Annotated in this window: 76 protein-coding genes and 4 pseudogenes; 41 read left to right on the forward strand and 39 right to left on the reverse strand. The window is 71.6% G+C overall.

What is annotated here, in order from left to right; genetic code table 11:
• The first annotated feature begins 266 nt into the window (after positions 1-266).
• The 10 genes from ACZ37P_RS03035 (at position 267) to ACZ37P_RS03080 (ending at position 11,956) form a co-directional block, all read left to right on the forward strand.
• Positions 267-4,856 carry a DUF6531 domain-containing protein gene (locus tag ACZ37P_RS03035; protein ID WP_467344521.1) on the forward strand — a complete coding sequence of 1,530 codons (4,590 nt, stop codon included), beginning with the start codon at positions 267-269 and terminating at the stop codon, positions 4,854-4,856.
• A 13-nt stretch (positions 4,857-4,869) separates the two neighbouring features.
• Complete coding sequence (locus ACZ37P_RS03040) at positions 4,870-5,217, forward strand: hypothetical protein (RefSeq protein ID WP_355336448.1); 348 nt, start codon at positions 4,870-4,872, stop codon at positions 5,215-5,217.
• Between the two features lie 65 nt (positions 5,218-5,282).
• Entirely contained in the window at positions 5,283-6,242 is a 960-nt protein-coding gene (locus tag ACZ37P_RS03045) for an SUKH-3 domain-containing protein (RefSeq protein ID WP_467344639.1), read from the forward strand.
• A gap of 190 nt (positions 6,243-6,432) precedes the next feature.
• On the forward strand, positions 6,433-6,606 hold the full coding sequence (locus ACZ37P_RS03050; protein WP_467344524.1) for a hypothetical protein: 174 nt from the start codon (positions 6,433-6,435) through the stop codon (positions 6,604-6,606).
• Between the two features lie 248 nt (positions 6,607-6,854).
• Entirely contained in the window at positions 6,855-8,654 is a 1,800-nt protein-coding gene (locus tag ACZ37P_RS03055; protein WP_467344526.1) for a choice-of-anchor P family protein, read from the forward strand.
• Between the two features lie 192 nt (positions 8,655-8,846).
• Positions 8,847-9,491: a dihydrofolate reductase family protein gene (locus ACZ37P_RS03060; protein ID WP_355336450.1), complete on the forward strand. Its 645-nt coding sequence runs from the start codon at positions 8,847-8,849 to the stop codon at positions 9,489-9,491.
• A 123-nt stretch (positions 9,492-9,614) separates the two neighbouring features.
• Positions 9,615-9,986, forward strand: coding sequence for a sortase-dependent protein (locus tag ACZ37P_RS03065; protein ID WP_355336451.1), 372 nt, complete (start codon positions 9,615-9,617; stop codon positions 9,984-9,986).
• An 80-nt stretch (positions 9,987-10,066) separates the two neighbouring features.
• Positions 10,067-10,744, forward strand: coding sequence for a class F sortase (locus tag ACZ37P_RS03070; RefSeq protein WP_467344640.1), 678 nt, complete (start codon positions 10,067-10,069; stop codon positions 10,742-10,744).
• A gap of 245 nt (positions 10,745-10,989) precedes the next feature.
• Positions 10,990-11,481 (forward strand): RNA polymerase sigma factor, encoded by a 492-nt coding sequence (locus ACZ37P_RS03075; protein ID WP_467344529.1) that lies wholly within the window; start codon positions 10,990-10,992, stop codon positions 11,479-11,481.
• Positions 11,465-11,956, forward strand: coding sequence for a hypothetical protein (locus ACZ37P_RS03080; protein WP_355336453.1), 492 nt, complete (start codon positions 11,465-11,467; stop codon positions 11,954-11,956). The genes ACZ37P_RS03075 and ACZ37P_RS03080 overlap by 17 nt, the downstream gene beginning before the upstream one ends.
• A 98-nt stretch (positions 11,957-12,054) precedes the next feature.
• Here the strand turns inward: ACZ37P_RS03080 and ACZ37P_RS03085 are convergent, their stop codons facing one another.
• The 3 genes from ACZ37P_RS03085 to ACZ37P_RS03095 all read right to left on the reverse strand — a co-directional run bounded on the left by ACZ37P_RS03085 (position 12,055) and on the right by ACZ37P_RS03095 (position 21,084).
• Complete coding sequence (locus ACZ37P_RS03085) at positions 12,055-18,993, reverse strand: glycoside hydrolase domain-containing protein (protein ID WP_467344531.1); 6,939 nt, start codon at positions 18,991-18,993, stop codon at positions 12,055-12,057.
• Positions 18,994-19,306: 313 nt separating this feature from the next.
• Positions 19,307-19,849, reverse strand: coding sequence for a GNAT family N-acetyltransferase (locus ACZ37P_RS03090; RefSeq protein ID WP_467344533.1), 543 nt, complete (start codon positions 19,847-19,849; stop codon positions 19,307-19,309).
• On the reverse strand, positions 19,840-21,084 hold the full coding sequence (locus ACZ37P_RS03095; protein WP_467344535.1) for an XRE family transcriptional regulator: 1,245 nt from the start codon (positions 21,082-21,084) through the stop codon (positions 19,840-19,842). The genes ACZ37P_RS03090 and ACZ37P_RS03095 overlap by 10 nt, the downstream gene beginning before the upstream one ends.
• A 206-nt stretch (positions 21,085-21,290) precedes the next feature.
• On the opposite strand from ACZ37P_RS03095, the gene ACZ37P_RS03100 reads away from it, so the two are divergent.
• From ACZ37P_RS03100 to ACZ37P_RS03140, 9 genes and pseudogenes are all read left to right on the forward strand, one after another.
• Positions 21,291-21,818, forward strand: a complete 528-nt coding sequence (locus ACZ37P_RS03100; RefSeq protein WP_467344537.1) for an ATP-binding protein — start codon at positions 21,291-21,293, stop codon at positions 21,816-21,818.
• Positions 21,815-22,414, forward strand: a complete 600-nt coding sequence (locus ACZ37P_RS03105; RefSeq protein ID WP_467344538.1) for a DUF6907 domain-containing protein — start codon at positions 21,815-21,817, stop codon at positions 22,412-22,414. The genes ACZ37P_RS03100 and ACZ37P_RS03105 overlap by 4 nt, the downstream gene beginning before the upstream one ends.
• Before the next feature lie 185 nt (positions 22,415-22,599).
• Positions 22,600-22,776 carry an FxLD family lanthipeptide gene (locus tag ACZ37P_RS03110; RefSeq protein WP_402710381.1) on the forward strand — a complete coding sequence of 59 codons (177 nt, stop codon included), beginning with the start codon at positions 22,600-22,602 and terminating at the stop codon, positions 22,774-22,776.
• A gap of 245 nt (positions 22,777-23,021) precedes the next feature.
• Positions 23,022-25,944 (forward strand): annotated as a pseudogene (locus tag ACZ37P_RS03115) (lantibiotic dehydratase).
• Positions 25,945-26,027: 83 nt separating this feature from the next.
• Complete coding sequence (locus ACZ37P_RS03120) at positions 26,028-27,227, forward strand: lanthionine synthetase C family protein (RefSeq protein WP_402710843.1); 1,200 nt, start codon at positions 26,028-26,030, stop codon at positions 27,225-27,227.
• Between the two features lie 26 nt (positions 27,228-27,253).
• Positions 27,254-29,332 (forward strand): methyltransferase, FxLD system, encoded by a 2,079-nt coding sequence (gene fxlM, locus ACZ37P_RS03125; RefSeq protein WP_467344540.1) that lies wholly within the window; start codon positions 27,254-27,256, stop codon positions 29,330-29,332.
• Positions 29,333-29,414: 82 nt separating this feature from the next.
• Positions 29,415-30,506, forward strand: coding sequence for a hypothetical protein (locus ACZ37P_RS03130; RefSeq protein ID WP_467344541.1), 1,092 nt, complete (start codon positions 29,415-29,417; stop codon positions 30,504-30,506).
• A 241-nt stretch (positions 30,507-30,747) separates the two neighbouring features.
• The gene (locus ACZ37P_RS03135) at positions 30,748-31,941 is read left to right on the forward strand and encodes a PD-(D/E)XK nuclease family protein (protein ID WP_467344542.1); all 1,194 of its coding nucleotides are present in this window, start codon (positions 30,748-30,750) and stop codon (positions 31,939-31,941) included.
• Between the two features lie 188 nt (positions 31,942-32,129).
• Positions 32,130-33,020: a D-alanyl-D-alanine carboxypeptidase family protein gene (locus ACZ37P_RS03140; protein WP_355336455.1), complete on the forward strand. Its 891-nt coding sequence runs from the start codon at positions 32,130-32,132 to the stop codon at positions 33,018-33,020.
• 140 nt (positions 33,021-33,160) lie between these two features.
• Here ACZ37P_RS03140 and ACZ37P_RS03145 read toward each other — a convergent pair whose 3' ends face one another.
• Together ACZ37P_RS03145 and ACZ37P_RS03150 are read right to left on the reverse strand one after the other, a co-directional pair.
• Entirely contained in the window at positions 33,161-35,458 is a 2,298-nt protein-coding gene (locus ACZ37P_RS03145; RefSeq protein WP_467344543.1) for a YncE family protein, read from the reverse strand.
• Positions 35,459-35,793: 335 nt separating this feature from the next.
• On the reverse strand, positions 35,794-36,387 hold the full coding sequence (locus ACZ37P_RS03150; protein ID WP_355336457.1) for a snapalysin family zinc-dependent metalloprotease: 594 nt from the start codon (positions 36,385-36,387) through the stop codon (positions 35,794-35,796).
• A 420-nt stretch (positions 36,388-36,807) separates the two neighbouring features.
• Between ACZ37P_RS03150 and ACZ37P_RS03155 the strand changes: the two genes are divergently transcribed.
• Positions 36,808-37,410, forward strand: a complete 603-nt coding sequence (locus ACZ37P_RS03155; protein WP_355336458.1) for a nitroreductase family protein — start codon at positions 36,808-36,810, stop codon at positions 37,408-37,410.
• Between the two features lie 94 nt (positions 37,411-37,504).
• On the opposite strand, the gene ACZ37P_RS03160 is transcribed toward ACZ37P_RS03155, so the two are convergent.
• From ACZ37P_RS03160 to ACZ37P_RS03180, 5 genes are all read right to left on the reverse strand, one after another.
• Positions 37,505-40,207 (reverse strand): PA14 domain-containing protein, encoded by a 2,703-nt coding sequence (locus ACZ37P_RS03160; RefSeq protein WP_467344544.1) that lies wholly within the window; start codon positions 40,205-40,207, stop codon positions 37,505-37,507.
• Between the two features lie 434 nt (positions 40,208-40,641).
• Complete coding sequence (pepN, locus tag ACZ37P_RS03165) at positions 40,642-43,197, reverse strand: aminopeptidase N (RefSeq protein ID WP_467344546.1); 2,556 nt, start codon at positions 43,195-43,197, stop codon at positions 40,642-40,644.
• Between the two features lie 196 nt (positions 43,198-43,393).
• A complete protein-coding gene (locus ACZ37P_RS03170; protein ID WP_391043528.1) occupies positions 43,394-43,963 on the reverse strand; it encodes a DinB family protein in 570 nt (189 codons plus the stop codon).
• A gap of 143 nt (positions 43,964-44,106) precedes the next feature.
• Positions 44,107-48,102, reverse strand: coding sequence for a hypothetical protein (locus ACZ37P_RS03175; RefSeq protein ID WP_467344548.1), 3,996 nt, complete (start codon positions 48,100-48,102; stop codon positions 44,107-44,109).
• Positions 48,099-48,680: a hypothetical protein gene (locus tag ACZ37P_RS03180; RefSeq protein WP_467344550.1), complete on the reverse strand. Its 582-nt coding sequence runs from the start codon at positions 48,678-48,680 to the stop codon at positions 48,099-48,101. The genes ACZ37P_RS03175 and ACZ37P_RS03180 overlap by 4 nt, the downstream gene beginning before the upstream one ends.
• Before the next feature lie 102 nt (positions 48,681-48,782).
• On the opposite strand from ACZ37P_RS03180, the gene ACZ37P_RS03185 reads away from it, so the two are divergent.
• Entirely contained in the window at positions 48,783-49,364 is a 582-nt protein-coding gene (locus ACZ37P_RS03185; RefSeq protein WP_467344552.1) for a tetratricopeptide repeat protein, read from the forward strand.
• A gap of 83 nt (positions 49,365-49,447) precedes the next feature.
• Here ACZ37P_RS03185 and ACZ37P_RS03190 read toward each other — a convergent pair whose 3' ends face one another.
• Complete coding sequence (locus ACZ37P_RS03190; RefSeq protein ID WP_467344553.1) at positions 49,448-50,575, reverse strand: M20/M25/M40 family metallo-hydrolase; 1,128 nt, start codon at positions 50,573-50,575, stop codon at positions 49,448-49,450.
• Positions 50,576-50,692: 117 nt separating this feature from the next.
• Here ACZ37P_RS03190 and ACZ37P_RS03195 point away from each other — a divergent pair, with 117 nt between their 5' ends.
• Entirely contained in the window at positions 50,693-51,835 is a 1,143-nt protein-coding gene (locus ACZ37P_RS03195; protein WP_467344554.1) for a LysR family transcriptional regulator, read from the forward strand.
• Here ACZ37P_RS03195 and ACZ37P_RS03200 read toward each other — a convergent pair.
• Positions 51,791-52,018 (reverse strand): annotated as a pseudogene (locus tag ACZ37P_RS03200) (isocitrate lyase/phosphoenolpyruvate mutase family protein); the annotation flags it as partial. The gene ACZ37P_RS03195 and the pseudogene ACZ37P_RS03200 sit on opposite strands and share 45 nt — an antisense overlap.
• Positions 52,019-52,292: 274 nt before the next feature.
• On the opposite strand from ACZ37P_RS03200, the gene ACZ37P_RS03205 reads away from it, so the two are divergent.
• The 3 genes from ACZ37P_RS03205 to ACZ37P_RS03215 are packed head-to-tail and all read left to right on the forward strand — an operon-like array spanning position 52,293 to position 55,063.
• Positions 52,293-52,730 carry a hypothetical protein gene (locus ACZ37P_RS03205; protein ID WP_467344556.1) on the forward strand — a complete coding sequence of 146 codons (438 nt, stop codon included), beginning with the start codon at positions 52,293-52,295 and terminating at the stop codon, positions 52,728-52,730.
• Positions 52,731-52,736: 6 nt separating this feature from the next.
• A complete protein-coding gene (locus ACZ37P_RS03210; protein WP_467344557.1) occupies positions 52,737-54,356 on the forward strand; it encodes a hypothetical protein in 1,620 nt (539 codons plus the stop codon).
• 5 nt (positions 54,357-54,361) lie between these two features.
• Entirely contained in the window at positions 54,362-55,063 is a 702-nt protein-coding gene (locus ACZ37P_RS03215) for a nucleotide-binding protein (protein WP_467344558.1), read from the forward strand.
• Between the two features lie 112 nt (positions 55,064-55,175).
• On the opposite strand, the gene ACZ37P_RS03220 is transcribed toward ACZ37P_RS03215, so the two are convergent.
• Entirely contained in the window at positions 55,176-56,033 is an 858-nt protein-coding gene (locus ACZ37P_RS03220; RefSeq protein ID WP_467344559.1) for a macro domain-containing protein, read from the reverse strand.
• Between the two features lie 295 nt (positions 56,034-56,328).
• On the opposite strand from ACZ37P_RS03220, the gene ACZ37P_RS03225 reads away from it, so the two are divergent.
• Positions 56,329-57,795, forward strand: a complete 1,467-nt coding sequence (locus ACZ37P_RS03225) for a macro domain-containing protein (RefSeq protein WP_467344560.1) — start codon at positions 56,329-56,331, stop codon at positions 57,793-57,795.
• A gap of 321 nt (positions 57,796-58,116) precedes the next feature.
• Here ACZ37P_RS03225 and ACZ37P_RS03230 read toward each other — a convergent pair whose 3' ends face one another.
• Genes ACZ37P_RS03230 through ACZ37P_RS03240 form a run of 3 tightly spaced genes read right to left on the reverse strand, consistent with a single transcriptional unit; the run spans position 58,117 to position 59,976 of the window.
• Positions 58,117-58,497: a roadblock/LC7 domain-containing protein gene (locus ACZ37P_RS03230; RefSeq protein WP_355336469.1), complete on the reverse strand. Its 381-nt coding sequence runs from the start codon at positions 58,495-58,497 to the stop codon at positions 58,117-58,119.
• A gap of 37 nt (positions 58,498-58,534) precedes the next feature.
• Positions 58,535-59,578, reverse strand: a complete 1,044-nt coding sequence (locus tag ACZ37P_RS03235) for a hypothetical protein (protein WP_467344563.1) — start codon at positions 59,576-59,578, stop codon at positions 58,535-58,537.
• Entirely contained in the window at positions 59,575-59,976 is a 402-nt protein-coding gene (locus ACZ37P_RS03240; RefSeq protein ID WP_355336471.1) for a hypothetical protein, read from the reverse strand. The genes ACZ37P_RS03235 and ACZ37P_RS03240 overlap by 4 nt, the downstream gene beginning before the upstream one ends.
• A gap of 142 nt (positions 59,977-60,118) precedes the next feature.
• Here ACZ37P_RS03240 and ACZ37P_RS03245 point away from each other — a divergent pair, with 142 nt between their 5' ends.
• Positions 60,119-60,484: a hypothetical protein gene (locus tag ACZ37P_RS03245; RefSeq protein WP_355336472.1), complete on the forward strand. Its 366-nt coding sequence runs from the start codon at positions 60,119-60,121 to the stop codon at positions 60,482-60,484.
• A 510-nt stretch (positions 60,485-60,994) separates the two neighbouring features.
• Here ACZ37P_RS03245 and ACZ37P_RS03250 read toward each other — a convergent pair.
• Together ACZ37P_RS03250 and ACZ37P_RS03255 are read right to left on the reverse strand one after the other, a co-directional pair.
• Complete coding sequence (locus ACZ37P_RS03250) at positions 60,995-61,390, reverse strand: alpha-L-rhamnosidase C-terminal domain-containing protein (RefSeq protein ID WP_467344642.1); 396 nt, start codon at positions 61,388-61,390, stop codon at positions 60,995-60,997.
• A pseudogene (locus ACZ37P_RS03255) lies at positions 61,367-64,264 on the reverse strand (family 78 glycoside hydrolase catalytic domain); the annotation flags it as partial. The pseudogene ACZ37P_RS03255 and the gene ACZ37P_RS03250, both read right to left, overlap by 24 nt.
• A 181-nt stretch (positions 64,265-64,445) precedes the next feature.
• Between ACZ37P_RS03255 and ACZ37P_RS03260 the strand changes: the two are divergent.
• Positions 64,446-64,884 (forward strand): annotated as a pseudogene (locus ACZ37P_RS03260) (HAD domain-containing protein).
• A gap of 39 nt (positions 64,885-64,923) precedes the next feature.
• On the opposite strand, the gene ACZ37P_RS03265 reads toward ACZ37P_RS03260, so the two are convergent.
• The 8 genes from ACZ37P_RS03265 to ACZ37P_RS03300 all read right to left on the reverse strand — a co-directional run bounded on the left by ACZ37P_RS03265 (position 64,924) and on the right by ACZ37P_RS03300 (position 74,532).
• Positions 64,924-65,856 carry a hypothetical protein gene (locus ACZ37P_RS03265; protein ID WP_391042370.1) on the reverse strand — a complete coding sequence of 311 codons (933 nt, stop codon included), beginning with the start codon at positions 65,854-65,856 and terminating at the stop codon, positions 64,924-64,926.
• Positions 65,853-67,994 carry a hypothetical protein gene (locus tag ACZ37P_RS03270; protein ID WP_467344565.1) on the reverse strand — a complete coding sequence of 714 codons (2,142 nt, stop codon included), beginning with the start codon at positions 67,992-67,994 and terminating at the stop codon, positions 65,853-65,855. Before ACZ37P_RS03270 ends, ACZ37P_RS03265 begins: the two co-directional genes overlap by 4 nt.
• Positions 67,991-68,929 (reverse strand): hypothetical protein, encoded by a 939-nt coding sequence (locus tag ACZ37P_RS03275; RefSeq protein WP_401305188.1) that lies wholly within the window; start codon positions 68,927-68,929, stop codon positions 67,991-67,993. The genes ACZ37P_RS03270 and ACZ37P_RS03275 overlap by 4 nt, the downstream gene beginning before the upstream one ends.
• Before the next feature lie 180 nt (positions 68,930-69,109).
• Complete coding sequence (locus ACZ37P_RS03280; protein WP_391042365.1) at positions 69,110-69,784, reverse strand: Crp/Fnr family transcriptional regulator; 675 nt, start codon at positions 69,782-69,784, stop codon at positions 69,110-69,112.
• A 130-nt stretch (positions 69,785-69,914) separates the two neighbouring features.
• Positions 69,915-71,363, reverse strand: coding sequence for an oxygenase MpaB family protein (locus tag ACZ37P_RS03285; protein WP_467344644.1), 1,449 nt, complete (start codon positions 71,361-71,363; stop codon positions 69,915-69,917).
• Positions 71,364-71,758: 395 nt separating this feature from the next.
• A complete protein-coding gene (gene uppS / locus ACZ37P_RS03290) occupies positions 71,759-72,481 on the reverse strand; it encodes a polyprenyl diphosphate synthase (RefSeq protein WP_467344646.1) in 723 nt (240 codons plus the stop codon).
• A 425-nt stretch (positions 72,482-72,906) separates the two neighbouring features.
• Positions 72,907-73,416 carry a signal peptidase II gene (locus ACZ37P_RS03295; RefSeq protein WP_355336475.1) on the reverse strand — a complete coding sequence of 170 codons (510 nt, stop codon included), beginning with the start codon at positions 73,414-73,416 and terminating at the stop codon, positions 72,907-72,909.
• Positions 73,417-73,731: 315 nt separating this feature from the next.
• Positions 73,732-74,532, reverse strand: a complete 801-nt coding sequence (locus tag ACZ37P_RS03300; protein WP_401305196.1) for a VOC family protein — start codon at positions 74,530-74,532, stop codon at positions 73,732-73,734.
• Between the two features lie 235 nt (positions 74,533-74,767).
• On the opposite strand from ACZ37P_RS03300, the gene ACZ37P_RS03305 reads away from it, so the two are divergent.
• Positions 74,768-75,214, forward strand: a complete 447-nt coding sequence (locus ACZ37P_RS03305) for a universal stress protein (RefSeq protein ID WP_355336477.1) — start codon at positions 74,768-74,770, stop codon at positions 75,212-75,214.
• Positions 75,215-75,909: 695 nt separating this feature from the next.
• Here the strand turns inward: ACZ37P_RS03305 and ACZ37P_RS03310 are convergent.
• Positions 75,910-76,182, reverse strand: coding sequence for a helix-turn-helix domain-containing protein (locus ACZ37P_RS03310; RefSeq protein ID WP_355336478.1), 273 nt, complete (start codon positions 76,180-76,182; stop codon positions 75,910-75,912).
• A gap of 165 nt (positions 76,183-76,347) precedes the next feature.
• Here ACZ37P_RS03310 and ACZ37P_RS03315 point away from each other — a divergent pair, with 165 nt between their 5' ends.
• Entirely contained in the window at positions 76,348-76,830 is a 483-nt protein-coding gene (locus ACZ37P_RS03315; RefSeq protein ID WP_402710360.1) for a helix-turn-helix domain-containing protein, read from the forward strand.
• 23 nt (positions 76,831-76,853) lie between these two features.
• Here the strand turns inward: ACZ37P_RS03315 and ACZ37P_RS03320 are convergent, their stop codons facing one another.
• Entirely contained in the window at positions 76,854-77,417 is a 564-nt protein-coding gene (locus ACZ37P_RS03320) for a TetR/AcrR family transcriptional regulator (protein WP_355336749.1), read from the reverse strand.
• A 117-nt stretch (positions 77,418-77,534) separates the two neighbouring features.
• Between ACZ37P_RS03320 and ACZ37P_RS03325 the strand changes: the two genes are divergently transcribed.
• From ACZ37P_RS03325 to ACZ37P_RS03335, 3 genes are all read left to right on the forward strand, one after another.
• Complete coding sequence (locus ACZ37P_RS03325; protein ID WP_467344572.1) at positions 77,535-78,752, forward strand: zinc-binding dehydrogenase; 1,218 nt, start codon at positions 77,535-77,537, stop codon at positions 78,750-78,752.
• Between the two features lie 108 nt (positions 78,753-78,860).
• The gene (locus ACZ37P_RS03330) at positions 78,861-79,250 is read left to right on the forward strand and encodes an MmcQ/YjbR family DNA-binding protein (RefSeq protein WP_355336481.1); all 390 of its coding nucleotides are present in this window, start codon (positions 78,861-78,863) and stop codon (positions 79,248-79,250) included.
• Positions 79,251-79,569: 319 nt separating this feature from the next.
• The gene (locus tag ACZ37P_RS03335; RefSeq protein WP_467344574.1) at positions 79,570-80,391 is read left to right on the forward strand and encodes a helix-turn-helix domain-containing protein; all 822 of its coding nucleotides are present in this window, start codon (positions 79,570-79,572) and stop codon (positions 80,389-80,391) included.
• A 374-nt stretch (positions 80,392-80,765) separates the two neighbouring features.
• Here ACZ37P_RS03335 and ACZ37P_RS03340 read toward each other — a convergent pair whose 3' ends face one another.
• Positions 80,766-85,235, reverse strand: a complete 4,470-nt coding sequence (locus ACZ37P_RS03340) for an nSTAND1 domain-containing NTPase (RefSeq protein WP_467344576.1) — start codon at positions 85,233-85,235, stop codon at positions 80,766-80,768.
• A gap of 249 nt (positions 85,236-85,484) precedes the next feature.
• On the opposite strand from ACZ37P_RS03340, the gene ACZ37P_RS03345 reads away from it, so the two are divergent.
• Positions 85,485-87,386: a discoidin domain-containing protein gene (locus ACZ37P_RS03345; protein WP_467344578.1), complete on the forward strand. Its 1,902-nt coding sequence runs from the start codon at positions 85,485-85,487 to the stop codon at positions 87,384-87,386.
• A 103-nt stretch (positions 87,387-87,489) separates the two neighbouring features.
• Here ACZ37P_RS03345 and ACZ37P_RS03350 read toward each other — a convergent pair whose 3' ends face one another.
• The 4 genes from ACZ37P_RS03350 to ACZ37P_RS03365 all read right to left on the reverse strand — a co-directional run bounded on the left by ACZ37P_RS03350 (position 87,490) and on the right by ACZ37P_RS03365 (position 93,031).
• Positions 87,490-88,680: a glycoside hydrolase family 26 protein gene (locus ACZ37P_RS03350; RefSeq protein WP_467344580.1), complete on the reverse strand. Its 1,191-nt coding sequence runs from the start codon at positions 88,678-88,680 to the stop codon at positions 87,490-87,492.
• Positions 88,681-88,828: 148 nt separating this feature from the next.
• Positions 88,829-90,472: a glycosyltransferase family 39 protein gene (locus ACZ37P_RS03355; protein WP_467344582.1), complete on the reverse strand. Its 1,644-nt coding sequence runs from the start codon at positions 90,470-90,472 to the stop codon at positions 88,829-88,831.
• A complete protein-coding gene (locus ACZ37P_RS03360; RefSeq protein ID WP_467344584.1) occupies positions 90,469-91,719 on the reverse strand; it encodes a glycoside hydrolase family 26 protein in 1,251 nt (416 codons plus the stop codon). Before ACZ37P_RS03360 ends, ACZ37P_RS03355 begins: the two co-directional genes overlap by 4 nt.
• Positions 91,712-93,031, reverse strand: a complete 1,320-nt coding sequence (locus ACZ37P_RS03365) for a glycosyltransferase family 2 protein (RefSeq protein ID WP_402710353.1) — start codon at positions 93,029-93,031, stop codon at positions 91,712-91,714. The genes ACZ37P_RS03360 and ACZ37P_RS03365 overlap by 8 nt, the downstream gene beginning before the upstream one ends.
• A 350-nt stretch (positions 93,032-93,381) precedes the next feature.
• Here ACZ37P_RS03365 and ACZ37P_RS03370 point away from each other — a divergent pair, with 350 nt between their 5' ends.
• Complete coding sequence (locus tag ACZ37P_RS03370) at positions 93,382-94,524, forward strand: glycoside hydrolase family 26 protein (RefSeq protein WP_467344586.1); 1,143 nt, start codon at positions 93,382-93,384, stop codon at positions 94,522-94,524.
• Between the two features lie 154 nt (positions 94,525-94,678).
• On the forward strand, positions 94,679-95,641 hold the full coding sequence (locus tag ACZ37P_RS03375; protein ID WP_401305219.1) for a hypothetical protein: 963 nt from the start codon (positions 94,679-94,681) through the stop codon (positions 95,639-95,641).
• A 68-nt stretch (positions 95,642-95,709) separates the two neighbouring features.
• On the opposite strand, the gene ACZ37P_RS03380 is transcribed toward ACZ37P_RS03375, so the two are convergent.
• Positions 95,710-96,126, reverse strand: a complete 417-nt coding sequence (locus ACZ37P_RS03380; RefSeq protein ID WP_401851075.1) for a MarR family winged helix-turn-helix transcriptional regulator — start codon at positions 96,124-96,126, stop codon at positions 95,710-95,712.
• A gap of 63 nt (positions 96,127-96,189) precedes the next feature.
• On the opposite strand from ACZ37P_RS03380, the gene ACZ37P_RS03385 reads away from it, so the two are divergent.
• On the forward strand, positions 96,190-96,963 hold the full coding sequence (locus tag ACZ37P_RS03385; protein WP_467344589.1) for an alpha/beta fold hydrolase: 774 nt from the start codon (positions 96,190-96,192) through the stop codon (positions 96,961-96,963).
• A 97-nt stretch (positions 96,964-97,060) separates the two neighbouring features.
• Here the strand turns inward: ACZ37P_RS03385 and ACZ37P_RS03390 are convergent, their stop codons facing one another.
• Complete coding sequence (locus tag ACZ37P_RS03390) at positions 97,061-97,945, reverse strand: sigma-70 family RNA polymerase sigma factor (protein WP_467344590.1); 885 nt, start codon at positions 97,943-97,945, stop codon at positions 97,061-97,063.
• A gap of 246 nt (positions 97,946-98,191) precedes the next feature.
• On the opposite strand from ACZ37P_RS03390, the gene ACZ37P_RS03395 reads away from it, so the two are divergent.
• The 4 genes from ACZ37P_RS03395 (at position 98,192) to ACZ37P_RS03410 (ending at position 100,943) form a co-directional block, all read left to right on the forward strand.
• Positions 98,192-98,989, forward strand: coding sequence for a ferritin-like domain-containing protein (locus ACZ37P_RS03395; RefSeq protein WP_355336493.1), 798 nt, complete (start codon positions 98,192-98,194; stop codon positions 98,987-98,989).
• A complete protein-coding gene (locus ACZ37P_RS03400) occupies positions 98,986-99,828 on the forward strand; it encodes a ferritin-like domain-containing protein (RefSeq protein ID WP_355336494.1) in 843 nt (280 codons plus the stop codon). The genes ACZ37P_RS03395 and ACZ37P_RS03400 overlap by 4 nt, the downstream gene beginning before the upstream one ends.
• Positions 99,829-99,955: 127 nt before the next feature.
• Positions 99,956-100,405: a cupredoxin domain-containing protein gene (locus ACZ37P_RS03405; RefSeq protein ID WP_467344591.1), complete on the forward strand. Its 450-nt coding sequence runs from the start codon at positions 99,956-99,958 to the stop codon at positions 100,403-100,405.
• An 82-nt stretch (positions 100,406-100,487) separates the two neighbouring features.
• Positions 100,488-100,943, forward strand: a complete 456-nt coding sequence (locus ACZ37P_RS03410) for a hypothetical protein (RefSeq protein ID WP_391126687.1) — start codon at positions 100,488-100,490, stop codon at positions 100,941-100,943.
• A gap of 99 nt (positions 100,944-101,042) precedes the next feature.
• Here ACZ37P_RS03410 and ACZ37P_RS03415 read toward each other — a convergent pair whose 3' ends face one another.
• The 4 genes from ACZ37P_RS03415 to ACZ37P_RS03430 form a co-directional block, all read right to left on the reverse strand.
• The gene (locus tag ACZ37P_RS03415) at positions 101,043-101,453 is read right to left on the reverse strand and encodes a rodlin (protein ID WP_467344593.1); all 411 of its coding nucleotides are present in this window, start codon (positions 101,451-101,453) and stop codon (positions 101,043-101,045) included.
• Between the two features lie 155 nt (positions 101,454-101,608).
• Complete coding sequence (locus ACZ37P_RS03420) at positions 101,609-101,974, reverse strand: hypothetical protein (protein ID WP_355336498.1); 366 nt, start codon at positions 101,972-101,974, stop codon at positions 101,609-101,611.
• 144 nt (positions 101,975-102,118) lie between these two features.
• Positions 102,119-102,886: a chaplin gene (locus ACZ37P_RS03425; protein WP_391042339.1), complete on the reverse strand. Its 768-nt coding sequence runs from the start codon at positions 102,884-102,886 to the stop codon at positions 102,119-102,121.
• Positions 102,887-103,049: 163 nt separating this feature from the next.
• Positions 103,050-103,283 carry a chaplin gene (locus tag ACZ37P_RS03430; RefSeq protein WP_188280635.1) on the reverse strand — a complete coding sequence of 78 codons (234 nt, stop codon included), beginning with the start codon at positions 103,281-103,283 and terminating at the stop codon, positions 103,050-103,052.
• Between the last annotated feature and the right edge of the window lie 329 nt (positions 103,284-103,612).

Raw genomic sequence — 103,612 nt, forward strand, 5'->3', positions numbered from 1 at the left:
CGACCGACGGCTCACCCGTTGATGGGGAGGGCACCGGCGGGCCCTCCTGGTTGCCCCCCCCCCCCCCCCCCCCCCCCCCCCCCCCCCTGCCCCATGCTACGGAGCGACCGGCTCGGGCCGGGGCGCCGGGAACTATGAGTTGCCCGTGGGACGTCGGAGTGGGCAGGGGCGTCTTTCGAGGGCTGTGGGCCGTTGGAAGGATGGGGGCGTTCGCCGAGGCTGATGGGGGTGCTGGCGGGGTGACGGGGCGTCCGACGGATTGGGATGTGCTGGATCTGGACCGGGATCCGGTTCCGGGTGATCCGTTCGAGGTGAAGGAACTCGCGCGGAAGCTGGGGGATTTCGCCGATGATGTCGCCTCGGCGCTGCGGTCGGTGCGGGGCCTGAGCGGTGACACCGTCGTCCAGGAGTGGGCGGGTCTGTCGGGGGACGCCTACCGGCAGCAGTTCGGGGATCTTCCCGGTGAGCTGGACAAGCTGGAGCGCTCCTACCGCCTCGCGTCCGGGGCCCTGGACGATTACTGGCCGAAGCTGGAGACCGCGCAGGGTGACGCGGACCGGGCGCTGGCGCAGGGGCGCACCGCGCGGCAGGAACTGGACACCGCGCAAAGCCAGTTGACGAACGCCGATGCGTGGGTGAAGCGGGCGCAGGACAAGTCGAAGTCCTACCAGGAGGACCCGAAGCCGGACGTGCCGCCGCCGTCGGCGGAGGAGGTGCGGGCTGCGGCCCGTAATGCCACGGACGCTCAGAGCGCCCACACCACCGCCTCCACCGCCGTCCACAGCGCGCAGGCCAAGCTGGACGCGGCCAAGCAGCTGGCGGCCGACGCGGCCCAGCTCAGGGACGATGCCGCGTCGACGGCGCAGCACGCGCTGCATGAGGCGTCGGATGCGGGGATCAGGAACAAGCACTGGTGGGAGAAGGCGGTCGACTGGGTCGCGGACCACTGGGACGACATCATCGCGGTCTGCAAGGTCATCGTCGCGGTCCTGGGCATCGTCGTCCTGATCATCGGCGGCCCCCTGGCGTGGCTGGTCCTGGCCGCCGCCGTCCTGGTCCTGGCCGACACCGTCATGAAATACCTACAAGGCAAAGCCAGCCTCTGGGACGTCCTGTTCGCGGCCCTGGACTGCATCCCGATGTTCAAGGGCCTCACCACCGCCGGCGGCCTCCTCAAAATGGCCCGCGAACTCCCCGCCCTCCTCAAATCCGGCAAGGCCCTGGAGAACATCGCCAACAGCATCCGCAAGGGCGCGGGAGCGATACGGGACGCCAGCCGCACCATCAAGGGCCTGTTCACCTCGGGCGACCCCATCGACATGGCCACCGGTGAGATGGTCATGTCCGCCACCGACGTGCATCTGCCCGGCATCCTCCCGCTTTTGCTGGAGCGCGCCCATCGCACCGGATTCCGCGGCGGCCGGTGGTTCGGGCCGACCTGGGCCTCCACGCTGGACCAGCGGCTGGTCCTGGACGACCAGGGCGTGCGGTTCACCACCGCCGACGGCATGGTCCTGCACTACCCGGTACCTGAGCCCGGCCACCCACTGCTCCCCGTCGAGGGCCCGCGCTGGCCCCTGACCTGGGACGGCACCCCCGGCAGCACCATGACCGTCGCCCAGCCCGACACCGGTCGAACCCTGCGCTTCCGGGCGCAGCCGCGCGGGGGGCTGGCCCTGGCGGAGATCACCGACCGCAACGCCAACAGGATCGTGATCACGTACGACGACCTCGGCGCCCCCGTCGACGTCACCCACAGCGGCGGCTACCGCGTCGCCGTCAGCACCGCGGACGGCCGGATCACCGCCCTCCACCTGGCTTCCGCCGATGACCGGCCCGCCCTGTGCGCGTTCGGCTACACCGACGGCCACCTCACCGCCGTCACCGACTCCTCCGGCGTACCCCTGACCTTCGGCTACGACGACCGGGGCCGCATCACCCGCTGGCAGGACCGCAACGACACCTGGTACACGTACGCCTACGACGACCAGGGCCGCTGCGTCCGCACCGGGGGAACCGACGGCGTCCTCGCCTACAGCTATGTCTACGACAGCGCGCCGGGGACGACGGTGGCCACCGATTCGGTCGGCGCCACGACGACCTACGAGTTCAACGTCGCTCGCCAACTGATCCGGCAGACCGATCACTTCGGGCACAGCACGACATCGGCGTGGGACCGCTACGACCGGCTGCTGAGCCGTACGGATCCGCTGGGACGCACGACGCGCTACACGTACGACGGCCTGGGCCACTGCACCGGCATCACCTATCCGGACGGCGCCGTCGCACGGATCGAGTACGACGACCTCGGATTTCCCGTACGGGCCGTCGATCCGGACGGGGCGCGGGTCGGCCAGCGGTTCGACGCGCACGGGAATCTGCTGGACACCACGGACGCGGCCGGTGCGACGACCGCGTACACGTACGACGACCGCGGCGCGCTGACGTCGGTCACCGACGCCCTCGGTGCGACCCGGCGCATACGGACCGACGCGGCCGGGCTGCCCGTCGCGGTCGTGGACCCCGACGGCGGGGAATCCGCGTACGTCCGTGACGCCTTCGGCCGTGTCGCGGAGGTCACCGACCACACGGGACAGTCCGTCAGGACCGGCTGGTCGTCCGAGGGCCGGCCGCTGTCGCGGAGGCGGCCGGACGGTTCGGCGGAGGAGTGGGAGTACGACGCCGAGGGCGACCTTGTCGCCTACCGCGATCCGGCGGGCGGTGTGCACCGCTTCACGATGACGCACTTCGGTCTCCCGGCCGAGCGGACCGCACCCGACGGATCACGTCTGCGCTACACCTACGACACCGAGCTGCGACTGACCGAGGTGCGCAACGACGACGGTCTGACCTGGTCGTACACCTACGACGCCGTGGGCAACCTGGTCAGTGAGACCGACTTCAACGGGCGTACGCGCACGCACCGTTACGACGCCGCGCGGCAGCTCATCGGCAGTGTCGACGCCCACGGGGGGACGACCGGCTACGAGCGGGACTCGGGCGGACGAGTGACCAGGATGGTCACGCCCGACGGCGACGCGGTCTTCGCCTACTCGGCCACCGGTCGCATGCTGCGCGCCGAAAACGCCTCCGCCGTCGTGGAGTTCACCTACGACGAGGGCGGTCGGCTCGTCGCCGAGAGCTGCGACGGGCTGGTCATGACCAGCCGCTACGACGCGATGGGACGCCGGATCGGCCGCCGGACTCCCTCGGGCGTCGAGAGTGCGTGGACCTACGACGAGGGCAACCGACCGGTGGGCCTGCGGATGGGCGACCAGTCGCTCCAGTTCACCTACGACCGTGACGGCCGGGAGACCGAGCGGCGGTTGGGGCAGACGGCCCGGCTGCGGCAGAGCTGGGACCCGGTCGGCCGCCTGACGGTCCAGTCCCTTGTGGACGAGGCGAGCGGGCACCCGGTCCAGGAGCGCAGGTACCGCTACCGGCCCGACGGATATCCGACGGAGATAGCCGAACTCGTCGGCGGCACACACCGGTTCACGCTCGATGCCGCCGGGCGGATCACTGACGTCGACACCGGTGATCCCCGCGGTGCCGGGCCGGACGACCGGCGTCCGCCGCTTCCTGAGGTGTCGGGATCGCGGGTGCTGCGTTCCGGCCGCGTCCGCTACACGTACGACGAGCGGGGCCGCGTCGCCGTCAAGACCCGGATGCTGCTGTCCGGCGGTCGGCTGCGCTGGACCTTCGGGTGGGACGCGGAGGACCGGCTCCGGTCGGTCACCAACCCGGACGGCAGTGTCGCCGCGTACGCCTACGACGCGCTGGGACGCCGTACGTCCAAGAAGCTGGTGACGGCGGACGGCAGTGCGGCCGGGGAAGTCCGGTTCGCCTGGGACGGAGAGGTCCTCGCGGAGCAGGTGCGCGTCCCGGCCGCGGCGGCGGACACCGTGGTCACCGCGGCCCAGGAAGCGGTCACCACCTGGGAGTGCCTGCTGGGAGAGGGCCCGCGCGCGGTCGCGCAGGTGCACAGCAGGCGTACGGCCGAGGCGGTGGCGGACCTGCCGCAGGAAGAGATCGACCGCCGGTTCCTCGCCGTCATCACGGACCTGGCCGGTGCTCCCACCGAACTCGTCGGTCCTGAAGGCGCCGTCGCCTGGCGGCGACGCGGTCATCCGTGGCTGCCGGAGACCACGCGGACGGCGGAAGAGGAAACCGCGGCTGCCGCGTCGGAGACGGCCGCCGGGGACCCGGTCGACTGCCCGCTGCGCAGTCCGGGCCGCTACCACGACCCCGAGACCGGCCTCGACTACAACTACCACCGCTACTTCGACCCCGAGACCGGACGCTACCTGAGCCCCGATCCGCTCGGTCTGGCGCCGGGGCCCGACGACTACGCCGATGTCATCAACCCCACGGTGCTGGCCGATCCGCTCGGCCTCTCACCCTGTTCCTCGTTGATCAACGTGTTCCGGGGCCCGTCGCAGGGCCTTCCCGGCGGCCAGCTCGGTGCGCCCATCAGCATCCGGCAGTTGCGCATGGCGCTGGGCAAGGCGGACATGTCCGTGAGCCACTACGACATCGTGCACGTTCCCGAGATCCACACGCCGACCGGACTCGGTTTCGGCAACAGCCCGCACCTGGTGTCCGGCACGCCCCAACTCGGGCCCCGGGGGCTACCGTTGATCCAGATCTCCGACCTGGGTCTGCGCAGCATGGACGAGGGCGTCGCCACCGTCTTCCACGAGATCTACCACCATCAGCAGTTCCGGCTGTCGCTCAATTCGAAGCCGCTGTGGGGCGAGACCGTCGCGCCCAGTCATATCTGGGGCGGCACGGAGGACGCGGCGGAGGAATACGGCCAACGTATGCTGTCGCTGTTCAAGTCCAGGACAGGCTGACGAGGGGCGAGCGGTGCGGGAATTCGATGCGGAGCAGGTCCAGCAGCTACTGGCCGGCCCGAGATTCGTCGATGAACCCGGTGAGCGCGCCTGCCCGGCATGCGGAGCCGTCGCGGTGCGGACGTACGTCTACAGGCGGGTGGGTCCCCACCGCACCGTACGCATCACCTACATGTGGTGCGCGTCCTGTCGGCGCCACAAGGGATGGACGGGCCCCGACGCCGGGCCGAGCTTCGATGACCCGCTCCTCCAACTCCCCGAAGCGGCGCGCGACATCCTCCTGAAGGACTTGGAATCGCTCTTCGCCAAGCTCGACGCGCTCTGGGATGCCGGAGACCTGCCCCAGCACTTCGGCGACTGACCGCTCGCGGAACACGGGGCCGGGCGTTGGAGAGGCCGATCCACGGGGGCGACCGGCGTCGGCCGGTGCCGGGCTGCGGGCCCGTCCCGCCGCGTTGGTCCGCCCTGACCGAGCGTGTCGCGCGGGCGGCCGGGTGGTATCCGGGACGCGCGGTGCCGGTCGGCCGTTGGGAAGGCGCGCTGCTCGGCGCGGGGGTGCGCCTGCATGACGCGGCGACGCGGTTCCTGGGCGAATTCGGCGGGCTGCGGACCGATACGTGGACGCCGGGACCCGTCATGCCGCAGTCGCCGTTCCGGTTCGACCCCGGCGCGGGGCGGGCGGAGCTCGAGCGGTTCGCCCGGATCAGCGGGGAGTCGGGCGCGGGTCTGTGTCCCGTCGGACTCGCCGACGGCGGCGAGAGCGTTCTCGCCGTGGCCGTCGACGGGACCGTGCGCATCGGCACGGACCGGACGGAGCCGCTGGCGGACGACGCGTACGCGGCGATCGAGGAACTCGTCATGGAGCGGCACACCGCCGCGCCTCTGCCGTTCGTCCTCGACGGTGATCACCTGGTGTTCCCGCGCGATCCGGAGCAGGACCGGCGGCCGGAGATCGGCACGCGCTGGTCGGCCGAGACCGACTGGGCGCTGCGGCGCGGCGGTTGGCGTCCGGGGCGCGAGGTGTCCACGGCCGACTGGGAACGGCGGCTCCGCGAGGACGACGAGGGCTTCGTCATGCACGAGGCCGCCCGGCGGTTCCTCGGCGAATTCGGCGGCCTGGAGATCGTCCAGCGGGGGCCCGGGCGGACGATGGCCCGTTCGCCTTTCCGCCTCGATCCACTGGCGGCGCTCTACGAGTCCGAGATCTTCGACGATCTCAGCGAACAGGCGGGAGAGCGCCTTTACCCTCTCGGCTCGGTCGACGGCGGAGTCGCCTACCTGTGCATGGCGCCCACCGGCGCGGTCTTCACGGGCATGGACGACCCCTACCGGCTGGCCGAGTCCGGCGACGAGGCGCTGAACAAGCTGATCGAGGGCAGTGCCTGAACGGCACCGGGACCTCGGCGGTAGCGTGTCGCGACGTGCCGTTTCCCGATGAGCGCGGTCAGGTCGATGCGGTGGAGTCCCGGTCGCGGTGGCCGGGGGAGTTCGAGCTGCGTGCGGGGCGGTTGCGGGAGGCGCTGGGTGACCACGCGTCGGGGGTCGATCACGTCGGGTCCACGTCGGGTCCACTTCGGTGCCGGGGCCGGCGGCGAAGGACCGCATCAATGCGCGGGCGCGGGTGAGGGCGGTCGGCGAGGCGCGGGGGGTGCCGCTGCTCGCGGCGATCGGCTTCCGGTGCCCTACCGAGCCGTGGAACCGCGTCGAGGTCGCGGGCAGCCGGACGGGCCGCAAGCTCGTCACCGCGTGACCGCCGGGAAACGGCTCGGCAAACCTCCTGAATCGGTCGGCCGGGCACAGACCGGGGGCTTGCGGCAGTACGCACCGGCTTGTGCGGCGTACGGGACCTCGTGTGCATCAAGCGGGGCGGCGCGCGCCGATGTGCGCAGGGGCGGGGGGCGGGGAGGGTGACCGCAGACGCGCAACGCGTCGGCACGGCGGGCCTGTTGACGAGCGATCGGACGGCGCACCGGCGTGCCCGTACGAAGGAGATTGCCGATGAGAGGCTTCGGCCTGGCAGATACCGGTATCGACGGAAGACGGCGCGGCGAAGGGAGCGGCGGGGCCAGTGGCCGGGCGGACCGGCGGTGGCGCAGGCGGGTGGCCACGGCGCTGTTAGGGGTGACCGTGCTGGCCACGGGATCGCTGGTCGGGGGCGGCCCGGCGCAGGCGAACACGCCCGGTCAGCCCGGTACGCCGAGCGCGCCGACGAGCGTGTTCACGGAGGACTTCGAGAACGGTCAGGGCCCGGCGGTGACGACGCTGCCGGACTACACGGGCGCGGCGCCGCTGGCGGAGACGTACACCGCCGATCCGGCGTGGCTGACCTCCTGCAACGGTCTGCTCGTCTCGCAGCAGGGCCCCGCGAGTCCCCCGCCGGGCGTCAACTGCGGCGGCTTCTGGAACGCGAACAAGCAGATGGCCGTCGCGCTCGGCACGTGGGCGGGCGGCAACGCGTCCACCAACCACTCGCTCACCGCCTACACCTCGGGCGATCCGGGCGCCGGGCGCACCGAGTTGGAGACCGTACGGCCGATCCCGCTGAGCGCGAACCACCGGTTCCTGACCTTCTCGGTGGACGCGGCGGCCCAGAACTGCTTCGCCAGCCACCCCCTGCTCGCCTTCTACCTGCTCGACGGCGGCACCGCGCGCGCCGCGTTCACCTCCCCCATCGACCCGTGCCAGAACCCCGGTTCGGTGATCGGCGGCACCTCGGTGGGTACGTACGCCAGCAACGGCTCGGTGCTGTTCAGCGGCGACTCGGCCGGTATCCGGCTGGTCAACGAGCAGGCCAGCGGCAACGGCAACGACGGCGCGATCGACAACGTCCGTCTGCTGGACGCCACTCCGCAGCTCGACCAGGGCTTCGCACCGGCGCACCTGCCCGTGGGCGCGCCCACCACCCTGACCTTCACCGTCACCAACACCAGTGAGCTGGCCGCCAAGAACGGCTGGTCCTTCGGCGCCCAACTCCCGGACGGGCTGCGGCTGGACGGCAGCAGCGCGACCACCGACTGCGGTACGGGAACGGCCACCGCGAACGCGGCGGACGGCACGGTGACCGTGAGCGGTGACCTCGCCGCCGGTCAGCAGTCCTGCACCGCGACCGTCAAGCTCACCTCCAACGACGGTGGCACGTACCAGATCTGCGGCTCGTCGATCACCGCCCCGGTCGGCGTCGACCTGCCGGGCTGCGCCTCGGTGACCTTCACCGCGCCCGTCTTCGACGCCCGCGCGCACGGCGTACGGCTCACCTCGCCGCTGCTCGACATCGGGCCGCTGGCGCCGTCCGCCCACTCCTGCACGCCGCTGCCCGGCAGCGACAGCCACTCCGTGGTGAGCGCCGGGCTCGGCACCGTCGGCAACCTCGGTGTCCTGACCACCGACGCCTCGGGGACCGTCGACAGCGACGGGACCCGTACGGCCGCGGCCCACGCCCAGACCACCGGCGTCAATCTCCTCGGCGGCCTGATCACCGCCGACCTCGTCGGCACCTCGGCCCGGGCGCGGCAGTCCCTCACCGACACCGGGCCGGGACCGGTCTCCTCTACCGGCTCGACCGTCCTGACCAACCTCCGCGTCGCCGGTGTCACCGTCGCCGCCAACGCCGCGCCCAACACCACCATCGCCCTGCCGCTCGTCGGCTCCCTCGTCATCAATCAGCAGACGACCGTCGCCGGAGGCAAGGGCATCACCGTCACCGCCCTCTCCCTGACCCTCCTCACCGGCGTCCACGTCACGATCGCCCAGAGCACCGCCGCCCTCCTCACCTCCACCGACCCCTGCCCGGCCACCTGACCCGACCCGACCCGACCCACCCGCCCTGCCCGGGGCCGCGCGGACACCCCCGGGCAGGGCGGCTCCACGCCGAGAGAAGGCCCCCGGACCGGACCCGGTCAGCCGACAGCGGCCCGAAGCCGGGCGATGAGTTCGGGGGGTGGTGGGGGTCTACCTCTTGGACGGGGAAAAGACACCGATCGGGAGTACGTCATGGGTCTCATTCACATCGAGCTGTTCACGACGCTGGACCTGGTGGGGCAGGCGCCCGGGGGGCCGGAGGAGGATCCGGAGGGGTTCTCGTACGGGGGGTGGCAGGTGCCGATGCTGGACGAGGTGGCCGGGGCGCAGGTGGACGCGGCGTACGAGGGGACGGACGCGCTGCTGCTCGGACGGCGGACGTACGACATCTTCGCCGGGTACTGGCCGCATCAGAAGGACGGGGACAACGGGGGGTTCGCCACGCTCTTCAACAGCGTGCCGAAGTACGTGGCCTCGCGGGGTACGCCCGATCTGTCGTGGGCGGGGTCGACGCACCTGGGGCCGGACCTGGTGGCGGCGGTGCGCGAGGTGCGGGAGCGGCACGAGCACATCAAGGTGGTCGGGAGCCTGAACCTGGTGCAGACGCTGCTGCGCGAGAAGCTGTTCGACCGGCTGGACCTCTGGGTGCACCCGATCATGCTGGGCGTCGGGAAGAAGGTGTTCGACGGCGGCGCGGTCCCCACGAACGTCACCCTGCTCGCACCGCCCGTGGCCAGCCCGAAGGGCACCGTGCACCTGCGGTACGCGCGCGCCGACGGCGTCCCCGGCACCGGTGACATGAGCGCGGTCGACCGCGACGCCGGGCAGGGCGCCTGAAGCACCGTTCGGCGGCTTTGCCAGCTCTTTACAATCCGTTCCGCCCGCGTCTCGTCTTTTCAGTCGATCCGCACCTCAGCCCGCGCGTGACCGCGCGGGCGGGCCGACGAAAGAGAGCGATTCATGCGCCGAACTGTTCTGAGCGCCGTGGCACTCGCGTGCACTGCCGTGCTGGCGAGCGGTGTGCCCGCGTTCGCCGACGGGGCGTCCCCGACCCCCACCCCGACCAGCGTGAAGACGCAGTCGGCCGCGCCGTCGACCGGGCCTTCGGACGCCACCTCGTCCGCGCGGCCCTCCGCGTCCCCCGCGCCGACCAAGGCGACGTCGGGCCAGGTCCCCGCGGTGCCGAAGGGAGCGCCGAACACCGGTGAGGCGCCGGTGGCCTCGCACGGCGGAAACGACGGCGGCCTGATCGGCGGAGGCGCGGCCGCGGTGCTCGCGCTCGGCGGCGGGGCGGTCCTCCTCGTACGCCGCCGGCGGGCGACCGGGGCGTGACCTCCGGCCGCACGGGCGACCGGAGCGCGGACGACCGCGGCGCGGGATTCCGAGACGTGAGCGACCGCGGCGCGGGCGACATCGGCGCGGGCGACCGAACCGCGGGCTTCCGACTCACCGGCCCCCGGCGCGCCTTCGTCACCGCGGTGACGGCCGCCCTCCTGCTCACCGGCTGCGGCGGCCATCACGCCGCGGGCCACGCAGCGGGCGACGCCTCGGGTGACAGCTCAAGCCGCACCGCCGTGACCGAACGTCCCACCGGCGCACCGCCCTCTTCGCGGCCCGCCGCGAAGTCGGTACGCGCGCTGGCGCGTTCGGTCCCGGTGCGGCTGGAGGTCCCGGCCATCGGGGTCAACACCCCGGTCATGGAACTGGGGTTGGCCCCGGACGGCACCGTGGAGGTCCCGCCGATCACGGCGCACGACCGCGCGGGCTGGTACCGGGGCTCACCGACACCGGGTCAGACCGGCCCCTCGGTGATCCTCGCCCACGTCACGGTCGGCGCGTACGGGGACGGGGTCTTCCGTCACCTCGCGCGGCTGCGCCCGGGCGACCGGATCGTGGCACGCCTGAAGAACGGCGAGGCGGCGCGATTCGCCGTCACCGACGTCCGTACGGTCGCCAAGTCGGACTTCCCGACGGACGCGGTCTACGGCGACGTGAACCGTCCCGAGCTGCGGCTCATCACGTGCGGCGGCCCGCGCGAAGGCACCGGCTACCGCGACAACGTCATCGTCTTCGCCTCGCTGATCCCGTAGCGGGCGCGTCACGACGAACCACAGCCAAGGCGGTCTCCTGACGCCTTCCCCGAGTCCCGGGCCGCCGCCGATCCCCGTACGTCGGCGGCCCGGGACCCTCCCCGAGCGACCGCACAGGACCGCGAGGAACCGTAAGAAAACATAAGGAACCGTAAGAAACAAAAAAGACCGCGAGAGTCCGCGGCGACCCGCACGACCCGCAAGAAGTCCGCGACAGCACCACCCTGCCCCCGACATGGAGAGCGTTGAAACGGTCCCGCGAGAAGGCAGCGTCCGAGCTGTTCGCCGCCTTCTACCCGCGCCTCGCCGGCTGGTGCCGCCGCCTGGTCGACGACGATGAGACGGCCCACGAGATCGCCTCTGAGGCGTTCACCCGGCTCTGGGCGCGCTGGACGGCGGTGGCCGAGCCGCGCGGCTTCCTGTACGTCACCGCGACCAATCTCGTACGGGATCATTGGCGCAAGCTGGAGCGCGAGCGCAGGGCCGTACGCCGGGCCACCGTGGAAGCCGCGGTACGGCCGCCGGCCGAGCAGACCGACCCGTCGCTGCGCATGCTGGTGCAGTCGCTGCCGGAACGCCTGCGCGTGCCGATCCTGCTGCACTACTACGCCGACCTCCCGATCCGGGAGATAGCCCTGCTCACCGGCCGCAAGGAGGGGACGGTCATGTCCGACCTCCACACCGCCAGGGACCTGCTGCGCGCCCACTTGAGGAGAAGCCTTGATCACACAGTCTGACGACGGTCAGGACTTTGACCCCGAGGACCCGCTGACGGTCATCCTGCGGCCCGCCCCCGACCATCTCGGGCTGCCGCCCGGCCGGTACGAGAAGATCCGCCGGGGCGCGGCCCGCCGCCGCCTGCTCCGTATCGCCGTCGGGGTCGGCCTGTCCGGCGCCGTCGCCGTCCTCGTCGCGCTGCCGCTGCGCATGGCGGGACCGCAGTCGCCCGCCGCGCCCGCGATCCCGCTCGGCACGCCGCCCGCGAGCGGCCCCGCGGCCAGGCCCGCCGCCACCACCCCGACGCCGCGCCCCGCGCCGACCGACGCCCCCGCCACGGCGAAGACCCGGCCCACGGCCCAGGCCCCGTCACCGAGCGCCGCCACGCGGACCGGACCGCCCTCCAAATCCGCCTCCGCCTCGCCCACTCCGACCCCCACCACGGCCCGCCCGACGGACCGTTCCTCGGACGGTCCCGCCACCTCGAACCGGTAGACCGCGCAGGGGTGTTGCGTCCGCAAGCCCCGCAACACACCGCGGGGCCCGGCCAGGATGCGGTCGGGCCCCGCGGGGCTAGGCGGATCGGGGCGCGGTCAGTGCCCGTTGCCCCGCGCGGACCGGTGGAAGGCGACGGTGTAGGTACGGGTCACCGAGCCGTTGGGTGAGGTCAGGGTGACGGTGCGGGTGGTGGAGCGCGGCGCGGTCGAGGAGACGACCGCGCTTCCGTCAGTGACCTTGACCCGGGTGCCGGGCTGGGCCGGGACGGCGGTGACGGCCGGGACCTTGCCGTTGGCGGGGAGGTCGACGACATACGTGGAGACCTCGGGGTCGAAGCCGTCGACGGCGACTCCCCCGACCGTGAGGGCGCTCGCGTCGGCGACGCTCGCCTTCGTGGCGTCGGCGTGGTTGGTGACGGTGACCGAGCCGTCGTGGTTGACCACGACGCGCGCGGCCATCGCGGCGGCCAGATTGATCCGCTCCCAGCTCGGTGCGCCGTCCGCCGTGAGGTCGAGCGGGTAGCCCGAGTCGGTGGCGGTCTGCTGGAGGATCTGGGTGCGCTGCCCGGCGGTGAGGTCGGGGAACGCGGTGATCAGCAGGGCCGCCGCGTCGGCCGGCGCCGTGAGGGGCTGACCGGCCTTGCCCGTACGGGAGAAGCCGTAGGTCAGGCGCTGCGTGTAGACGTCGATGTCCTGCGCCGTGGTGAGGCCGCCGTAGGAGTCGCCCGCGCAGGCGGCGAGCGTGTCGCCGTATCCCCGCTTCTCGCACTGCGCGAGCAGCACGTTCTCGATCTCGGTGTGGGCCTGCGTGAGCAGTTGCGCGAAGTCGGGGTCGGCCCACCGGTGGGCCACGGTGGCCTGTCCGGTGATGCGCCCGCCCATGACGTCGAGCGGGTAGTGGAAGCCGAGGATGACCCGGTTGTCGCCGTACTCCGAGGTGCGGGCGAGGATCGACGGCGCCAACTCCGGCAGGAGCGTGGCCAGTACGGTCCCGGCCTCGTATCCGCCGTACGTGTGACCGCTCGGGTACGAGCCGCTGGTGGCGAGGCCGCTGTACGAGCCGTCCTGCGACTCGTAGACGTCCCCGCCGTCGCCGACGAAGCCGAGCCGGACGTACGGGCGCAGGTAGCCGTAGTGGTCCTTGGCCGCGTCGTGGGTGTCGAGACCCTGGGTGACCCGGCCGAACAGGGCGTTGGTCTTGGGCAGTTGGCCGCCGCTCAGCGCGTCGCTGTAGATCGCGCCGAGCCGGGACCCGAGGCCGTCCGCCAGGGTGACGGTGGCACTGTGCGTCGCGTCGACCTCGGCCCTGTCGACCTCCTTCTGGGTGGCCGCGTTGTTGACGCGCACCGCGATCTCGTCGTTCTCCGCGGTGATCGGCGCGCCCTTAGCGACCTTGGAGTTGGCGCCGAGGACGCTGGAGGGGAGGTGGTCGAAACCGTTGAGGAGATTGGTGAAGTAGTCGGAACCGTCGCCGGTCGCGGGCCACTTGTCCGACGCGTAGCTCGCCTTCAGCGTCTCGTCGGGGAACGGCGACGGGGTGTACGCCGGGGCCGCCGCGTCCTGGGCGGCGGCCGGGTCGTCCGAGGTCCCGGCCAGCGTCACCGCGGTGACGGTCGCCGAGTGGGCCTTGGCCTTGGCCGCCGAATTGCCCTCTGCCTTGCCCGCCGTCGTGCCCTCGGACTTGCCCGCCGAATTGCCCTCCGCCTTGCCCTCCGTGTTGCCCTCCGCCTTGCCCGAGACCGTGAGCAGCGCCGTGCCGGTCGTGGCGGGAAGGTGCGCGGTGGAACCGTCGTCGAGGGTCACGGTGTAGCCGATGACCGGGAATCCGCCGTCTCCGGCCGCCCGCCAGGTCACCCGGACGTGGCTGCCGTCCGTGGTCACCCCCGTCACGTGCGGCTTCTGCGGCTTGCCGCCGCCGGTCACCACGGGCGCGGTCGCGGCGCTCTGCCGCGAGGCGCCGACGGCGTTCAGCGCCTGGACGCGCGCGGTGTACGAGCGGCCCGCGGGCAGTGAGGTGAACACCGTGCCGCGGCTGTTCGGGTCGCGGATCTCGACCTGGTGGCCGTCGCCGAGGCTGATCCGGTAGCCGGTGACGGGCGAGCCGCCGGTGTCCTGCGGCGCGGCCCAGGCGACGGTCACACTCACGCCGGACGAGGTCGCCGACACCGCGCCGGGCGCGGCCGGAACGGTCTTGGGCTTCGTCCTGAGCGCGGACATCGCGCGGTCGAGGGCCTGGTAGCGCGCGGTGAGCGTCGTGTCCGTCGCCTTGTCGTCCGCGACGGCCGCCTTGGCCGCCGCGAGGGCGGTGGTGAACGCCTTCCACGACGCGTCCGTGTAGCGCGCGTTGTCGAGGGCCGACGCCGTGCCGACCAGGTTCTCAAGTCGCAGCCGGGGCAGCGGAATCAGCTGGTCTGCGGCGAGGGTGAGACTGCGGGTCTGCGTGTCGACTTCGAGCTGGGCCGCGTCGACGGCGGCCAACAGAGCTTGCGCGGAGCCGAGTTCACGCCGGAACACGCCGAAGTCGATCGTGTCGTAGCGCGCCGCGTCACCGGACAGTCCCGCGTACCGGTCGATCGCCTCGCGCAGCGCGGTCTTGTCCGTCGCGGTGGGCGTGTCGACGTGGCCAAAGGTGATCCGGCCCAGATTCGCGACGTACGGGTGCGAGGAGTCCGGAGTCGTCAGCAGCCGCAGGTGGACGGTGTGGGTGCCGGTGACCGGCGTGGGCAGCGTCAGGCTCGTCGTGCCTCCCGACGACCACGCGCTTCCGGTGACCGGCAGCGGGACGGTCGCGTACGGCGTCCCCGGATCGGCCGCGTCGAAGGAGTCCAGGTAGAGCTGGACGGCGGAACCGGTGCCGCAGCGCGCGGAGTTGTTGACGTAGGTGAAGGTGACGGTGTTCTTCGGGGCGGACCCGAAGTCGACGGCGCCGTAGCCGGCCCAGGCACCGTTGTACGTACCGCCGAGGTCGGTGGTGGAGCCGGAACCGGTCCAGCCGACCGGCTCGCTCTTGAGGCCGCCGCCGCTGTTGGAGTCGAACGCGGTCGCGTCGAAGCCCACCGGGGCGTCGGCGGTGCGCGTCAGGGTCAGCGAGTAGACGTTGGCCACGTACGGCTGCGAGGACGACTGGGTGCTGGAGACGAAGTCGGCGTACACGTCCTGGACGCCGGTGAAGACCGCCGGGTCGAGCTGAACGGTCGCGGTGGCGAGCGTTCCCCAGCCGGAGCCGGTGTAGTCGAGCGGGATGTTGACGGCCTTCTCGCCGTCCTTCGAGCCGAGGTGCAGTTCGAGGTGCGAGTCGGACGCGGCGCGCGACTGCGGCTTGTCGTAGCTGACGGTGACGGTGTCGGCGCCGTCCTTGAGGTCGGTGGCCTTCCACTGGGCCCACGCGCCGTTCGTGGTGTTCTCGAAGATGCCGTTGCCGAGGCTGAGCGGCAGCGAACCGCCGCCGGTCGTGGTGCTGTTGGCCGCCGTGAGCGAGGCGAGCGTGGTCGAGGGCGACGAGGAGACCGCCTCGGGCGAGAACTGGTACCAGTCGAAGTTCGACACCCACTGCTGGCCGGACGGCGCGTGGAAGACGAATGTCGCACCTGACGCGGCCAGCAGCGCGTCCGGGTCGGTGACGGCCGCCCGCACGGTGGTGTAGGTCTGCCAACTGCCCGTGCCGGGCAGGGAGACGGTGGCGACGACGGGACCGTCCGCGGCGCCCGCGTGCACGTCCACGCTGCTCGGCTTCGCGCTCGCGGCCTGCGAGTTGGCGTAGCGGACCGCGACGCTGCGCGGGGCGACCCCGCCGAAGTCCAGCTTGTTGTACCGCTCCCAGGCGCCCTCGGTGACCCCGCCGAGGTCGCCGTCGGAGTAGTACGCCTCCTTCACGAGGCCGGGGCCCTCCATCTGGTCGGGAGCCTCGGCCTGGAGTACGGCGTAGCCGCCCTCGTCGATGGTGAGCGCGTCGGCGGCCGAACGCAGGGCGTCCTGCGCCGCCATGAGCGTGCCCGTCCTGGCGGCGGTGTCCGCGAGGACGGTCCGCGCGCGCTCCAGCGCCGAACGGAACAGCGTCCAGGAGCCGTCGGAGTAGTTGCCGCCGCGCACCAGGGACGCCTGGTCGACGAGCGCGCCGAGCGAGGCGCGGTACACCGCGGCGGCGGAGACGGTCAGCGGGTCGGTCGCCGAGATGCCCGTGCCGCTCACCGTGGAGGCGCGCACGCCGTGGGCGAAGGCCGCGTCGCGGAAGGTGATGCCGTAGCGCGCGTCGACCTTCGCGGTGCCGGTGAGCGACAGCGTCGCCGTACGCGAGCCGGTCACCCGGAGGTCGGCCGTGACGCCGCCGGGCAGGCCGGTCACGCTCGCCGCGCCGGTCCTGGTGAGGCTGGTGCCGCTGCGGGCGGCGAAGGACGCCGGTCCCGACAGGGTGAGCTTCACGCTGCCGTGGACGGAGCCGTCGGCGGCGGTGGCGACGGTGTCCGGGCGGGCGGACATGACGGTGCCTGTGCTGCCCGCTCCGGTGCCGCCGTGGCCGGTGTCGGTGTCCAGCGAATACGCGGGCTTGGTGTCGACGCCCCACCGGGAGGGCTTGGCGCCCATGGTGAAGTCGAGGGTCCCGCCGGCGATGATCTGCGAGTAGTCCAGCCAAGTGTCGCCGAAACGCTTGCCGTTGAGGGTCGCGCTCTGCACGTAGTAGGTCGTCGGCGAAACCCCGCCGGCCTTCACCGTGAAGCGCGAGCCGTTGGCGTACGTGATCGTCGTGGAGTCGAAGAACGGGCTGCCGATCTGGAACTGGCTGGAGCCCGCGGTCACCGGGAACAGGCCGAGGGCCGCCGCGACGAACATGGTCGACATGGTGCCCGCGTCGTTGTCCATGGTCGGCAGGAAGCCGTTCGGGGCGAGCTTGTAGACCTGCGTCTTGACCGGCGGGGTGAACTCGCCGCCGCCGCTGGGGGCTTCGTTGGTGGAGCCCGTCGCGATGTACCGGTTCCAGGTCGAGCCGGTGTAGATGGCGCGCACCCACTTCTGCGTCAGGCTGGGCTCGCCGACGTAGTTGAAGAGGTACGGGGCCTGGAGGTCGATCTCGTTCGCGTTGGAATGCAGCATGGTCGAGCCGTTGTCGAGGGCGGAGTCCTCGCCGAACATGTGGTCGACGGCGGCCTTTCCGGCCTTGGCGCCGCCCATGGCCTTGATGAGGCCGCCCATGTCGTAGGCGTCGTACCAGTGGTACTGCCAGAGCGTGCCCTGGTAGAGACCGGCCGCCTCGAACTTCTCGTAGTCGGCGCTCTGCCAGTCGCCGCCGGACGCGCGCGGCGTCAGCAGACCGACCTTGGTGCCGTCACCGGCGGTCCAGGCACCGGACTTCACCAGGTTGTCGATCGCCATCGTCGACTGCGTGCGCAGCTTGGCGGCGTCCGCGTCCTTGCCGAGCGCGCCCGCGATGACGGACAACGCCCACTGGTCGTAACCGCGTTGGACCGTCGTACCGGGATCACCGGTGACGTATCCCTGGCGCAACTGCGCGCCCGTGTAGAACCCGGAGTACGACAGCAGCGCCGGATACGCCTCGTCCAGCCGGTCGAAGTTCTTGTACCCCTTCGACAGCGCGTCGGCGATCACCACCGCCGAGCGCTCCCACCGCACGGTCGGCACCGAGTGGGTGAGGCTGCCGAGGCTCTTGCCCGAGGCGTGCGCGTCGGCGAAGAGCACGATGAGCGACTGCACCAGGTCCCGGTACGTGGCCGGGTCGATGTACGCCTCGACCGAGTACTTCCTGAAGTCGTCCCAGGTGGACCAGCCGTCGTAGTACGTGAAGCCGTTCGCGGTGTGCACCGCGCCGTCCGCGCCGCGGTAGGTCCCGCTGGTGCTCGTGGCGTTCACCGGCAGCCCGTACATCCGGTACAGGTGCGTGTAGAACTCCTTGGTGAGCGTCGACCCGGGGTCGGACGTCGCGGAGGCGCTGACGGCGACGGCGCCGAGCGTGCTGTTCCACTCCGCCTTCGTCCGTGCGCGCGCCTGGTCGAAGGTGAGGCCGCCGACCTCGTTGCGCTGGTCGGTCACGGCCTGGTCCGCGCTGATCGGCGAGAGCGTGACGCGCAGTTCGACGTCGCGCCCGTTCGCCGTGTCGAATCCGAGGACCGCTCCGGCGTCGGAGCCGTCCCGCGTGGTCGCGTCACCCAGCGTGCCGTCGTTGCCCCAGCTCTTCAGCGACGTCACCGGGACATTGGTCGTGGCGGCGTAATAGAGCTGGTACGAGGCGCCGTTGAACGAACCCGCGATGAGGCCGGTGATCGAGGTCGTCCCGTTCGAGAGCGTCGTCGCCTTCATTGTGGTGCGGGTGCGGCTGGTGAAGTTGTTCGCGAGGTCGAGGACGAGTTGGGGCTCGGCGCCGTCCGGGAAGCTGTAGCGCTCCAGGGCCGTACGCGTCGTCGCCGTCACCTCGGCCTTGACGGTCCCGGCGTCCCGCGTCACCGCCGAGGCGGTCCCGGAGACCGACCCGAGCCCCACCTGGTAGTAACCGGGCGTCGCCGTCTCGTCGTTGTGGCTGTACGGGTGCGCGTACGTGCTGGGCGCCGGGCGCTTGTCGTAGCGCACGGACGTCGGGACGACCAGCAGGTCACCGCCGCCGCCCGAGCCGCCGACGCCGTCGAGATTCGTCGCGGTGAACCCGGCGATGCGGCTCTCGTTGTAGTCGTACCCGGTGTGGTTGCGGCCCGGTGTGGTCAGCGGGTTGACCTTGGCGAGGCTGTGCGGCGCCTCGGCGCCCGGCAGGTCGTTGCCGTCGTCACCCGCGGTGGAGACGAAGGGGTCGACGAGCTTGGTGTAGTCGGTGCCGCTCGACGCGCCGGACGTGCCGGTCGTGTTGGTCGTGTTGGACGTGTTGGACGCTTTGGCCGAGGGTGCCGCCGCGGCCGTACCGGCGCCCGCCAGCGCGGCGAAGGCGAGCGACCCGGTGAGCAGCGCCGCGACCGTGGCGCGCAGGCGGCCGTGGTGCCCGCGGGCGGCTCCCGGTGGCGTCACGCGCGGCGTCGGGGCGTGGGATCTGATGGGCATGTGGCCTCTCCGGAGTCGCGGAACGCACGCACGACCCCGGGACGACAACGTTGTCAACCCAACACTGGAGCGTGCAGAGTGAGATGGCGGTGGACACGCCGGAGTATTCCCGCAAGCGCCCACGGACGTCCACCATCAGACACGGGAAAGGCGTACGGGGGACAAACGGAATCCGCACAGAAGGTGCGCTCCGGGCGCACGGGCCGGGGCGTGAGCGCGGTGACCGGACATCCGCAGTCCGGCGCCGCGTGTAGCGGCTCGACGATGCCTGTACGTCGAGTCCATCGCACACGTGGCACAACGGCCACCGGTCTCAGTCCTGGATCAACGGCAGCTCAGCCACCATCACGGCGTAGAGCGGCGAGTCCGCGAAGGGGCGCTGCGTGCCGACACGGCGGTATCCCCAGGCTTCGTACAGCGCCTCGACACGGCGGTGGGTGGTGTCGACCAGCAATACGGCGAGGGCTTCGGGGCGGTCTCGCAGCAGGGAGTGGTGCAGGCGCTCGGATATCCCCCGCTTCCGCCACTGGGGCCGAACCATCAACTCGGAGACCGAGAAGGTGGAGGGGTCCTCCGGTGCGGGGACGAGGTACTCGCGCCACCACTCCCTGCCGGTACCGGCAGGTGCGCCGTACGCGAAGCCGACGGGTTCGTCACCGTCGTAGGCCACGACGCAGGTGAAGCCGTCCATCGCACCCCAGTGGTCGACGAACCAGGGGAAGCGCTGGTGGAATTCGTCGTCCATCTGGTCGGCGTAGGCGTCGGCGTGCACGTCGATCAGGAGCTGCCGGACCGTCGGGAGGTCGTCGCTCGTGAACGGGCGCAACTCGATGACGTCGGGCACAGTCAGCTCCATTCGGTGCGGTATCGGTCGCCCCACTCGTACGCGCTCCTCGCGTCCGGCGCGGCGGTGAGCAGATCACGGTAGAAGTCGCCGATCACGGATCGTAGACGGCCGGGCAAAGGGCCACCATCCATGAGGGTGAAGACCTGCTCGGCACTGGCGCAGCCTTGTTCGATGTCTCCCTGGTGCACCTGCGCCAGCGCGAGGCGTGCGGTGACGAGCGCCCGGTTCCTGCGGAATCGCTGGGGAAGAGTCGCCAACGACTTGAAGGAGGCCGCCTCGGATTCCTCGTGTCGGCCGAGCAGATCCTCCGCGATGGCGGTGAGCGAGTGGAGCTCCGCCGCCCCGTAGAAGGCGACCCAGCTCGGACGTGCTTCGCTCCCGGCCTTGCCGAGGGATTCCTGCGCGTAGCCCAGGTTGCGCAGCGTCGGTTGTTTCTGCCCGACGACGGCGTGAGCGATGGCCGTACGCGCATGGGCGAGGGAGGCGAAGAGGGGGTCCCGTCGGGTAATGCCGACCCGTTGGGCTGCCTGCGCGGCGGCCAGTGCCTCGGAGTAGTGGCGGTTGTTGTAGCCGAGCATCGAGAGTGTGTTCCAGACACGGAACTGCGTGACGGAGTCCTGCGCCATACCGGCGAGGCTCAGCGCCTGGTCCAAGTGCGCCCGAGCGCGTGCGAGTTGCCGCGCGTCCAGGGCGACCCACGCGGCGGTGGCCGTCAGATCCGCGGCCAGACCGAACAGGCGGTTGCGCACCCGCTGCGTCGCCGCGCCGTTCTGCAGGGCGAGCGCCTGCTTGGCCGCGGCCAAAGCGCTGTCCTCCAAGTTGGTGGTGCCGCCCGTCTGGTCGTCCAGCGCGTTCAACACGTCCAGCTTGTTGCGGACGCGCTCGGCGTCGGTCGTGCCGACAGTGGAGCGCGAGGTCAGTAACGGGGCGGCTGCGCCGGCCGTGGTGGAAGCGAGAAACGATCTACGGTTCACGGGCTGCTCCGCGGTGCGTGACGGGCTGGCGGGTGGCGGCTGGAGAAAGCCGAGTTCCTCCATGGAACACCCGAATACTGCCTGCAACGCGAGCCGCATACGGCGATAGGGCCAGCGGGTCTTTCCGGTCAGCCAGTACCGGACCACCCGGTCGGTGGCCGTGCCCTCGTGTCCTGCGGCGCGCAGCCATTCGTTCAGGGCCTCGGCCAAACCCGCCTGGGTGAAGCCGACTTCGGCCATCCGCAGTCGGAGTCGCATATTGCCCGTCACACACTCACCGTAGCCGCGCCTCAGCGTTCGGTGAAGGCGAGTGCGGTGCGCGCGCCTCGAACTTTCCGGTTGGCGCCGAGCCGGGCGCCCCCGGACTTTCCTTTCCGGCCGCTCGGCCTCTGCGTTGACTGTCCATGGGCGGTTGAGCCGCCGTCAGGGGCGGACGGTCCCATGGCATCGGCACGGACAGGCGAGAGGCGTGACCAATGACATTCGGCAGGGGCTACCAGAGCAGGCTGGAGCTCGACTCCCAGCCGACGTCGGTTCGCTGGGTCCGTGCACATACGGAGGGTGTCCTGCGCAGTTGGTCAGCGCCTGAGGCTCTCGTGGAGAACGCCGTGCTGATCGTCTCCGAGTTGGCGACCAACGCGGTGCAGCACGCCGCCGATGACTCCGCAGAGGCTTGCGACGGAGGGCACGGCACCGGGTCCCGGTTCGCGGTCGGCCTGTGGATGGCGGACAGCGGACTCGTCGTCGCCGTCTACGACCAGATGCGTCGGCCGCCCGTACAGCAGAAGTCGTCACTGGAGTCGGACGGCGGACGTGGCCTGGCACTCGTCGACGCGCTCAGTGCGAGGTGGGGATACGCCTACCTGTCGCAGGGCTACGGGAAGTTGGTTTACGCGGTGCTGAGCCCGCCGGGGCATGGGGATACGACGGTGGCCTTGATGGAACCGACGCTCCAGCGACTGCTCACCGCGGACGCGGGCTTATTGGCGGCGGTGAGCGCATGAGTGGTGAACACACGAGCATCAAGGCCGGAGCAAATCCCCCCGGCCCGGCCGACGATGCCCACCCGAATGGGGAACAGCCCAGGCCGTTCAGCGTGCCGGGACGGTGGACGATCACAACGCCGAACGGCCCGGAGGTCTCCGGCTACCTGCCCGACTGGGCGGAGGACGATCCGAGCGAGTCCGGAGTGCCGTTCGACTTGCTGCCCCTCCGGCTGACGCACATCGAGCATCGCACCTTCTTCGAGGGCCAGACGGTGAGCCTCGTGGAAACGTGGCCGGGAAACGCCGCGGAGGAGGAGGTGGTTCTCGGGGGCAGTATCGACTGCGCTCCGTACGCCTCCGATCCACGGTTTCGTCTCCCGGTCGTCAACATCCAGGTGTGCCCCGAGCACTGGATCGCCGGTCTCGATCCGGACGGAGTCGCCGAGATCGCCGCGCGCCTCCTCGACCAGGCCGAACTCCTCATACGCGAGGTGCGTCCGGCCTTGATCGCCGCCCGCAAAGACTGGGAAGCCCACCATCCCGTGCGGGACCAGGACGCCCGGACGGACAGCAACTCGGAGTTCCCGGAACCTCCCTCATCCATGTCCTCGTAGGAACACAAACGTTGCGCTCCGCGCAGCCAGGCGGCTGCGTCAACCGTTCGGGCCCATCAGCCCCGGGACACCAACCCAGCGCAAACCCATAGCGACCGCCCACGCCTTGACGGGGCTCTCCCGCGCTGCGCATGGCGGTTGGCAGAAGCAGTGTCCGTATTCACAACCCACCAGGAGGAGTTGGCATGGCCAACATCACGCACACCATCGGCGCGGGGCCCGCGACCGTGGGCACGACCGCGCAGGACGACTTCGAGCTGGACGTCACCCTGGTCGAGATCGGCGACACCGCCGGTCTGGTCAACCTGACGGACGACGGCTGTGGCTCGACCTGTGGCGCCTGCGTGTCCAGCGTCGCCTGATCCAAGCCGCACGACAGTTCTGTCCGGTGCCTTCACCGCTCACCGCGTGAGGGCACCGGCCGCCAGATCGGGACCAGGAGGTCGCTATGCCCGCAACCGCGTTCCGTGCCGGTCGCACCGCGCTCGTACGTGCGGTGGCCCGGCCCGAACTTTCCATTCCGCCCTGCCCGGGCATCGACGACACGTCGGCCTGCGGTGAGGCCGCCCGCCTTGCCTGGTTACGGCACGTGTGGTCCGAGGAGGACATGGCCGAGGCGTTGGCCCACGCCAGCCCCGATCTCGCCTCCCAGGTACGTGCCTTGTGTTCTTCCGACGGCCCCGCCGCGTCCGACGTGCGTCGCGCGGTCGTGTCCGTGGCCCGCTACGTACTGCGCGCCGAGCACCGGCCCACGCCGTTCGGCCTGTTCGCGGGGGTGACCACTGCCGCGCTGGGACCAGGGTCGGGGGCGAGCGCGAGGTGGGGTACGAACCACGCGGTGATCGGCCGGGCGAGCGCCGAATGGCTGACGGCCGTGGTCGAGCGGCTGGAGTCCTGCCCCGAACTGGTGGACCGCCTGCTGGTGGTCGTCAACAACGCCGCTGCCCACCGTGGTGATCGCCTCATCGTGCCGTACCGGTCCGACACCACGAGCGCTCGGACGCGCAGGGTCGAGGCATCCGTGGCTCTGACCGAACCGGTGCGGGCGGCTCGAAATGGCCTCGGAGCCGATCCGCGCCGACGTACTCGTGGACAAGCTCGTATCCGACTTCCCCACCGCGAACGCGGAGCGAGCCCGTCACCTTGTGCGAGAGCTGATTCGCAACGAGGTCCTGATCACGAACCTGCGCACCCCGAGCACCGAGACGGACGCCCTGTCCTACACGGTGGAGCAGCTCGACGCGGTGGAGGCGGCCACGGTGGCGCCAGTCGCAGAGGCGGTCGAGACGCTGCACGCTGTGCGGACCGGCCTGCGCGGCTGCGGCTCCCGCGAGGGTCGCGCCGGTGTTGCCGCGTGGATGCGTGCCTTGGTGCCGGAACTTCGCGGCCACCCCCTGGCGCTGGACCTTCGCCTTGACGCGGAGACCGAACTTCCCGAGCAAGTGGCCCGGGAGGTCGAGCGGGCCGCCTTCGTCCTGGCCCGGGTCAGCACCGCCCCGTACGGGACCGAGGCGTGGAAGGCGTACCAGCGACGGTTCTACGAGCGGTACGGCATCGGCACGATGGTCCCGCTCAAGGAAGTGGTCGCCGACAGCGGCACCGGCTTCCCCGACGGCTATCCGGGCGCGGCCGCAGACACCCGCCGTTCCCGGCTGTCCGTACGCGACGACACGCTTGTACGGCTTGCGCAGGCAGCCGCCCTAGACGGCCGCGACGAGGTCGTCCTCACGGACGAGCTGATCGACGCGATGAGCCTCGGCCCCGAAAACCCGCGCATCCCACCGCACTTGGAGATCGGCGTCCGGGTGCATGCGGACACCGCGGAGGAGCTGGCCCGTGGTCGATTCCGCCTCGAAGTAGTCAGCGTGTCACGGGGTTTCGGCGTCACTACCGGGCGGTTCCTCGGCGTGCTGACGACTGAAGACCGCGAGCACCTGTCAGCGGAACTGGCGGATCTGCCGACCGCCGACGCCGGTACCGTCCCCGCGCAGTTGTCGTTCCCGCCGCTGCTCGCGTCGAGCGCCCATGTCACCCGTGCCCCGCAGGTCCTGCCCACCGTGATCAGTGTCCAGGAACACCGCGCCACCAGCGCCGGCGTACTCACCCCGGACGACCTGGCCGTGGCATGCGACGGCCGCCGCATGTACCTCGCCGCGCCTGAACACGGGGTCCGGGTTGAAGCGGTGGGCATGCACGCGCTGAACCTCGTCACGCACACCCCACCGCTGGTCCGCTTCGTCGCCGAGTTGTCGCGTGCCCAGTGCGCGCAGGTCACGACCTTCGACTGGGGCGCCGCGAACGCGATGCCGTACCTGCCGAGGATCCGTTACGGGCGTACGGTGCTCGCCCCCGCACGGTGGCGGCTGGACGCCTGCGAACTGCCCGGCCGCGCCAGCGCCCAGGCCCAGTGGGACGCCGCACTTGAAGAGTGGCGGACCAGACGACGGATGCCGTGCCGGGTCGAACTCGCCGAGTCCGATCGGCGCCTGTACCTGGACCTCGCCCAGGCCGCGCACCGGAGCCTGCTGCGCCACCATCACCTCCGCGCGTCCTCGGCCGTCCTCGTCGAAGCCCCAGCCGCCGACGCGTACGGCTGGTGCGGCGGGCGGGCGCACGAGGTCGTCGTACCGCTCAAAGCGACACGACCGCCGGCCTGGCCGCTCCTGCCGACCCCCACCCCCGCTCGCGCCTTCTCAGGGCAGCAGATCCAACCCCCTGGCGTCTCCTGCCTGTTGCTGGCCACCCTGTACGGCGACCCGCGCCGCCAAGACGCGCTGCTGGGCCAGCACATCCCAGAACTGCTGAACCGGCTCGGCGCCCCGCCGTGGTGGTTCATCCGCTTCCGCGATCCCGACCACCACCTGCGTGTACGGATCGTGCTGCCCCGTCCAGAAGCCTTCGCCGAGACCGCTCGTATCGTCGCCGCTTGGGCGAACGAACTGCGCGCCGCCCGGCTGCTGTCGGACCTGCGCTTCCCCACCTCCTACCGTGAAATGGGCCGTTGGGGCTCCGGCACCGCGTGGAAGGCTGCCGAAAAAGTCTTCCGCGCGGACTCCCGCGCCGTCGTCGCCCAACTCGGCCAGCCACAGCGTCCTCACCACCGTGTCCTGGTCGCCGCGCACACGATCGCCATCGCCAACTCGTTCCTCGGAAGCGCCGAAGCCGGGATGCGCTGGCTGATCGACCACATTCCGTCCAGACCTTCCGCCCCGTCCAGGCCGGTGTCGCGGCCGGAGTACGCGGAGGTCGTTCGCCTGGCAGATCCGTCGGACGGCTGGGCGGCCCTGCGAGGCGTACCCGGTGGGCAGGCCGTCGTGGACGCGTGGGCCGACCGGGACCAGGCGCTCGCCGCCTACCGGGCGCTCCTGCCAGGCCCGGACACCCACGGCATCCGCTTGGACGATGTCCTCTCCTCGCTCCTGCACGTGCACTTCGTCCGCCACCTGGCGGTCGACTTCCCGGAGGAAGAGATCTGTCTCCGCCTCACGCGCGCCGCCGCCCTGGCCTGGATGTCCCGGCGGGCATCGTGACTCAGCACTTCGCAACCGCAACCTGCGCAGCTTCAGTGGCAAACGCCATCGCCGACCTTCTGGCCGACCCCGGCACCGCGCCCATGGCCCCTCGGACACTGACCAGCGAACGACAGCAACTCGCTTACGGTCCGCTGGGTATCGCCCTGCTCCATATCGAACGGGCCGCTCGCGACCTCGGCCCGTGGCAACGTGCCCACGACTGGCTGGCCGTCACGACCAGCAAGCCGTTCACCAGCGGCCCTGACAGCCACCCCTTCTACGGAGCCCCCGCCCTCGCCCATGTTGTGGCCCGCGCCGCCGAACACCAGGCCGGCACCACTTACCACCGCGCCCTTGCCTCCCTCGACGCCCGGATCGCCACGGACGTTCAGCGCCGCCTCGACGCGGCACACCGGCGAATCGACGTCGGCCGCCTTCCGCAGCTGGCGGAGTTCGACGCGATGCGCGGCCTGACCGGCTACGGCGCCTATCTCCTGCGACGTGACCCGTCCAGCTCCACAGCACGAGCCGTCCTCGACTACTGCGTACGGCTCACCGAGCCGGTCGTCCACCATGGTGAGTTCCTACCGGGCTGGTGGACTGCGACCGGACCCTCCGGTCGGCCCGACGACCGTTACCGGGGCGGCCACGCCAACAACGGAATGGCGCACGGCATCGGCGGCGTGCTCGCGCTGCTGGCCGTCGCCGCCCGCCGCGGCACGGTCGTGAGCGGCCATCGCGAAGCCCTCCGTACGATCCTGGACTGGCTCGACCTCTGGCCCAAGAGCACCGGCCCCGACCTGGCTTGGCCGTACTGGGTCACGCGCGACGAGCTGCGGACCGGACGTCTCACCCCTGCCCGGCCACGGCGACCGTCATGGTGTTACGGCACCGCGGGTCTCGCCCGCGCCCAGCAACTCGCCGCTCTCGCGCTCGGCGACATCGACCGCCAAATCGAGGCGGAGACGGCTCTCGTAGCCGCCCATACCGATCCCGCACAGCTCAAGGCCACTACCGACAGCGGTCTTTGCCACGGCTTCGCCGGTCTCGCTCACGTTGCCGCCAGGACCGCTGACGACGCCCACCACACAACCGAGGTGCGGCTCCGCGCGACGATTCCGGCTCTCCTGACAGCTGTCTGCCCCCAGGAGACCGACCCTGTCGAGACCGCCGGTGCCCTGGTGAAAGGGGTCGGCCCCGGGTTCCTCGACGGCGCGGCCGGTATCGCCCTGGCACTCCAGTCCCCGGCTGCCGGTGCGCCGCCCGTCTCCGACTGGGACGCCTGCCTGCTCATCGCCTGACGCCCCTCGATCGAAGGACCGCCTTTATGCCCTCGGACCGTTGGCAGCAGCACAACATCACCTTCACCGATCGCACGACCGGCAACCGCGTCCTCGTCGAACGGCTCGGTCCGGCCTTGCTCGGGGCCGAGGAAGAGGGGGAGCTCACCGGCTGGTGGTTCATGAACAAACAGCCCTGGCCGCTGCGTTACCGTGCCGACGAGCCGTCGCCTCTGGTCGAATCGGTGCTGAGCGATCTTGTCGGCAGCGGCTCGGTCCGATCGTGGCTGCCCTGCGTCTACGAGCCGGAGATAACCGCCTTCGGCGGTGCGGAGGCCATGGACGCCGCCCACGACCTGTTCCACCTGGACAGCCGCCACCTGCTCACCTACCGGCCCGGCCAAGTGCATTTGGGCCGCCGGGAGACCGCTGTCCTTCTGGCCAGTGCCATGATGCGCGCCGCCAACCTGGACTGGTACGAGCAGGGTGACGTATGGGCGAAGGCCGCCGCACTGCGACCGGTCACCGACTTCCCTCTGAAGCGGGCCGCCGCCCTGATACCGGCGATGCGCGCCCTGATGACAGTCGACGTCCACAGCCTGTGCGTCCCGAACGGTGCGCTCGACGGGCACGCCGAGTGGGTGACCGCCTTCGAGCGGGCCGGTTCGACCGTGGCGCACCTCGCAGCCGCCGGCGGACTCACCCGCGGCCTAAGGGCCGTCATCGCCCACCACGTCATCTTCCACGCCAACCGCGCCGGTCTCCCCTTGGGCGACCAGAGCGCCCTGTTCACCACCGCACGAGAGGCAGTCATGGGATCGAGTGACTACACCGCGTCGTCCGCCAAGGGCACGCCCCGGACCACTAGCGTCGAGGCGGTGACCACCGACACGACCACCACACACGACGCCGAAGCCGCCCGGCTCCGCAACGCCCTGGTCGACCAGATCCGCGCGTCCGGATACGCCCGCACAACCGTTGTCGAGACGGCGCTGCGTACCGTTCCCCGCCACCTGTTCGTACCCGATGCGTCCCTCGAAGACGCCTACGCCAACGCGCCGGTCAACATCAAGTACGACACCGACGGCACATCGATCTCCTGCGCCTCCCAGCCTGGAGTCGTCGCCCTCATGCTGGACCAGTTGGACGCCCGCCCCGGCGAACGCATCCTCGAACTGGGCGCCGGTACCGGCTACAACGCCGCCCTTCTCGCCCACCTGGTCGGCGACACCGGCTACGTCACGACCATCGACGTCGACGACGACCTTGTCGAAGGCGCCCGTGCACACCTGGCTACCGCCGGTGTCTCCAACGTCGACGTTCTGACCCGTGACGGCGCCGTCGGCCACGCCGCGGGGGCACCGTACGACCGGATCATCGCCACCGTCGGCGCACACGGCGTCCCGCACGCCTGGATGCAGCAACTCGCACCCGGCGGACGCCTCGTCGTCCCGCAACGGCTCAAGGGCAGCGTGTCGCGCTCCATCGCCTACGAGCAGCGCGACGGCCACTGGACCAGCGTCAGCAGCAAGATGAACACCTTCATGCCCCTGCGGCGCGGCATCGCCGACGACGACCGCCGCGTCATCCTCCTCAGCACGGACGGGACCGTACGGCTCCAGGCCCCCGCCGGACAGCCCATCGACGCCGAGGCCCTGGCCGGAGTCCTGGAACAGCCGCGCTCCGAAGTGTGGACCGGGACGCTGTTCGCCGCTTCGGAGTCCGCCGAGTGGATGGAACTGTTCGTCTCCTGCTCCTTGCCCTCCGGTCTGATCCGAATGCTGTTCCCGGCCCAGGCCAAGGGCACGCTGCTCACCGACGACCCGTACCCGTCCTCAACGGCGGCCGTCGACAAGGCGGCCGTCACCTACCTGGCCCGCCGTCTCTCGGAGAAGACCACGCCGGACGGCGGCAAGCTCTGGGAGTTCGGTGTCATCAGCCACGGGTCCGGAGGCGGCGAGCTGGCCGCGAAGGTCGCCGATGTGATCCGTACCTGGGATCACGACTACCGGAGCCGCGAGGCTACCTTCGGGATCCAGCCCCTCGACGCCCCCGCGATCGAGCAGCGCTCCGGCCTCTTCGCCGTCGACACTCCGCTGAACCGCATCGTCATCGACTGGCGGTAACGCCAGCTCACGCAGGGGCCCGCAGGGCGCACCCGCCGGGCCTCCTGGCCCCCAACCCCCATCGCCACCGACAGGCGGATCTATGGACCCGCACGGCCCCATGGCAAAACGCTTCCCACTCGTCGCCCGCTTCCGCCCGGCCTGCCTCCCTCTGCCCAACCGCATCCAAGCCCTGGTCGACCTCGCCGACCGGTCAGCAGCGCAGAAGGACCAGGGGCTGGCCTCCGCCGTCTTCAACCAGGCGGCACTCCTCGCCTCCGACGTCGGCCTCCCCGACCTCGCCCGTTCCCTGTGCCACCGCCACGCCCAGGCGTACCTCAACGCCTGTCCACTCCCCGCCACGAGCGCCATCCGCGCCCTGGAACCCCTGATCAACCTCGCTCGCCTACAGATCCGCGCCGGCCACCCCTACGACGCCCGCCAACGCCTCCTCGCCCTCTACGAAGCCGTCGGCACCGCCACCCCCGCCACGTTCGACGGCATCACCGTCCCGGCCAACCTCACCCCCACCGACGAAGACCGCCGCGACGTCCACGCCTGGCTCTGGCGCGTCCTCCTCGCCGACGGCACCCGCACCCTCACCACCACAGGCCGCTGGCCCGAAGCCCTGGCCCACATCGAGCAACACCGCGGCATCGGCACCCGCATGCTCGACGGCCGCCAAGTCGCCGTCGTCGCGGCCCTGGTCGAAGGCAACACCAACCGCGCCACCGAACTGCTCACCAACACATCACCCGGCGAACCATGGGAGCAGATCGTCACGGCGTGCCTCATGGTTCTGTGCCGCAACGACAATGGCCAGCCGGTTGAGGAGCACATCACCGACCTGGTCAATGCCTACCTGACCCACGAGGCGGAACCGGGCTTGACCGTCTTCGACATCCGCCTCGGCCTCACCGTCCTCGACACGATGAGCACCGCAGATCATCCCGAGGCGCGCCGCCTCACCGCGAGCCTGGTCCGCCGAACCACAGACGCCGGTGACGGCTACGCAGCCCGCGAACTCCTGGCGCACCCCCTGGCCACCTCTCTCAGCACTGCCAGGGAAGCCCAGCACTTCCACGGTCTGGCCCAAGCCTGCGCCCTCGGAGCGAGCACCCTCCATCAGGAGCTGTATACCGACCTTTCAGCTGTACTCGACGCCGCTGACACGGTGCTCACGCGGCCTGCGTAGCACCGCTCCTGACGATGCCGATTCCTGCCGAGCAAAGTCCCGTTTCAGCCCCTGCCTGCCTCATCCTCATCAATACGCCCAGGGGGAAAGCCCGTTCATGGGACGTGCCATCCGTGGCTGTGAAATGTTCCTCTTGCAACCTGAGAGCCCTGCGGCCAGCCGTCCCAACGCCACTCATCGACCGGCCCGGGCGTCATCTGAACGGGCGCGCCGCTACCCATCACTCTCCGGAGGGGACTCCGTGCCGACGGCTCCCGACAGCACCGCGATACCCGATCCTTCCTATTGGGCAGCCCTCCAGGCAGAACTGGACGCCCTGGCGGTGAAGGGACTCTGGTTACCGGGCCCCGCGACCACACTTGAAGTGCTTGGGCAGTCCGAGGTCGAGATACACCATGAGCGTCTCATCGCCTGGCTTCTCGACCCACTCGCACCGCACTATCTGGGGCCAACAGTCCTGCGGGCGCTGCTCCAGCGCTTCCTCGCGGCCGATTCGCCGTCGACGGATGAGCTGATCGGGGCACGGGTCAGGACTCAAGCCGTCGCCGCGTCCAGCCGGCCGGACATCGTGGTGACAATGCCAAAGCACACTCTTGTGATCGAGCTCAAGATCAACTCCCCCGAGGGTGAAGGGCAGACCACCCGGCAGGCGGACGATCACGCGAACATGCCCCATCCTGTCCTGGTCTTTCTCACGCGCCGTTGCCAACAGCCCACCGATCGGCGCTTCGAGCCGCTGGGGCTCACCGATTTCGCGACAGACCTACGACAGTGCCTCGAGAGCGCGCCAAAGCCGCGGACACCAACCGCAGCCAAAGGCAGAGCCGTCGCCCACGACTACCTGGCCACCTTGGAGAAGATGCTCGCCATGGATCCCGCAGATCAAGAAGCAGCGCGCTTCTGGCTCGCGCACGGTCGGAATCTTCTCCAGGCCCAGGCGGCGGCCAAAGCACTCCTCGCCCACTTGCCCCAGTACGTAGTCACCGCGCTGGAATCCGTCTCCCCCGAACTTGGAGACGGTCTCGTGGCAAGCTCCTTCCCATCCAAAGTAGTCGGTTCGGTCGGCAAGGAATACACCGAGGACGCCGTACTCCTGGCACGACAGCGATGGCTCGGAGCGGACGGCAGAGCCCTGTTCGGAATGGGCTTCGGTCAACGGACCAGGCCGAATCCCGATATCCAGGAAGAGTGCCCGTTCTGGGGCGTATACGCGCACGATCCGGATGTGCGCGCGTCCTTGCGTGCCACATGGGGAGTGGCGGACGAACGCCCGTGGGGCAAGTGGGTCTGGTGGAAATATCTGGAGTTGGAACCCCCAACTGACGCAGAAAGGCTGCTTGCTCACTACGCGGGAACGCTCGCGGAGCACGTCCGTACAACCTGGCCCTGGCAGATACAAGCTCTCGACAGCGCAGTCGGCGGTCTCGTCCCGTGACGAAACACCACAAACGAGTGCCGCCGACGGCGAGCCGAAGGTGTTGATCGTCATCGCCACATCTCCGGTGGATAACGACTCGGTGAGAACCGGCCGGGCACCACATCCATCCGGCCGGGTGGCGCGTCTCACCTTCGAGCCGCACACTCTCGTGTGACCGCGCCGCAGGGGCATTTGGAGCAATCAACGTGATAACCGGCAGCAAGGCCATTCGTCGTACGTCCGTGGTGGCCGTCACCGCGGGCGCCGTACTGACCGTCGGAGCGCTCGGCTCCACGGCCCAGGCGGCGACGCCCGCGCCGCCCCCGATCGTGGCCAAGGGCGGCTACGTGATGAACAACTCGACGGGCACGACCTACTACACCAAGACCGCCGACACCAAGCGGTCCACCGGCTCCACCACGAAGATCATGACCTTCGAGGTGGTGCTGCGGCAGAAGAAGCTCAACCTGAACGCCAAGGTCACCGTCCAGAAGGCGTACAGCGACTACATCGTCAGCAAGAACGCCTCCTCGGCGCGCCTGATCGTCGGCGACAAGGTCACCGTGCGGCAGCTCCTGTACGGGATGATGCTGCCGTCCGGCTGCGACGCGGCGTACGCGCTGGCCGACAAGTACGGCGTGGGCTCCACGCGCGCCGCGCGGGTCAAGCAGTTCGTCGGCCAGATGAACTCCACCGCCAAGGCGCTGGGCCTGAAGAACACCCACTTCGACTCCTTCGACGGAATCGGCAACGGGAACAACTACTCGACGCCGCGCGACCTGACGAAGCTCGCGAGCACCGCCATGAAGAGCGCCGACTTCCGCTCGGTGGTGAAGACCCGCTCCATCAAGACCAAGGCCACCACCAAGAGCAACGGCTACCGCTACTACACCTGGACCAACACCAATACGCTGCTGGGCAGTTACAGCGGCGCGATCGGCCTCAAGACGGGCTCGGGCCCGCAGGCCGGCTACTGCCTCGTCTTCGCCGCCACCCGCGGCAACCGCACCGTGATCGGGACCGTCCTGTCGTCCAGCTCGGTGAACCAGCGGGCGACGGACGCCAAGAAGCTGATGGACTACGCCTTCAAGCGCTGACGCGCCAGTTCGGCGAGAGCCCTTGACGAGAGGGCCCGCTGATCAAGAGGCCCCCTGACGAAGGGGCGCTCTGCCGAAAAGGCCCCGCTCGCCGTCTCCGGTGAGCGGGGCCTTCGTCCGTACGGCGCGGGCGGGCGCCGTCAGTTGGTGTAGTACAGGTACTTCCACCCCGTGGACGTCGTGGTGTTCAGGCGGTCGCCCGAGGAGCCCTTGACGTACACCGCGCGGACGCGGGCCCGGATGCCGGACTCGCCGGGTCCCGCGAGCCCCACCCGCGAGGTGCCGGTGATCGCCAGCCGGAAGTACTCGCTGCCCGAGGAGTACCAGCGGCCCTTGTAGTAGACCTGGAGGTCCAGGCGCTGCGAGCGGCCGTTGGCGTACGTCATGTGCGTGGTGAACAGCGCGGACTTCTTCTTGTGGAACCAGTAGTACGAGGTCGAACCGACCTTGCCCTTGCGGTAGTTGCCGGACACGGCCAGCGAGACACTGACCTGCGTGCCGACCGAGCGGGCCACCGACTTCGGCGCGGAGACGGCGTCACCGGCGAACGAGGCCCAGAAGGTGGTGTTGCGGCTGAGCCGGTAGGTCACCTTCAGGTCGCCCGCCGCGTTGACCTTCGCGGACTTGACCAACTTCTTCTGCCCGCCCGCGGGTTGGGCCCAGATCGAGAGCACGCGGCTCTTGCCGGTCTTGCCCAGGTGCCCGGTGACGGTGGCGGTGGACCCGTAGGCGTACGTGGCGCGGTTGGTCTTCACGCTCGCCGCGGTGGTCAGGCGCGAGACCTGGACGACGCGCTTGCCGGAGCCGGCGGTGTGCGTGGCGTCGCCCGCGTACGTGGCGGTGTACGTGACGCCGCCGCCGGTGGTCGGGGTGTCGGTGAAGCTGAACGTGCCGTTGGCCGCGACCGACTTGGCGCCGAGGGACGTGCCCTTGGGGGAGGTGAGGTCGGTACGCGTCACCGTGACCTTGGCGCCCGCGGGGAACGCCGTGGTGGCGGTCAGCTTGCCGCTGACCGTGATCTTCGTGGCGCGCTTGGCGGTCGACGGGGCGCTGACCGTGACGGCGGTGACCGACTTGGTGGGGTCGGTCAGCACGCGCAGGGTCGGGTGCTGGCCGTAGACGTCGGCCGTGACCGCGAACAGGCGGCTGCTGTCGGGCGCCCACGCGAGGCCGCCCGCCACCAGGGCGGAGGCGGTGCCGGGGTTTCCGACGACGCCGAAGTCGTAGGTGCGGACCCGGTGGTCGGAGCGCGGGCGGAAGATGTAGACGTCCGGCTCGTAGGCGCCGTCGATGCCCGCCGCGATCGTCCCGTCGGGGGCGACCGCCACCGCGTTCGGGTACGCCTCGGTGGTGTAGCGGCCGTCGTCGGCCAAGTCGGATGTCCGGTACGCCTGTTGGAAGTACGGGGCGCCGCTGGCGACCAGCACCTGCTTGCCGTCCGCGGACAGCGCGATGTCCTGCATGTTCCCCGCGTTGTTGGCGTTCCACCGGTACGCCTGGGGCTCGGCGTGCCCCGACGACACGTTGTAGACCTGGAGCTCCATCGGGCTCTGGACGGGTGTCCCGGCCGCCACCACGTCCGGGTTACCGGGCGAGGAGGCGAGCATCGGGGCGGTGCTCCAGGTGTGGGGGCCGCCCTGGCCGAGGGTGACGACGGCGCCGTTGGTGGTCCGGGTGGGGGTGTCGGCGGCGAAGGGGGCGGGGGGTGCCGGGGTGGTGGCGTCCGGGGTCGGGGAGGTGGTGACCGGCGGGTCCGAGGGCGAGTCCGTTGGCGTGTCGGTCGGGGTATCGGTCGGGGTATCGGTCGGTGTGTCCGACGGTGTGTCCGACGGGCTGGGGCTCGGGGCCGTGGTGTCCGTCGGGGTGGGGGTCGGCGTCGACTCGGGGTCCGTCGGGGTCGGAGTCGGGGTGTCCGTCGGAGGAGTCGTGGGCGGGGTCGTCGGCGGTGGAGTCGTCGGCGGGGTCGTCGGGTCGGTCTCCGGGTCGAGGTCCAGGGAGCCGAGGTCGGCGGACCCGTCCGCCGCGTATCCGAACCAGATCGTGTGCCTGGTCATCGCCAGGTGGCGCGGGGCGACACCGAGCGGGTAACGGGCCGTCTCACGCAGGGTGGCCGTGTCGATCGCCGAGATCGCGTCGGCCTTCGGGAGCGCCACGTACACCGTCGAGGAGTCCGCGGACAGCACGAGCCCGGCGGCGCCCGGCTCTGAGGTGATCTGGGCGACCGTCTTGCCGTTGTAGTCGGCGACGACGACCTTGTTGTCGGTCGTGCTGATGAAGACGCGCCGGTGCGCGCCGTCGACCACCATGTCGGAGTACGAGGTGATCGGCAGGGTGGCCGCGCTGTCGGCGGCGGCCGGTTCGGCCGCGACCCCGAGCAGGGACGCGGTCGCGAGCAGGACGGACAGAGCCGTCCCGCCCGCCACATGACGGGTGAGCAAAGTGGGTTCCCCCCAGGAACACGTGCGGGGCCGGACGTCCTCCGGCACGATGCGGGCGCGCCGCCGAGCGCGGGTTCCGATGCGGATCCGGCCTGCTCGCGGCGCTGACCATGAGCACGATAGGGCACGGCTGTGACAGCGGGCCATCGTATTGGGGCGGGCCGCCGATCCGTCACGGCGCCTTGTCCCCGCGGTGGCCGTACCGTGCCCGATTCGGTCCCTGGGCTCCTACAACCTTCCGGCCGCGCGTGCCTTGGGGCCGGACGCGCCTTCCGGCAGGACATGCCGGACGCGCGGTACGGAGCCCGTGCCCGTACCGCGCGTCCGGTGGCGGGTCAGCGCTGAGCGGTGGACGCCGAGGGGGACCAGATGTCGATCACGATCTGCTGCCGCTCGGGGCGGACCGCCGCCGCGCGGCCCGCATAGTTGCGGTCGACCTGGGCCGCCTCCGCCGCGTTGGGCTTGGCGTTGAGGCACGCCGTGCCGGGGCCGTGCCCCGACATCAACTCCGAGCACGGGCCGCTGTAGTGGTCGAGGAGCCCGAGGATGTGTCCCGTCTCGTGCGCGGCGATCCGGGTCACGTCGTACCCCTCGTTGACCGCCTCCTGCCCCAACTGCACCTGTCCCCTGCTGCCTCCCGGCACGATCGGCCCCAACGTCGTCTGCGGCCACCCGCTGGTCGCCTTGTACACGAAGTTCGCCGAGCCCGCTGAACTGGCCGCTTGCAGCCGCACGTTGTGCACCGCGCTGTTCCAGTTCTGCACCCCCTGCGTGATCGCCGCCGCCCACTGCCCCGCCTGGCTGGCGTCATAGGTCAAGGTGACGACCGCCGTCGCCGCCTTCGGTTCGGCCTGCGCCGAAGCGACCCCGGACGCGGTGCCCACCATGGCCGGAATCAGCGCCGCCACAGCGACTATTCGCGTGATCATGAGACTCACCCACCTCCTCAGAACCAGTTGCCCCGCAGTCCCCCAGGGCACCACGCCCCCATCCCCCACCACAAGTACCCGTTTCCCGCCCTTTCCCCGCCATCCCACCCCAAGCCCCGGACGTGACCGCGTGGCTCCGCCCTCGGCCGCGGTGCGCGCCCGGGCGTCGGGGCGGGCTCATCCCCACCAATTACGACAAGGTCACAATGCCGGGACTTTTCCGGTCACCCCCGCCGAGGTGCGGGACGCCCTCCAACGCTACGCGGGACAGCACCTGGTGGAGTTCAGCGAAGAGCCCGAGGCGCTGGAATGGCGGGCCAGCTCCTCCCGGTGACCACGGCCGGGGGCGGACGGGTGCCCCGGGTGCCGCGGGTGCCGCGGGTGCCGCGGGGCGGGGGCGGCGTGGCAGCATCTGGGGGTATGGAATTCTCCGAGGTCGTCCGCCGTCGACGCATGATCCGGCACTACTCCGACAAGCCGTTGGCACCCGAGGTGACCGAGCGGATTCTGGCGTCGGCGCTACGGGCGCCCTCGGCCGGTTTCTCGCAGGGGTGGGCGTTCCTCGCGCTGACCGACGCGGCCGACCGCGCGCGGTTCTGGCCCTTCGTGCCCACGCGGGTCGAGAACACGCCGACCATGCAGGACGCGCCCCTGGTCGTGGTGCCCCTGGCCCACAAGGCGACGTACCTCGAACGGTACGCGGAGCCGGACAAGGGCTGGGAGGACCGGGCCGAGGCGCGCTGGCCCGCGCCGTACTGGTACATCGACACGGGGATGGCCTCGCTGCTCATGCTGCTGAGCGCCGTGGACGAGGGCCTGGGCGCCTGCTTCTTCGGCATCATGCCCGAGCATCTCCAGCCGTTCCGGGACGAGTTCGGCGTCCCCGACGCCTACGCGCCGCTCGGCGGCATCACCATCGGCTACCGCGCCGACGACCTTCCCCCGCAGAGCCCCCGCACCCGCGACCGCCGCCGCGACCCCCGAGAGGTCGTCCACCGCGGCCAGTGGGGCCGCCACGCCTGAGGTCGCTCGCGGAAGCGGCCCGCCGCCTGTGAAAGAGCCCTCGCGGGCGACCCGGGGTGCGGGCCGCCCGCGAGGGCTCGGGGAGGGAGCGGGGTCAGCCGGTGGTGCCTGCCGCGGCACCGGCGGCGATGAGCCTGCGGTTGATGTCGCGGACCGGGCCCGGTTGGACCTTGAGGACTTCGCGGTCGTACGTGATGAGGCCGTTCAACTCGCCCTCGACGTCGCTGATCTGGGTGTACACCGAGCCGGAGAGGTCGGTGGAGGCGTCGGGGACGAGAAGAGCGGTGTTGGCGACGTACGCCTTGGTGAGCTCCTCGATGGTGGGGACGTCACCGTAGTTCTGGCCGCCGGAGACACCGAGGATGTGGCCGGGGACGGTGAGGGAGTAGCCGCCGTGCTCGCCGTCGACGGCGGCGCGGGTGGCGTCTGGAGCCGGGGAGGCGGGACCGTGGTAGAGGTGGTAGTCGATCAGGTCACCTCGGCCCGAATCACCCTTGGAAGCGCAGCAGTTGACGCCGGAGGCGGGGTCGACCAGGCGGCTCGGGTCCTGTTCCTTGACCGAGTCGGCGAGGGCGCCGGTGGCTTCCTTGGTCTTCTCGCCCCAACCCTCGTTCGTCATGGTCCAGATGACGATGGACGGGCTGCTGATGTGCTGGTCGACGATCTCGTGGACCTGGCTGGTGAAGGCCGCGTCGCTGGCCGGGGTGGAGTCCGGGCCGGTGTTGCGGCTCGGCATGTCCTGCCAGACCATCAGGCCGAGCTTGTCCGCCCAGTAGTACCAGCGGGCGGGTTCGACCTTGATGTGCTTGCGCACCGCGTTGAAGCCGAGCTGCTTGTGCAGTTCGAGGTCGGACTTGAGGGCCGCGTCGGTCGGCGCGGTGTAGATGCCGTCGGGCCAGAACCCCTGGTCGAGGGTGGCCAGGACGAACGTCGGCTTCCCGTTGAGCTCGATCTTGTTCACGCCGCCGACCTTGCCGACCGAGATCGACCGCATGCCGAAGTAGGAGCCGACGGTGTCGATCGAGCGGCCGTTGGTGAGCGTGACCTGGAGGTTGTACAGGTACGGGTGGTCGGGGCTCCACAGCTCCGGGTGCGGTATGCGCAGCCGCAGTTCGGCGCCCGCGCGGCCGACGGCCGCGCCGACGGGCTTGTGGCCCGCGTACGCGACGGCGGCCACCAGCGAGGAGGACGATGTACCGGCCGCGGGACGCACCGTGACGGACAGCGTGCCGTCCTTCACGTTCGGCGTCAGGACGAGGGAGTCGATGCTCGCGGCGGCCACCGGCTCCAGCCACACCGTCTGCCAGATTCCGGAGGTCGGGGTGTACCAGATGCCGCTGGGGCTGCGCGACTGCTTGCCGACGGGCGTGCCGTCGTCGGTGGTGTCCTTCACCTTCAGCAGGACGGTCTGCGGCCCGCCGCGGGTGAGCGCGTCGGTGACGTCGGCGGTGAACGCCTCGTATCCGCCCACGTGGTGGGCGACCTGACGGCCGTTGACGTACACCCACGTCTCGTAGTCGACCGCGCCGAAGTTCAGGTGCAGGCGCTGGCCCGAGCCGATCCGCCAGTTGGCGGGTACGGAGAAGGTGCGCTGGTACAGCGACCAGTCGTGGTGCTCGGCGACGCCGGACAGCGGCGCCTCCATCGGGTACGGCACCAGGATCTTGCCGCTCAGCTTCGACGTGGGCAGCGGCGCGCTCTCCGAGGTGCCCTGGAACTGCCACGTCCCGTTGAGGTTCTGCCACTTGTCCCGCGTCAACTGCGGCCGGGGGTAGTCCGGGAGCACGTGGGACGGGTCGACGTCCTTGGCGTACTTGCTGGCGAAGTACCAGGTGGAGTTGTTGGTCGCCAGACCCGAGAAGAGCGGTACGGGACCGGCGGACGTCGTCAGGCCGCCGAGGCCGTCGTAGCTGATCCGCACATCGGAGTGCAGGGAGACCGGCGTGTCCGACTCTCCCGCCGTGAGCAGGAGTTGGGAGCTGTTCGCCGGGTTCACGGAGACGCCCGGCGTCCACCGGCCCGCGCCCGCGATCACCGCGAGGTGCTTGGTGATGTCGGACGGCACCGCGGTGACCGGGCCCGCCAACTGCACGGTGGCGGTCTTCCCCGAGGGGGCGACCACGGCGTTCACGTCGGACGGCGTGTAGCCGACCGGCAGATGCAGCGCCGCGTCCGGGATCGCCTGGCGGGCGATGCCGGGACCCGACCACTCCGTCTTGATGTACGCGCCGCCGTTGCCCTGGTTGTAGTCGAACGCCAACTGATGGGCGCCGGCGGTCAAGGTGACCGGCTCGGACGTCGTCTGCACGTCCCAGTCGGTCGTCCAGTGGTCGATCACGCTCGACCCGTCGAGCGACATCCGGAAGCCGTTGTCACCCTTGATGTAGAAGGTGTACGTGCCGTCGGCCGGGACGTCGAGCTGGCCCGTCCAGTGCACGGCGACGTTCTCCGTCGAGCCCGCGTAGCCGCGCAGCGTGGGGATCAGGTCGGGCACGTTCAAGGACGGCTCGACCGCGGTGCTGCTGTACTGCGCGAAGTCGAGCGAGGTGGCGTCGGTACTCAGGTAGTAGTCGCCGCGCAGACCTTGAGCGGTGTCGGCCGGAGCGGCGGACGCCCCGGCGGTGGACGAGGCCGGTGCGGCGGCCGGGGCCGCGCCCGCCGCGGCCGGGGTCAGCAGCGCCGCGCCCAGTATCAGCGGCACCAGTGCGGTCAGCCGGGCCGTCCGGGACGGCCGGGACGACCCCGTGCTGCCCGCCGCTCGGCGGCTGTTCGTTGTGCGGGATATGCCTGATCTCACTGCGGATACACCTCTCCGTAAGAGAACTCGGCGTCCAGGAAGCGGGTGAGGACGTGCGGCTCCACGACAGCGCCTTGGGGGCCCTGCCGATTTTCCAACGTTAGAAACCTGGACCGGGAGCATGAAACCAGCAGGCTTCAGCGCCGTCCACCCTCCGCGCAAAGTTTGTGAAAAATCGAGCGGCCCGATCACACCAGGCATGGCTCACCACATGGGGCACAGGGGAGGCACGGGCGGTGCGGACTGCGAAGGCGCGCGGGCATACGAGGGCCGCACTGGGGTCCTCCGGCCCGGCACCTTCCCCGCCGGAGGTCGTCTCCGCGCACCTCGCGGCTCTTTGCATCGTTAGAAAAAATGAGAAAAAGGCGCCGTTAAAGGGGGAAGCGGAACGCCGCCCTCAGATCAGGGGCGGGCCGCGCTCGGCAGGGCCGCGCTCAGACCCGGTGCGCGAGGGCGCGGCGGAGGTCGTCCAGGCCGTCGGCGAGCTGGCGGCGCATGGACGGGACCAGATCGGTACGGGCGAGGCATTCCTCGGCCGCGCGTACGGTGTCGGCGTCGGCCGCACCGACCGGGAACAGCGCCCGGCTCAGCGCCTGGACCACCGCGCCGCCGCGCTCACCGGCCGCCGGAAGCCGCTCGAAGTACCTTTTTACGTAGGCCCGTTGGACCTCCGGCGCGCCCGACCGCCAGAAGCCCTCGGCGGTCGCGACGAGCTGATGAATGGTCAGCTCGCCCGGGGCGAAGAGCAGGTGCCAGGCGCGTTCCTTGGCGGCGTCGTCCGGGAGCGCGGCGCGGGCCCGGGCCGCGCCCACCTCGCTGACGTTGCCCGGGTCGGCCGCCAGCTCGGCCGCGATCCGCTCCTCGTCGGCCGCCCCGGCCGCCGCCAGCCGGGCCAGCGCCGACCAGCGCAGATCGGCGTCGAAGGCGATGCGGTCCGGCACGTCGTCACCCGCCAACCAGCCCTCAAGCTGGGCGAGTTGCGCGTCACCGGACGCGGTGGCGACGGCGGTGCGCAGGGCGGCCAGCCGCAGACCCCTGCCCGTGGTCGCGGCCGGGCGGGCCAGGACGGCACGGGCGGTGTCGCCGAGCCGGGCGAGCGCGGCGGGCCGGTCGGCGGGGGCCAGATAGCGGCCGATGACGTGGTCGGCGGCGAAGGCCAGCACCGCCTCGACGACGCAGTCCGAGGTCTCGCCCGGCAGGTGCGCGGCGACCAGGTCCAGATACGCGGCGGCCGATGTCTCGGCGCCGCGCGTCAGGTCGCGGAGGTGTTCCCACAGGACCGCGCGGGCCAGTTCGTCCGTGACGGCCGACAGCGAGGCGGCGACGGTGGCCGCGGAGTGCGCGTCCAGGCGCAGCCGCGCCCAGGTGAAGTCGCCGTCGTTGGGCAGCAGCAGGGCCGGGCGCGGGGCGCCTGCCAGTTCGGACAGCGGCGTACGGCCGCCCGGCGCGACCTCGACGTCCAACTGTCGGCGCGGGACGACCGCCGCGCCGTCCCGGTCGTACACGCCGACGCGTACGCGGTGCGGGCGGGTGCCGTCGTTGACGAGGACGGCGGAGGTCAGGACGCCGGGCGCCGTATCCACGTCGGCCTCGGCCTCAGGCTCGACGTCGGCCTCGGCCTCGACCTCGACCTCGATGCGCAGCGTGTCCACGCCGGTCGTCCGCAGCCAGTCGTCGGCCCAGCCGGACACGTCCGGTCCCTGTGCGCCCGCCGGGCCGGCGGGGAGGGCGAGCGCGGCGAGGAAGTCCCGGAGGTTCGCGTTGCCCCAACGGTGCGCGGCGAAGTACCTGTTGAGCCCGGCGAAGAACGCCTCGTCGCCCATCCAGTGCGCGAGTTGGTGCAGTGCGGAGGCGCCCTTGGCGTACGAGATGCCGTCGAAGGCGGACAGCGCCTCGGCCGCGGACTCCGCTCCGGTGGCGGCGACCGGGTGGGTGGTGGGGCGCTCGTCGGCGTCGTAACCCCAGCTCTTGCGGCGGGAGAAGAGCGTCCAGGCGCTGTCGTAGCGGGTGGACTCCGCGGCGATGCGGTAGCCGAGCACCTCGGCGAAGGACTCGTTGAGCCATACGTCCTCCCACCAGGCCAGGGTGACGAGGTTGCCGAACCACATGTGGGACATCTCGTGGCACACCACGACGGCCCGCAGCGCGCGCTGCGTGTCGGTCGGCGCGGACCTGAACAGCATCTCGTCCTGGAAGAGGACACAGGCCGGATTCTCCATCGCGGCCCAGTTGAGCTCGGGCATGAACACCTGGTCGTAACCGCCGAAGGGGTAGCGCTCCTCGAAGAGCCCGTGCAGCCGGTCGAAGCTCGCTCGGGTCACCGCGAACAAGTCCGGTGCCTCGCGGTCGAGTTCGGCGGCGAGCGAGCGGCGCGCGTACAAGCCGAGCGGGATGCCGTCGTGCTCGGCGCGGACCGCGTACAGCGGCCCGGCGGCCACGGCGACCAGGTAGCAGGAGATCGGGCCGACCGGCGCGATCTCCCAGCGGCCGTCCTTGAGTTGGGACGACGCGCCGTTGCCGACCACCGTCCAGCCCTCGGGCGCGGTCACGGTGAAGGTGAACGGCGCCTTCAGGTCCGGCTGGTCGAAGCAGGCGAAGAGCTTCGAGGCCAGGTCGGGCGCGCACGCCGAGTACACGTAGACGGCACCGTCCGCCGGGTCGGTGAAGCGGTGCAGCCCTTCCGCCGTACGCGAGTACGCCATGTCGGCCTCGACCAGCAGCTCGTTGTCCGCCGCCAGGTCCGCCAACTCCAGCCTGTTGTCGACGTGTCGCGCGAGGTCGAGCGGCCTGCCGTTCAACTCGGCGCGCAGCAGCGTCTCCGGCTGGATCTCCACGAAGGTCGACGCGCCCGGCTCCGCGCAGCCGAACCGGATCGTGGTCGTACTGCGGAAGAGACGGTCGCCGCGCGTGACGTCCAGGGCCACGGCGTACGACCGTACGTCGAGCAGGGCGGCGCGGGCTGCGGCTTCGGTGCGGAGGAGGGATCCCATCTACGGCATGCTGTCCCAGGTCCGCACGGCGGACAACAGATTTGGGGGCGGTGCGGTTGCGCCGAGCGCGAAGCCGGGGCGGCCCCGAGGCAGACCCCCACGGCCCGAACCCCCGTACCGCGCGCGGCCCCGTACTCCCGTTGTCCCCGTACTCCCGTTGACCCCGTACCGCCGTGTCCCGTACCGCGTACGCCGCTCAGCCCATGGTCTTGGCGCCGTCCAACGACTCGCGGATGATGTCCGCGTGACCGGCGTGCTGCGCGGTCTCGGCGATGAGGTGCAGCAGCACCCGCCGCGCCGACCAGAGAGCGCCAGGCTCGAACCAGGGTGCCTTCGGGAGCGGTTGGGAGGCGTCCAAGTCGGGCAGTGCCGCGACCAGTTCGTCGGTCATGCGGGCCTGCTCCTCGTACTCCTCCAGCACCCCGGCCAGTGTCTCGCCGGGCAGCAGACGGAATTCGTCGGTCCGCCGCTGCCAGTCGGCCTCGGTCATGGCCGTCGCGTCCCCGATCGCCGACGGGCCCGCCACGATGAAGTCCGTCCAGGCCCGTTCGCCTCCGGTCAGGTGCTTGATCAGGCCGCCCAGACACAGCTCGCTGACGGTCGTCCGCTGCCGCGCCTGCTCGTCCGTGAGGCCCCGCGTGGTGACGCGCAGGAAGTACCGGTGCTGGGCGAGCATCGCCAGCAGGTCCGCCCGCTCATCGGTGACGGCCCCGGCGGCCTCCTCCGCAGCCTTCGCCGCCGTGCTCTCCGCCGCGTTCACCGTCATGGTCTCGCTCATGATCCACGCCCTTCGCAGTGCTCCTCGGTCCCCCGTTGATCACCACCCTAGGAGCCGTTGCGGTCAGCTTCTGTCCGCGATGACGCGTCTCCGTCCGTTCGGTGTTCGCGCTGGTCAGAGCCCATTCGGCGCTAGATGATTCCGGGGCGGGGCCGGGCGCCGAGGGTGTGGGCGAGGCGGAGGAGGTCGCGGTGGCGGGGGTCGGCGGCGGTCGCGCGGGCGAGGACGTCGAGCTGCGGGGCGTCGAGGGCGGCGAGGGGGCGCTGGAGGAGCGCGCCGGGGTGCTGGAGGTCGTGGACTCTGCTGATCCAGTCGAAGGAGCGGCGGCGCGCCGGGGCCGTGACATCGAGCTGGCCGTAGTAGACGACGTGGCGCCCGCCGGGTGAGGTGATCACGGCCTTGAGGTGGCCGGGGTCGCCGACGAAGGCGGCCGGGGCGGCGACCGGTGCGAGACCGTCGGCCGGGTCGAAGAAGTGCACGCGGTCCTCGGAGCCCGCCTGGCCGCCGGCCACGCCCCACTGCGGCACGGCGAAGAGTCCGGACAGCCGTACGGTGTCGCGGTGGGCGACCGGCGTCAGCTCGGTGCCGTCCAACTGCCAGAGCATCAGGCCGCCTTGGTGGCCCACCGTCATGAGCAGGTCATCGTCGGCGAAGACCAGCTCCGACACCGGCGCGTGGTACCGGGGCACGGCGCCCACGGCCAACACCGTGCTGAGCGTGGCGTCGGTGGCGATGATCCGGCCGCCGTCGGACAGGACGAGGCGGTCGCCGCGGGGCGTCACCGCCATCCGGTTGTCGTAACCGAGGCCCCACGCCTCCAGGTTGACCTGTTCGAGCCGCCCGTTGGGGCCGAGCGTGAGCGCCGCGGGATGGAGCGCGAGGGTGGCCACGCAGCCGCGGGCGGTGGAAGCCAGCCGCGTTCCCAGGAGTTGGGCGCCCTGCGCGAGGACCGTCGTGCCGTCCGGGCCGTGGCGGACGAGCTCCGTGCCCGCGTCGCGTCCGGCCCGCCGCCGGACCGCGATCACCTCGGTGGCGCTCAGGCAGGCCAGGGTGCTGTGGCAGGCGGGGCCTTCGTACAGGACGGTCCGCCGGGCGGGGTCGAGTCCCGCCTCCGGGCCGGACTCCGGCCCCGAGCCGAGGTGCTTCCGTCCCGAGCCGAGGTGCTTCCGTCCCGAGCCGAGGTGCCTCCGTCCCGAGCCGAGGTCGAGGGTCTCGATCCGCTCGGTCGCCTCCGCGTCCCCCCGCTCCGGCACGTAGTCGATCGGGACCAGGGCCAGCACGTCCCCGCCGTGGGAGAAGGCGGAGAACGAGGGCGAGAAGAAGGTCAGATCGGCGGGCAGCGGGCGGGTGGCGGCCTTCGCGGCCTCGGCGATCAGCGCCTCGGCCTTGCGGGGCGAGGTCTCGCGCAGCCAGGCCAGCAGCTCCTGATCCGAGCGGGACGCGGGCAGCCAGCCGCGCCGGGGAACGCGGCGCGCCAGCCGTACCGCCTCGGCCAGGGGCGCGGCGCAGATCCGTTCCCAGTACGCGGGCCAGTCCCGCGCGTCCGCGAGCCGCGCCGCCTCCGCTCCGAATGCGGCGGCTGGCGGGGACGGCCGGGGCAGGAACTCCGGCTGCCAGCCGTGGACGGTGACGGTGGCGGGCGGGACCGTGTACGTATCCCTCAGCTCGACGCGCCGGGAGCGGGCGTCGGCCTCCGGGTCCTGGGCCAGGCCCGTCGACCGCCGCGCGTCGTTCTGCGCGTGCAACGCGCCCACCAGCTCCATCTCGTACGTGGCGGGCGCCTTTTCGACGAGCCGCCGCAGGATCGCGATCGCCTCCTCGCCCACCTCCATGGCTTCGCGGGGGCGGCGCGCGTCGAGGAGGGCGGAGTGCAGCAGCCTCAGCGAGGTGACACAAGCCTCCTCGTAGTGCCGGGAGTTGGCCCGGGCGAGGCGGCGGTTGATCGCGGCCACCTCCTCGGCCACCTCGACGGCCTCGTCGTGCCGTCCCTCGGCGGTCAGTTGCCGCCCGAGCAGGGACAGCGACCTGCCGAGCGGCGTGTCCTCGACCTGCTCGCCCTCGGCCACCAACTCCCGGCTCAGGGCGACCCCTTCGCGCAGCGCGTCGGCGCCTGCCGGGGGACGGAAGGTCAGCGTCGCGCCGTTGACCAGGGCGATGGCCAGCCCCCTGCGGTACGACGGATCGCGCGCGGCGACGGTCCGATACGTGCGCGTGGCCCGCTCGTTGGCGCGGTACGCGTCCTCCCAGCGACCGGCCGCCTCCAGCCGCGTACTGAGATTGGCCAGCGCGGTGGCCAGGTGGGGGGTGTACGCGGACACGTAGTCCGTCACCGGAGCGGACGCGTCGTCGGGCCGGTCCTCGGCGACCAGCCGCTCGAAGAGGTCCACGACCCGCTGCTGGGTGCTCAGCGACTCCTCCAACCGGCCCAGCGAGACGAGGTGGTTGGCGACATTGGTCAGGGCGCGGCCGACGTGCTCCTCGTACCGCCGGGGGTCGGTCGCGGCCAGCTCGGCGAAGAGGTCCGCGCCGCGCCGCGTGGCCCGCAGCGCCTCCTCCGTACGGCCCAGGTCGTCCAGGTTGTTGCCGTGGTTGACGTGCAGCCTGGCTCGCGCGTCCACGTCGTCCGCCGCCGCCAGCCGGTGCTCGAACAGCCGTACCAGCAGCGCCGCCCGACCTACCGTCAGGTCCGCGGGCACCGGTTCCGGCAGCTCGGCGGCGACATCTTCGAGGAGGTCGGGCCCGATGTCCGGCAGACCTGCCAGGGCGGTGAGCGCGGCGCCCCCGGCCGCGACGCCCAGCGCGGGCTCGGCGGCCAACAGCGGGTAGAGGCACGTGCGTCCGACGTGCGGCCAGCGGCCCGCGGCCGTGGCGAGCGCCGTGACCGGCCGGGCGGGACCGCCGCAGCGGCGCAGTACGGTCGCCGCCGTTTCCGGGGCCCAGGGCTGCGCGGGGTAGTCGGCCGGGTGACCCGGCAGCGTGAGGGCGACGAAGTCCTCGGCCAGGCGGTCGGGATAGAGCGGTTCGAGTACGGTGTCGGCCGCTTCCTCGGGCGGCGGGTAGCACACCGCGTGATCGGCGAGGACGGTCGGCGGCGGGTGGCCGAGGCGTAACTCGTCCACCAGGAGCGTGCCGCGGGCGGTGGGCTGCGCGCCGCCCAGCGAGGCGGCGAAGACCACCTGGTTCATCACCGCGGGCGGGACGGTGACGCGGCCCGGTGTCCCGTGCAGCAGCGCCCAGCCCAACTGCTCACGGTCGAGGAGGTAGACGGTCAGTCCGGCCAGGTCCTCCGGGGCGCGGCGGCCGGTGGCCTCGGCGTCCACCGCCACGAGCGCGGCCATGTGGACGGCGAGGGTCAGGCCGAAGTCGGGCGGCCGTAAGTCGGGTTGGCGGTCCGGCGGGGGGATGCCGTAACGGGCGGCGAAGCCGTCGCGCGCCGCGCGGAACATCGGGCCGCGGTCGTCGCGGCGCGGGTCACCGGCCCGGCGCCGGAAGCCCTCCTCCATGTCCAGCGGGCCCAACGCCTGTGTGGAGACGTCGACTTGCTCATTGCTCAGGGCGGCGCGCAGCGCGGGCCAGGGGTCGGTGCTCCGCGCCAGGAGCAGGACGCGGGTCGACACGTCCGGCCGGTGCAGCAGCGCGTTGCTGAACAGCCACGTCAGGCTGGTCAGCGCCCAGCGGTCGGCGTAGTCGACCAGGAGCAGCAGTCCCGCCGCGTCGTCCAGCCGCAGATCCTGGCTGCCCTGCGGCGGAAGTACGGTGCCCGGTCCCTCGACCGCGGTGACCACTTTCCAGCCCTGCTCGGCGAGTTGCCCCGCGAGCTGCTGGGCGAGGCGGGTCTTGCCCTGGCCGCCGGGCGCGTGCAGCCAGCGGGCCGCGCGCCGGGGGCCGTCCGCGCACCAGGCGTGCAGGGAGGCCAGTTCGGTGTCGCGGCCGGTGAAGGGGGCCACGGCGTAACGGGCGTTGAGCATCCTGCTGGGCTGCTGGGCCAGCCACTCCGCCGCGGGCTCCGGGGCCGGGGACCACTGCCTGAGGAGGTAGAGGGGGGTGCCGTCGCCGAAGACGTGGATGTCCGCGCCGATGGCGCCGTAGGCGAAGCCGCCGACCGCGGTGACATTCTGGCTGGTCACGTCATGGGTCCGCCGTCGCGGCGGGCGCCGGGTGCCTGGCCGTCGGGCGATGGGGCGTCGGGCGATGGGGCGTCGGGCGCTGGGGCGTGGGGCGTCGGGGTGACGGGGTCGGCGCTCGGGGCTACGCCTCCGGCGCTCGGGGTGGCGGGGCCCGCCGCCGGGGCCTCGTGGATGATCACGTTGCCGTTCTGGACGCCGAAGGCGCGGGCGTTGTCGTGGGCCTCGACGTTCTGGTGGTACCGCACCCACTGCTGCTCGGAACCCGGCAGCTCGGCCTCCAGCCGTACCGTCAACTCCCGGATGGCCTCGGCCGCCTCGGGGTTGTCCCGCAGGAACTGCTCCAGGCGCAGCCGCCAGCCCGGCTGCAAGCTCTCCCTGGCCGCCCCCGCGTCGTCCGCCGCCACCACCAGCGCGGCCTCGCTGTCCAACTGCGCCGCCAGCGCGGCCGGTTCGTGCTCGCCTCCGCGACGCAGCACCCGCAGGATTCCCGTACGCGCCGTCTGCCAGGCGTCCGTGGCCATCGCGGCGACCAGCGTCGTGGACGCGGCTGCGGCAAGCGTCGCCAGGGATTCGATCATCGGCTTCCTTCCGCGGCGTGGCCAGGTGCTTCCATCGTGCCACCGAACCGCCCGGCCGTTAGGCTTGTTGGTCACGCCCGCGCGGCGAGGGAGGGGGCAGCCATGGGGAACGGCTCGACCCGCAGGCGGCTGCACCGGCAGGTCCGTACGGCCCGCGCCCTGTTCGACGAGGGCGCCCTCGAAGAGGCCGAAGCGCTGCTCCGCAGCCTCATGCCCGACTGCGACGACGCCTTCGGCGGCGACCACCGCGAGTCGATCGGCCTGCGCAATCTGCTCGGCTCGGTCCTCTACCAGCAGGGCAAGCCCGGCGCCTCCGCCGCCCTGCACGGCGAGGCCATGGCCCGCGCCGCCCGCGTCCTCGGGTCCGACGACCCCGCCACGCTCGGTTACGCCCACAACTACGGTGCGGCCCTGGCCGTCCAGGGCCGCACCTCCGACGCCGTCTCCGTCCTCGACGACACCCTCCAGCGCCGCGTCCGCCGCCTCGGCGACGCCCACCAGGACACCCTGACCACCGCCAACACCCTCGGCGCCACGCTCTTCACCGCCGGTGCCCGCTCCGACGGCCTCACCCTCCTCCGCCGAGCCCACGCCTCCGCCCAACGCCTCCCCCCGAGCCATCCGCTCCGCGAGGACATCGCCCGCAATCTGGCGATCGCCCAACGCAACGCGGGCAGTTGGTAGCAGCCTCCCCGCGCGAACCGAGAGCAGCCGGGCGGGGGGCGGTGTGCCGGCCGTGGAGGCCGCGCGGGACGGCGGCGCCGGGGTCAGGGGTGGAGGGTGCGGCTGACGAGGTCGGCGAGGAGGCGGGCTCGGGGGATGAGTTCGGAGGTGAGGACGTGTTCGGTGGGGGCGTGGGCGCCGGTGCCGACGGCGCCCAGACCGTCGAGCGTGGGGCAGCCGACGGCGGCCGTGTAGTTGCCGTCTGAGGCGCCGCCGACGGGGAGGCCGCGCAATGGGGGGCGGCCCGAGGCGGCGGTGAGGGCGGCGGCGAGCGCGAAGAGGTCGGCGGAGGAGGCGGGTTCCATCGGGGGGCGGCGGGGGCCGCCGCGAAGGGAGAGCCGGGCGCCGGGGGTACGGGCGGTGAGGCCGCGCATGAGGACGTCGATACGGTCCTGCGCGGCACGCGTCGGCGCGCGGACGTCGACGGAGACGACGGCCTGGGCCGGAACGGTGTTGCGGGTGCTGCCCGCCGACAGCAGGGTGGGGGTGACGGTCGACGTGCCCAACTCCGCATCCCGCGCCGCCAAATCGGCCAGCGCCAGCACCTGGTGAGCGGCCTCGACCGCCGCGTTGACCCCCTTCTCCGGCTCCAGTCCCGCGTGCGCGGCGCGGCCGTGCACCACCACCTCGTAGCGTGACGTCCCTTTGCGCGCCGTCTTGAGCGCGCCGGTCCCGTCCGCCGACGCCTCGAGGACGAAGGCCGCCGCGCACCCCCGCGCGGTCTCCTCAATCAGCGCGCGGGACGTCGGGGAGCCGACCTCCTCGTCACCGTTGACCAGCACGCAGACGCCGTCGAGGGACGGCAGCGAGGCGAGCGCGTGGAACATCTGCACCAGCCCGGCCTTCATGTCCAGGACGCCGGGGCCGCGCGCGATCCCGTCCGTCACCGACCAGGGGTGGGTGGCGAGCGTGCCGGCCGGCCAGACGGTGTCGTGGTGCCCGACGAGCAGGACGCGCGGAGTGCCGAAGGCCCACCGCAGGTGCGGTACGCCGTCGCTCACGATCGTCTCCGGCGCGGTGCCGAGCAGGCGGGCGCCCAGCGCGCCGACCACGTCGGCGCTGCGCGCGAGTGCGACGTGGTCGGCGGAGAAGGACTCGCAGACGACCAGCTCCTCAAGGTCGGACAGCATCTCCCGCAAGGAGAAAGGGGGTTCGGACTTCGGCTGCGCCATGGCGACTCCCGCGTCAGAGGGAACGGGCTCAGGTCCGGTCGGAGCAGGCCCCGTTCGGTCCCTTCGACGGTAGGAACCGCCGCCCCATTCCACCAGCGACTACATTTCATGTGACCCATGCAGAGAGGGAATGGCGTGCGCGACACCTTCGGTACGGACGCGCTGCGGCTGCTGCTCGCCGTCGCGGACACCGGCTCCTTCACCGCCGCCGCGCAGCGGCTCGCCTACACGCAGTCCGCCGTCTCCCGCCGCGTCGCCGCGCTCGAACGGCAGGCGGGCGGACCGCTGTTCGTCCGCCTGCCGCGAGGCGTACGGCTGACGCCCGCAGGAGCGGCCCTGCACCGGCACGCCACCGAGGTGCTGGACCGACTGGCCCGCGCGGAAGCCGAGTTGGCCGCCATCCACGCGGGCCGGGGCGGCACCCTGCGCGTCGGCGCCTTCGCCACCGCGAACATCGCCCTCGTACCGGCCGCGCTGCGTGCCTTCACCCGCGCGCGTCCCGACGTCGAGGTCGTCGCGGTCGAGGGCCGCAGCGACGCGCTGGTCCAGCGCCTCGCGGACGGCGCGCTCGACATCGCCGTGGTCAGCGACTACCCGTCGGGCCTGCCGTCGGCCGAGGGCGTCACGACGGACGCGCTGCTGGCGGACGAGCTGTACGTGGGTCTGCCGCGCGATCACCGGCTGGCCGCGAGCGCGGATGCGGTCCACCTCGGCGACCTGCGCGACGAGTCCTGGATTCAGGACGCGCCCGCCGGAGGGCACCCGGCCCTCCTGCTCGACGCCTGCGCGCAGGCGGGCTTCGCGCCGCGCAAGCTGATCCGCGTCGCCGAGTGGAGCGGGAAATTCGGCTACGTCGCCGCCGGGCTCGGCGTCGCCCTCGTGCCCTCCCTCGCCCTGTGGGCCGTCCCGCCCGACCTCGCCCTCCGCCCCCTGGCGCCCCCGTTCCCGCGCCGCACCGTCCACACCGCGCTTCCCCCGTCCCCCCTCCCCTCGGCCCGGCTCCTTGCGGACCTCCTCCGGGCGGCGGCCCGCCCCGCGACCCGGCCGAGCGGACCGGGTCGAGTACGAACGCCCGCTCCCGGCAGCCCTGTTGACGACGGCGTTGAGCGCGCCGAAGTCCAGGCCGTGCGCCAGCCCGAAGTACGTTCCTTCGCCGAGCAGTTCAGCGGCGGCCCGCCGGGCGGCACCGTAGGCGGCCTGGGCCAGGGCGGTGCCGACGCTGATCCGACGGACGCCGACGGCGGAGAAGTCGGCCCCTGACGGCGAGCCGGGACCGGCCATGACGTCGACGGGCAGCGGGCTGTCGCGGATGAGGGCCGCCACGGCGGGCAGGTCGACGAGGCCGGGGACGAAGATGCTGTCGGCGTCGGGCTTCGGCGTACGCCGCCCGGCGCGAGGGAGTCCTCCAGGTTGACGCCGACGGCTCCGGCTACATCCGGACACGCTGCCACGCGCCCCGGAACGGGCCGCGTCCGGGCGGAACGGCTAACGTCCAGCCGGAACGGGCCGCGTCCGGGCGGAACGGCTGACGTCCAGCCGGAACGGGCGGCGTCCAGCCGGAACGGGCGGCGGAAGCGGATCGGAAGCGGTCCGGTTCTGGCCGGGGAAGCGGCGGCACTGGTCGCATCTGAGGTGTCAACAGCCCTTCCGCGCAGGCGCGTACGCCAGCGTGCCGAGCGGGATCGGGCGCACACCGCACCGACCGTTGGAGTGGTCCATGAGCGACCCCGGCCTCCCGTCCCCCGACCCGAATCCGTACCCGTATCCCAGATCCGCCGACCTGCCGGTGCCGCCATCGGCGCCGCCGTCCACACCGCCGTCCACACCGCCGGCCACACCGCCGTCCGCACCCGTACCCGTACGGGCCTCCGAACCGGCCTCCGTACCGGCGCAGTTCCCCCCGTACGTGTCCGCGCCCGGTCCGACGCCGTACCGGCACGTGGGCCTGATACCGAGCGCCGGGCCCGCGCGCGGGTGGGGGCTGGTCGTCGCCGCCGCGCCCCTGCTGCTGATCGCGCTGATCGCCCTCGTCGCCGGCTCGGCGCTGCACCCGGCGAGCGGCCTCACCTCCGGTGCGCGCACCGGCGTCAGCTCCGCCCACGGCGCGCCCGCACACCGCGCCGCCGCCGACGACCTGTTGAGAGCGGAGCGCTGAGCCGCCATGACCGTCACCCGGACCGTGCTCCCGCACACCGCCGAGCCCCCGCAGGCGCCGCCGGTGTCCCGCGCGTACGCCCGTACGAAGGCGACCCGTCTGCTGTCGGCGGGCACGTACCTCGACCCCGTCTACCGCGGCACCGTCATCAGGGAGTTGCTGCGCAACCGCTTCCGCGTGGTCGCGCCGTCCTACGGCTACGACAACGTGTCCGTCCTCGCGCACGCCCTCGCCGCCCGCCGACTGCGGCGTCTGCAACGGTGGTTGGGCGCCGGATCGGTCGTCGCCGCGCTGATCCTGACCGCGAGCGGCGCGGTCAATCCCGTCATCGCCGTCCTGCTGGTGTTCTGGGCGCTGTGGGCGCTGGCATACCTGCGCCGGATCGTGACCCTGAACATCCTGATGACGCGGCTGAAGGAGACCGGCACCGACGGCGGTTTCGACGGGGCGTACCCGGCGAACGCGCGCCTGACCGAGACCCTGATCCGCAAGATCGACCGGGAGCAGTCCGCCAGCGACAGCCTGGTCTTCTACGGCGGCTTCCGGCCGTTCGTCGGCGCGGGCGAACCGCTGCGCGACTGGGCGAACGCCCAACTCCTGATCGGCGCGCGGAAGCTGCGCCTGAAGTCGAGGGACCACGAGGGGAAGCGGGACGTCGAGGGGACGGCGCCGGGGCTCGACACCGACGAGCGCAAGCCGCTCCTGCCGTTCACCGTGGACAAGATCACCGCATACGTCGGCGAGCGGATGGCCGCCGAACTGCGCGACGGCGCGAAGCCGGGCGAGCGCATCGAGGGCCTGGCCGTCGAGCGGCGCCGCTTCACCACGGCGATCCGGACCAACGACCGCACCAGCGGCGAGGGTTGGTCCCGGCTGCCGGGCATCGGCGATCTGCCGGACCTGCACTGGCGCGAGGACTACGACTCGGCGCGCGAGTACCTGTGCGTGCGGATCGGCTCGTGGAACGAGGAGTTGGTGACCTCGATCTTCGTCGGCTTCGACCTCAAGGGGAACACGCTCCACACCGAGTTCTACCCGTACGTCCTCGGGCCGCTCGTGGAGGACTTCCACCTGGTCGACCGGCTGCCGGACGCCTTCGACGGGCGGCTGGCGGCGCGGGTGGCCTGGGACATGGTCAAGGCGACGCCGCGCTGGGGGTTCAGCCTGCTGCTCTCGCCGCTGCGGCTGCTGCCCGAGCGCTTCCTGCCGTCGCCGCTGCGCTCCCTGGTCCGGCCCGGCCGCCGCGGCCCCAGTTCCATCCGGATCGGCACGAGCGTGACCTCGGTCGACAGCAGCGAATTCCGCCTGGGGCGTTACGTGACCAAGTCGGTCAACTGCGGTGCGCTGACCAGCGTGCGCGAGTTGGCGACGAACGACTACTACCACGCCTTCTTCCAGAAGTCCGACGCCGTGAAGTACACGCAGATCGTCGAGCGCCGTCTGCTGGAAATCATCCGGACGTTCCTGAACGACCACAATGTGGATCTCACCGACCACGACAGGGCGCAGAACAACATCCTCAACTACGAGGACAAGAGCATGCACGTCTCCGGCGACAACAACAGGAATTTCGGCTACGAGTACGCGCCGGGCAACGGCGGAACCGCGAACGGCCAAGGGGATTGAGCGGCATGGGCGACGAAATGGATCACCAGGACAAGCACATGACCGTTTCCGGTTCCGGAAATGAGCACTTCGGGTACGAATACCGTCCTGTTCTGGCCGCCGCGCAGGAGCCGGCCGCCACCGGGACCGCGCGGCCGGACTCCCCGGCGCCGACGCCGTACGACGGCCTCCGCAGCCGTAACGTCTTCGTCGTGCACGGCCGGGACGAGCAGGCGCGGCTCGCGATGTTCGGGCTGCTGCGGCGGCTCGACCTGCGCCCGCTGGAGTGGGAGGAGTTGGTGCGGGCGACCGGCAAGACCTCGCCCTACATCGGTGAGGTGATCGCGAACGCGCCGTCGCTCGCGCAGGCCGCGCTCGTGCTGCTCACCCCGGACGACACCGCCAAGCTGCACCCCGAACTCCTCGGTGACTACGAGCGGGTGGACGAGGTGCAGTACACCGGGCAGCCCCGGCAGAACGTGCTGATCGAGCTGGGCATGGTGCTGATGGCGTACCGCGCGCGCACGGTCATCGTCGAGGTGGGCCGGCTGCGGCACGCCACCGACATCGAGGGCCTCAACGTCATCCGCTTCGACGGTTCGCAGTCGTCGCTGGAGAAGGTCGTCGCCCGGCTGAAGGTGGCCGAGTGCCCGGTGGACGACAGCCGCTCCGACTGGCGCGACACGTCGTACTTCGAGAATCTGTCGGCCTATCGGCGGCTCGCCTGACACGCGGCCCGCCGGACACGCACCGCATCACCTCGCAGGACGAAGCAGGGGGCGGCCGGAGACCGGCCGCCCCTTCTCGTACGGTCCGCACGCGCCATCCGGCGTCCGCCTTTTACGCGCGGTCGACGCCCGACGCCAACGTCCGCAGGAAAGCGGCCACTTCCGGCATGTTGACGCGCTCCAGGTCCGCGGACCGGACCACCACCCGCAGCTCACGGCAGACCGCGCCCTCGCGGGACCTGGCGATGAACGACATGAGGATCAGCCGCAACAGGCTGTCCTGGTCGAGGTAGTCGAGACGGGACAGCCCCGAACCGACCAGCGGCATCGCCACCGCCTCCGGGCGCGCGTACCGACTCACCGTGTCCCAGAGCCGGTTGAGGCTGAACCAGAGGTCCTCCACGCTGGACGCGGCCACGTAGTCGTTGCCGATACGGCTGTACGCCGCCGCGAACGTCAGCCGCGGGCGGGTGCCGAGGACCGCCACCGTGCCGATCGGGTAGCGGTCCAGCTTGCCCAGCGGCTTGCGCGCCCGTTCCTCGCGCGCGACGGGTGTCACCGCGCCGAGGGCCGCGTCCAACTCGGCGTCCAGGCGCGGGAGGTCGTTGTCGTAGCGGCGGGCGAGCAACTGCCCCTGGACGCTGGCCTCGTTGATGACGAGGCCGCCCTCGGGGGCGGTGTCGAAGGTGTCGGTGAAGCCGATCACGAGGTGCGCGGCCTGCTCGAACAGGTCGCCCTCCTCGACCACCACCGTCATGTCGGGGCGCCGGAACTCCTGCCGCACGCGCGTGACCGGCCGGGCCCTGCCGATGCCCCACAGCACGCAGGCCGCCACCGATGCCGCGGTCACCGGGGCCGGATCGGGAAAGCTCTGGGGAAAGAGCTGCCCCACGAACTGGAGGACCGCGGATATTCCGCCGAATGCCGCAATGGCATTGCGTACGAAGATCTGCCGGGCGCGCCGCGCCACACGCAACCGTAAGCGAGCGAGGAGCCGAGTCCGTAACGCGGAACGCGACGGAGAACGCGACGGGGGAAGCGACGGGGGAAGCGACGGGGAACGCGGCCCGGTAGGCGATCCGCGCCGTAACCGCACGCGTAACCGCGCGCGCACGCGCATCCTGCGCCGCACCCCTGTCGGCGGGAGGGCCGGAACCGGGCCTGTGGGATCAGCGGAACTCATGGTTTTTCCAAGGCGGCTTGATAATCTGGCATTCGCCTCCGGGAGTTTGCGTCGAGGGAGGCGGAAACGGGTGGGGAAAGCAATGACGCACGTTCGGATAAATGTGCTGGGGCCCGTACTGCTCGAAGTCGACGGTCTTCCGGTACGGCTGACACCGCTCACGACCCGGCTGCTGGTCCGGCTGGTGGCCGCCGAGGGCGAGGCCGTTCCCGTACGTCAACTGCGCCGCGACGTCTGGGGGCTGGCCGACGAGCCGCGGCACCAGGCACAGCGCAATCGCAACGAGGTGCAAAAGCGTGTCCTGGAGTTGCGGCGCGCCCTCGATCCGGGTCAGGACGGCACGGCCGCCCGGCTGCTGCGGACCGAGCAGCAGGTCACCGTGGGCGGCGCGGAGACCGCGTACCGACTGGTGCCGCGCGCCGAGGAGTTGGACAGCGCGCGGTTCACGGCGGTCGTCGGCGAGGCGCTGCTCGCGCCGCCCGCGACCGCGGCCCACCGGCTGGCCGAGGCGCTGGGCATGGTGCGCGGACGGCCGCTTGCCGAGGTCAACGGGGAGGCGTTCGCCGTCGACTTCGTCCGGCGGCTCACCGCGCTCCAGGACTCCGCCCGGCGCGGCCTGGTCCGCTCCCGCACCGAACTCGGCCGCCCCGATCTCGCCCTGCCGGTGGCCGAGTTGATCGCCCGCGAGCATCCCGGCGACCCGGACGCGGCCCGCACGCTCGAAGCCCTGCGGACCGCCCTGCGCGCGCGGCACGGCGCCGAACTGCTGCGCCACGCGGTGCCGTTGCCCGGCCGACAAGTGGACGTCGTGCTCGTGCAGGGCGATCTGTTCGACCAGACGGACGCCAATCTGGTGGTCGGCTTCACCGACACCTTCGACACCGCGACCGACGAGGACGTCGTCATCAGCCGCGGCAGCGTCCAGGGCCAGCTCGTGGACCGGCTCTTCGCCGGCCAGCGCCGCCTGCTGGACGAGAAGCTGCGGGCCGGGCTGCGCGCGGTGCCCGCCGTCGGTACGGAGAGCAGCCGCGCCAAACCGCGCGGCCGGCGCGTGCGCTACCCGGTGGGCACGACCGTCGCCGTACCGGTGGACGGACGGCGGGTCTTCGCGACGGCGTATTCGCGGATCGGCAACGACCTCGTCGCGCACTCCGGCCATGACGACCTGCGGGCCAGCCTGGACAGCCTCTGGGCCTCGGTGGCCGTGCACGGCCTGTTCAAGCCGCTGGCCGTCCCGCTCATCGGCTCCGGACTCGCGCGCGTCACCGACCTCGACCGCGGTCAGCTCGCGGCCCTGATCGTCGACTCGTTCATCGGCGCGTGCCGTCGATACGCGGCGCTGACTCCGGAGTTGCGGATTGTCATCAGGCCCGAGGACCTGGGCAGGACGGATCTGTCGCCGGTGGAGCGGCGGTTCGAGGAGCGGTACGGGGAGGCGGTGGCGGAGCCGGGTGGGCGGCCGGTGGTGGAGAGGGTCGCGGAGGGGGCTGTCGCGGGGCGCGCGGAGAAGATCGCGGAGCCCTTCGCGGGGGCGGACCTGGCCGAGTGACGGCGGGTGCGTGGGCGTCGCCGCGACCGTGGCCGTAGCCGTAGCCGTAGCCGCGACCGTACGCGTCCCCGAGCCCGTACCGTACGACCGGCTGTACCCGCCCATCTGCCCGTCCCCGTCCCGCCCGAGGCGTCGGCCCGGCCGGCCGCGCACACCTCAGTCGACCGCGGCGGGCGCTTCCGCGGGTACCCGCCGGGCGCTTCCGCCCCGCTTCCGATGCGGGGCGATGTCGGGGCCGCGTCCGTGTCGGTGTCAGGGCCGCGTCGGTGTCCGGACCGTGTCGGGCGGTGTCGGGCCGGGATGTCGGCCGGGCCGAAGGCGTCAGGCGGCGCTGAGGAGGGAGACGAGGTGGTCGACCGTCGCCGGGGACTCGCGGTGGAGGCCCGGCAGGTCGAGTCCCTCGTCGGCGAGTATCACCAACAGGGCGTGCTCGCCGACGGACAGGACGACGATGTAGCCGCCGTTGCAGCGGACGACGACGTCGCGCAGCCCGCCGAGACCGACTTCCGCCGCCGTGCGGCGGCCGACGCCGAGGCTCGCGGCGGCGAGCGCCGCCACCGACTCGGGCTGCACGGTCGCGGTGTCGGCGGCCACGAGCAGCCCGTCCGAGGTGGAGATCACCGTTTCGTTGACGCCCATCACGCGTTCACGCAGGGACTTGAGCGAAGCGACGAGCGCTTCGTAAGGGGCGGCACTGGTCATGGTGCACTCTCCTCGGGCAGGCCGGTCGCTGTCCCGCTCACGGCAACAGGTTGTTCTGTGACGGGTGGTTCGGTGACGAGTGATGGGGGTGACCGGGCGGCTTGCGCTCCGACGGCGGTCGTGTGGACGGCAGTTGGCCGCCGGGCTGGCGGCGCGGAAGCGGCCTGTCGTCGGCGCCTGGCGGCGGCGGTGACTGCCGGTCGGCGGCCCGCGCGGTCAGCAGCGGGCGCGGCGCGAGCGGGTCGTCGTCGCGCGCGGCGGCCCTGCGTGTCGCGATCCTGGCCAGGTCGAGCATCACCGGGTACACGCCGCGCCCCAGCGCGAACGCGAGATCGCGCGGTGTGCGGCGGCCGTTGGCGGCGAGCAGCAGCGTACGGCCGCGCTCGCCGATACGGTCCGCGTCGGACCTGGCCTCCGCGCGGACCGCGCCGCGCGCGAACTCCCCTACGGACGGCACCATTTCGCGCAGCGTCCGCAGCCGCAGCGCCGTCTCCTCGGTCAGGCGCGCGGGCTCCTGGCCGGGCCAGGCGGCCAGTTCGGGGCCGCGTGCGGGACCGTGTCCTGGGCCGCGTTCCGGGTCGGTGCGCCAGCCGGTCACCGGTTGCAGGGCCATCGCGAAGGCGCCGTCGAAGAGCGCGGCGGTGCAGACGACGAACAGCTCCGCCGCCGTAACCGATCCGCGGGCGGTCAACACCGCGCCCAGTTCGCCGTTTTCGGGGAGCGCGGCCAGCGCGGCCTCCCACTCCCGCTCGTCGATCCGCCCGGACTTCAGCAGCAGCGACCGGGCGGAGGGGGCGGCGGGTGTCTCGACGGCGCCGACCAGTCCTTCGCGGAGGAAGAGGGTGCCGCCGGGGCCGCCTTCGACGGTGACGGCTCCGGTGAAGCGCTCCTGGCGGAGCTGGGCGAGGAGAGCGGGGACGTTCCGGGGCACGCGCAGCTCGGGGTCGGAGTCGGAGTCGGAGTCGGGCAAGGGATCGGGCGAGGGCTCGGGCTCGGGCTCGGACACGGACACGGACACGGACACGGACTCGGACACGGACTCGGACACGTCGTCGGGCTCGGTCCCGCTGTCAGCCGTCATGCGAACAGGCCCTCGGCGGCCGTGGCGATGTGCCGGGCGGCCAGCGCCAGATTGGTGTCGGCGCGGTCGAGCACCGTGGAGATCAGCACCGGGTCGCCCTGCCGGGCCACGACCCGCACGACGTGGTACGTCCGCCGCCCGGTCACCACCACGCTCTCCAACTCGCCCTCCGCTCCCGCCTCGTGCAGCCCGTCCTCGATGAGGCTCAGCAGACGGCAGACCTCAGGTCCGTTTCCGGCCACCGCGCAGTCCCCGCTCTCGGCGTATGTGAGACCGGTCACCGCGTCGACCAGGGCCGCACCGGACGTCCCGGACGCACCCGAGGTCCCAGCAGTCCCTGACGTCCCGGCAGCGGAAAGGACTTCGCCGAGTACCGACTCCAGCGCGTCCACAGGCACCCCTTCACTTTCGAACACCTGGCAGAGTACTTTAACGCCGAACTCTTTCACCTGTGATCGCGCATAGCTGTTTTCCGCTCACGCCGATCCTCGCCCGTACGGTCCGCGACACCCATGGACCTGCACAACCAAGGGAATTCCCGTGAACATTGAGTCGGCACTCAAAGAAGCGATGTCCGTCGAAGGCGCCATCGGGGTCGCGCTCGTCGACTACGAGAGCGGCATGGCGCTCGGCACGCTCGGCGGCGGCCGGGGCCTGGACCTGGAGGTGGCGGCGGCGGGCAACACCGAGGTCGTACGCGCCAAGGTCCGCACGCTGTCGATGCTCGCCATCGACGACACGATCGAGGACATCCTCATCACGCTGGGCACCCAGTACCACCTGATCCGCCTGCTCGGCAGCAGCACCGGCTCGCTCTTCCTCTACCTCGCGCTCGACCGGAGCCGGGCCAACCTCGCCCTGGCGCGGCACGTGCTCAAGCAGGTCGAGAACGGCCTGGAGGTCTGAGCCCCACCGGCTCCACCCGCTCCATCCGCTCCACCTGCTCCACCCGCTCCACCTGCTCCATCCGCCGCGTCGGGTCCACCGGCACCCCCGGGGCCACCGGCCCTGCCGGACGGAATATGCGGACGGAATTTGCCCGTCGGTGAATTTCCGCCCGCCGAATTCCCCTTTTCCTCAGCCCGGCCCCAACGGGCCCCAACCGGCCTCAGCCAAAACATCCACCCCGCCCGTCACACGGTCGACAGATTCCGCGGGACGGTGTTTTGGCATGCGCCATGCCGCATACACATGTAGGGCGGCGCCCCGCCACGCACGGGAAATCCATTTCTCCCGCCCCCGGCCCTGGCCCCACTTTCCCCACGGGAACCACCTCGCGCGGCCCCCTCACCGGCCCCTGGCGCCGTGGCCGGATATCGCCGCCCCGGCGGCGGACCGGTGCCGCCGGGCCGCTCCGCCGTCGCGCCGCCCCGCAGTCGCGCCGCTCCACCGTCGCGCCGCCCCGCCGCTCCGCCGTCAGCCGGCGACGCGGAAGACGTAGTCGCCGGACCCGACCTCGTAGGCGGCGTAGCCGTCCTTCAGGCCGGTGAATCGGGCGTCGGAGGGGGCGTGGACGGCGGCGCGGGTGCGGGCCGGGACCAGGATCTGGGCCGAGGCGCCCACGGGGACGCCGGCGTGGAGCGTGAAGCGGCCGTGGTCGAGGGTCCAGGAGGAGGCCACGCGGCCGAGCGGGGACTCGACGTGGGCGGAGGCTTCGGTGAGGTCGCCGACCGGGTGGGGCCGGATCGTGATCCGGGTGTAGCCGGGCGCGGCGGGCTCGATGCCCGCGACGCGCTGGTAGAGCCAGTCGTCGACCGTGCCGAGGAAGGCGTGGTCGTGGGAGCGTGACGTGTCCTGCCACTCCTCCCACATGGTCGTGGCGCCGAGGCCCTGGAACCAGTAACCCCAGCCGGGGTAGGTGGGGTTGGTGGCGACGTCGTAGGCGAGGTCGTCGTTGCCGGTGTCGGTGAGGACGGGGAGGATCAACTTGGTGCCGAGCGCACCGGTGTTGAGGTGGCGGCCACGGGTCCTGATGTCGTTCGTGAGGTTGGCGACGACGGCCGCGCGCTCGGACGCGGGGACGATGCCGAGGCTGAGCGGCAGCAGGTTGGACGTCTGCCGGTAGCCCGCGTCCTTGTTGTCGTAGTACGCCTTCGCCTTGGCGTCGTAGAAGTTCGCGTTGATGGCGTTCGCCGTCGTCGTCGCGAAGGCGTCGAAGTGCGCGGCGTCGGCGCCGTGTCCGAGGGCGCGGGCGATCCTGGCCATCATGGTGGCCGTCTGGTGGATGTACGCGGTGCCCGAGAGCCGGGTGCCCTCCGGTGGGAACGCGGCGCCGGGCGCGACCCAGTCGCCGTAGCTGAAACCGGTGTAGACGTTGCCCGTCTTCGCGATGGTCTGCTCCTAGTGGTCAAGCCACAGCTTCATCGCGGCGTAGTTGTCCGCCAGCGGCCGGATGTCGCCGTAGTACCAGTACAGATCCCAGTTGATCAGCACGAAACTCGCCGACCAGACCGGGTCGTTCACGCCCTTGGCGCCGACGGTGCCGGGCACGGTGTGGCCGAGCGTGCCGTCCGCGTTCTGGTCGTCGCGGTGGGCGCGCATCCAGTTCTCGTAGAAGTTCTCCATGTCGAAGTTGGCGATGGCGGAGTCGGCGGTGAGGTGCGCGTCCGCGTCGTACGGCCGCTTCTCGTACATCGGGGTGTCGGTCGGGATCGAGTGCAGGTTGTTCAGCGTCGTGTTCGCCTGGGCGTCCTGGAATCGGTTGAGCAGGTCGCTCGAACTGCTGAAGTCGCCGGTGGCGGTGACCGCCGTGTGCACCCGCTCGCCCTTGACGGAGGTGACGGTGACGCCCGCGGGCGCGGCGACCTGTACGTAGCGGAAGCCGTCGTAGCTGTAGCTGGGGCGGTAACTCTCGCCGCTCGCCGCGCCCTTGAGCGTGTACGTGTACGTCTGGAGCCCGGCGTTGTCGACCGTGCCGTCGGCGAGCAGCTTCTCGCCGTACGTGATCGTGACGACGGACCCGGCGGGGCCGCGGAGCGCGGTGTCCGCCCAACCCGCCGTGGGCGAGGCGAAGTCGTACACGTTGACGGTGCTTGTCGCGTCGCTCCTGGGCGTGGTGACCTGCTTGACCGGGAGGGTGCCGGTCACCTTGATCGGCGGGAACGCCTGCGCGCGGAGGGTGCCGCCCGGGGCGGTGACGGGGAGCGCGGGCTTCCAGGCGGTGGCGTCGAACCCCGGCTTGTTCCAGCCGGGTTGTTCGAGCCGCGCGTCGTACGTCTCGCCGTACAGGACGGATTCGGTGCGCGTCGGGCCGTCGGCGGCCTGCCAACTGCCGTCGCTGGTCACCTGTTGGGTGCTGCCGTCGGTGTAGGTGATGTCGAGTTCGAGCTTCAGCTTCGGCTCGCTGTGCCAGGGCGAGGCGTTCCACTCGTCGGGGTTCGTCATCGCGTAGTACCCGCGGCCGAGGCTCACGCCGAGCGTGTTGCCGCCGCTGCGCAGGGACTTGGTGACGTCGTACGTCGCGTACAGCACCGTCTTGTCGTAGACGGTGAAGGCCGGGTCGAGTTCGTGGTCGCCGACGCGCTGTCCGTTGAGGTAGAGCTTGTAGTAGCCGAGCCCGGCGACGTAGGCGCGGGCGGACGCGACCTTCTTGGGGCGCTGGGCCTTGCCTTTCGCGCCGCCGGTGGTGAAGTCCTTGCGCAGCAGCGGCTCGGGCGGGCTCGGGACGCTGACCGAGCTGTACCAGGGCGCGTCGCCGTAATGCGCGGCTTCCAGGGCCGCGGGCCAGGCCGCGTCGTCGAAGTCCGGCTGCTGCCAGCCGGTCGGCGCGGTGTCGCTCGCCTTCCAGGCGGCGTCGGTGACGAGGTCGGGCGGGACGCCCGCCGAGCCGTCGATGTGCAGCGTGCCGATCACCCCGGCCGGGCCGGGGAGGGTGTTGACGGCCTGGACCGCGATGACGTTACGGCCGGGCCGCAGGTCGGCCGCGATGTCCGTGACGGTGGCCGTGCTCCAGGAGTTGCTGACTTGCGGCGAGCGCGCGATCTCCTTGCCGTTGACGTAGAGGACGAAGCTGTCGTCGGCCGTCAGCTCGAAGGGGGCCGCCGTGAGAGCGGCGTTGGCGGGGAGGTCGACGGTGCGGCGGAAGTACCGCGTGGCCGCGGGCGCCGAGTCGGCCGGTTTGCCCTCCGGGTACCAGATCCAGTCCGCGCCGGTGAGCGTCGTGGTCGCCGGTTTCGTCGGCGAGCCGATCCAACCGCCCTTGAACTGGCCCGGATTGAGGAACGCCGTCTCGAACGAGGCCGGTTGGCTCCACCGTGACACCTTGTGCGCGCCGTCCCAGACCCGCACGCGCCAGAAGTACCGCTTTTGCGACCGCAGTTGGCGCCCCGCGTACTCGACATCGACGGACTGCGCCGAGCGCACCTCGCCGCTGTCCCACACATCCGCGCGGCCGTCGCGCGTGCTCGACACCGCGATCTCGTACGCCGTCTGCCTGGCGCCGTGCGCGCCGCCGTTCGCGCTCAGCGTCCACCCGAGCCGCGGCTTGGCCTCGTCCACCCCGAGCGGCTCGGTCTGATGCTCCACCGTCAACCCCCCGGCCCGCACCCCGCCGCCCCCGCCGCCGTGCCCGGCCCCACCGGCCTGCGCGGGCGCCACCCCCACGACCACCAAGCTCAGCACCGCCGTCACCGCACGCACGATCACCGGGGTCTCCTCTGCATCTCTGCTTCGGCACGATCTCCCCATGCGCCGACCCCACGCGTCGCCCACGAAAAAATCGTTTCAAGTCCGTGGCCGCGAACCTAAGCGGCCACCCACCGAAGGGTCAAGAGCCCCAACACAAAGCATCAACCCCACCCAATTGAAACGTATTTGAAACCCTGACACCCCCACCCATCCCCCCACCTCCACCGCCTACCGGTCAGCCATGACCGCCCCCGCCCCGCACCCCCACCCGCTGCTCTTCCTCGACGTCGACGGACCGCTCATCCCCTTCGGCGCGACGCGTAAGCAGCTCCCGGACGGCTACCCGACCTGCACGAGCCAGCTCGGGCCCGACGCCAACCCCCTGCCGGCACGGGTCAACCCCGCCCTGGGCGCCCGCCTGAGCGCCCTGCCGTGCGAGCTGGTGTGGGCCACCACCTGGGTATCCGAGGCCAACATCTCCCTCTCCCCGCTCCTCGGCCTCCCCCAGCTCCCCTTCGTCTCCTGGCCCGACCCCTCCGAAAGCCACGACATCCCCGGCCTCCACGGGAAGACCCGCCCCCACCCTGCTCCACCGCGTCGACCCCCACCACGGCCTCACGGCCACGGACTTCGCGGCGCTCGACGAGTGGCTGAGCCGACTGCCCGACAGGGGCGAGTGATGGGGCCGTGCCCAGAGTGCCAAGTCCGCCTGACGGGTCCTACGACCTCCACGCCGAGTCTCCTGGAGCGTCCACGGGCGCCGCGGCCTGCGCGCGGCGAACTCGGTCCAACGTCTCCTCGCCGTGCGGCACACCAGTCGCACTGAGGATCTCCGCGAACTTGACGCCGATGAAGGCTCGATGAGTTCCCGTCAGTTCCCGGAGCATCGAAGCCAAGGAGTGCTCCCAACTGTCCGAGGCATCGAGCAACCCCTGGTGATCCACAGTCCATTGCAGGACGTCCTTGGCTTGGTCCGGGTGGTAAAGCAGCCACAGAGCCGCCAGGCCGTGGGGACCCCCGCCCACAACGTCGCGATAGAACCGGTACGCCTCGTGCTGGTCCGCCCCCCACAGCGACGGCAGCGCGGGCGGGGCCGGTGGCGGCGACAGGGCCGGGCGCCCCGGCCGGAAGCGGAAGGAGACGCCCAGTGGATCCAGGCGGTAGGGCTTACCGGGATCATGGCGCCCCGAGCTGAAGGGGGAAGGGCTCGCGTCGGACAGGCCGGGCCAGACGCCACTGAGCGAGGCGCTTTCGACGATTCGCCGGACCATCTCGTCCTCGGTGAGGGCGAGTCGGGCGACCACGGCGGGATCGCTCACCCACCATGCCAGGCCCTGGGGATACGTTCGGCCGGACTCGCCGCCCGAATCCCGACCGCGAGTCCGCGGTTCCACCTGGCACTCGCGTACTCGCAGCGACACCCATCGCGCGTCGCTCGCAGGCGCTCGCCAGGCGCTCATCAGGCCGAGCCGAGGGTGCCAGCCCACCGGCGCGCGGTCCTTCGGGTAGGCGACGAGGTCCTCCCCGTTCGGGTCCAACAGCACGAGTGCGCGGGCCTGGACGGCGCGACTCCACCGGAGTGCGATCAGGCACGACAGCGCTGAGGAGGTGGGCATTTCGACCAGCGGCTCGTAGACCTGCGACTCGTTCATGTGCGACTCCATTCGGCAGGACTGACGGCAGAGTGGGCGTGGTACCAAGTGAGGAGAAAGGCGACAACACCCGGCCGCCCGGTGGATTCGGCGGCGAGAGTTTCGAGCAAGGCGGCCAGCGCGACGCGGTGGCGACTGTCGGGCGATTCACCGACGGCCGTCAGCGCCGCTGACATCACTGTGTCCGTGCCCGGACTCTCCAACGCCGCCATCACCAGGGGAACCAATGCCTCCGGCTGCTCCACGACCAGTTCGGAGAGCCGCAGCTTGAGAGCGCCGGTGCGCTGACCACCGTCGACGGCGCTGCGGCCGAGTTGTTCCATTACGTACACGGCGTAGGCATGGTGGCCGGTGCCGACCTGCGCGGTGGACCATTCGGCCAGTCGACGCAGTACCGGATCCCGGTTTGCCGACTCCGTCAGCAGGGCCCTCAGCGCGAAGGACACGGCCGCGTAGAGTCTCCTGACGGTCTCCTGCTCGACGGGGCCGTCGAGCACCTTGTGCAGCAGTTGCAGGGCGGTACCCGGGCGACCCAGGCCAAAGCTGCCCGCGCAGGTCTCCGCCACTGTGCAGCGGAGATTGACATCGACGACCCGACTCCAGTCCCGCACCTGTGACGTCACCCTGCCGACCATCTGTTCGTTCTGCGCCGCCTCGCCGAGGGCGTATGCCGCCAGCCGGCGGTGCCAGCGCAGGCCCGACTTCGCGAACGCCTGGAGCGGCTGGAGCGGCCTGGTACCGGTGGCATGGCAGAGAACCCGCCCGATCGACCGCCCGGCGGTCAGGTCGTATCCGGGCTGGTACTCCCGGCTGAGAAGGACCGCGCAAAGGTGGGTTTCCATGCCCGCCCGATCCCACCAGAGTTGCCGCAGCACCTGGTCCGCACGGTGCCTGGCCGGGAAGTCGACAGCTTGGGACCAGTAGTTGGAACTGTCGCCGGGGACCAGTCGGCGTGGCAGGAGTCGCGCCTCCACACACGCCAGCCGACTTTCGAAGCTTGGTCCCAGCACGTTCGGCGGCCGGGCGCCGTGGACATCGGGCACAAGCACATCGCGGACACGCGTACGGTCGCCGTCGAGGTCGACGGCTCGGTCATGCGTGGTGTCCCACCTACCGAGGCGCTCGCGCAGCGCCGCCGCGTACGTCTGTACCGACTGGCGGTCCTCCCCGTGCAGAAGGGCGACCGCCGCGAGCAGTGCCAGTTCGTCCGGCTTACCGGCCACCTGGTCCAGAGATTGGCACACCTCGTCCGCGCCGCCCTGACTCAGGTTGGTGACAGCCTCCTCCACTGATTGGGCGCCGGCCGCCACGGCTCGCAGTTCCTCGGCGACATCCACCCCGGACTGCGGAAGTTGGTCCGCGTCGAGGTATCCGGCGAACACCGGGTCATCGAGGTACGGCCAGGCGGAGGAGAAGTGATCCGGCGACAACTCACCCGATTCCACGGCGGACTTCAGGTGTCCTGCGGCGACGTCGTACGCCCGCGGACGCACATGGACCACCAGCCGATTTCGCGCTTTCACCGACTGGGCGAGATCGTCGTCCACCACGATTACCAAAGCGGCCCCGGCGTGGACCAGATGACCGGCCATCGCGCTCAGCACGACATCGTTGAGCGCGTCGACGGTCTGCGGTGTGGCGCCCGCGAGGATGTAGCCACGCGGTGCGGACGGACGCCAGCGGGCCAGGTCCTGTCCGGCATCGAGGCCGGTGATGCCGTCGGCGCCGAACCGCTCACGGAGCAGGGCGAACGCCGCGGTGGCCGCACCAGCGCCGCGGGTGCCCCGCAACAGGAGAACGCGGTCCTCCAGCACCGCACGGCATCGGGGATACGACGGGGGCTCGACAAAACCGCGCAGCCGGTCCTCGATCTCCGCTGCGGAGTATGCGCCTTCGCGTAGCCGTGGGGTGAGGATGTTCTCGGCTGCTTCTTCGCCGTCGCGGAAGATGAGAAGATTCAGGTCTCGTCCCACATTGCCCATGTGAGCTGCGGCACCGGCGCCCACCTGCTGCCGATTGCCCTGGTACGAAGCCGACCCGGCGGGCTGGGGCGCCGGGTCGGAGCCGTCCTCGGCCCGAGGGTGCGGTATGTCCCACTCGCCGCGCACTTCGTGCGCGTCTGCGGTTTCCGCGGTCACCGGTCGTCCTCGGCACCGCCGCCGACGTGCTTGGAGCCGGAGACGTTGTCGCCGCTGCCCCAGTGCTGGTTGGCTGCGCGATGGGTTGTGGACCGACCCGTGAAGTTGAAGTCCCCGCCCACACCCCCCATGAGCGCGGCGCTGCCGTCTCCCACTTCCTGGCTGTTGCGGTGATACGTGGCCGCCGGTGGCACACCCGGCGTTGCCGAAGCGGCCGGGGCACCCACCGCTGCGTCAGCGCTGTCGGCAGAGGGGGCCTCTTTGAGCTCCTCCCTCGCCGGAACTCCCGCACTGAGCAGGTTCCCGGATGGCGAAGGGACATAGAGCCAAGCCCGCTGGGCGAAGTTCTTGCCGTCCACTGTCGCGGGCACCTCCGTGCAGCGGTCCGGGTGCAACTGTGTGTATCCCCCGATTACGGCATCCTCATAGACACGGTTGGAGAGGATCGCGACAACGTGCGTGGTCTGCTCGCTGGCATTGGCGAGCATCGCCTTGACCTGCCGGGAGTCCAGCAACCTGTGTGTGTCGTTGCGAGGGGTGCCGTTGCCGTCGCCCGGGGCGTCCGCGTCCGGCACCGGACCGACGTGCACGCTGGCCCGCAGCCTGATCCGCGGCCCCACCTCGGAGCTGTTGTACTGACCGAGAATCTCGTCGAGTACGGGCAGGAACGGCCAGAGAACATAGGGCAGATGTGTCGGGTCGAAGCCGAAGACGATGCCGTCGCCCGTACTCGCCGGGAATCGCTTCGCGTCCCTCAAGTCCTTGAGCTCCGCCTTTTCCAGTGCGCGATCGACGAGTTCGGGAATCAGCTCACTCACCGGGGCGTGCAGAACGGACGGAAGTCCGGTGAAGTCCTTCGCGTCGACCGCGAGGAGGGCGCGGTAGGGAGGCAACGGTCGGCTCTGCGACCAGGGGGCGGGAACGGTCACGCTCACAGGTGTGCTCCTGACGTCGGACGGATGCTCTGGACGGTGCAACTGCCGGTTGGCGGCCGACTCCCAGCATTCGCGTACGTCTTGAGCCGTTCTGCACAGCGCAGGGCACTCCGCGAGTGACCGCGGTCACAGCGGACACGTCCCCTTCAAGGGCTGAGCGGAGAGCGGGCCGACGGGACGTCAGGCCGTATCGGCCCACGTCCGTAACCCGTCCAGGTCCTTGATCACGATCGACCGTCGCGCCGTCTCCACTGCGCCGGCGTCACGTAAGGTGCGCAGCGCCACGCCCACGGCGTTCCTGGTCACTCCGATGGACTGGGCGAGTTCTTCCTGCGTGAGGCCGGTCAACCGGACCGGCAAGTCCGGCTGTGCCGTGGCCGGTACTGATATCGGTCGACCGTGGCCCGAGCCCGCCAGTTCGACCAGTCGCACCAACGTGCGCGCGAGGCGGGTCACCAGGGGAAGGGTGAGCAACTCGGCGCGCAGCAGATCCGATTCACGCAGCCGGTGCATGGCTTGGCGCATCAGGTCGATCACCAGCCCATGCCGCTCGACGTAGGCACGGAAGCGCTCGGCCTCCAGGACCACCGCCGTGCACGGGCTGAGCGCGATCACATCGGCGATCCGCGTCCTGCCGTCAAAGACCGACACCTCGCCCAGCAGGTCACCCGGTCCGCGGAAGGCGAGCAGTGTCGTGACCCCCTGATGGTCCCGGCTCACAACCTTCGCGATTCCGGTGGTGAGAGCCAAAAGATGTGTCCCGGGATCGCCCTGCCGCAGCATCACGCTGCGCGGGCGAAACCGCCGTGTCGTCCCTTGGCTCATGACGTCGCGCCACGGCTCCGCTGGCAGCACGGGGACCTTCCCTCGAACCGACGAACCTGTACATGCGATCACGGACCGGGGCCGTGGCGTCACAGAAGGTTCTACTCCCGGAACGCGACAGATGTAAGCGGGCGTCGAACGGTTCCCCGCGTGGGGGAGGTCAGGCGTCGGCGAGGAGGGGGTCGTAGGGGGTGGAGCGGTGGCGGGCGGACATGAAGGTGAGGAAGTCGGTGATGAAGGCGGAGCGGGTGTAGGTGGAGGCGGTGGCCGGGACGGTGCGGGTGAAGGCGGTGCGGAAGAGGGCGCGGTATTCGGTGGCGTCGATGGTCTGGTTGCCGTCCTTGTCGGTGACGTCGAAGAGGACTTCGGCGACGCGGATGAGGGCGGGGCCCGCGAGGGTGGGGGCGGCGGCGGTGTATTCGGCTCTGCTGACGCGGCCGTCGCCGTCGGTGTCGAGGGCGGACTGGAGCTCGCGCCACCAGTCGGCGTAGGCGTTGTAGAGCTTGGTCTCCTGGGGCTCGTCGAGGTCGAGGCGGGAGGACAACTCACGGGCCATGGCGGCGAGATCGGGCCAGTCGAGGAAGCCGTCGCCGGTCTGGTCGAGGACTTCGCTGAAGAACTCGTCGGCGCTGCGCCGCGATCCGCCCGTGGCGGAGGCGCCGGTGGCGGTGGGGCCGTCGTCGGCGGACTCGCGCTGGGCGGGGAAGGGCGTGACGAGGCGGATGAAGGCGCCCGCCTGCTTCATACGGTCGCGCACGGCGGTGACCGTGGCGTAGGCGGGGTCGTCGCTGTCGGAGGTGAGGGCCATCAGGTTGGTGAGGGTCTCGGTCCTGATCCAGCCCTCGGGGAGGAAGCGGGCCAGGCCGGCGGCCATGTAGGCGCCCTGCATCAGCGTCTGGGCGCCGGGGATCTCGGCCAGACCGGCGCGGCGGCGGAAGGGCTCGGGGAGGGACGCGACGGTGATCTGCCCGATCACGGGCCCGGCGAGCGCGCGGCCCGCCGCCCAGACGGTGGGCAGGCCGTCCAGCAGGGGCGGCGCGGGGAGGTGGTCGAAGAGCTTGTAGAGGATGATGCGCAGCGCCTCGGTGTTCTCCAGCTTCTCCTCGACCATGCGGTCGAAGTACTGCCAGAACTCCGGAAGTGTGGCGGGCAGTTGACCCGCCGGATCCCCCAAGGCACCGAGGAACGCCTGGAATTCGGCGTAGAGCTGCTCCATCGTCGTCTGGTCGAGCGGCTGCCCGCTCAACCGGCACATCGTGACCGAACTCTCGAAGAGCGTCGCGACCACCCACGCGCGGACCTCGGGGTCCATCGCGTCGTACGGACGGTGCCGGGCGTCCGCGCCGTTGAGCCGCGCGTGCAGGCGGTTGAGGCGCGCCGCCTCCCGCTGCCGTACCGCGTCGTCCGCGCCGAACATCCGCTGGAGGCTGACGAGGGTGTTGCGCAGCCGCCGCCACGGGTGCGCGACGAAGGTGGAGTTGTCGGCCAGGGCCGCGCCGATCTGCGGGTGCGCCGCCTCCAGGACCGTCGCCCTGATCACCGCCAGGCCCCAGCGGGGGTCGTTGAAGAAGCGGTGGAACTGGGAGTCGGGGCCGAAGAGGGATTCGATCCGCGGGGCGGGCGCCGCCGGAGGTGGCCCTGCGGGCGGTTTGACCGGGTCCGGTGCTACGGGGTCCGGTGCTACGGCGGCGGGCGCTACGGGGTCGGGTCCTACGGCGTCCGGTGCTACGGCGTCCGGCTTCGACGCTCTCGGCTTCACCGGCTTCACCTGCTTCACCGGTTGCACCGGCTTCGGCTTCACGGCCCTCGGTTTGACGGCCCGCGGTTCGACGACGTCCGGCTTCGCGGCCCGCGTCTTCACCGCTTTCCGCTTCGCCGCGTCCGGCTTCACAGTGCCGACCGCCTCGGCCGCCCCGACCGCCTCAGTCACGCCGGTCGCCCCGGCCGCCCGCGAACGCACGCGCTTGGAAGGCCGGTTGATGCTGCTGCTACTGCCTGTCTCCGTCACGTGCGGGACTCTCCGTTCGCGTGCGGCGGCACGCCGCCGAAGCGGCGCTTGCGTTGCTGGTACGTGTGCAGGCACTCCAGGAAGTGCGGCGCGCGGAAGTCGGGCCAGAGCACCGAGGGGAAGGTCCATTCCGCGTAAGCGACTTGCCAGAGCATGAAGTTGGAGATGCGCTGTTCACCGGAGGTCCGGATCACGAGGTCGACGTCGGGCGTGTCGGGGAAGGGCAGGTGGGCGGCGAAGTGGCTCTCGTCCACGACGTCGGCGGACACCCCGCTGCGGATCAGGGAGCGGGCCGCCTCGACGATGTCGCCGCGTCCGCCGTGGTCGAACGCGACGGTCAGGGTCATGCGGCGGTTCGTGCGGGTGAGTGTCATCAGGTCGGCGAAGTCGCGGGCCAGCGGGGCCGGGATTCTCGGGTCGGCGACGCCGAGGAAGCGGCAGCGGATGCCGCGCGCGTGCAGCAGTGCCGCGTGTTTGCGTACGACGCGGCGCACCAGGCGCATCAGGTAGTCGACCTCGTTGCTCGGGCGGCTCCAGTTCTCGGTGGAGAACGCGTACAGGCTCAGCCACTCCACCCCGGCTCCGCGCGCCGCCTCGATGACGTCGATCACCGTCGTCTCCGCCGCGCGGTGGCCCGCCGTCCGCGGCAGCGAACGGCTCTCCGCCCAGCGGCCGTTCCCGTCCATCACACACGCGACGTGCCGCGGGGCCGGGGTCAGTGACGTGGCCCGTCGCGGCTGTCTGCCCACGCGGACTCCGGTGTCCCATACGACCGAAGTGCCGCTGTCTCGCTCCACCGTCACAGGTGCCCCCGGCCGTCACCGTCACCGCAATTGGATCAACACCTCACAGAGTCCTGGCACTTGGCCTCCGGCACATCCCGATCCGCGCATATTCACCCATGGCACGCCAGTCCGATTCCCCGCCTCCGCGACACGCGGGCGGAGGCACACCGGGGCGCGCGGAAACAGCGCCGCCTGACTCCCTGACCCCCTGCTCCCTGCTCCCTGCTCCCTGCTCCCTGACCAGGACATACGTGGCACGTAAAGGCGAGGCCGCGCCAAGAGGCCGCACCACGTGGCCGTGGAAGGACGGGCCCGCGCCGAAACCGGGACGCGCGTCAAGACGGCGACCCGCCAGGGGTCTACGCGCTGCCCACCGCGTCCGGCTCTCCGGCAGGAGATTTGGCGGCGCGCATCGGAACGCCGCGGAAGGCCTGGACGAGGACGAAGAGGGCGCCGGCCGTGACGCACTGGTCGGCGAGGTTGAAGATGCCGCCGTTGCCGACCTGGATGAAGTCGAGGACGGCGCCGCGGCCGAAGGCGGGGGTGCGGAAGAGCCGGTCGGCGAGGTTGCCGCCCGCGCCCGCGAAGAGGAAGCCGAGGCCGAGGGCCCAGCCGGTGGAGCGGACGGCGGGGGCGACGCGGGCGATGAAGACGAGGACGCAGAGGGCGAGGAAGGTGAAGACGAGGGTGGCGCGGGGTGCGAAGGAACCGGCCGCGCCGGAGTTGCGGATGGCGGTGAAGGTCACAGCGCCGCCGAACGCGTGGCTGGCCTCGTGCCCCTCGACCACGACCGCCGCGACGGCCTTCGTGGTCTGGTCCACCACGAGCCCGACGGCCGCGGTCGCCCACAGCAGGTACGTACGCCGCACCGCACACCTCCCGATCCCAGCCCCGTCCCCCATCGAGCGTACGTGGCCGCCCGCCGAAACCCGGGCCCGCGCCCGCGCCGACCTGCCGCCCGTACGCCTCCGGGACCGGTCCGGCCCCGCGCCCGCGCCGACCTGCCGCCCGTACGCCTCCGGGACCGGTCCGGCCCCGCGCCGACCTGCCGCCCGCACGCCCCCGGGACCGGTCCGGCCCCGCGCCCGCGCCGACCTGCCGCCCGTACGCCCCCGGGACCGGTCCGGCCCCGCCCCGCCCCGCCCGTGCCACCCTGGCCCGGCGGACAAGCGGCGACGAAACCCCTACGCCTCCGCCGGCGCCGGCATCTCCCCCACCGTCCGCGCGGTGTCGATGACCGAGAAGTTCGCGCCCTGCGGATCGGTGACGGCGGCGAACCGGCCGTAGGGGCTGTCCATCGGGCCGAAGCGGAGGGTGGCGCCGAGGTCGACGGCCTTCTGTACGGCGGCGTCGCAGTCGCCGACCGCGAAGTAGACGTTCACATACGCCGGTACCTCCGGCGGGAATTCGTCACCCATGGTCATGCGGCCGAGCACCGGATTCGGGCTGCCGCCGACCTTGAAGACCTTGAAGTCCACCCCGGCGTCGGTCATTTGCTGCGCGGAGTATGTGAACGCCTTCGTCAGGAAGGCGTCCGTGACGTCGGGCTCGCGCGTGAAGAACTCGGCCCAGCAGAAGGCGCCCGGCTCGCCCACCTTCGCGAAGCCCTTGTGCTGATCCGGCTGCCAGAGCCCGAAGGCCGCGCCGGTCGGCTCCTTGGCCAGCGCCATCGTGCCGAGCCGGCCCACCTGCATGGGCTCCATGAGCAGTTCGCCGCCCGCCGCCTTCACCTTCTCCGCGGTCGCCGCCGCGTCCGGGGTGGCGAAGTACAGGTTCCAGGCCGACTTCCCCTCTTCTCCCGGCATCGGCGGGACCACGCCCGCGACGGCCTCCCCGTCCGAGAACGCCTGCGCGTAATCGCCGAATTCGCTCGCGCTCTCCCCGAACGTCCAGCCCAGCACGTCGGCGTAGAAACGCTTGGCCCCTTCCAGGTCCACGAACATGGCGTCCACCCAGCACGGTGCGCCTTCCGGGAAATCAGTCATGACCCGCGACTCCGTCCCCACGAATGTGACGTACGTCACTTACGTACGTCTCCACGCTAGTCAGTCCTCGCGCTCCCCGCACGGCGAGGCAACGGTGACGGGCGACGGAGAGCGGAAACGTACGAAGTGGCCATGGTCACCACCGATCCGGGAATGCGCGCCCGGCGGCCGGAGGCTGAGGAAGTACGGAGGCCGCACCTCCCGTGAGACCCCTTCGGACAAGGAAGTTGACCCCATGTACAAGAAGATCCTCGCCGCCGTCGACGGTTCGGCCCACGGCAGTGCCGTCCTCGACGCGGTGTCGGCGCTCGCCAAGCTGACCGGCGGGACGGTGCAGGTCATCCACATCCGGCCGTCGCAGGTGATCTCCGGAGGGATCACCAGCACAGTGGTGCCGGTGGAGGAGAGCGCCGAGAGCCGCAAGGTCGTGGACGACGCGCTCGCGCGGCTGCGCGCGGACGGCATCACCGCCGACGGCGAGGTGGACGAGGGCCTGACCGAGGACCTGGCCGCGATACTCGTCGAGCGCGCCGAAGCCCTCGGCAGCGACCTCATCGCCGTCGGCCCCGGCCACTACAGCGGCATCTCCGCGCTTCTGCACCCGAGCGTCAGCCGCGCCGTCGCGAAGTCGTCTCCCGTGTCGGTCCTGCTGGTCCACAGCGAGGCCGGGGCCACCGCCTGACCTGCCCCTTCCCCTTCCCCTTCCCCTTTCCGGATCGCCCCACTGCCCGCCACCCCCGGTTCCGCACCCGGCCGGGGACGGCGGGCAGCGTCGTACCGGGAGCCTTACGCGGAGCCGCGCCCGAAGCCGTACGCAGACGGGGGCGGCGCCACCGAGGACAAGCAGCAGCACCGGAGGACAGGCGGCGGCACCGGAGGACAGGCGGCGCCACCGGAGGACAACAAGCGGCGGCACCGGAAGACAAGCGAAGGCACCGGCAGAAACGGTCAAGCGGGGCAATTCACCGACCGCCGGACACGGAGAGTACGGCCGCGTAACCTGACCGTCAGCCGGGCACCTGGACGCTGGTGCCCTCTCCGTACATCGCATTCGGCGGTGTCCGGAGAGAGGAGCAGTGCAGTGGCGCGTCACCGCAGGCCGAAGAGGCTGCGGACTACCGATCGATTACGCATGGGCTGGTGGCTCGTCCAGATTGCCGTCTGGATCCATCAGCACGTCAACGACCGGTAATCCGGCTGGGCGGGGGCCGTCTTCGTGGGATGCGGCGGCGGCCTCCGCGTACTCATCTCATGATGTGCCGCCCCGGCCCCGCGGGCCGCGAGTCGCACGACTTTGGCATATGCCAATCCACGCGTCGAGCGTTCCTTCACGTGCGCGCCCCGGCCTCATTCGGCCGCGGCGTGCGCCCCCCGGCCTCATTCGGCCGCGCCTTCAGGAGCGGCGGTACGGACCGCGCCCGCGTGGCGCTTGCGCTCCAGGACGACGAGCGGGCAGTTCAGCGCATCGGCAATCTTGATGAGATTGGCGGGGGTGGCACTGCGCCAGCCCGACTCGATCTCACCCATGAGCTGCTCCGAAATGCCGACCTGGTCGGCGAGCGCCCGCTTGGTCAGCCCGGACTTCTCCCGCGCCCAGGTGACGGCCTCGGGCTCCTGATGGAGCCTGCTCGGCCGGGTGCGGTGCGACATGGGCAAAAACTAGCGCGTAGTAGCGCGTAGCACAAGTATTTATCGGGAACTACGCACACCTGCGCACGTTGCCGCCGCGCATATGCGCAGGCCAGACCGGCCGATACCCGCCCCTCTTCGCCGTATCACTGGACGCATAATGCGTAGTTGTGCGAAGCTCGCCGCATGACTGAGCGCCCGGACGCGCCGCCCGAGGGGGAGCTGATCAAGGTCGCGCTCGCGGCGTCCGGCCTTTCCCAGCGGGAGGCCTCGCGGCGAGCCGGCATGAGCGACACGCGGTGGCGGCAGATCGTCAGCGGTTACCAGTCGGTCGACGGGACACCGGTCCCCGTCCGCGGCCGTGACGAGACGCTGGCCCGGATGGCGCATGTCGTCGGCGTACGCCCGGAGCAGTTCGAGGACGTCGGCCGCCCCGACGCCGCCGAGGAGCTGCGCGACCTCACGGCCCGCAAGCGCGACATCGACGCCGCCTCGGCCATCCCCTCCGGCGCGTACGACCGCCTGGAGGAGCGCTGGCACCTGGTGGAAGCCGTGCTCCGCACCGCGCGCGAGGGGCTGAGCCCGTCCGAGGACAGCAGCCTCGTCGGCCGGGTGCACGGGCTGCTGGCGCAGGACCCGGACGGTTTCACACCCAAGACCCCTGGCTAGCAGCCGACTTCACCCGTCGGCGCTCAGGCCGCGCCGGAGGACGGCGCGCTCGCCCGTACCAACTCCCGTGCCAGAGCGACGCTTTCCGCGAGCGTGTCGAGCGGCAGCGGCTGGGTGGCGAGCGCGCCCTCGTGCAGCAGGAGGAGCCGGGTGGCCAGGGCGGCGGGGGACGCGCAGGCCGCCGCGGTGGCGAGGCGCTCGAAGAGGCCGAGCAGCCAGAGCTTCTGGTCCGCGGCGACGCGGTGCGCGGGGTGCGCGGGGTCGGGGAGTTCGGCCAGGGCGTTGATGAACGCGCACCCGCGGGTGTTGGTCGCGCTCCAGGTCCGCAGCGCCTCGAAGGGCGCGGTGACGGCCTCGACGGGGTCGTCGCAGGCGTCGACGGCGGCGCGGACGAGGGCCCGCCAGCGCCGGTCGCGCTCGCCGAGGTAGACCGCCACGAGCTGGTCCTTCGAGCCGAACTGGTTGTACAGCGTCCGCTTGGTCACGCCCGAGTGCTCGGCGATCAGGTCCACGCCCACCGCCGTGATCCCGCGCCCGTAGAACAGCTCCTCGGCAGCCGCCGCGATACGGCGGCCCGCGGCGGTCATGGGCCGTACGTCGCCCGCTTCCGTCTCCTGGACCTCCGGCATCGGGCCCCCCTTCACTGATCGGTGTACCGTGGGTCAATGTTCACAGATCAGTGTACTCAGGAGGACGGTGGAGCGATGAGCATGCCCGGGACCATGCGTGCGGTACGGATCGCCGGTCACGGCGGGCCGGAGGTGCTGGAGGCGGTGGAGGTGGCCGTGCCCGCCCCGGGGGCGGGCGAGGTGCTGGTCGAGGTCGCCGCCGTCGCGCTCAACAACACCGACCTGTGGACGCGCGAGGGCGCGTACGGGAGCCCGCAGGACGCGACGGCGCTGTCCGGCTGGCGCGGGCCGATCGACTTTCCGCGGATCCAGGGGGCCGACGTGGCCGGGCGGGTCGTGGCGGTCGGGCCACGGGAGGACGTCTCCGCCGACGGGGGCGCTGGCTTCGAAGGGGGCACTGCCCTCGACGGGGGCGCTGTGGTTGACGGGGATACGGCGCGGGCGGTCGCCGGGGATACGGCCCGGGCGGTCGCCGGGAAGGCCGCCGGGGCGGCGGCCCGGGGCACGGCCGCGGAGCCTAATCCGTACGCGGGCCTCCTCGGCCGCCGCGTTGTCATCGACCCGGCCGTCTACGACTCCGACCGCCAGGACGCGAATCCCATCGGCCTCATGGGCAGCGAACGCGACGGCGGCTACGCCGAGTACGTGACCGCGCCGGTCGGCCGCGTGCACGACATGACCGAATCCCCGCTCACGGACGACCAGTTGGCGTCGCTGCCGACCGCGTACGGCACGGCGCTCGGCATGATCGAGCGCGGCGGGCTGCGGGACGGCGAGACCGCCCTGGTCTCCGGCGCGTCCGGCGGCGTCGGCCTCGCCCTGACCCAACTCGCCCGCGCGCGCGGCGCGAAGGTGCTCGCCGTCAGCAGCGGTTCCAAGGCCGACGCGGTCCGCGCGGCGGGCGCGCACGTCGTCATCGACCGCGCGCGGGATGTCGCCGGGCAGATCCGCGCCGCCGCCCCGGACGGCATCGACATCGGACTCGACGTCGTCGCCGGGGAGTTGGTGAGCGCGTGCCTGCCGCTGCTGCGCGAGGGCGGCCGGTGGGTGGTCGCGGGGGCGCTCGGCGGGTACGGCGTCACCTTGGACGTACGCCGTCTGTATCTGCACAACGCGCGGGTGATCGGCTCCTCGATGCACACGCCCGCGCACTTCGGGCTCCTCATGGACCTGGCGCGCGAGGGCGCTGTCCGGCCGGTCGTCGCCGCGACGTTCCCGCTCGCGCGGGCCGCGCGGGCGCAGGAGGAACTGGCCCGCAGGGGGCACGTGGGGAAGATCGTGCTGCACCCGTAGGGCCGCCCGCGGCGCCGGGCGGCGGCCTCCCCCGCACGCGCGCCCCGCCGTGGTGGAATTGGGTGCGTTCGAGCGAGGCGGGCGCGCGGGCACGCGGACGGAGCCGGGATGGGGAGAGTCGTGGGGCGGCGGGCAGTGCTGGGGAGCGGGGATGTGCGGCGCGTGGCGCTCGGGCTGCCCGGGACCGTCGAGAAGGAGTTGTGGGGACATCCCACGTTCCATGTCGGCCGCCGGATGTATGTGACGGTGCCCGACGACGGGACGTCGTTCGCGGTGCGCTGTCCGCGGCACGAGCGCGCGGAGCTGATCGCCTCGGAGCCGGAGAAGTTCTGGGTGCCCGCGCACGAGGCCCACTCGTCGTGGGTACGGGCGCGGCTGGCGGCGCTCGAGGACGAGGGCGAGCTGTACGACATCCTGCTCGACTCGTGGCAGCAGGCGGCGCCGCAAGAGCTGGTCGAGACGTTCCCGGCGAACGGCCGTCGCCCCGAACGGAATTGATTCACCCGGCGGGCGGGGGCTGCCCATCAATGCGCGCTGCCGTGGAATCAATCTCGCGGGCGTCGCATACGGGGTCCGCGGGGATCGTCGCGGAAGGGCAGCACCGCCGATGGACGAAGCACGTCCGCACGCATGGGAGTTGGGGCAGGTCTGGCTGACGGTGGTGCGCCCGCCGGGACCGCTGACCGTACGGCCGGGGCCGGGGCCGGGGCCGGGGCGGGGATCGGGGCCGGGGCTTGGGCTTGGGCAGGGGCCTGGACGTGGACCGGGGCATGGGTCTGGGCCTGGGCCGGGGGTCGACCACTGGCGGCTGGCGCTGGTGTCGGAGGGGCCGCTGACGCTGCGCCGGGCGGACGGGGTGGACCGGGGGGACCTGAGCGCTGCCGGGAACGGTGCCGGGAACGTCGGCCGGACCGGTGGCGGAGACCTCGGCGGGGACGCGGAACGGGACCGGGCCGGTACGCGGCTGGAGGCCGGCGAGCTGGGGCTGTGGGAGCCCTCACGGCCGTTGCTCGTCAGGGCGGTCGAGTCCGCCGCGCCGCTAGGGCGGGCGATCGTGCTGCACCTGCCGCGCGAGGCGGTGCCGGTGCCCGCCAGGTCGCTGAGGCACCTGGTCGCGCGCCCGCTCTCCTCCGACACCGGACCCGCCGCGCTGCTGGCGCACTACGTCGAAGGGCTCGCCGACCAGGCGGCCGGTTCGGTGCTCGCCCCGCAAGGCGCGCGCCTCGGCTCGGCGGCGCTGAGCCTGGCCACGGCCTTCCTGGCCCAGCTCGCGGAACCGGCGGCCGTACCCGCGTCCCGCACCCTCGAACTCCGCTGCGCCATAGGCGAGTACATCGACCGCCACCTCGCCGCGCCCTGGCTGTCGCCCGCCGCCATCGCCTCCGCGCACCACATCTCGGTGCGCTACCTGCACCACCTCTTCCGCCAGGACGGCGGCCGTACCGTCGGCGGACACGTCCGCGCCGAACGGCTCGACCGCTGCCGGGCCGATCTGGCCGACCCTCGGATGGCGCACCGCAGCGTCAGCCGGATCTGCGCGCGGTGGGGCTTCCCGGACGCGGCGGTCTTCGGCCGTGCCTTCAAGAAGGAGTACGGCGTCGCGCCCGGCGCCTACCGCAGGCGGCTGTTGAGCGCGTGAGCGTCCACACCGCCCCCGCGCACGCCCGCCGAGCGGGCGACCGTACGCCCGAACTCCCCGCCCCCACACGACCGGTCGGCCGAGGCGCGACCCCTGCCCCCATCGCGGCTCACTGCGGTCGTCCTCCCCGATCGCCGTCGCCACTGACGACCCGCACCGCGCGCCGCGCTCTCGGCCCACCGGCCCCGGGCACCCTCCCCCGTGCGCCGGGCCACCGAGTCTGCCGGGGGCCGAGCCGCCCGTCATCGGCCCTGTGCGCAAGGGAGCTGACCGAGAGCGCAATGCCGGGCCCGCGCGGCGCGGCCCTCAGCGGGCGGTGGTGCGGCAGACCGGGCGGGCCTCAGCGGGCGGTGGTGCGGCAGACCGGGCGGGCCTCAGCGGGCCGTGGTGGTGCCGCAGACCGGGCGGGCCGGTTCGTCGGGGAGATACGTGCCGCGCTCCTGCCGGGTGAGGTCGCGGCCGACCGCGCGGCAGACGGCGGTGACGGCAGCCGCGGGGTGCGGCAGGTCAACGGCCCAGAGCCGCACGGTCTGTTGCGGGTCGAGGACGAGGAGCGTGTGCGCGTCGGGGCCGAAGGCGAGGTCGGTTGCGGAGCGGGGCGCCGCCGTGAGGGTGGCCCGCACGTGTCCGGTGGCCACGTCCAGGAGGTGCACGGGGCCGTCCCAGTCGCCCGCCGCGACGGTCCGGCGGTCGGGGGTGAAGGCCACCGACGTCACGGGCGCGGTACGGCCGGTGGCCAGCGCGCGGGTGCGGCCGGTCGTCAGGTCGGCGAGCAGGACGTGGCCGTCCCAGGTGCCGACGGCGGCCGTGCGCCCGTCCGAGCTGAGCGCGACGCCCGAGTCCACCATGGGCATGCTGCCCGAACTGCCGTGCACAGGAGCGCCGTTGAGGATGGACCGGGTCTCTCCCGTGCCCAGGTCGACGAGCGCGACCGCGCCGTCCACGGTCTGCGCGGCCACGATCCGGCCGTCCGGGCCGAAGACGGGTCCCGTGCCGGGTGCGATCCACACCCGGAAGGTCGTACGGAAGCGGTGCGCGCGCACATCCCACGGCCGCAACCGGCCGTCGTAGTCGGCGATGACGAGCGTACGGCCGTCGGGGCTGAACGCCAGGCCGCCCGCGTTCCCGGCCGCCGCAAGGGTGGCGGTGACCTGCCCCGACACGGTGTCCCACAGCCGCACCGAGCCGTCGCCGTCCCAACTGGCCACCGCGCGCCCGTCCTTGGTGACGGCGACCGCGACCGGCGGCGGTCCCGGGGACGGACCGGCCAGGACGCGCACATGTCCGGTGGCCGTGTCGCGCAGCCGGAGTCCGCCGTCCGTTCCGGCCAGTACGACGCCACCGCCGCCGAAGGCCGCCGCCGCGACGCCGGGCAGGACGGCGGGGCCGTTCGTCACGTCCCACAGCCGTACGGTGCGGTCCGCGCCCGCCGTCGCGAGGGTGCGGCCGTCCGGGCTGAAGGCGAGCGCGCGGACGGTGCCCGTGTGACCGGACAGCACCGCACGGGCCCTGCCCGTGGCCACATCCCAGATCCGTACCGTCCGGTCGTCGCCGCCGGTCGCGAGGGTGCGGCCGTCCGGGCTGAACGCCAGCGCGCCGACCTGGCCCGCGTGCCCGGACAGCACCGCGCGTACGCGGCCGGTCGCCGCGTCCCGGATCCGCACCTTGCCGTCGGCGAAGTCCCCCGTGGCCACGCTGCGGCCGTCCGGGCCGCACGCGAGATCGAGGAAGTCCCCTCCGTCGTCCGGGACTTCGTGGGCCTGCGACCTGGCGGCGAAGTCGGCCAGCGGGCGGCCGGTCCGGGTGTCCCACTCGCGGATCCGCCCGGCGTCGGACATCGCCACGACGCGCCCGCCCGCGCAGAACGCCATCGGTCCCGGGATCTTCTCGCGGCTGGTGACGATCCGCCGGTCGCGGCCGGTCGCCACGTCCCACAGCCTGATCGCGCCGCCGCGGTCCGCGGTGACGGCGGTGCGGGCGTCGGGGCCGAGTTCCCAGTCCAGCGGCGGCTCAGGGCCGAGGGCCACGGTCCTGGCCCCCCGGCCGCCCTCGGCGGACACCGGACGCAGGTCCAACTCCCCCTTCCAGCCGGTGATCGCGAGGGTACGGCCGTCCGCGCCGTACGCCAGCGCGGTCGCGCCCGCGCTCGGGTGGCCGACCGTCGAGCGGACCCGGCCGCCCGCCGCGTCCCACTGGATCACCGTGCCCGCGCTGTCGCCGGTCGCGAGGGTGCGGCCGTCCGGGCTGAACGCCAGTGACTCCACGTCGTGTTCGCGGTCCGGCGGGCGCAGGACGGCTTTGAGGGGCAGCGCGGCGGCGGCTTCGAGGCTGACCACCGCCTCGGTGGTGGGGCTCTCGCGATACGCCTGGACGGCCAGCAGCGAGGCGAGTTCGGGGTCGGAGCCGACGAGCGCGTCCGAGGTGGTGGCGAGCTGCCGCGACAGCGCGACCTGCCGGGCGGCGTCGGCGGCCCTGCGCTGCCGCTCGTTGCTGCGGCTCTGCGTCCACGCCGTCGCCCCGGCCGCCACGGCCAGGACGAGGAGTACGGACAGGGTCGCCGTCAACGCGCGGAGTCTGCGGGTGGTTCGGGCGGCGGCCTGCTCCTCGCGGCGGCGGGCGGCGGTGCTGGCGTCGAGGAACGCCCTTTCGGTGGGCGTCAGTTCGTCGGGTCCGCCGGCCGCCTCCGCCGCCGGGAACGCCTCCTCGGCCGGGAACGCCTCCTCGGCCGCCGCGAGCCGCGAGCCCCGGTACAACGCGCCCGGCTCGCGGTCGAGTTCGTGCCACATCACCGCCGCGTCGGTGAGCCGACGGTGCACGCGCAGCCGGGTCCGCTCGGCGTCGATCCAGGACCGCAGGCGTGGCCACGCCTGGATGAGGGCTTCATGGGCGAGGTCGACGGTCCCGTCGTCCACGGTGATCAGCCGGGCCCCGGCCAGCTCGTCCAGGACGACGGCGGTGTCGTCCGCGCCCAGGGCGAGTTCGGCGCGGGCCACCGGTCTGCGGGTGTCGGGGGTGCCGTCGCCCGGCATGACCAGGCGGAGCAGCACGCGGCGCGCGAGGGCCGCCTGCTCGGCGGTGAGCCGGTGGTAAAGGTCCTCCGCCGTACGGGAGATGGCGCCATGCAGACCACCGGCCTCGTCGTACGCCCGCTCGGTCAGCGCCCGGCCGGCGCGCCGCCGCCACGTCTCCAGCAGCGCGTGCGACATCAACGGCAGCCCACCCGGCTCCCCCACGACCTCCGCGACCACCCGCGCGGACAGCGCCCTCTCCACGATCAGCCCCGCGGCCTGCGCCGGCCGCACCACCGCCTCCCGCAGCTCGTCCCGGTCCATCGGCCCCGCCAGCAGCGTCGCGTCCTGCAACGCCCCGATCAGCCGCGGATGCTCCGCACACCGCCCCAGAAAGTCCGCCCGCACCGCGATCACCACCCGCGTCCGCCCCGCCGGATGCGCCGCGGCCAACAGCCGCTCGATGAACCCCTCCCGCTCCGCCGCGTCGGCACACAGCGTGAACAGCTCCTCGAACTGATCCACAATCAGCCACGTATCCCCCCCGCCACCCTCCGCACCGGACCCCGCACCAACCCCCCGACCGCCCACCGGCCCAAGGCCCGGACCAGCCCCCCGACCGCCGGTCGCGCCGATCGCCGTACCAGCCGTGGAGCCAGCCGCGCCAGCGCCCTCCGGGCCGGACTCGGAGCCGGTCACGTGCCCAGCCGCCGTACCGCCGGACGAGCCGGACCCCGCGTCAGCCGCGTACCCAGCCGCCGGACGAGCGGTGCCCGTCGCACGACCGCCCGCCAAGCCAGGCTCCGGGCCGGACGCGTGCCCAGCCGCCCGACCGTCGGTCGAATCCGTCGCCGCACTCGCGGCCGAGGCCGTCGCGGGACCAGACGCGTGCCCGTCCGCCGGACCGGCCTCCGGGCCTCGCTCCGGATCGGCCGTCGTACCCGTCGCACGACCGCCCGCCAAGCCGGACGCCGAACCGGATGCGTGCCCGGCAGGGCGACCGCCCTCCGGGCTGGGCTCGGAGCCGATCACGTGCCCAGTCGCCGGACCACCCGCCACGCCAGGCCCCGGACCAGCCGCCAGCCCAGCCGCCCGACCGTCGGTCGAATCCGTCGCCGCACTCGCGGCCGAGGCGGTCGCGGGACCACCCTCCGGGCCTCGCTCCGGATCGGCCGACGTGCCCGTCGCACGACCGCCCGCCAAGCCGGTCGCAGGACCGTCCGCGGTGCTGGCCGCAGGGTCGTACGTGGAGCTCGCCGCAGGCGTCAGGTGGGGGGCGTGGTCGCGGAGCGGATGGGCGCCGGGGGTGAGGATGCGGAGGGCGGCGGGGCGGGTGGCGGGGTCGGTGACTTGCTGGAGGCGGGGGATGAGGCCGGCGCGCAGGAGGGAGGACTTGCCGCTGCCGGAGGGGCCGAAGACGGCGGTGAAGCGGCGGCGGGCGGTGAGTTCCAGCAGGCGGTCGGTGAGGCGGTCGCGGCCGAAGAAGATGTCGGCGTCGCCCGCTTCGAACCGGGCCAGGCCGCGGTAGGGCGCCGGATCGTCGCCGTCCTCGGCGTCCCGCGGCCCCGCGGCCCGCGTGGCCGCCGCCCGCCAGCGCCGCTCCCAGTCGGCCGGATCGCCGCCGCACGCGCGGACGTACGCCAGGACCACCGGCAGCGTCGCCAACGTCTCGCCGGAGGCGGCCCGCGACAGCGTGCTCGCGCCGAAACCCGCGCCCCTGGCCATCGTCCGGTACGTCGGCTTGCCCGCCGCCTCCCGCAAGTCGCGCAACTCGCGCGCCAGTTGGCGTACCGGGTTGTCGCCCGGCGCCATCTCCTTCTCCGGACGTCCCGACACCGCGCACTCCCCTCGACGGACAGAGCTGCCACGCTACGCAGACCCGCGCCCCACGGGGACGGCCACGGCCCGGAATTGCACTGGGTGCACACCGCTGCCGCATACCTCCCTGGCCGGGCACCGTCCTCCTCCCGTACGGCGCGCGGACGGCTCCGTAAACGTTGCCGGAAGCCTTGACAGGGGCTGGGGCAAGGCCGACTCTCGCGTGGAGAGAGCGCTCTCACGCAACCCCCCACACAAGGAGCAGGCATGTCGATGAGAGACAAGCGCTTGCGGAAACGGCTGGGCGTCGGATTAGTCGCCGTCAGCGCGATGGCCGCGGTGGCGCTGGCCGGTTCGCCGCAGGCGTCGGCGTCCGCGTCGGCGTCGGCGTCGGCGTCCGCCGTAGGAAAGGGCACCGTCTCCCCACAGACGGCGACCCGGACCGCGGCGGCACAAACGGCCGCACAACCGGCGGCGCAACAGGCCGCGCGACAGGCCGCACAACCGGCCGCCGTACAGCCGAACGCCGTCCCCGCCGCCCCGAGCGGCTTCACCACCACCTGGAGCGACGACTTCAACGGCGCCGCCAACACCGGCTTGGACACCGGGACATGGCGCTACGACGCCGGTGAGGGCTGGACCTTCGGGACCGGCGAGATCGAGACGATGACGAACAGCACGGCCAACGTCTACCAGGACGGCAACGGCCATCTGGTGCTCAAGGCACTGCACTCGGGCACGGACCCGAACACCGGCTGGACGTCGGGACGGGTCGAGACCCAGGCGGACGGCTTCGGCGCGCAGCCCGGCGGCGTGGTCCGGATGCAGGCGTCGATCCAGCAGCCGAACGTGACCACGGCCAACGGCGCGGGCTACTGGCCCGCGTTCTGGATGCTGGGGTCGCCGCTGCGCGTGGGCGTGCCGTGGCCGGGTTCCGGCGAGGTCGACATCCTGGAGGACATCAACGGCCGCAGCTCGGTGTTCGGCACCCTGCACTGCGGGACGAATCCGGGCGGCGCGTGCAACGAGTCCAGCGGCGTCGGCAGCGGTGAACGGGCCTGCTCCGGCTGCCAGACGGGCTATCACACGTACGCGGTGGAGATCGACCGCTCGACGTCACCCGAGCAGATCCGCTGGTACCTGGACGGCGCGAACTACTTCACGCTCAGCTCCAACCAGGTGGACGCCACGGCGTGGGCCAACGCCGTCGACCACAGCTTCTACATCATCTTCGACCTGGCGATCGGCGGCGGCTTCCCCGCCGCCTTCGGTGGCGGCCCCAACGCGGCCACGGTCAGCGGCGGTTCGCTGAACGTCGACTACGTGGCGGTCTACAACAAGGCCGCGCCCGGCAGCACCGGCACCAACATCGCCAAGGGCAAGCCGACCACGGCCTCCTCGACCGAGAGCGCGCAGTTCCCCGCGTCGAACGCGACCGACGGCGATGTCACCACCCGCTGGTCGAGCGGCTTCAGCGACCCGCAGTGGGTCCAGGTCGACCTCGGCCAGTCCTACAACCTCACGCACGCGAGTCTGGTCTGGGAGGCGGCGGCCGCATCCGCCTACCAGCTACAGACGTCGGCCAACGGCACGACCTGGACGACGGTCTACTCCAACAACAACAGTCCGGCCGACATCCAGGACACCGCGCTGTCGGCCACGGCCCGCTATGTGCGGGTCTACGCGACCGCCAGAACATCCCAATACGGCGATTCGCTGTACGAGTTGGCGCTGTACGGCACACCGACGTCCGGCGGCGGCGACCCCGGCGGACCCGGCACGCCCACCCTGCTGTCGCAGGGGAAGGCGGCCACGGCCTCGTCCAGTGAGAACGGCAGTTTCACGGCGGCGAGCGCGGTGGACGGCGACCCCGGCACCCGCTGGTCCAGCACCTTCAGCGACCCGCAGTGGCTCCAGGTCGACCTCGGCGCCAGCCACACCATCAGCCAGGTCAAGCTCAACTGGGAGGCCGCGTACGCGACGGCGTACCGGATCCAGACCTCCGCGAACGGCACCACCTGGACGGACGTCTACTCCACGACCACCGGCACCGGCGGCAATCAGACCCTGAACGTCACCGGCACCGGGCGGTACGTGCGGATGTACGGGACGGCGCGCGCCACGCAGTACGGCTACTCGCTCTGGGAGTTCCAGGTGCTCGGCACCTGACCGTCAGGACCGCGTGAGCACGTGCGCACGTAAGCACGTAAACGTCCAGGGCCGCCCCCGGTGCACGCGCCGGGGGCGGCCCGCGTACGAACAGCCCTACGCGTCACGGCACTTGTGCCAGCCGCAATGTCCTCGCTCCCGCCTTGAAGGACTCCTGCGCCGCGGCGCTCGACATGAACGTCCAGTCGGAGCCGCCGCCTTCGGCGTGGGTGTACTGGAACCAGATGAAGCCGATGACGTCATGGCGGCTCGCCAGCCACGGGAAGAGGCTGGCGATCCAGGGGGCCTTGCGCCCGCCCGGCTGGGCGCCGGTCTCGGTGATGAGCAGCGGCTTCGCGGTGAACGCGCGCAGGGCGTTCACCGACGGGTCGAGGAGTTCGCCCGCCGAGCGCTCGGCGACCCCGTAGGCGTCGAGGCCGATCCAGTCGACGTAACCGTCGCCCGGATAAAGGGACTTCAGGCTGATGTCGTCCGCGCCGCGCAGCGTGTTCGGGGCCCAGACCCAGATCACATTGGTGGCGCCGGCCTGCTGGAAGATGTCGTGGACGTGCTTCCACGCGGCGACGTACTCACCGGGTCTGTTGCCGCCGTTGGGCTCGGCCCACGGGTACCAGTGGCCGTTCATCTCGTGGGCGAAGCGCAGCGCGATCGGGAAGCGGTTGGCTTTGACGGCCTCGGCGAAGGATCTGATGTACGGGTCGTGCGCACCGTCGATGATGGTGCGCAGCGCGTACGAGGGCTGCTCGGTGCCCTTCGCGGAGCCCGCCCACGGTTCCCAGGAGACGACGGGCACGGCGTGCTGGGCGTAGGCGGCGCGGACCGGGTCCGGGTCGAAGCCGCGGGTCCAATTGACGTAGTACTCCACCATGTTGGGCGTGACGCCGCCCGCGTCGCGGCCGACTCCGGCCAGGACGGCCGAATTCCAGGGCGCGTCGGGCTTGGCGACGCCGAAGTACGTGGTCCCGGCGGGCGGTCGGCGGATGGCGTCCTTGTCGGGCACGGCGGTCCGCGGCGGCCCCGGCGCGATGGTCGACACCCCGTCGCCGTCGCCCACGCCGCTGTCGGCCGCGCCGCTGTCGGCCGCCCGGTCGGCTCCCGCGCTGCGGTCGCCGCCCCCGTCCCCGCCGTCACCCCAGGCGAGCGCGGCGACCCCGATCAGCAGCGCGAGGACCGCGGCGGGCACGACGTACTTCGCCCGGCTCCAGACCTGGCCGTAGAAGGGGCTGGACAGCCGCCCCGGCCAGTTGACGAGCGGACCTCCGCGCGTCCACCGGTCGCGTCTTCCCCCGAGCATGCTCCCCCGCCTCCGTCACCCGTTCCCCCGACGATTCCCTGAACGCCCCGCGCACCCTGCCCCCGCGCGCCCCGCCCCCGTCGGGCCCGGCCACGTCCGCGACCGGCCACGCCCGCGGCCGGCCCGGTCGGCGCGCCCAACGCGCCCGCTACCGCGCCGACTTCCGCGGCAGCCGGTCGAACAGCGTGATCCGCAGGCCGCCCGCGAAGTCCTTCGCGGTGCCCGCCTTGTACTCGGTCTGGAGGAATCTCCCCTCGTCGGCCGTCATCCCCGCGTACGGCGTGCGCGGCGCGGTGGCCACCAGCCAGATCCGCTGGACGTCCTTGGTGCACACCACGGGCGCGGAGCACGGCTGTCCGGTGTACGTACCGTCCCGCTGCGGCGACACCGTCACGTACACCGCGTCCGGCGGGTCAGCCACGGCGCGCAGTTGGTACGCGGTGCCCCGCATCGCCTTGTCCAGCTCACCGCTGTAGACGACCCCGTCGCCGCCGCGCGTCTGCGTCCGCAGCCAGGCCGACGCCGCCTGGTAGTCGGGGAGTCCGGGCCGCGGGTCGGTGCGCAGGCCGTTGAAGGCCGGCAGCGAGACCGCGGCCACGGCGACGGCGGCGACCGCGCCGAGCACGATCTGCCGGGTCGCCGCCCCGCCCTCCCTGCCCGGCAGCAGCTTGGCCAGACCGCACACCCCGGCGCCCGCGAGCAGCGCGACGGCGGGCACGGTGAAGACGAAGTACGACGGCGTGAACAGGTTGCCGTACGAGCGCAGTCCGAACAGCGCGACCGGCGGCAGCACCGCCCACACCAGCAGCGGTACGCCGTTCCTGCGGCCGAGCAGCACCCCGAGCAGCGCGAGGCCGCCCACCGCGAGGGCGACGTGCTGCGAGCCGAGCAGTTCCTGCGGCAGTCGCAGCAGCGCGTGCACATCGGTGCCGCCCTGCGGGTCCTGGTGGTTCTGGCCGCGCGCCAGCATCAGCACCGCGAAGAGCGGCGCGACCGGCACCAGCGTCACCGCCAACCACGCCCCGGTGCGCTGGCGTTCGGTGGCCAGCGTGATCAGCAGATACGCCACCACGACCGTGGCCGCCACCGGGTGGAACAGCCCCGTGCACAGCATCCCGAACGCGTATCCGCCCCACCGGTCCGCGCCCACGTGGTCCAGCGCCCGGTACAGCAGCAGCGCCCCCGCCACCACCGACAGCGCCGCCAGCGCGAACGGCCGTGCCTCCTGCGCGAATCGCGTCGTCACCGGCAGCACCGCGAACACCAGCCCCGCGACCAGCCCGGTCGGCGCGTCGAACATCCGGCGGCCGAGCAGCGCCAGCAGTCCCGCCGTCACCGCCATCGCCACCACCGACGGCACCCGCAGCATCGCGGGCGAACTCCCGGCGACCGCGACCCAGAAGTGCATCAGCACGTAGTACGGCGCCAGCACCACATCGGTGTTGTCCAGCAGCCGCCCGAGGTCCGACCACGACAGATGCGCCGCCCACCACGTCGCCGCCTCGTCCTCCCTGACCTGCGCCGCACCCACCCGGTACCCGCCCGCGACGAGCGTCACCAGCATCGGCGGCAGCATGATCGCGGCGCGGCCCATCCCGCGCCGCTTCTCCTCCTGGCGCCGCCGCGAGGCGCGCCCCCCCGAGGCGGGGCGTTCCCCGGTGCTGTCGTCCTGGATCTCCCACTCGCCCTCGTCGTGATGGGAGTTCCGCGGCTGCGGAATGATCGAGATGGGAATGGTGTCGGGGTGATCGGGGTAGTCGGCGTCGGATTCGAGGACTTCCCGCTCGCTCATGGGGTGCTCCCGGCGGGGGAGTCGGAGGGCGCGGGCGCGCCCGCGTGACCCGTCGCCAGACGCAGCGTGGCCAAGCCCGCCTGGAACTCCTGCTGTTCGGCCTTGCTGGAGGTGAACCGCCAGTTCCCGCCCGCGCCCGAGTCGCGGTCCTTCTGCATCCAGACGAACCCGATCACCTCGGAATTCTTCCGCAGCCACGGGAAGAAGGCGTCGACCCAGCTCAGTTGCTGCGCGTCGATCTGCGCACCGGTCTCCATGATGACCAGCGGCTTGTCGGTGAAGGTCCTGATCTGGTCGATCGTCGCCCGGAAGGTGATCTCCGGCGTCGACTCGCGTACGCCGTAGCCGGTCATGCCGACCCAGTCGACGTAGTCGTCACCGGGGTAGAGCGCCTTGAGCGAGACCTTCTTGGCCGGCCGGACGATGTTCGGCGACCAGGCCCAGATCACATTGGTGGCCCCGACCTTCCGGAAGATGTCGTGGACGTGCCGGTACGCCTTGACGTAGTCGCCCTGGTGATTGCCGTTCACCCGCTCCGCCCACGGGTACCAGACGCCGTTCATCTCGTGCGCGAAGCGGATCACCAGCGGCCACTTGGCCGCCGCGACGGCCTTCGCCGTCTGCGTGATGTACGTGTCGTACATGCCCGCGGTGATGTTGGCGAGCCGGTACGCGGGCTGGTCGATATTGGACTTCAGGATCTGGTCGGGTTCCGGATTCTGCGCGCCGCCCTGCCAGGGCTCCCAGCTCAGCACCGGAAGCGTGCCGTGCTCGTAGGCCGCCGTGATCGCGTACGGGTTGAACTTCTGGCTCCACGACAGGAAGAAGGACGTCATCGTCGGCCGGATGCCGCCCGCGTCGACGGTCAGCTTGTCGACCTCCGCCGCGTCGTAGGGAGCGTTGGTGGTCGCCGCCCCGAAGTAGACGCCGTCCGGGTGCAGGAACTGCGCCTTGGTCGGGATGCCGGGCTCGGTCCTGCCCTTGAGCCGCTCCAGCAGGCCGGGGTTGGTCCTGCTGCCGCCGCCGAGTCCGGAGTAGCCGGTGCCCTCCGCGTTGGAGACCACGGCCGCGTAGACGCCGTAGGACAGGGCGGAGAGCAGGACCGCGTTGACGGCCATCCAGATCCGCAGCCGGATGCCGGTGCCCCGGTTCCACCAGTGCGCCGGCTTCTTGCGCCGTCGGCTGGCGCTCGGTCGCCGGGGGTCGGAAGGGGGCGGTGTCGCCGGGGTGTTCTGGCTGCTAGACACTCATCATCACCGACCCCCCGAGCATGAGGCCGCCGATCACGTACGGCACCAGGACCAGGGCGCTGTGCGACTTCTCGCCCGCGAAGCTGTCGGCGCGGGTGCCCCAACTCGCGTTGTGCGCGCAGCGGAAGAAGCCGAGCAGGCGCACGGGGAGCAGCAGCAGGGTGTTGATCACCATGAAGGCGGGCAGGAAGAGCAGGTCCTGCGGCCGGTAGGCGAAGTGCCGCCCGAAGCGGAACATCAGCGAGAACAGCGACATCACGGCGGCCAGCGCGATGAGCAGGACCAGGGCCTTGGTGGGGTCGCCGGGCAGCGGCAGGTCGTGGTAGATGCCGGGACGGCCGCGGTGGAAGGCGGCGACCAGCCAGGAGGCGAAGGTGCCGAGGAGCACGAACGGCACGGCCACGTCGGTGAAGTAGAACAGCGCGAGCATCTTCGCGTTGCGCAGCATCCAGGGCATCATCCGCAGCGTGTTGTACTGCGAGCCGCGCGCCCAGCGGTACTGCTGCTTGGCCAGCTTCTTCAACTGGAGCGGGGCGTCGGTGTAGACGAGCGACGTGGACTGGTAGACGGTCTTGTACCCGGCCTTGAGCGTGTAGTTGGTGAGCGTGCGGTCGTCGCTCACCTCCAGGAAGACGCCGAGGAACTTCTCGCCGAGGAAGGCGTCCATGCAGTCGAAGAGGATGTGGCTGCGGAAGGCGATGGTGCGGCCGGGCAGACAGCCGACGGTGCCGAGCACGCTCATCGCGGGCATCGCGTACTGGCAGCGCACGCTCTCCAGCCAGTCCGCCCAGCGGGTGAGCACGGTGCGGCTCGGCTGGAGGATGCGCTGACGGGTCGTCACCCCGCCGACCTCGGGGTCGCGGAACGGCTTGACCAGTTCGCTGAGGGTGTTGGCGGTCCAGATGGTGTCGGAGTCGACGAGTACGGCGATCTCGCCGCTGGATTCCGCCAGGCCGACCTTGAGCGCGTTGCGTTTGCCGGGAACGGGCGTCCATTTCCAGAACACGCCGAGGTCGTCGCAGATGTGCTCAAGCGCCTCGTTGCGGCGGCCGTTGATCACCACGATGATCTCGGTGGGCCGCTGGTCGATGATCCGGCCGACAACTTCGCGGAACAGGTCCTCGGGCTCGTCCACGACCGGGATGATCACGGAAGTGGTGGATTGGAACGGGCGCTTCCATGGCTTGTACCGACGCGCCAACACGACTTTGATCAGCCACAGCAGCCAGATCAGCGCCATGAAGGCGGCGAAGGGGTACACCACCCCCTGGAGCCGCAACTCACGGATCTCCAGCAAGAACGCCAGCATGTCTTCCTATCGCGCCGATTCCCCCGAGCCACCTACAAGGCGGCACGCCGCAGAGAACGTAAGTGGTGACACGATTTTTATCATATGATCCTTAGCGTCCCCCAATTCGGTCATCACCTGTAACACAGCCGGTACCTGCGGCCTGACACACAGCTGACACACATACATGTGGCGTACCCCACACCGATGTCGCGCATTTCGCCCCGCTCCGTGAATTACCCGGACAAGCCCGTCGCGCCGTCGTCCGTATGGTCGTCGGATGAGATGCTGACGGTTCGCTGAGACGCTGACGGTTCGCGGATCCATCGATCCGCGACTCCGCGGAGAAGAAACGGCCGGGGATACCGGAGATGAATGTCCTGACACGACGGATATGGCGCACGTCCGCCCTGCCGACGTGCCTGCTCGTGGGCGCACTGCTGTTGAGCCTGGTCGCATGTTCCTCCGACGGCGGCGAGGGGACGACCATCGCGGGCGACGCCGTACCGGTCACCACAGCCCCGCCGAGCGGCCCCACGGGATCGGCCACGGCGCCCGGAGCGTCCGGAACGCCGGGATCACCGGCATCACCCGGAACGCCGGCCCGCACCAAGACCCTGACAAAAGCCGAGTATCTGCACCCCGACGGCCTCTACTTCGGCCTCGCGACCTTCCACGGGCCGAACCGCGCGACCACCGCCTCGGCCTCGGCCGCCGCGGGCCGCCCGCCCAGGATCCTGGAGTACTACCAGGACTGGCGGCGGGACTTCTCCGCCTCCGACGCCGAACTCGCTTACCAGCAGGGCGCGCTGCCGCTGGTCACCTGGGAGCCGTACGGCGATTCACGCTCCGCCGACCAGCCGAAGTACGCGCTCAAGCGGATCGCGTCGGGCACGTACGACGCCTACATCATCCGTTTCGCGCGGCAGGTCAAGGCGATCGGACAACCGATCGGTCTGCGTTTCGCACACGAGATGAACGGCGACTGGTACCCGTGGTCAGAGAAGAACAGCGGGAATTCATATGGAGATTATGTGAAGGCGTGGCGCCACATTCACGATCTCTTTCAGATCGTCGGAGCTTCCGAGGTGATCTGGGTCTGGAGTCCCAATGTGCTGCGCGGCACGAACGGCGTCGCGTTGAATCCGCTCTATCCCGGTGACGGGTACGTCGACTGGATCGGACTCGACGGCTACGGCTTCGGCGAGCGCACCGCGACCGAGGTGCTTCAGCCCACGGTGGACGAGATCACCAAGTTCTCGCACAAGCCGATCCTGGTGAGCGAGACGGGCAGCGCGCCGGGGCCGCAACAGGCAGGCTGGACGGCCGATCTCTTCCGCTGGATCAAGCGCACGCCGAACGTGATCGGCTTCATCTGGTTCCAGTACAGCAAGGACGAGGGCGGCAAGTACGACTACCGGTTCGACATCTCGGCGCAGACGAAGACGGCATTCCGCAAGGGACTCGACTCGCTCACCCTGCGGCCCTGGCCGATGTCGGCCGGAGGGTCCTGAACGCCGCCCGCGTGACTAGTCCGCGGGCTGTCTGTGAGCCGTCTGAGAACCGAAGGTCCTGTGAAGGTGCCGTAACGGGAGAAGCCACCCCGAGTCCATGACGGACGCTATGATTCACCGAAATGAGTGACGGAAGGGCGAACTCCCCCAGGCCATGAGTACTCCCACGGGGCCCCAGGATCCTCGCATACCGCACCAGAACGGTGCCGTACCGAAGGTCGACCAGCAGCAGACGCAGGCCGCGCGACCGACGCAGCAGGCGCAACCGGGTTACGGCTACCCCCCGACCCAGCATCCGCAGCCGGTCCAGCAGGGCTACCCGTACGAAATCCGGCCGGGCGTACCGCAGTTCCCGCAGCCGCAGCCCTACGTGCCCAATCCGAACGAGCCCGACTGGTCGGCGCTCGCGGACCAGCACGTGGCCGAGCAGCGGGCACGGAAGAAGCGGATGCTCATCATCGGCGTGGCGGCCGTCCTGGTCGTCGCCGTGGCGGGCGCGGCGGCGCTGTTCCTGATGGGCGGGTCCAAGAAGGACGACGGCACCGTCGCCAAGGACGACAAGGACAAGCAGACGACAGCGCCGTCCGTCCAGCCGACCGAGTCCGCGGACACCTCGCCGACCGACGGCACCCCCGGACCGTCCTCGACTCCGACGTTGCAGGGCAGCGACCTCTTCACCGCGAAGACCCTCACGATCAACGGGCAGAGCTTCGCGCGGAAGGCCACCAGCCACCGCACGCCCTGCTGGAAGAGCACCCAGGGCGGACTCGGCCCGGTCCTGGACAAGAACCACTGCACCCAGATCGTGCTCGCCACCTACGTCTCGGGCAAGGACTCGGTGAGCGTGGGCGTGCTGGTCTTCCCGACCGAGGCCGAGGCCAAGGCCGTCGACACCGGCTTCAAGGGCAAGTTGATCCCCCTGACCGGCCAGCCCGGCATCCCGAACTTCTGCAAGCAGGTGCCCTGCGCGGTCACCCACGCGGTCCACGGCCGCTACGTCTACACCACCCTTGCCGGTCCCAACACCGGCGCCGCGGGTAACAAGGACTCCGATTCGGTGGCAGCCGGTCACGGCATCGCCGGCTACACCCTGACCCGGCTGACCGAACTGGACTGACCCGCAGGGGTCGTTGACGCCACGCGACCGCGCCTTGTGAGCCCGTGACCCGTAACAGGGTCACGGGCTCACGTCGGTTCTTCGCCGATGCGGCGCAACAGGGCGAGGAGGGTGGCGCGTTCGGTGTCGTCGAGGGCGGAGAAGGCGGAGGAGAGGACCTCGTCGGCGATGCGGTGGCCGGCGGAGAGGAGGGCTTCGCCGGCGGGGGTGAGGTGGTGTTCGATGCGGCGGCCACGGCCGGGGCGGCGGTCGATGAGGTGGCGGTCGGCGAGGCGGGTGGCGAGGGTGCCGAAGGACTGCTCGGTCTGGAAGGTCGCGGCGGCGAGGTCGCGGGCCGAGGCGCCGGGCGTGCGGGCGACGGCGCGCAGGGCGTCCCACTGGGCGAGGGTGGTGCCGACGGTGGCCAGGCGACTGTCGAGGGCGCGGTGCTGGCGGTACTGCGCCTGCTTGACGGCTCGTCCGAGGAGCTGGAGTTCAACGGGCATGGGCACAGCCTAACACTCCGACTAAGCTTGCTTATATAAATATCCTTAGTTACAGTCGACGGTATGACGACCCCATCGCAGCTCACCGTTGCCGAGACCGGCCCCGCCGACGCGCGGACCGATGCCGCCGCCCGCCCCGTACTGCTGCTGCACGGCGGCGGAGGCCCCTTCACCGTCGCGGGCCTCGGCGCCCACCTCGCCCGTACCGCGCGTGTCCTCACCCCGACCCTCCCCGGCTGGGACGGCACGCCCCGGCCCGAGGCGTACGACGGCGTGGACGACCTCGCCGTGGCGTACCTGGAGCTGCTTCGGGAGCGCGGGCTGCGTGACGTCCTGGTGGTCGGCTCCTCGCTCGGCGGCTGGATCGCGGCCGAGATGGCGGTACGGGACGGCGCGGGCCTGATCACCGGGCTCGTCCTGATCGACGCGGCCGGAGTGCTGGTCGAGGGCGAGCCGATGACGGACTTCTTCGCGCTCGACGCGCGGGGCGTGGCCGAGCACTCCTTCCACGACCCCGACCGCTTCTTCGTGGACCCCGCCACCCTCCCGGCCGGTCAACTGGCCGCGCGCCAGGCGAACATGGCCACTATGCGGATCATCGCGGGCGACCCGTACATGCACACGCCCGGCCTGCGCGAACGGCTCGCCGACGTCCGCGTCCCGACCCTCGTCCTCTGGGGCGAGAGCGACCGCGTCTTCACACCGGGGTACGGGGCCGCGTACGCCGCCGCCTTCGCCGACGCGCGCTTCGAGGTCGTCCCGAAGGCGGGCCACCTCCCGCAGATCGAGCAGCCGGAGGCGACCTTCGCGGCGATCGACGCCTACCGCGCCCGCTAGGACCCGGCACCCGGCAGAAGAACCGCCCGGGGCCGCGCCCCAAAACCATCGGCGAACCCCCACGGCAGAGGAACCGTCCTCGCGGCGCGGGGGAGGGTCACTCGTCCACGACGACGACCCGCAGGAGCGCGAGGTGGGCCTCGTCCGCGAGGACGTGAATTTCGGCGACGCGCCCGGATGGGCTGACGGTGAGGGCGAAGACGGCGCGGGCCCGGCCGTCGTGGATCCAGGCGAGCTGGGGGACCCCGTCGACGAGGACGCGGCGAGCCCCCTTGGCCCGGGTGAGGAAGGTGGTGGCGACGGCGGCGGCGCCGCGGACGGAGGTGGCGCCGGACAGGGCGGCGGCGGGATCGGCCCGGAGCACGACATCGGGGTCGAGGAGTTCGAGGAGCGCCTCGAAGTCCCCGCCGCGGGAGGCCGCGAGGAAGGCGTCGACCACGGCGCGGCGCCGTACCGCGGAGCGCTCCTCGTCGACGACGGCGACCCCCTGCACCCGGCGCCGGGCGCGACTGGCGAGCTGACGGGTGGCCGCGGGCGAGCGCTCCACGATCGGCGCGATCTCGTCGAAGGGAACGGCGAACATGTCGTGCAGGACGAAGGCGAGCCGTTCCGCGGGACCGAGCGTGTCGAGGACGACGAGCAGGGCGAGCCCGACCGAATCGGCGAGCAGCGCCTGCTGCTCGGGGTCGGTGTCCTCGGCCGCGGCGGCGCGCGTGACCGGGCCTCCCGAGGGCGTCTCCAGCGGCTCCTCGCGGCGGCTGCCGCGCGAGCGCAGCATGCTCAGCGACACCCGGGCCACCACCGTGGTCAGCCACCCGGCGAGGTTGTCGACCTCGTCGGCGTCGATCCGGCTCAGCCGCAGCCAGGTCTCCTGCACCGCGTCGTCCGCCTCGCCGGTGGAGCCGAGCACCCGGTACGCCACCGCGCGCAACCGGCCGCGCTGCTCCTCGAAACGCGCCGCCAGGAACTCGTACTCGTCCATCGGGCCACCCACCTCCGTCACCTCGTCGTCGTGGCAGTGACCCGCCGGACGGGCCCGATGTGACACCTGGCGGTACCGCCACGCACCGTACAGACGCTTTTACTGGGTGGAACGGCCCCCTGCCGTCACCCGGAAGAGTGGTCTCGGTGCCCGTACGGAGGACGGGACCAATCCGGATGAGCCGCCGCCACGAACCTGTCGCAGGAGTGCCCTCACAAGAGCGGGCACCGTGAGAGATGGGGCGTGATGGGCGTAGAGCGCATCGACACCCGGCTGCTCGAAGAACTGACGGAGCAGTCACAAGACCTGAACAGTGACGCCTTGCGGATCACCGCGAGCGCGCTGGACGACTTCCGCGCGGCGGCACAGCCCGCGCCGGCGTCCTCGCGCCGCTGGTGGCACCGCGGCGGAGCGGTCGCCGGAGTGGCGGGCGCCGCCGCTCTGCTGCACACCTCGCGGGTCGCCGCGGCCTCCTCCAGCGACGACATCATGGCGCTGCAGACGGCGGCGTCGATCGAGAACCTGGCGATCAGCGTCTACCAGACGGCCGCGGGACTGCCGTTCATCAAGGACGGCAACAAGACGATCGCGGCGTTCATCGCCAAGACGACCACGCAGCACCAGGCGCACGCGAAGGCGTTCAACTCCGCCGCCACCCAGGCGGGCGGCAAGGCGCAGGACCAGCCGGACCCGAAGTACGCGGCCGTGGTCAAGCAGGCGCTGCCGTCGATCAAGACCCCCGCGGACGTCGTGAAGCTGGCGATCACGCTGGAGGACGTCGCGGCCCAGACGTACACGAAGAACGTCAGCCAGGTCAGCAACGGCGACCTGCGCAAGCTCTTCGCCTCCGTCGCGCCCGTCGAGGCCCAGCACCGCGCGACGCTGCTGGCCGTACAGGCGCTGCTCGCCGGGAACATGGGCGACCTGATCGCCATCCCGACGGACGTCGCCAAGCTGCCCGCCGCGGCAGGCAGCGTCGGCTTCCCCAACGCCTTCTACCCGACCAAGAACGCTTCACCGATCTCTGAGGGGGCCGTGAAGTGACCACCGCACGCGACGGCTGGGAGCTGCAGATCAGCGAGCGCGAGCTCGCCCGTCTCACCCAGGACATGGAAGAGGCCCACCGCGACACGCTGCCCGCGATGCGTGCGGCGGCCGCGGACCTCGCAGCGGAACAGCGCGACAAGGCACAAAGCGACCGGCGCGGCGGGGTGGCCGACGCCTCCCGGCGGCGTTTCCTGCTCGGCGCCGGCGGGGTGGCGGCGGCGTTCGCGCTCGCGGCGTGCTCCAGCAGCGACAAGAAGACCTCCGCGGACTCCGCGACCGGTGCGCCCGGCGGCTCGCCGACCGCCTCGGCGTCGGCGTCCGGGAGCAGCCAGTACACCGGTGACCTGAAGGTCGTCGCGCTGGCGACGGCGCTGGAGAACCAGGCCGTCGGCGCCTACAAGGCGACGCTGGAGGCGGCCAAGGCGGGCAAGCTCGGTACGGTGCCGCCGGCCGTCGCCACCTTCGTGACGACCGCGATGGCTCAGCACGCGGACCACGCGAAGGCGTGGAACGCGGTACTCACGGGTGCGGGCAAGCCCGCCATCACCAATGTGCCGCTGTCCAACCAGGCCGCCACCCTCAAGGCGCTCGGCGAGGCGAAGACCTACGGCGCCGTAGCCAAGCTGGCCCTGCAACTGGAGGACCAGGCCGCGCAGACGTATCTCTTCGCGACCTACAACGTCACCAGCCCCGCCGGGATCGCGACCGCCGCCACCATCGCGCCGGTCGAGGCGCAGCACGCCGCGATCCTCAACTTCGTCCTGGGCCAGTACCCGGTCCCCGACGACTTCCTGCCCGTGGACAAGGCGGCCAGCCCGACCCTGCTCACCGTCTGACCCCACCTGTACGGGACGGCCCGCACCCCCACACGGGCCGTCCCGTGCCTCGCCCGAATTCCGAAGGGAAAAGCCCGAGTTGATCGTCACCCGGCTCCACGCACGCACCGCTCCCGTCCCCGTACGCGTGCCTTCGCGCGTCCCCGTACGCGTACGCCGTGCGCCGTTGCTGGCCGCCGCCTGCGCCGCGCTGGCCCTGACCGGTTGCTCCAGCTCGGGTTCGAGCGGCAGTAGCGGTACGAGTACGTCGGCGGCTGCCACGTCGGCGTCCTCGTCCGCGTCGAGTTCCGCGTCGAGTTCCGCGTCGGCCTCCAGCGGCGGTGGCGCGGACACCATCGTCATCCAGAACTTCGCCTTCACGCCCGCGTCGCTGACGGTCGCGGCCGGCGCCACCGTGACGGTCACCAACAAGGACTCGACGGCGCACACGGTCACCTCGGTCAAGAGCGGCCAGTTCAACACCAACGACATCGCGCCGGGCAAGACGGTGACCTTCAAGGCCCCCTCGGCCAAGGGCACGTACGACTACATCTGCACGATCCACCAGTTCATGAAGGGCACGCTCACCGTGAACTGACGCGCCGTCGGATCACCGCGCGTTCCGCTCCCCCCACCGTGGCCGTACGACCGGTACGCGCCCGAGGAAACGAGGATCCGTCATGCCGTCAGCCGGGGTCAGCTCCACCGGCCGAGCGCTCGACCTGGCGGCACGCCTCGTCGCCGCCGCCGGGCTCGCCGTGGACGCCTATGTGCACGCCAAGCTCGCCGACCAGTACGACGCGGTGTCCGCCGACATCAGCCAGGGCACGCTCTTCCGGATCGAGGCGGGCATGGCGTCGTTCGCGGCCCTGCTCATCCTGGTCTGGCGCCGCCCGCTCAGCGCCGCCCTGGCCTGGCTGGTCGCCGCGGGCGGCCTCTTCGCCCTGATGCTCTACCGCTATGTGAACGTCGGCGCGCACGGCCCGTTCCCCAACATGTACGAGCCGGTCTGGTTCTACGACAAGAAGCTCGCCGTGTGGTCCCAGATCGTCACGATCGTCATGGCGACCGGCCTGCTCATCCACTGGTACGTCACCCGCGTCACCCGCCGCCGTGACGCGTCCACGCTGCGCTAGGAACACCTCTCAACGACGAACTGCCCGATCCGGCCGGTGCGGCCGGGTCGGGCAGTTCGCTGTGCGGTGCGGTGGAGCAGATCAGCCGTGGGGGGCGGATCAGCCGTTGTGCACGCCGTTGCCGGACAGGACCGGGATCTGGTCCAGGATGTGCGAGGCGGGCTCGTCACCCTTGATCTGGCTGCTGTTCTCGGCGCACTGCTGGTTCTGCGGGGAGGCCAGGACGTTGATGTCCTGGACCGTGACCGGCACGAGGCCCACGAGGGAGCCGACGTTGGCCTTGACCGGGACGCCGAGGCAGGGCTTGTTCAGGGTGCCCTGGATGAGGCCGATCTGCGGGCTCTGGGTGCCGCCGGTGTGGGTGTTGCCGTAGCTCTGCTCGGCGCCGTTGCCGTTCACCGTGGTCGTGCCCTGGTCGTCGCCGAGGGCCATGGCCTGCGGGGCGGCGGTGACGCCGACAGCAACAACCGAGGCGGCGAGCGCAGCGCCGGCCAGCATCTTCTTGATCATCTGAAATCCCTTTTTGGTGCTCGATTGCACGGTTCTGGAGCGATCTGATCAACCGCTCACGTGGGGTTTGGTTCCGGCGATTCACTCCGATGGCGGAGTGCTGCCGCGAGGATGGCCGAAGCCGACGCGCGGCAGGTGGGGGAGCCGGGGCCGGGTCAGCGGCCGAGCGGGAGTCCGCCCAGCAGCGAGGCACCGGGCACCGCACCGGTCACGGTGGAGGTGGCGGCATCCTTGGTGGCGGAGGTGGCCTGGCCGAGGAGCGCGTCGGTCGAGGTCTCACCGCGCAGGCGGTCGGCGGCGGCGCTGACCGTCCGGAGCGCGGAGTCGACCTTGAGGCCGTCACTGAGCTGCTGCAGCGGCTGCTCGTTCAGGGCCTGCTCGACACCGCCGTTGATGCTGGTGGGCATCGTGGCCGCGGTGGGCATCTCGGGCGCCGTCATACCGTCGGCGAAGGCAGGCGCGGCGACGCCGACCGCCATCATCGATCCGGCCACGACTGCTGCGACCTTCGAGTACTTCATTGCCACCCTTTCAGTGCCGGTGTCTGTCGGCATGGTCAACGACCGCGGATAGCAACGGAAACGAGGAGTAAACCGGCCTCTCGACAATCACCCGAACGTGAGAGCCGCCTCGCCCAATTCTCGTATTAATTCCGTTGCCCAGGGTTACGAATACGTGCGGCGAATACGGGCCATGGAGGCCGCGTGGGCGCCCGACGCGGCGTGCGCGCCGTGGGCGGCGGCGTGCGCGACCCGCGGCCCGCGCCCGCGGCGGTAGAGCATGGCGCCGCCGAGCAGCAGCGCGGCGCTGGTCGCCCCGGCCGCCCCGAACTCGCCGCCGGCGACGCCGGTCTCGGCGAGCGACCGCTGGTCAACCCCGTCCAGGACGGCGGGGACCGCGTGGTTCGGCTCGGGAGCCGGCGGAAGCCTCCGGACGTCGACCGTCGGATCGGTGTGCACCGAACTGGTGTCGGTGCCGGTGACCGCGTGCGCGCCCGTGCCGTCGTTGTCGCAGGAATTCCCGGACACCGCATTCAGCAGCGCCAGGGGGTCCACGGTGTTTCCGCACACATTGAGCGGAACGTCGACCGGAATTTGCACCGAGTTCCCTGAGGCCACGCCCGCGGAGCCCTGGGTGCCCGACGAATGGGCGGAGGAGGGGGCGCCGGAAGCGGTGTGGTGGTGGGAATGCGATTCGTTGGAGCAGTGGTTGCCCAGCGCGGCGTTGTCGGCTCCCACGACGTTCACGCTGTTCCCGCACGCGTTCAGCGGGACGTCGACCGGTGCCTCGACGCTGTTGCCCGACAGCAGGCCGGGTGAGTTGGACGCACCGCCCTGCGCGTCGGAATCCGCGTTCGCGTACCCCCCGGTGGCCGCGAGGATGCTGCTGGCGGCGGCGACGGTGAGCAGGCTCCGGCTCAAGATGTGTCGCATCGACTTCTTTTCTCCGCTCGGTTCTTCGGCTGCGCCGAATACGTCCCGCGGCCGTCCCGTGCCCATCCCGTAAGACGGACCGCCCCGGAGCGCGACGCACACGCTCCGGGGCGGTCCGGGATCAGAACCTGACGGCCTGACAGGACGACGTCACTTCACTTCGTCACTTGTTGACGCAGGTGTTGCCGAACGCGGGGTTCAGCAGACCGATGACGTTGACGGTGTTGCCGCACAGGTTCACGGGGATGTGAATCGGCACCTGGATGCTGTTGCCGGACAGGACGCCCGGGGAGTGCGAGGTGATGCCACTGGCGTCGGAGTCGGCGAACGCGGGGGCCGCGACACCCACAGCCATGAGCGTTCCGGCAGCGACCGCCGCGACCTTCGAGTACTTCACGTTGAGCTCCCTTTCCGGAGCGGTGTCTGGCACCAGCACGTCCTTCGTACGGGCCGGACACAGGAAATCCGCGTCCGTGAACACCACTACCGACCGGGCTAACGACGGGTGCCGACCGTAAGCAACTCCCCAGCGTGCGGCGCCTTCCATCATCCACTCGAATGGCTCGGCTTTTTCCGCCCGGAGCAGAATCCCGGCGCGGAAAACGCGTACGGCCCCGGGGGGGGGGGGGAAGGGGGGGGAAGGGGGGGGGGGGGGGAGGGGGGGGGGGGGGGGGGGGGGGGGGGGGGGTGTTGGGGGGGGGGGGGGGGGTGTTCAGGGGGTTTGGA

This window comes from Streptomyces sp. NPDC024632 (assembly GCF_055559175.1).

Bases quoted from the DNA above. Each gene is read 5' to 3' on its own strand.
- ACZ37P_RS03180 (WP_467344550.1), bottom strand. From the start codon at position 48,680: ATGATCGAATCCCTGGCGACGCTTGCCGCAGCCGCGTCCACGACGCTG.
- ACZ37P_RS03330 (WP_355336481.1), top strand. From the start codon at position 78,861: ATGGGGAGAGTCGTGGGGCGGCGGGCAGTGCTGGGGAGCGGGGATGTG.
- ACZ37P_RS03380 (WP_401851075.1), bottom strand. From the start codon at position 96,126: ATGCCCGTTGAACTCCAGCTCCTCGGACGAGCCGTCAAGCAGGCGCAG.
- ACZ37P_RS03065 (WP_355336451.1), top strand. From the start codon at position 9,615: ATGCGCCGAACTGTTCTGAGCGCCGTGGCACTCGCGTGCACTGCCGTG.
- ACZ37P_RS03185 (WP_467344552.1), top strand. From the start codon at position 48,783: ATGGGGAACGGCTCGACCCGCAGGCGGCTGCACCGGCAGGTCCGTACG.
- ACZ37P_RS03235 (WP_467344563.1), bottom strand. From the start codon at position 59,578: ATGACGGCTGACAGCGGGACCGAGCCCGACGACGTGTCCGAGTCCGTG.
- ACZ37P_RS03120 (WP_402710843.1), top strand. From the start codon at position 26,028: ATGGCCCCTCGGACACTGACCAGCGAACGACAGCAACTCGCTTACGGT.
- ACZ37P_RS03365 (WP_402710353.1), bottom strand. From the start codon at position 93,031: ATGCTGGCGTTCTTGCTGGAGATCCGTGAGTTGCGGCTCCAGGGGGTG.
- ACZ37P_RS03190 (WP_467344553.1), bottom strand. From the start codon at position 50,575: ATGGCGCAGCCGAAGTCCGAACCCCCTTTCTCCTTGCGGGAGATGCTG.
- ACZ37P_RS03410 (WP_391126687.1), top strand. From the start codon at position 100,488: ATGCCGTCAGCCGGGGTCAGCTCCACCGGCCGAGCGCTCGACCTGGCG.
- ACZ37P_RS03105 (WP_467344538.1), top strand. From the start codon at position 21,815: ATGAGTGGTGAACACACGAGCATCAAGGCCGGAGCAAATCCCCCCGGC.
- ACZ37P_RS03325 (WP_467344572.1), top strand. From the start codon at position 77,535: ATGAGCATGCCCGGGACCATGCGTGCGGTACGGATCGCCGGTCACGGC.
- ACZ37P_RS03390 (WP_467344590.1), bottom strand. From the start codon at position 97,945: ATGGACGAGTACGAGTTCCTGGCGGCGCGTTTCGAGGAGCAGCGCGGC.
- ACZ37P_RS03385 (WP_467344589.1), top strand. From the start codon at position 96,190: ATGACGACCCCATCGCAGCTCACCGTTGCCGAGACCGGCCCCGCCGAC.
- ACZ37P_RS03315 (WP_402710360.1), top strand. From the start codon at position 76,348: ATGACTGAGCGCCCGGACGCGCCGCCCGAGGGGGAGCTGATCAAGGTC.
- ACZ37P_RS03350 (WP_467344580.1), bottom strand. From the start codon at position 88,680: ATGCTCGGGGGAAGACGCGACCGGTGGACGCGCGGAGGTCCGCTCGTC.
- ACZ37P_RS03370 (WP_467344586.1), top strand. From the start codon at position 93,382: ATGAATGTCCTGACACGACGGATATGGCGCACGTCCGCCCTGCCGACG.
- ACZ37P_RS03250 (WP_467344642.1), bottom strand. From the start codon at position 61,390: ATGTGGGAGGAGTGGCAGGACACGTCACGCTCCCACGACCACGCCTTC.
- ACZ37P_RS03205 (WP_467344556.1), top strand. From the start codon at position 52,293: ATGAGCGACCCCGGCCTCCCGTCCCCCGACCCGAATCCGTACCCGTAT.
- ACZ37P_RS03225 (WP_467344560.1), top strand. From the start codon at position 56,329: ATGACGCACGTTCGGATAAATGTGCTGGGGCCCGTACTGCTCGAAGTC.
- fxlM (WP_467344540.1), top strand. From the start codon at position 27,254: ATGCCCTCGGACCGTTGGCAGCAGCACAACATCACCTTCACCGATCGC.
- ACZ37P_RS03230 (WP_355336469.1), bottom strand. From the start codon at position 58,497: ATGACCAGTGCCGCCCCTTACGAAGCGCTCGTCGCTTCGCTCAAGTCC.
- ACZ37P_RS03265 (WP_391042370.1), bottom strand. From the start codon at position 65,856: ATGAACGAGTCGCAGGTCTACGAGCCGCTGGTCGAAATGCCCACCTCC.
- ACZ37P_RS03305 (WP_355336477.1), top strand. From the start codon at position 74,768: ATGTACAAGAAGATCCTCGCCGCCGTCGACGGTTCGGCCCACGGCAGT.
- ACZ37P_RS03055 (WP_467344526.1), top strand. From the start codon at position 6,855: ATGAGAGGCTTCGGCCTGGCAGATACCGGTATCGACGGAAGACGGCGC.
- ACZ37P_RS03130 (WP_467344541.1), top strand. From the start codon at position 29,415: ATGGACCCGCACGGCCCCATGGCAAAACGCTTCCCACTCGTCGCCCGC.
- ACZ37P_RS03155 (WP_355336458.1), top strand. From the start codon at position 36,808: ATGGAATTCTCCGAGGTCGTCCGCCGTCGACGCATGATCCGGCACTAC.
- ACZ37P_RS03300 (WP_401305196.1), bottom strand. From the start codon at position 74,532: ATGACTGATTTCCCGGAAGGCGCACCGTGCTGGGTGGACGCCATGTTC.
- ACZ37P_RS03085 (WP_467344531.1), bottom strand. From the start codon at position 18,993: ATGCCCATCAGATCCCACGCCCCGACGCCGCGCGTGACGCCACCGGGA.
- ACZ37P_RS03170 (WP_391043528.1), bottom strand. From the start codon at position 43,963: ATGACGGTGAACGCGGCGGAGAGCACGGCGGCGAAGGCTGCGGAGGAG.
- ACZ37P_RS03110 (WP_402710381.1), top strand. From the start codon at position 22,600: ATGGCCAACATCACGCACACCATCGGCGCGGGGCCCGCGACCGTGGGC.
- pepN (WP_467344546.1), bottom strand. From the start codon at position 43,197: ATGGGATCCCTCCTCCGCACCGAAGCCGCAGCCCGCGCCGCCCTGCTC.
- ACZ37P_RS03345 (WP_467344578.1), top strand. From the start codon at position 85,485: ATGTCGATGAGAGACAAGCGCTTGCGGAAACGGCTGGGCGTCGGATTA.
- ACZ37P_RS03355 (WP_467344582.1), bottom strand. From the start codon at position 90,472: ATGAGCGAGCGGGAAGTCCTCGAATCCGACGCCGACTACCCCGATCAC.
- ACZ37P_RS03425 (WP_391042339.1), bottom strand. From the start codon at position 102,886: ATGCGACACATCTTGAGCCGGAGCCTGCTCACCGTCGCCGCCGCCAGC.
- ACZ37P_RS03060 (WP_355336450.1), top strand. From the start codon at position 8,847: ATGGGTCTCATTCACATCGAGCTGTTCACGACGCTGGACCTGGTGGGG.
- ACZ37P_RS03320 (WP_355336749.1), bottom strand. From the start codon at position 77,417: ATGACCGCCGCGGGCCGCCGTATCGCGGCGGCTGCCGAGGAGCTGTTC.
- ACZ37P_RS03100 (WP_467344537.1), top strand. From the start codon at position 21,291: ATGACATTCGGCAGGGGCTACCAGAGCAGGCTGGAGCTCGACTCCCAG.
- ACZ37P_RS03395 (WP_355336493.1), top strand. From the start codon at position 98,192: ATGGGCGTAGAGCGCATCGACACCCGGCTGCTCGAAGAACTGACGGAG.
- ACZ37P_RS03420 (WP_355336498.1), bottom strand. From the start codon at position 101,974: ATGAAGTACTCGAAGGTCGCAGCAGTCGTGGCCGGATCGATGATGGCG.
- ACZ37P_RS03150 (WP_355336457.1), bottom strand. From the start codon at position 36,387: ATGATCACGCGAATAGTCGCTGTGGCGGCGCTGATTCCGGCCATGGTG.
- ACZ37P_RS03310 (WP_355336478.1), bottom strand. From the start codon at position 76,182: ATGTCGCACCGCACCCGGCCGAGCAGGCTCCATCAGGAGCCCGAGGCC.
- ACZ37P_RS03195 (WP_467344554.1), top strand. From the start codon at position 50,693: ATGCAGAGAGGGAATGGCGTGCGCGACACCTTCGGTACGGACGCGCTG.
- ACZ37P_RS03210 (WP_467344557.1), top strand. From the start codon at position 52,737: ATGACCGTCACCCGGACCGTGCTCCCGCACACCGCCGAGCCCCCGCAG.
- ACZ37P_RS03090 (WP_467344533.1), bottom strand. From the start codon at position 19,849: ATGGAGCTGACTGTGCCCGACGTCATCGAGTTGCGCCCGTTCACGAGC.
- ACZ37P_RS03415 (WP_467344593.1), bottom strand. From the start codon at position 101,453: ATGATCAAGAAGATGCTGGCCGGCGCTGCGCTCGCCGCCTCGGTTGTT.
- ACZ37P_RS03215 (WP_467344558.1), top strand. From the start codon at position 54,362: ATGGGCGACGAAATGGATCACCAGGACAAGCACATGACCGTTTCCGGT.
- ACZ37P_RS03375 (WP_401305219.1), top strand. From the start codon at position 94,679: ATGAGTACTCCCACGGGGCCCCAGGATCCTCGCATACCGCACCAGAAC.